110 protein-coding genes, 4 tRNA genes and 1 riboswitch (2 of these 115 only partly in view) are annotated in these 113,762 nt (G+C 59.8%); of the genes, 53 read left to right on the top strand and 61 right to left on the bottom strand.

Annotation, left to right across the window (positions count from 1 at the left end):
- Both ACM6J5_RS22270 and ACM6J5_RS22265 read left to right on the top strand, forming a co-directional pair.
- Positions 1-681, top strand: partial view of an alpha/beta hydrolase gene (locus ACM6J5_RS22270; protein WP_095945233.1) — the 3' portion only. 318 nt of this gene lie to the left of the window's left edge; the window shows 681 of its 999 coding nt (coding positions 319-999); its start codon lies beyond the left edge, outside the window; its stop codon occupies positions 679-681.
- 99 nt (positions 682-780) lie between these two features.
- Entirely contained in the window at positions 781-1,572 is a 792-nt protein-coding gene (locus tag ACM6J5_RS22265) for a hypothetical protein (RefSeq protein WP_095945232.1), read from the top strand.
- Positions 1,573-1,699: 127 nt separating this feature from the next.
- On the opposite strand, the gene prmB is transcribed toward ACM6J5_RS22265, so the two are convergent.
- Positions 1,700-2,608 carry a 50S ribosomal protein L3 N(5)-glutamine methyltransferase gene (gene prmB, locus ACM6J5_RS22260; RefSeq protein ID WP_414929349.1) on the bottom strand — a complete coding sequence of 303 codons (909 nt, stop codon included), beginning with the start codon at positions 2,606-2,608 and terminating at the stop codon, positions 1,700-1,702.
- 238 nt (positions 2,609-2,846) lie between these two features.
- Between prmB and ACM6J5_RS22255 the strand changes: the two genes are divergently transcribed.
- From ACM6J5_RS22255 to ACM6J5_RS22225, 7 genes are all read left to right on the top strand, one after another.
- The gene (locus tag ACM6J5_RS22255) at positions 2,847-3,437 is read left to right on the top strand and encodes a cysteine hydrolase family protein (RefSeq protein WP_095945230.1); all 591 of its coding nucleotides are present in this window, start codon (positions 2,847-2,849) and stop codon (positions 3,435-3,437) included.
- 131 nt (positions 3,438-3,568) lie between these two features.
- Positions 3,569-3,889, top strand: coding sequence for a hypothetical protein (locus tag ACM6J5_RS22250; RefSeq protein WP_008048404.1), 321 nt, complete (start codon positions 3,569-3,571; stop codon positions 3,887-3,889).
- Between the two features lie 78 nt (positions 3,890-3,967).
- Complete coding sequence (locus tag ACM6J5_RS22245; RefSeq protein WP_414929348.1) at positions 3,968-4,525, top strand: Smr/MutS family protein; 558 nt, start codon at positions 3,968-3,970, stop codon at positions 4,523-4,525.
- 77 nt (positions 4,526-4,602) lie between these two features.
- On the top strand, positions 4,603-5,148 hold the full coding sequence (gene folE, locus ACM6J5_RS22240; protein WP_003204506.1) for a GTP cyclohydrolase I FolE: 546 nt from the start codon (positions 4,603-4,605) through the stop codon (positions 5,146-5,148).
- Positions 5,149-5,252: 104 nt separating this feature from the next.
- The gene (locus ACM6J5_RS22235) at positions 5,253-5,624 is read left to right on the top strand and encodes a glutathione S-transferase N-terminal domain-containing protein (protein WP_095945228.1); all 372 of its coding nucleotides are present in this window, start codon (positions 5,253-5,255) and stop codon (positions 5,622-5,624) included.
- Between the two features lie 516 nt (positions 5,625-6,140).
- The gene (locus tag ACM6J5_RS22230; RefSeq protein ID WP_008048392.1) at positions 6,141-7,490 is read left to right on the top strand and encodes an NCS2 family permease; all 1,350 of its coding nucleotides are present in this window, start codon (positions 6,141-6,143) and stop codon (positions 7,488-7,490) included.
- 72 nt (positions 7,491-7,562) lie between these two features.
- A complete protein-coding gene (locus tag ACM6J5_RS22225; RefSeq protein WP_046037555.1) occupies positions 7,563-8,189 on the top strand; it encodes a LysE family translocator in 627 nt (208 codons plus the stop codon).
- A gap of 203 nt (positions 8,190-8,392) precedes the next feature.
- On the opposite strand, the gene uraH is transcribed toward ACM6J5_RS22225, so the two are convergent.
- Positions 8,393-8,746: a hydroxyisourate hydrolase gene (uraH, locus tag ACM6J5_RS22220; RefSeq protein WP_095945227.1), complete on the bottom strand. Its 354-nt coding sequence runs from the start codon at positions 8,744-8,746 to the stop codon at positions 8,393-8,395.
- 434 nt (positions 8,747-9,180) lie between these two features.
- Between uraH and puuE the strand changes: the two genes are divergently transcribed.
- From puuE to ACM6J5_RS22180, 8 genes are all read left to right on the top strand, one after another.
- The gene (gene puuE, locus ACM6J5_RS22215; RefSeq protein WP_414929347.1) at positions 9,181-10,107 is read left to right on the top strand and encodes an allantoinase PuuE; all 927 of its coding nucleotides are present in this window, start codon (positions 9,181-9,183) and stop codon (positions 10,105-10,107) included.
- On the top strand, positions 10,104-10,619 hold the full coding sequence (gene uraD, locus ACM6J5_RS22210; protein WP_095945224.1) for a 2-oxo-4-hydroxy-4-carboxy-5-ureidoimidazoline decarboxylase: 516 nt from the start codon (positions 10,104-10,106) through the stop codon (positions 10,617-10,619). Before puuE ends, uraD begins: the two co-directional genes overlap by 4 nt.
- Positions 10,620-10,706: 87 nt before the next feature.
- Positions 10,707-11,702 carry an allantoicase gene (alc, locus tag ACM6J5_RS22205; RefSeq protein WP_150674233.1) on the top strand — a complete coding sequence of 332 codons (996 nt, stop codon included), beginning with the start codon at positions 10,707-10,709 and terminating at the stop codon, positions 11,700-11,702.
- A 121-nt stretch (positions 11,703-11,823) separates the two neighbouring features.
- Positions 11,824-12,327, top strand: a complete 504-nt coding sequence (locus ACM6J5_RS22200; protein ID WP_007960046.1) for an ureidoglycolate lyase — start codon at positions 11,824-11,826, stop codon at positions 12,325-12,327.
- 50 nt (positions 12,328-12,377) lie between these two features.
- The gene (locus tag ACM6J5_RS22195; protein WP_095945222.1) at positions 12,378-13,682 is read left to right on the top strand and encodes a urate hydroxylase PuuD; all 1,305 of its coding nucleotides are present in this window, start codon (positions 12,378-12,380) and stop codon (positions 13,680-13,682) included.
- 164 nt (positions 13,683-13,846) lie between these two features.
- Positions 13,847-15,205, top strand: a complete 1,359-nt coding sequence (locus ACM6J5_RS22190) for a nucleobase:cation symporter-2 family protein (RefSeq protein ID WP_095945221.1) — start codon at positions 13,847-13,849, stop codon at positions 15,203-15,205.
- A gap of 167 nt (positions 15,206-15,372) precedes the next feature.
- Positions 15,373-16,158 (top strand): outer membrane protein OmpK, encoded by a 786-nt coding sequence (locus tag ACM6J5_RS22185; protein WP_095945220.1) that lies wholly within the window; start codon positions 15,373-15,375, stop codon positions 16,156-16,158.
- Positions 16,159-16,535: 377 nt separating this feature from the next.
- The gene (locus tag ACM6J5_RS22180; RefSeq protein ID WP_095945219.1) at positions 16,536-17,321 is read left to right on the top strand and encodes an outer membrane protein OmpK; all 786 of its coding nucleotides are present in this window, start codon (positions 16,536-16,538) and stop codon (positions 17,319-17,321) included.
- A 114-nt stretch (positions 17,322-17,435) separates the two neighbouring features.
- Here the strand turns inward: ACM6J5_RS22180 and ACM6J5_RS22175 are convergent, their stop codons facing one another.
- Together ACM6J5_RS22175 and ACM6J5_RS22170 are read right to left on the bottom strand one after the other, a co-directional pair.
- Positions 17,436-18,608 carry a patatin-like phospholipase family protein gene (locus ACM6J5_RS22175; protein WP_095945218.1) on the bottom strand — a complete coding sequence of 391 codons (1,173 nt, stop codon included), beginning with the start codon at positions 18,606-18,608 and terminating at the stop codon, positions 17,436-17,438.
- A 164-nt stretch (positions 18,609-18,772) separates the two neighbouring features.
- Entirely contained in the window at positions 18,773-19,705 is a 933-nt protein-coding gene (locus ACM6J5_RS22170; RefSeq protein WP_095945217.1) for a lipid A biosynthesis lauroyl acyltransferase, read from the bottom strand.
- Between the two features lie 118 nt (positions 19,706-19,823).
- On the opposite strand from ACM6J5_RS22170, the gene minC reads away from it, so the two are divergent.
- The 7 genes from minC to ACM6J5_RS22135 all read left to right on the top strand — a co-directional run bounded on the left by minC (position 19,824) and on the right by ACM6J5_RS22135 (position 26,694).
- Positions 19,824-20,561: a septum site-determining protein MinC gene (gene minC / locus ACM6J5_RS22165; RefSeq protein WP_095945248.1), complete on the top strand. Its 738-nt coding sequence runs from the start codon at positions 19,824-19,826 to the stop codon at positions 20,559-20,561.
- Between the two features lie 202 nt (positions 20,562-20,763).
- Positions 20,764-21,576: a septum site-determining protein MinD gene (gene minD, locus ACM6J5_RS22160; protein ID WP_007974946.1), complete on the top strand. Its 813-nt coding sequence runs from the start codon at positions 20,764-20,766 to the stop codon at positions 21,574-21,576.
- Between the two features lie 3 nt (positions 21,577-21,579).
- On the top strand, positions 21,580-21,834 hold the full coding sequence (minE, locus tag ACM6J5_RS22155) for a cell division topological specificity factor MinE (protein ID WP_007974947.1): 255 nt from the start codon (positions 21,580-21,582) through the stop codon (positions 21,832-21,834).
- A 141-nt stretch (positions 21,835-21,975) separates the two neighbouring features.
- Positions 21,976-22,611 carry an RluA family pseudouridine synthase gene (locus tag ACM6J5_RS22150; RefSeq protein WP_046037585.1) on the top strand — a complete coding sequence of 212 codons (636 nt, stop codon included), beginning with the start codon at positions 21,976-21,978 and terminating at the stop codon, positions 22,609-22,611.
- Between the two features lie 213 nt (positions 22,612-22,824).
- On the top strand, positions 22,825-24,114 hold the full coding sequence (locus ACM6J5_RS22145; protein WP_095945216.1) for a M18 family aminopeptidase: 1,290 nt from the start codon (positions 22,825-22,827) through the stop codon (positions 24,112-24,114).
- A 171-nt stretch (positions 24,115-24,285) separates the two neighbouring features.
- Positions 24,286-24,462 carry a hypothetical protein gene (locus ACM6J5_RS22140; protein WP_172435382.1) on the top strand — a complete coding sequence of 59 codons (177 nt, stop codon included), beginning with the start codon at positions 24,286-24,288 and terminating at the stop codon, positions 24,460-24,462.
- 126 nt (positions 24,463-24,588) lie between these two features.
- Complete coding sequence (locus ACM6J5_RS22135; RefSeq protein ID WP_414929346.1) at positions 24,589-26,694, top strand: mechanosensitive ion channel domain-containing protein; 2,106 nt, start codon at positions 24,589-24,591, stop codon at positions 26,692-26,694.
- Between the two features lie 82 nt (positions 26,695-26,776).
- Here the strand turns inward: ACM6J5_RS22135 and ACM6J5_RS22130 are convergent, their stop codons facing one another.
- Complete coding sequence (locus ACM6J5_RS22130; protein ID WP_095945214.1) at positions 26,777-27,325, bottom strand: hypothetical protein; 549 nt, start codon at positions 27,323-27,325, stop codon at positions 26,777-26,779.
- Positions 27,326-27,508: 183 nt separating this feature from the next.
- Complete coding sequence (locus ACM6J5_RS22125) at positions 27,509-28,222, bottom strand: UTRA domain-containing protein (protein WP_095945213.1); 714 nt, start codon at positions 28,220-28,222, stop codon at positions 27,509-27,511.
- A 363-nt stretch (positions 28,223-28,585) separates the two neighbouring features.
- Between ACM6J5_RS22125 and ACM6J5_RS22120 the strand changes: the two genes are divergently transcribed.
- The 6 genes from ACM6J5_RS22120 (at position 28,586) to ACM6J5_RS22095 (ending at position 33,939) form a co-directional block, all read left to right on the top strand.
- Complete coding sequence (locus ACM6J5_RS22120; protein WP_095945212.1) at positions 28,586-29,650, top strand: ABC transporter substrate-binding protein; 1,065 nt, start codon at positions 28,586-28,588, stop codon at positions 29,648-29,650.
- Between the two features lie 179 nt (positions 29,651-29,829).
- A complete protein-coding gene (locus tag ACM6J5_RS22115; RefSeq protein WP_414929345.1) occupies positions 29,830-30,636 on the top strand; it encodes an alkaline phosphatase family protein in 807 nt (268 codons plus the stop codon).
- Positions 30,637-30,641: 5 nt separating this feature from the next.
- Entirely contained in the window at positions 30,642-31,478 is an 837-nt protein-coding gene (locus ACM6J5_RS22110) for an ABC transporter permease (protein WP_172435381.1), read from the top strand.
- Entirely contained in the window at positions 31,465-32,265 is an 801-nt protein-coding gene (locus tag ACM6J5_RS22105) for an ABC transporter permease (protein WP_095945209.1), read from the top strand. The genes ACM6J5_RS22110 and ACM6J5_RS22105 overlap by 14 nt, the downstream gene beginning before the upstream one ends.
- Positions 32,262-33,251 (top strand): ABC transporter ATP-binding protein, encoded by a 990-nt coding sequence (locus ACM6J5_RS22100; RefSeq protein ID WP_414929344.1) that lies wholly within the window; start codon positions 32,262-32,264, stop codon positions 33,249-33,251. Before ACM6J5_RS22105 ends, ACM6J5_RS22100 begins: the two co-directional genes overlap by 4 nt.
- A gap of 34 nt (positions 33,252-33,285) precedes the next feature.
- A complete protein-coding gene (locus ACM6J5_RS22095) occupies positions 33,286-33,939 on the top strand; it encodes an HAD family hydrolase (RefSeq protein ID WP_095945207.1) in 654 nt (217 codons plus the stop codon).
- Between the two features lie 114 nt (positions 33,940-34,053).
- Here ACM6J5_RS22095 and ACM6J5_RS22090 read toward each other — a convergent pair whose 3' ends face one another.
- On the bottom strand, positions 34,054-35,016 hold the full coding sequence (locus tag ACM6J5_RS22090; protein WP_414929343.1) for a zinc-binding dehydrogenase: 963 nt from the start codon (positions 35,014-35,016) through the stop codon (positions 34,054-34,056).
- 138 nt (positions 35,017-35,154) lie between these two features.
- Between ACM6J5_RS22090 and ACM6J5_RS22085 the strand changes: the two genes are divergently transcribed.
- Together ACM6J5_RS22085 and ACM6J5_RS22080 are read left to right on the top strand one after the other, a co-directional pair.
- A complete protein-coding gene (locus tag ACM6J5_RS22085) occupies positions 35,155-37,236 on the top strand; it encodes a carboxy terminal-processing peptidase (RefSeq protein ID WP_172435380.1) in 2,082 nt (693 codons plus the stop codon).
- Positions 37,237-37,381: 145 nt separating this feature from the next.
- Positions 37,382-39,172 carry an EAL domain-containing protein gene (locus ACM6J5_RS22080; protein WP_414929342.1) on the top strand — a complete coding sequence of 597 codons (1,791 nt, stop codon included), beginning with the start codon at positions 37,382-37,384 and terminating at the stop codon, positions 39,170-39,172.
- A gap of 24 nt (positions 39,173-39,196) precedes the next feature.
- On the opposite strand, the gene ACM6J5_RS22075 is transcribed toward ACM6J5_RS22080, so the two are convergent.
- The 5 genes from ACM6J5_RS22075 to ACM6J5_RS22055 all read right to left on the bottom strand — a co-directional run bounded on the left by ACM6J5_RS22075 (position 39,197) and on the right by ACM6J5_RS22055 (position 41,893).
- Positions 39,197-39,604 carry a sel1 repeat family protein gene (locus ACM6J5_RS22075; RefSeq protein ID WP_414929341.1) on the bottom strand — a complete coding sequence of 136 codons (408 nt, stop codon included), beginning with the start codon at positions 39,602-39,604 and terminating at the stop codon, positions 39,197-39,199.
- A complete protein-coding gene (locus tag ACM6J5_RS22070; protein WP_007898892.1) occupies positions 39,605-39,976 on the bottom strand; it encodes a hypothetical protein in 372 nt (123 codons plus the stop codon).
- Entirely contained in the window at positions 39,973-40,314 is a 342-nt protein-coding gene (locus ACM6J5_RS22065; RefSeq protein WP_095945247.1) for a helix-turn-helix domain-containing protein, read from the bottom strand. Before ACM6J5_RS22065 ends, ACM6J5_RS22070 begins: the two co-directional genes overlap by 4 nt.
- Positions 40,315-40,428: 114 nt before the next feature.
- Complete coding sequence (locus tag ACM6J5_RS22060; RefSeq protein WP_150674193.1) at positions 40,429-40,884, bottom strand: YkvA family protein; 456 nt, start codon at positions 40,882-40,884, stop codon at positions 40,429-40,431.
- A gap of 292 nt (positions 40,885-41,176) precedes the next feature.
- The gene (locus tag ACM6J5_RS22055; RefSeq protein ID WP_007974985.1) at positions 41,177-41,893 is read right to left on the bottom strand and encodes an FKBP-type peptidyl-prolyl cis-trans isomerase; all 717 of its coding nucleotides are present in this window, start codon (positions 41,891-41,893) and stop codon (positions 41,177-41,179) included.
- Between the two features lie 269 nt (positions 41,894-42,162).
- On the opposite strand from ACM6J5_RS22055, the gene ACM6J5_RS22050 reads away from it, so the two are divergent.
- Both ACM6J5_RS22050 and ACM6J5_RS22045 read left to right on the top strand, forming a co-directional pair.
- The gene (locus tag ACM6J5_RS22050) at positions 42,163-43,965 is read left to right on the top strand and encodes a di-heme-cytochrome C peroxidase (protein WP_150674192.1); all 1,803 of its coding nucleotides are present in this window, start codon (positions 42,163-42,165) and stop codon (positions 43,963-43,965) included.
- 28 nt (positions 43,966-43,993) lie between these two features.
- Positions 43,994-45,130 carry a catalase family protein gene (locus ACM6J5_RS22045; RefSeq protein ID WP_414929340.1) on the top strand — a complete coding sequence of 379 codons (1,137 nt, stop codon included), beginning with the start codon at positions 43,994-43,996 and terminating at the stop codon, positions 45,128-45,130.
- A gap of 190 nt (positions 45,131-45,320) precedes the next feature.
- Here the strand turns inward: ACM6J5_RS22045 and ACM6J5_RS22040 are convergent.
- The 4 genes from ACM6J5_RS22040 to ACM6J5_RS22025 form a co-directional block, all read right to left on the bottom strand.
- Positions 45,321-45,397 (bottom strand) — tRNA-Asp (locus tag ACM6J5_RS22040).
- A 19-nt stretch (positions 45,398-45,416) separates the two neighbouring features.
- Positions 45,417-45,492, bottom strand: a tRNA-Val gene (locus ACM6J5_RS22035).
- 199 nt (positions 45,493-45,691) lie between these two features.
- Positions 45,692-45,768: transfer RNA gene (locus tag ACM6J5_RS22030), tRNA-Asp, on the bottom strand.
- Between the two features lie 19 nt (positions 45,769-45,787).
- Positions 45,788-45,863 (bottom strand) — tRNA-Val (locus ACM6J5_RS22025).
- Positions 45,864-46,022: 159 nt separating this feature from the next.
- Between ACM6J5_RS22025 and rdgC the strand changes: the two genes are divergently transcribed.
- From rdgC to sugE, 3 genes are all read left to right on the top strand, one after another.
- On the top strand, positions 46,023-46,943 hold the full coding sequence (gene rdgC / locus ACM6J5_RS22020) for a recombination-associated protein RdgC (protein ID WP_007969735.1): 921 nt from the start codon (positions 46,023-46,025) through the stop codon (positions 46,941-46,943).
- A 147-nt stretch (positions 46,944-47,090) separates the two neighbouring features.
- The gene (locus tag ACM6J5_RS22015; RefSeq protein ID WP_414929339.1) at positions 47,091-48,056 is read left to right on the top strand and encodes a bile acid:sodium symporter family protein; all 966 of its coding nucleotides are present in this window, start codon (positions 47,091-47,093) and stop codon (positions 48,054-48,056) included.
- Between the two features lie 118 nt (positions 48,057-48,174).
- Positions 48,175-48,489 carry a quaternary ammonium compound efflux SMR transporter SugE gene (sugE, locus tag ACM6J5_RS22010; RefSeq protein WP_414929338.1) on the top strand — a complete coding sequence of 105 codons (315 nt, stop codon included), beginning with the start codon at positions 48,175-48,177 and terminating at the stop codon, positions 48,487-48,489.
- Positions 48,490-48,614: 125 nt separating this feature from the next.
- Here the strand turns inward: sugE and ACM6J5_RS22005 are convergent, their stop codons facing one another.
- From ACM6J5_RS22005 to ACM6J5_RS21995, 3 genes are all read right to left on the bottom strand, one after another.
- Positions 48,615-50,489, bottom strand: a complete 1,875-nt coding sequence (locus tag ACM6J5_RS22005; protein ID WP_095945941.1) for an MFS transporter — start codon at positions 50,487-50,489, stop codon at positions 48,615-48,617.
- A gap of 96 nt (positions 50,490-50,585) precedes the next feature.
- Positions 50,586-51,737, bottom strand: coding sequence for a TDT family transporter (locus ACM6J5_RS22000; RefSeq protein WP_095945940.1), 1,152 nt, complete (start codon positions 51,735-51,737; stop codon positions 50,586-50,588).
- A gap of 105 nt (positions 51,738-51,842) precedes the next feature.
- Positions 51,843-52,154 (bottom strand): cupin domain-containing protein, encoded by a 312-nt coding sequence (locus tag ACM6J5_RS21995; RefSeq protein WP_095945939.1) that lies wholly within the window; start codon positions 52,152-52,154, stop codon positions 51,843-51,845.
- A gap of 352 nt (positions 52,155-52,506) precedes the next feature.
- Here ACM6J5_RS21995 and ACM6J5_RS21990 point away from each other — a divergent pair, with 352 nt between their 5' ends.
- Positions 52,507-55,977, top strand: coding sequence for a PAS domain-containing hybrid sensor histidine kinase/response regulator (locus ACM6J5_RS21990; protein ID WP_095945938.1), 3,471 nt, complete (start codon positions 52,507-52,509; stop codon positions 55,975-55,977).
- A 106-nt stretch (positions 55,978-56,083) separates the two neighbouring features.
- Here ACM6J5_RS21990 and rmuC read toward each other — a convergent pair whose 3' ends face one another.
- Together rmuC and ACM6J5_RS21980 are read right to left on the bottom strand one after the other, a co-directional pair.
- Positions 56,084-57,448 (bottom strand): DNA recombination protein RmuC, encoded by a 1,365-nt coding sequence (rmuC, locus tag ACM6J5_RS21985; RefSeq protein WP_172435401.1) that lies wholly within the window; start codon positions 57,446-57,448, stop codon positions 56,084-56,086.
- A gap of 175 nt (positions 57,449-57,623) precedes the next feature.
- A complete protein-coding gene (locus ACM6J5_RS21980; protein WP_080925238.1) occupies positions 57,624-57,947 on the bottom strand; it encodes a hypothetical protein in 324 nt (107 codons plus the stop codon).
- Between the two features lie 1,007 nt (positions 57,948-58,954).
- Between ACM6J5_RS21980 and ACM6J5_RS21975 the strand changes: the two genes are divergently transcribed.
- The 3 genes from ACM6J5_RS21975 to ACM6J5_RS21965 all read left to right on the top strand — a co-directional run bounded on the left by ACM6J5_RS21975 (position 58,955) and on the right by ACM6J5_RS21965 (position 61,355).
- Complete coding sequence (locus tag ACM6J5_RS21975; protein ID WP_008051046.1) at positions 58,955-59,179, top strand: hypothetical protein; 225 nt, start codon at positions 58,955-58,957, stop codon at positions 59,177-59,179.
- 275 nt (positions 59,180-59,454) lie between these two features.
- Positions 59,455-59,937 (top strand): hypothetical protein, encoded by a 483-nt coding sequence (locus ACM6J5_RS21970; RefSeq protein ID WP_007984504.1) that lies wholly within the window; start codon positions 59,455-59,457, stop codon positions 59,935-59,937.
- Between the two features lie 146 nt (positions 59,938-60,083).
- A complete protein-coding gene (locus ACM6J5_RS21965; RefSeq protein ID WP_414929337.1) occupies positions 60,084-61,355 on the top strand; it encodes an OmpP1/FadL family transporter in 1,272 nt (423 codons plus the stop codon).
- 213 nt (positions 61,356-61,568) lie between these two features.
- Here the strand turns inward: ACM6J5_RS21965 and ACM6J5_RS21960 are convergent, their stop codons facing one another.
- The 14 genes from ACM6J5_RS21960 to cobO all read right to left on the bottom strand — a co-directional run bounded on the left by ACM6J5_RS21960 (position 61,569) and on the right by cobO (position 72,981).
- On the bottom strand, positions 61,569-62,120 hold the full coding sequence (locus tag ACM6J5_RS21960; RefSeq protein ID WP_414929336.1) for a glutathione peroxidase: 552 nt from the start codon (positions 62,118-62,120) through the stop codon (positions 61,569-61,571).
- Positions 62,121-62,175: 55 nt separating this feature from the next.
- Positions 62,176-62,298, bottom strand: a complete 123-nt coding sequence (locus ACM6J5_RS21955) for a hypothetical protein (RefSeq protein WP_007977581.1) — start codon at positions 62,296-62,298, stop codon at positions 62,176-62,178.
- Positions 62,295-63,503 (bottom strand): MFS transporter, encoded by a 1,209-nt coding sequence (locus ACM6J5_RS21950; protein ID WP_414929335.1) that lies wholly within the window; start codon positions 63,501-63,503, stop codon positions 62,295-62,297. The genes ACM6J5_RS21955 and ACM6J5_RS21950 overlap by 4 nt, the downstream gene beginning before the upstream one ends.
- Positions 63,504-63,555: 52 nt before the next feature.
- The gene (locus ACM6J5_RS21945; protein WP_095945934.1) at positions 63,556-63,960 is read right to left on the bottom strand and encodes a MarR family winged helix-turn-helix transcriptional regulator; all 405 of its coding nucleotides are present in this window, start codon (positions 63,958-63,960) and stop codon (positions 63,556-63,558) included.
- Positions 63,961-64,016: 56 nt separating this feature from the next.
- Positions 64,017-64,748, bottom strand: a complete 732-nt coding sequence (locus ACM6J5_RS21940) for an adenosylcobinamide-GDP ribazoletransferase (protein ID WP_414929334.1) — start codon at positions 64,746-64,748, stop codon at positions 64,017-64,019.
- A 2-nt stretch (positions 64,749-64,750) separates the two neighbouring features.
- Positions 64,751-65,326 carry an alpha-ribazole phosphatase family protein gene (cobC, locus tag ACM6J5_RS21935; protein ID WP_095945932.1) on the bottom strand — a complete coding sequence of 192 codons (576 nt, stop codon included), beginning with the start codon at positions 65,324-65,326 and terminating at the stop codon, positions 64,751-64,753.
- A complete protein-coding gene (gene cobT, locus ACM6J5_RS21930) occupies positions 65,323-66,378 on the bottom strand; it encodes a nicotinate-nucleotide--dimethylbenzimidazole phosphoribosyltransferase (RefSeq protein ID WP_414929333.1) in 1,056 nt (351 codons plus the stop codon). The genes cobC and cobT overlap by 4 nt, the downstream gene beginning before the upstream one ends.
- Positions 66,375-66,896, bottom strand: coding sequence for a bifunctional adenosylcobinamide kinase/adenosylcobinamide-phosphate guanylyltransferase (gene cobU / locus ACM6J5_RS21925; RefSeq protein WP_414929332.1), 522 nt, complete (start codon positions 66,894-66,896; stop codon positions 66,375-66,377). Before cobU ends, cobT begins: the two co-directional genes overlap by 4 nt.
- A gap of 121 nt (positions 66,897-67,017) precedes the next feature.
- A complete protein-coding gene (locus tag ACM6J5_RS21920) occupies positions 67,018-68,469 on the bottom strand; it encodes a cobyric acid synthase (protein WP_414929331.1) in 1,452 nt (483 codons plus the stop codon).
- Positions 68,466-69,458, bottom strand: coding sequence for a threonine-phosphate decarboxylase CobD (gene cobD / locus ACM6J5_RS21915; RefSeq protein ID WP_414929330.1), 993 nt, complete (start codon positions 69,456-69,458; stop codon positions 68,466-68,468). The genes ACM6J5_RS21920 and cobD overlap by 4 nt, the downstream gene beginning before the upstream one ends.
- Complete coding sequence (gene cbiB, locus ACM6J5_RS21910; RefSeq protein WP_414929329.1) at positions 69,451-70,359, bottom strand: adenosylcobinamide-phosphate synthase CbiB; 909 nt, start codon at positions 70,357-70,359, stop codon at positions 69,451-69,453. Before cbiB ends, cobD begins: the two co-directional genes overlap by 8 nt.
- Complete coding sequence (gene bluB / locus ACM6J5_RS21905) at positions 70,356-71,006, bottom strand: 5,6-dimethylbenzimidazole synthase (protein ID WP_414929328.1); 651 nt, start codon at positions 71,004-71,006, stop codon at positions 70,356-70,358. The genes cbiB and bluB overlap by 4 nt, the downstream gene beginning before the upstream one ends.
- Entirely contained in the window at positions 71,003-72,373 is a 1,371-nt protein-coding gene (locus ACM6J5_RS21900; RefSeq protein WP_414929327.1) for a cobyrinate a,c-diamide synthase, read from the bottom strand. The genes bluB and ACM6J5_RS21900 overlap by 4 nt, the downstream gene beginning before the upstream one ends.
- Positions 72,370-72,981, bottom strand: coding sequence for a cob(I)yrinic acid a,c-diamide adenosyltransferase (gene cobO / locus ACM6J5_RS21895; RefSeq protein WP_057715808.1), 612 nt, complete (start codon positions 72,979-72,981; stop codon positions 72,370-72,372). Before cobO ends, ACM6J5_RS21900 begins: the two co-directional genes overlap by 4 nt.
- Positions 72,982-73,062: 81 nt before the next feature.
- Positions 73,063-73,296: riboswitch (cobalamin riboswitch) on the bottom strand.
- 153 nt (positions 73,297-73,449) lie between these two features.
- Here cobO and ACM6J5_RS21890 point away from each other — a divergent pair.
- Together ACM6J5_RS21890 and ACM6J5_RS21885 are read left to right on the top strand one after the other, a co-directional pair.
- Entirely contained in the window at positions 73,450-74,034 is a 585-nt protein-coding gene (locus ACM6J5_RS21890; protein ID WP_095945924.1) for a hypothetical protein, read from the top strand.
- Between the two features lie 66 nt (positions 74,035-74,100).
- A complete protein-coding gene (locus tag ACM6J5_RS21885) occupies positions 74,101-75,414 on the top strand; it encodes a PQQ-dependent sugar dehydrogenase (protein WP_150674176.1) in 1,314 nt (437 codons plus the stop codon).
- A 110-nt stretch (positions 75,415-75,524) separates the two neighbouring features.
- Here the strand turns inward: ACM6J5_RS21885 and ACM6J5_RS21880 are convergent, their stop codons facing one another.
- The 6 genes from ACM6J5_RS21880 to ACM6J5_RS21855 form a co-directional block, all read right to left on the bottom strand.
- Positions 75,525-76,187 carry an O-methyltransferase gene (locus ACM6J5_RS21880; RefSeq protein WP_150674175.1) on the bottom strand — a complete coding sequence of 221 codons (663 nt, stop codon included), beginning with the start codon at positions 76,185-76,187 and terminating at the stop codon, positions 75,525-75,527.
- Positions 76,188-76,205: 18 nt separating this feature from the next.
- The gene (locus ACM6J5_RS21875; protein WP_095945921.1) at positions 76,206-76,742 is read right to left on the bottom strand and encodes a C40 family peptidase; all 537 of its coding nucleotides are present in this window, start codon (positions 76,740-76,742) and stop codon (positions 76,206-76,208) included.
- Positions 76,743-76,907: 165 nt separating this feature from the next.
- Entirely contained in the window at positions 76,908-77,540 is a 633-nt protein-coding gene (locus tag ACM6J5_RS21870; protein WP_056721709.1) for a C40 family peptidase, read from the bottom strand.
- Positions 77,541-77,762: 222 nt separating this feature from the next.
- Positions 77,763-78,467, bottom strand: a complete 705-nt coding sequence (gene hda, locus ACM6J5_RS21865; protein WP_007984552.1) for a DnaA regulatory inactivator Hda — start codon at positions 78,465-78,467, stop codon at positions 77,763-77,765.
- A gap of 230 nt (positions 78,468-78,697) precedes the next feature.
- Positions 78,698-79,771 (bottom strand): AI-2E family transporter, encoded by a 1,074-nt coding sequence (locus ACM6J5_RS21860; protein WP_414929326.1) that lies wholly within the window; start codon positions 79,769-79,771, stop codon positions 78,698-78,700.
- Positions 79,772-79,807: 36 nt separating this feature from the next.
- Complete coding sequence (locus tag ACM6J5_RS21855) at positions 79,808-80,860, bottom strand: DUF2066 domain-containing protein (RefSeq protein ID WP_414929325.1); 1,053 nt, start codon at positions 80,858-80,860, stop codon at positions 79,808-79,810.
- A gap of 386 nt (positions 80,861-81,246) precedes the next feature.
- Here ACM6J5_RS21855 and purM point away from each other — a divergent pair, with 386 nt between their 5' ends.
- The 5 genes from purM (at position 81,247) to ACM6J5_RS21830 (ending at position 85,159) form a co-directional block, all read left to right on the top strand.
- Complete coding sequence (purM, locus tag ACM6J5_RS21850; RefSeq protein ID WP_090457782.1) at positions 81,247-82,305, top strand: phosphoribosylformylglycinamidine cyclo-ligase; 1,059 nt, start codon at positions 81,247-81,249, stop codon at positions 82,303-82,305.
- Positions 82,305-82,955: a phosphoribosylglycinamide formyltransferase gene (gene purN, locus ACM6J5_RS21845; RefSeq protein ID WP_414929324.1), complete on the top strand. Its 651-nt coding sequence runs from the start codon at positions 82,305-82,307 to the stop codon at positions 82,953-82,955. Before purM ends, purN begins: the two co-directional genes overlap by 1 nt.
- Positions 82,956-82,963: 8 nt before the next feature.
- A complete protein-coding gene (locus ACM6J5_RS21840; RefSeq protein ID WP_095945917.1) occupies positions 82,964-83,677 on the top strand; it encodes a DUF3108 domain-containing protein in 714 nt (237 codons plus the stop codon).
- Positions 83,678-83,819: 142 nt separating this feature from the next.
- Positions 83,820-84,236, top strand: a complete 417-nt coding sequence (locus tag ACM6J5_RS21835; protein ID WP_414929323.1) for an OsmC family protein — start codon at positions 83,820-83,822, stop codon at positions 84,234-84,236.
- A gap of 62 nt (positions 84,237-84,298) precedes the next feature.
- Complete coding sequence (locus ACM6J5_RS21830) at positions 84,299-85,159, top strand: pirin family protein (RefSeq protein WP_414929322.1); 861 nt, start codon at positions 84,299-84,301, stop codon at positions 85,157-85,159.
- 120 nt (positions 85,160-85,279) lie between these two features.
- Here ACM6J5_RS21830 and ACM6J5_RS21825 read toward each other — a convergent pair whose 3' ends face one another.
- From ACM6J5_RS21825 to ACM6J5_RS21810, 4 genes are all read right to left on the bottom strand, one after another.
- Positions 85,280-86,008: a dienelactone hydrolase family protein gene (locus tag ACM6J5_RS21825; RefSeq protein ID WP_414929321.1), complete on the bottom strand. Its 729-nt coding sequence runs from the start codon at positions 86,006-86,008 to the stop codon at positions 85,280-85,282.
- 67 nt (positions 86,009-86,075) lie between these two features.
- On the bottom strand, positions 86,076-87,980 hold the full coding sequence (htpG, locus tag ACM6J5_RS21820) for a molecular chaperone HtpG (RefSeq protein ID WP_095946365.1): 1,905 nt from the start codon (positions 87,978-87,980) through the stop codon (positions 86,076-86,078).
- An 81-nt stretch (positions 87,981-88,061) separates the two neighbouring features.
- Entirely contained in the window at positions 88,062-88,514 is a 453-nt protein-coding gene (locus ACM6J5_RS21815; protein WP_095946360.1) for a PaaI family thioesterase, read from the bottom strand.
- A complete protein-coding gene (locus ACM6J5_RS21810; protein WP_095946359.1) occupies positions 88,511-88,987 on the bottom strand; it encodes a PaaI family thioesterase in 477 nt (158 codons plus the stop codon). The genes ACM6J5_RS21815 and ACM6J5_RS21810 overlap by 4 nt, the downstream gene beginning before the upstream one ends.
- A gap of 158 nt (positions 88,988-89,145) precedes the next feature.
- On the opposite strand from ACM6J5_RS21810, the gene ACM6J5_RS21805 reads away from it, so the two are divergent.
- A complete protein-coding gene (locus ACM6J5_RS21805) occupies positions 89,146-89,418 on the top strand; it encodes a hypothetical protein (RefSeq protein ID WP_095946364.1) in 273 nt (90 codons plus the stop codon).
- 67 nt (positions 89,419-89,485) lie between these two features.
- On the opposite strand, the gene ACM6J5_RS21800 is transcribed toward ACM6J5_RS21805, so the two are convergent.
- The 12 genes from ACM6J5_RS21800 to sdhC all read right to left on the bottom strand — a co-directional run bounded on the left by ACM6J5_RS21800 (position 89,486) and on the right by sdhC (position 104,095).
- Positions 89,486-89,887 carry an MAPEG family protein gene (locus ACM6J5_RS21800; protein ID WP_095946358.1) on the bottom strand — a complete coding sequence of 134 codons (402 nt, stop codon included), beginning with the start codon at positions 89,885-89,887 and terminating at the stop codon, positions 89,486-89,488.
- Entirely contained in the window at positions 89,887-90,624 is a 738-nt protein-coding gene (locus ACM6J5_RS21795) for a DUF599 domain-containing protein (protein ID WP_150674166.1), read from the bottom strand. Before ACM6J5_RS21795 ends, ACM6J5_RS21800 begins: the two co-directional genes overlap by 1 nt.
- Positions 90,625-90,888: 264 nt before the next feature.
- The gene (gene brnQ / locus ACM6J5_RS21790; protein WP_095946355.1) at positions 90,889-92,202 is read right to left on the bottom strand and encodes a branched-chain amino acid transport system II carrier protein; all 1,314 of its coding nucleotides are present in this window, start codon (positions 92,200-92,202) and stop codon (positions 90,889-90,891) included.
- 401 nt (positions 92,203-92,603) lie between these two features.
- Entirely contained in the window at positions 92,604-93,485 is an 882-nt protein-coding gene (gene sucD, locus ACM6J5_RS21785; protein ID WP_007919877.1) for a succinate--CoA ligase subunit alpha, read from the bottom strand.
- On the bottom strand, positions 93,485-94,651 hold the full coding sequence (gene sucC / locus ACM6J5_RS21780) for an ADP-forming succinate--CoA ligase subunit beta (RefSeq protein ID WP_007919879.1): 1,167 nt from the start codon (positions 94,649-94,651) through the stop codon (positions 93,485-93,487). The genes sucD and sucC overlap by 1 nt, the downstream gene beginning before the upstream one ends.
- Positions 94,652-94,989: 338 nt before the next feature.
- The gene (lpdA, locus tag ACM6J5_RS21775; RefSeq protein ID WP_095944017.1) at positions 94,990-96,426 is read right to left on the bottom strand and encodes a dihydrolipoyl dehydrogenase; all 1,437 of its coding nucleotides are present in this window, start codon (positions 96,424-96,426) and stop codon (positions 94,990-94,992) included.
- Positions 96,427-96,524: 98 nt separating this feature from the next.
- Positions 96,525-97,739 (bottom strand): 2-oxoglutarate dehydrogenase complex dihydrolipoyllysine-residue succinyltransferase, encoded by a 1,215-nt coding sequence (gene odhB / locus ACM6J5_RS21770; protein WP_414929320.1) that lies wholly within the window; start codon positions 97,737-97,739, stop codon positions 96,525-96,527.
- Between the two features lie 42 nt (positions 97,740-97,781).
- Positions 97,782-100,613, bottom strand: a complete 2,832-nt coding sequence (locus tag ACM6J5_RS21765; RefSeq protein ID WP_095944018.1) for a 2-oxoglutarate dehydrogenase E1 component — start codon at positions 100,611-100,613, stop codon at positions 97,782-97,784.
- Positions 100,614-100,866: 253 nt separating this feature from the next.
- Entirely contained in the window at positions 100,867-101,571 is a 705-nt protein-coding gene (locus ACM6J5_RS21760) for a succinate dehydrogenase iron-sulfur subunit (RefSeq protein WP_095944019.1), read from the bottom strand.
- A gap of 11 nt (positions 101,572-101,582) precedes the next feature.
- Positions 101,583-103,355 (bottom strand): succinate dehydrogenase flavoprotein subunit, encoded by a 1,773-nt coding sequence (gene sdhA / locus ACM6J5_RS21755; RefSeq protein WP_095944020.1) that lies wholly within the window; start codon positions 103,353-103,355, stop codon positions 101,583-101,585.
- A gap of 3 nt (positions 103,356-103,358) precedes the next feature.
- Positions 103,359-103,727: a succinate dehydrogenase, hydrophobic membrane anchor protein gene (sdhD, locus tag ACM6J5_RS21750; RefSeq protein ID WP_056721678.1), complete on the bottom strand. Its 369-nt coding sequence runs from the start codon at positions 103,725-103,727 to the stop codon at positions 103,359-103,361.
- Positions 103,721-104,095: a succinate dehydrogenase, cytochrome b556 subunit gene (gene sdhC / locus ACM6J5_RS21745; RefSeq protein ID WP_032829628.1), complete on the bottom strand. Its 375-nt coding sequence runs from the start codon at positions 104,093-104,095 to the stop codon at positions 103,721-103,723. Before sdhC ends, sdhD begins: the two co-directional genes overlap by 7 nt.
- Positions 104,096-104,459: 364 nt before the next feature.
- Between sdhC and gltA the strand changes: the two genes are divergently transcribed.
- The gene (gene gltA, locus ACM6J5_RS21740) at positions 104,460-105,749 is read left to right on the top strand and encodes a citrate synthase (protein ID WP_007959044.1); all 1,290 of its coding nucleotides are present in this window, start codon (positions 104,460-104,462) and stop codon (positions 105,747-105,749) included.
- Positions 105,750-106,494: 745 nt separating this feature from the next.
- Here gltA and ACM6J5_RS21735 read toward each other — a convergent pair.
- From ACM6J5_RS21735 to ACM6J5_RS21725, 3 genes are all read right to left on the bottom strand, one after another.
- Positions 106,495-108,153, bottom strand: coding sequence for a cation acetate symporter (locus ACM6J5_RS21735; protein WP_150673892.1), 1,659 nt, complete (start codon positions 108,151-108,153; stop codon positions 106,495-106,497).
- On the bottom strand, positions 108,150-108,461 hold the full coding sequence (locus ACM6J5_RS21730; RefSeq protein WP_095944022.1) for a DUF485 domain-containing protein: 312 nt from the start codon (positions 108,459-108,461) through the stop codon (positions 108,150-108,152). The genes ACM6J5_RS21735 and ACM6J5_RS21730 overlap by 4 nt, the downstream gene beginning before the upstream one ends.
- Positions 108,462-108,703: 242 nt before the next feature.
- Complete coding sequence (locus tag ACM6J5_RS21725; RefSeq protein ID WP_414929319.1) at positions 108,704-109,555, bottom strand: glycine betaine ABC transporter substrate-binding protein; 852 nt, start codon at positions 109,553-109,555, stop codon at positions 108,704-108,706.
- 296 nt (positions 109,556-109,851) lie between these two features.
- Here ACM6J5_RS21725 and ACM6J5_RS21720 point away from each other — a divergent pair, with 296 nt between their 5' ends.
- A complete protein-coding gene (locus tag ACM6J5_RS21720) occupies positions 109,852-111,447 on the top strand; it encodes a beta (1-6) glucans synthase (protein ID WP_414929318.1) in 1,596 nt (531 codons plus the stop codon).
- A 122-nt stretch (positions 111,448-111,569) separates the two neighbouring features.
- Here ACM6J5_RS21720 and ACM6J5_RS21715 read toward each other — a convergent pair whose 3' ends face one another.
- On the bottom strand, positions 111,570-111,938 hold the full coding sequence (locus ACM6J5_RS21715) for a hypothetical protein (protein ID WP_095944025.1): 369 nt from the start codon (positions 111,936-111,938) through the stop codon (positions 111,570-111,572).
- Between the two features lie 225 nt (positions 111,939-112,163).
- Here ACM6J5_RS21715 and ACM6J5_RS21710 point away from each other — a divergent pair, with 225 nt between their 5' ends.
- Together ACM6J5_RS21710 and ACM6J5_RS21705 are read left to right on the top strand one after the other, a co-directional pair.
- Positions 112,164-113,462: a serine/threonine protein kinase gene (locus tag ACM6J5_RS21710; RefSeq protein WP_095944026.1), complete on the top strand. Its 1,299-nt coding sequence runs from the start codon at positions 112,164-112,166 to the stop codon at positions 113,460-113,462.
- Positions 113,455-113,762 carry the 5' end (the start) of a VacJ family lipoprotein gene (locus tag ACM6J5_RS21705; protein WP_095944027.1) on the top strand. It continues 481 nt past the right edge of the window, so only the first 308 of its 789 coding nucleotides appear in the window; it begins with the start codon at positions 113,455-113,457; the stop codon falls past the right edge of the window. Before ACM6J5_RS21710 ends, ACM6J5_RS21705 begins: the two co-directional genes overlap by 8 nt.

Genomic DNA, 113,762 nt, shown 5'->3' with positions numbered 1-113,762 from the left:
TACGACAAGCGCGGCGTGGCCGCGAGCCTGGCGGCGACCCCGGATGAACGCAACCTGACGGTGGAAGCCTACGTGGCCGATGCACAGGCCTGGGGCCGCAAGCTCAAGACCGATCCGCGTTTCGGCCAACTGATCGTGCTGGGTCACAGCGAAGGCGCTTTGGTCGCCAGCCTCGCTGCGCCGGATATCGATGCCGATGCGGTGATTTCTGTCTCCGGCAGCGCAAGGCCGGTGGATCAGGTCATTCGCGAGCAACTGGGCAACCGCCTGCCACAACCGCTGATGCTGCGCAGCAATGAATTGCTCGACAGCCTCAAGGCCGGGAAACCCGACGACAATGTGCCGCCACCCTTGCAGGCGATTTTCCGCCCGAGTGTGCAGCCTTACCTGATTTCCCTGTTCCGCCAGGACCCGGCCGCGGCGTTTGCCAAGCTGAAGATGCCGGCGCTGATCATCCAGGGCAGCAACGACATCCAGGTCGGTGTCAATGACGCAAGGTTGCTCAAGGCGGCCAAGCCGGACGCCGAACTGGCGCTGATCGAGGGCATGAACCACGTCATGCGCATCGTGCCCAACGACGTCAAACGCCAGATGGCCTCCTATAAAGACCCGCAGTTGCCCCTGGCGGCGGAACTGGGCACGCGAATCCTCGGGTTTATTGACGGACTTCGTGCCAGTTAACCCCTCTTTACCCTCCAGTCCTGGGAAAAACGGCCGATAAGCCTTTGTCGCCAACACATTGGTTGGCGACAAGCTGAGCTTGGACAGGATCTCGCCGTTATGACTGACACCCAGACTTCACCCGACACCAGCGCTGAAAAAGACGCACCGCCAGCGGTCGAGCTGCCCTGGGCGGACGTCCACGTCGAGCATCACAAGATGCTCCGTCTGGCGCCGTTGCAAACTGACCGCAACACCGGCGGGCGCCCGTTGCGCTTTGTCGAGTTCGGCTATGCCGAGCGCAACGATAAGGCGCACAGCCTGATGCGCATGAGCATCACCCTGCCCGGCCAGCGCGTGCGCAAGGAACAGAATCATCTGGACGTGTGGGTCGATCACGCCGAAAAACGCGTGCATTTCGGACCGCAAAGCGGCTTGCAAATCGAACCGCTGAACCGTGGCATTGGCCGATTCATGGCGGCCCAGGGCATCAACTGGGCGAAAAAGCGCTGGCCGACCTACACCGTCGACGGCTTTGACCTGAACAACAAGGACGCGTTGAACGAAGACACCCGCCTGCGTCGCGATCATTTTTTGCGCGTGCATGGGTTCGACGTGGTGTATGCCGATGCCCAGCATTTGAAAGGCAGCGTCAAGCCGGTCAAGGTCGGCGACCTCTCTGGCGACTGGAACAGCGAAAAACTGCAGGTCGTGGAAATTCTCGAGGCGGCGCAGATGCTCCAGCAAGCCGAGCAGAACCTGGCCGAGCAGGAAGTCAAACTCAAGAAACACGAAGAGAAAGTCAGCAAGTACAAACGCGAAGACGCCGGGCTGCGATTCACCATCACCTGCCTGGTGGCGTTTGCGGTGTTTCAGGCGGGGTTGTTGATCTGGATTGCCACGCACCGTTGATCGGCGGTGCGGTCATTTCTTGTAGGAGCGAGCTTGCTCGCGATGGTCGTTAACGATGGCGCGTGTTTTCTGGAAAAACGCGTCGCCCTTTAGTCCATCGCGAGCAGGCTCGCTCCTACAGGGGGGGTTAAACGCGAGAAGCAAACAGCGCCTGATGCTCCCGGCATTGCTGCGCGCTCAGCATGAACACACCATGGCCACCACGCTCGAACTCCAGCCAGGCGAAGTCGACTTCCGGGTACAACGCCTCGACGTGCACCTGGCTGTTGCCCACTTCGACAATCAGCAGGCCCTTCTCGGTCAGATGATCCGCCGCTTCGGCGAGCATGCGCCGCACCAGGTTCAAACCGTCATCGCCGCAGGCCAGGCCCAGTTCCGGTTCGTGCTGGTACTCATCCGGCATGTCGGCGAAATCTTCCGCATCGACGTAGGGCGGGTTCGACACGATCAGGTCGAAACGCTGACCCGGCAAACCCTCGAAACCGTCGCCCTGCACCGTGTACACGCGCTCGTCGACACCATGGCGTTCAATGTTCTGATTGGCCACCTCCAGCGCTTCGAACGACAGGTCCGCCAACACCACCTCGGCATGCTGGAATTCGTAGGCGCAGGCGATGCCGATGCAACCGGAACCGGTGCACAGATCGAGAATCCGCGCAGGTTCGGTAGCCAGCCACGGGGTAAAGCGGTTTTCGATCAACTCACCGATGGGTGAGCGCGGGATCAGCACACGCTCATCAACGATGAACGACATGCCACAGAACCAGGCCTCGCCCAGCAGATAAGCGGTCGGCACCCGATCTTCGATACGGCGCTTGAGCAAAAGCTGCAGGTGAACCACTTCCTCTTCTTCCAGATTGCAGTCGAGGTAGCTGTCGGCGATTTCCCACGGCAGGTGCAGTGCACCCAACACCAATTGCCGGGCTTCGTCCCAGGCATTGTCAGTGCCATGGCCGAAAAACAGATCCTCCCCATGGAAGCGGCTGACGGCCCAACGGATATGGTCACGCAGGGTGCGAAGGCGGGAAGTGATCACGACGGCAAACTCCAGAAAAATCGACGGGAGATTCTACCAGTCAAACGACGTCACGACGACGCAGGAAACTACCGATTCAAATGTAGGAGTTATCCATTTTTTCGCCAGGCTATTGAACAAAACGTGACTATTGACAAGGCTACAGGCCAGCAACGACGGCACCTGTGATCGTAGCGATTCACAGAACCGCTCAGCCAGAGGACAATGGCGCAAAAGCCCCACTCCAAGGAGCCCCAGAATGTCTGTTCCAAAAACGATGTTTCAACTCAGCGGCCGCGGTTATGCAGCGGCCAATCTGAGCCATGCCACGCTGGTCATCATCGATGCCCAGAAAGAATACCTCAGCGGTCCCCTGGCCCTGAGCGGCATGGATGAAGCTGTCGCGAACATCAAGCAATTGCTCGCCGCTGCCCGCGCCGCCGGCCGGCCGATCGTGCATGTGCGCCACCTCGGTACACTCGGCGGGTTGTTCAACCCCCAGGGCGTAGGTGGAGAGTTCATTCCGGGCCTGGAGCCACAGGGCGATGAAACCGTCATCGGCAAATTGTTGCCAAGCGCTTTTCACGGCACCGAACTGGCAAAACGCCTGGAAGACCTCGGCGCCCTTGACCTGATCGTCTGCGGCTTCATGAGCCACTCCAGCGTCAGCACCACGGTGCGTGCCGCCAAGAACCTGGGCTTCCGTTGCACCCTGGTCGAGGACGCCTGCGCCACCCGCGACCTGCCCTACAAGGGCGGCGTGCTGAGTGCCGCACACGTTCATCAGACGGAAATGGCGATCATGGGCGACAACTTCGCCACCCTCGCGCTAACCCGTGAACTGATCTGATCGACGCTCAATGAGCGGCCTGGAACGCCGCTCATCCGCAAAAGCCTCCCATTTGCCGTAATTGTCTTAGCCTCAGGAACATCCCGGTCAACTCCCGGTCGAAGGGCCGATACCCATTGAGGAAGGTCGGAATGAAGTTATCCGATGGTTTTGACGCTCGCCGCTTGCGGCCCAAAGGCCAAAGCAACTGGCGTTTTCGAATCGGCGCGACGTTCGCGGCGTTGCTGGCGATGTGCGGCGTGTTGCTCGCCATGGCCGGTGCCGCCAGCCTGCTCGGCCACGCACCCGCCCTGGGTGAATTGAACACCAGCCGCACCGGTGCCGCCGTGATCCTGGCCATCGGCCTGTTCGTGCTGTACCTCGGTGTCTGGCTATGGCGCCGTTGCCGTCGTCGCTCGCGACAGTCCCGGGAACTGGCCATGTCGCCGCACCTGATGAAAAAACACGACTGAGCCAAGCGTCGCGCGCGTTTTTGTCGCGCCCGATTCGCTTCGAGTTGGGTAAACTGGCCGCCCTTCGCGGAGGCTGACATGCAAGACGACGATTTTTCCCTGTTCAAAAGCGCGATCCAAGGCGTCAAGCCGATCAAGCATGATCGCGCCGAAACCGGCAAACCCAAGGCTGACCGCGCGCAGATTGCCAAGCTGCGTCAAGCGGCGACCGTACGTACCGAATCCACCACCGTCGACGGGCTGTCCGATCAGTTCGTCATCGACGTCGGCCCTGAAGACGATCTGATGTGGGCTCGCGATGGCGTGCAGGAAAGCCAGATGCGCAAGCTCAAGATTGGACAGATTCCGTTCGAAGGCAGCCTCGACCTGCACGGCATGAGCGTGGAAAAGGCCCGGGAAACCCTCTGGGCATTTTTGGCTGAAGCCACCAGATTCGAAATCCGCTGCGTGCGCGTCACCCATGGCAAGGCAGTGCGCCTGGACGGCAAGCGGCCGATGATCAAAAGCCACGTCAACACCTGGCTGCGCCAGCATCCACAGGTGCTCGGCTTCACTACGTGCCAAGCGAAACATGGCGGTGCCGGCGCCGTTTATGTGATGCTCAAACGCACCATGATGGAAGGTCGCGACGAGTAAAGCTGATGCGTCACGCTTGCAGCGTCGTGTCCGTCACCGTACCCTTGCCCTTTGCGTAAAATCCCACAGGTAGTTTCATGTCCCTGGAACAGAATTACACGGCGATCCTCGGCCAGCTCGGCGAGGACGTTTCCCGCGAAGGCCTGCTCGACACGCCAAAACGTGCCGCCAAAGCCATGCAGTACCTCTGCCGCGGCTATGAACAGACACTCGAAGAGGTCACCAACGGTGCCCTGTTCAGCTCCGACAACAGCGAAATGGTGCTGGTCAAGGACATCGAGCTGTACTCGTTGTGCGAACACCACCTGCTGCCGTTCATCGGCAAGGCGCATGTTGCCTACATCCCGAGCGGCAAGGTTTTGGGCCTGTCGAAGGTCGCGCGCATCGTCGATATGTACGCTCGCCGCCTGCAGATCCAGGAAAACCTCAGCCGCCAGATCGCCGATGCGGTCCAGCAGGTCACCGGCGCCCTGGGCGTAGCGGTGGTGATCGAGGCCAAGCACATGTGCATGATGATGCGCGGTGTGGAAAAGCAGAATTCGTCGATGATCACTTCAGTGATGCTCGGTGAGTTCCGCGAGAACGCCGCGACCCGCAGCGAATTCCTCAGCCTCATCAAGTAATTTGCGGCACGAAGAAAACCGGCATTCATCGCCGGTTTTTTTTCGCCTGCAAAAAATCAGGTAAGCTGCGCGCCCTTCTTCATTCGCACCGTGAGGCTTTCAACGTGTTCGTAAAAGCGCTTCGTGTCGGCCTTGGCCAACTGATCATCTTCATCGACTTCATTACTCGCCCAAGCAAGAAGAAGCGCCCCGCCGCTGCTCAGGCTCAGGTCGAATCCGCCGCCAAGGGTCTGACCCTGTATCAATTCCACGCCTGCCCGTTCTGCGTGAAGACTCGCCGCACCCTGCGCCGCCTGAATGTGCCGGTGGCCCTTCGCGATGCGAAGAACAACGAACAGGATCGCCAGGCCTTGCTCGAGCAAGGTGGCAAGATCAAGGTGCCGTGCCTGCGCATTGAAGAGAATGGCCAGACCACCTGGATGTATGAGTCCAAGGTGATCATTGATTATCTGGACAAGCGTTTCGCTGCAGCCTGATGTTTCTGTGATGGGGCTGATGGCCCTATCGCCAGCAGGCTGGCTCCCACAGGGGATTTGTGGCGTTCACAGAACCTGTGGGAGCCAGCCTGCTGGCGATAAGGCCGGTACAAGCGCCGTCAATTCCAGATAAAAATAAACCGGCCCCTGAGCCGGTTTATTTTTATCTGGCCGTTTGCGCCTGTCGAACCACTGCCGCCAATCGCCCGAGGCCGCAGATGATTGCTCTTGCCCCAATGCCAGCAGGCTGGCTCCCACAGTGATCTGGGCGTACACAAAACCTGTGGGAGCCAGCCTGCTGGCGATGAGACCAAAGGCGATATATCCCTAAAGCCAAACTTTTCGTAAACAAAACCAAAAACATTATTTGCATTCTTTGTATACAAAAGCATAATCCACTTCGTGCGAGTTCCTGACCAAGCGGTCAACAAATTCGCAAGTACCTCAAAGGGCCGCTGCCACCCCTCTCGGATCCGGCCCTGGAAATAACAATAAAACTCTTGAGGAGTATTCGCTGTGGAAAGCCGCAAATCCGAAGCATCGACGCTGGATCTCTCGCCGCCATTACGCAATGGCTTGCTGGAACGTCTGTTCAAACTCAGCTTGCACGGCACCACGGTGAAGACCGAGCTGATTGCCGGTCTGACAACCTTCATCACCATGGCTTACATCATTTTCGTCAACCCCAACATCATGGCCGACGCAGGGATCGATCACGGTGCGGCGTTCGTCGCCACCTGCATCGCCGCGGCACTCGGTTGCCTGTTGATGGGCCTGTACGCCAACTGGCCGGTCGGCCTGGCACCAGGCATGGGACTGAACGCCTTCTTCACCTACACCGTGGTCGGCACCATGGGCTACAACTGGGAAACCGCCCTCGGCGCGGTGTTTGTGTCCGGTGTGTTGTTCATGATCCTGACCTTCTCGCGGATCCGCGAATGGCTGCTCAACAGCATCCCGGTCAGCCTGCGCTTCGCCATGGGCGCCGGCGTGGGTCTGTTCCTGGGGCTGATCGGCCTGAAAACCGCGGGTATCGTCGTCGATAGCCCGGCTACCCTGATCAAGCTTGGCTCCCTGCGCGAACCCGGCCCGCTGCTCGCTGCCGTGTGCTTCCTGATGATCTCCATCCTCAGCTATCACAAGGTGTTCGGCGCAATCCTCATCAGCATCATCACCGTGACCCTCGCCGGCTGGGGTCTGGGCCTGGTGCACTACGAGGGCATCATGTCGGCTCCACCGAGCCTCGCCCCTACCTTCATGGCCATGAACGTCGCCGGCGTGTTCAACGTCAGCATGATCAGCGTGGTCCTGGCGTTCCTCTTCGTACACATGTTCGACACCGCCGGTACCTTGATGGGTGTTGCCCAGCGCGCCAACCTGGTCGGTGCTGACGGCCGCATCGAAAACCTCTCTCGTGCCATGAAGGCCGACAGTGCTTCCAGCGTATTCGGTGCGGTAGTCGGCGTTCCGCCAGTCACCAGCTACGTTGAAAGTGCCGCTGGTGTAGCTGCGGGTGGTCGGACTGGTCTTACCGCAGTGACCGTAGGTGTGCTATTTATTGCAGCCATGTTCTTCGCACCGCTGGCCGGGATGATTCCTGCCTATGCCACCGCGGGTGCACTGATTTATGTAGCGATGCTGATGATGGGCGGCATGGCCCACATCGAATGGGACGAAGCGACCGACAGCATTCCGGCGATCGTCACCGCGATCATGATGCCGCTGACCTTCTCGGTCGCCGACGGCATCGCGCTGGGCTTCATCACCTACGTGGCGCTGAAGGCCGGCACCGGCAAGTACAAGGAAATTTCCGTAAGCCTGTGGGTGCTCTGCGCGATCTTCATCGCCAAGTTCATCTTCTTGTAAACCTTACGCGGGACCCGCTTGAAAACAGCCTCACCCCGTCGGGTGGGGCTTTTGTGCAAATGGAGGAAAGTGATGAGTCTGGAAACCTGGCTGCTGTTCAGCGGCGCTGCGCTGATAGTGATCCTGATCCCGGGGCCGCTGTCGTTGCTGATGATCAGCAACAGTCTGAATTACGGCCTGCGCCGCTCTTACCCGGCCTTTCTTGGCGGCGTATCGGCCTCGATCTGCCTGCTGAGTGCTTCGGCGCTGGGCCTGGGTGCGTTGCTGCTGGCTTCGGAACAGCTGTTCAGTGCCCTGAAGATTCTTGGCGCCCTCTACCTGTTCTACCTTGCCTGGCAGAGCTGGCAGCAATCGCGCCTGCCTTCCCATGGCGCTGAAGTGCCACAAGCCGCGCCGGTGCCACGCTTTCGTGCGCTGTTCGGGCGGGCGTTCATGCTGGGCGCGAGCAATCCGAAAGACATTCTGTTCTTCGCCGCTTTCCTGCCGCAGTTCTTGAGTGCCGAACAGCCATTCCTGCCGCAACTGCTGGTGATGATCGCGACCTGGACCGTGCTCGACCTGCTGTGCAAACTGGCCTACGGCCTCGGCGCCCATGGCGCGGCGCGGTATCTGCGCAGCGGCAAGGGGCAGAGCTGGTTCAACCGGATCAGTGCCGGTTTGTTCAGCGGTGCGGGTGCAGCGTCCCTGCTGAGCCGCTAAGAGCAAAAGCATCGCTAGCAGGCTAGCTCCCACAAGGGATTGGTGAACACCGAAAATCCAATGTGGGAGCTAGCCTGCTAGCGATGGCGTCAGCACAGGCAGCACTTTCCTCCAGACGAAAAAAAGCCCGCAGTGTGAGCGGGCGAAAGACCAAAGAAGCTATATGCGCAGTCGCTTCCAGGGTGCAGCTGCTGCCTGGGGGATCAGCTGCCGCGGTACGTGGAGTAGCTGTAAGGCGAAATCAACAACGGCACATGGTAGTGATCCTGCTCGGCGCAGATGCCGAAACGCAGCACCACGACATCCAGGAAGGCAGGCTCCGGCAGCTGAACGCCACGGGCGCGGTAGTAATCGCCGGCATGAAACTGAACCTGATAGACCCCGGAGCGGTAGTCATCGCCTTGCAGCAGCGGTGCATCGACACGGCCATCGCTGTTGGTTATCGCGCTGGCGACCAATTCCAGCTGCGATCCTTCAACGCGGTACAACTCGACCTTGATCGAGCTGCCCGGGCAACCGTGTGCTGCGTCCAAAACGTGTGTAGTCAAACGTCCCATTGATTCTGCGCGCCTGCCTGCGTGGAGCAGTCAGACTTCGCGCCTCCCGAAGTCAGTTGAAAAGGAGACCGCACCGATTCGGAGCACGAAAAGCTGCGGCGAGCGACTAATTAAGACACTTTTCAAAAAAATTGTACACAATAAAAACGACATTTTTCGCATGACTCCCGCCATCGGCATATTTTCCGTCGATTTCCCGCCAAACCGCACCACCTATGAGCCCTTCAATCAATAATTGACCAGTCAGGCAGATTTCTTGCAGGCTCCCGCCAATAGCAGTAAAAGATGACAGTCGGTGAAAAATGCGAAAAATCAGGCTTACAAAGTGAATATAAAGTTGTATACAATCAGCCCATCGCTGTGACGCCAGCCTGCCATCCACTTTTCAGCTGCGTCACACCAACCGTCATCATCGAACAAGAAGGAAGCCTGCAGTGAGCGCTGACTACCCACGCGACCTGGTCGGTTACGGCAGTAACCCTCCTCACCCACACTGGCCGGGCAATGCCCGCATTGCCTTGTCGTTCGTACTCAATTACGAAGAAGGCGGCGAGCGCAACATCCTGCACGGCGACAAAGAGTCCGAAGCCTTCCTCTCGGAAATGGTTTCTGCCCAGCCGCTGCAAGGCGCGCGCAACATGAGCATGGAATCCCTTTACGAGTATGGCAGCCGTACCGGCGTGTGGCGGATCCTCAAGCTGTTCAAGGAATTCGACATTCCCCTGACTATCTTCGCCGTGGCCATGGCCGCCCAGCGTCACCCGGACGTGATCCGTGCCATGGTCGATGCCGGCCACGAGATCTGCAGCCACGGCTATCGCTGGATCGACTACCAGTACATGGACGAAGCCCAGGAACGCGAGCACATGCTCGAAGCGATCCGCATCCTCACTGAAATCACCGGCGAACGCCCACTGGGCTGGTACACCGGCCGCACCGGCCCGAACACCCGTCGCCTGGTGATGGAAGAAGGCGGTTTCCTCTACGACTGCGACACCTACGACGACGACCTGCCCTACTGGGAACCGAACAACCCGACCGGCAAGCCGCACCTGGTGATCCCGTACACCCTGGACACCAACGACATGCGCTTCACCCAGGTCCAGGGTTTCAACAAGGGCGACGACTTCTTCGAATACCTCAAGGATGCGTTCGACGTGCTCTACGCCGAAGGCGCCGATGCACCGAAGATGCTGTCGATCGGCCTGCACTGCCGCCTGATCGGCCGTCCGGCGCGTCTGGCGTCACTCAAGCGCTTTATCGAATACGCTAAAAGTCATGAACAGGTGTGGTTCAGCCGTCGCGTCGACATCGCGCGTCACTGGCAAGAAACCCACCCGTACACAGGGGCTGCCAAATGAGCACCTTTCAAACCGTCAAACCTTCGAGCCTGAGCCGCGATGCCTTCGTCGCGACTTTCGCCGACATCTACGAACATTCGCCATGGGTGGCCGAGAAGGCCTACGAGCTGGGCCAGGATGCCTCGATCGACGAGATCGAAACCCTGCACCAGCGCATGAGCGACATCCTGTTGAGCGCCGATCACGAAAGCCAGCTGGCTTTGATCAACGCTCACCCGGACCTGGCCGGCAAAGCCGCCGTCCAGGGCCAGCTGACCGCAGCCAGCACTGAAGAACAGTCTGGCGCGGGTATTCACCAATGCACGGCCGAAGAGTTCCAGCGCTTCACCGAGCTGAACGACGCCTACAAGGCCAAGTTCAAGTTTCCCTTCATCATGGCGGTAAAAGGCAGCAACCGGCATCAGATCCTCGCAGCGTTCGAAACGCGCATCCACAACCCGGTCGACACCGAGTTCAAGTGCGCGCTGGCGGAGATCAACAAGATCGCCCTGTTCCGATTACTGACCCTATAGCAAGCCTGGCCCGACGTTGATGAACGCAAAAAACGCTCCGGGCCTTGCAAGCATCCCAAGCCACTTATTTAAAGGCAGACAAGAAGAATGAAAGCTTACGCCGTACCTTTCGAGAAGTTCGTCAACCTGGCCGATGCCCGCCTGGGCACCAAAATCATCTCGGTCACCGATGACTGGTTCGCAGACGCCAACCGTCTGTTCCAACCGACCCCGGCCGTATGGAAGGAGGGCGTGTTCGATGACAACGGCAAGTGGATGGACGGCTGGGAATCGCGCCGCAAGCGCTTCGAAGGCTTCGACAGCGCAGTGATCCGCCTGGGCGTACCGGGTTCGATCAAGGGCGTCGACATCGACACTTCATTCTTCACCGGCAACTTCCCGCCGTCGGCGTCCCTGGAAGCCTGCTTCCTGGCCTCGGGCGAGCCTGATGAAAACACCCAGTGGACTGAAGTGCTGTCCGCCGTCGAGCTGCAGGGCAACAGCCACCACTTCCACGAAATCAACAACGACCAGGCCTTCAGCCACCTGCGTTTCAACATCTACCCGGACGGCGGTGTGGCCCGTCTGCGCGTGTACGGCGTTCCGTTCCGCGACTGGTCCGCTGTTGGTGACAACGAACAAGTCGACCTGGCCTCAGCCCTCAACGGTGGCCGCGCCCTCGCCTGCTCCGACGAACACTTCGGCCGCATGAGCAACATCCTCAACCCGGGCCGTGGCATCAACATGGGCGACGGCTGGGAAACCGCACGTCGTCGTACTCCGGGCAACGACTGGGTCATCGTCGCGCTGGGTCATGCCGGCGAAGTCGAGAAAGTCATCGTCGACACCCTGCACTTCAAGGGCAACTACCCGGACACCTGCTCGATCCAGGGCGCTTTCGTGAAGGGCGGTACCGACAGCCAGATCGAAACCCAGTCGCTGTTCTGGCGTGAACTGTTGCCAGCACAAAAACTGGAAATGCACGCTGAACACACCTTTGCCGAGCAGATCAAGGCACTGGGGCCGATCACCCACATCCGCCTGAACGTGTTCCCGGATGGTGGTGTGAGCCGCCTGCGTGTTTTGGGCAAGGTCGCTAAATAAGCGCTGAACCCAATCGCTAGCAGGCTAGCTCCCACATTTGGAATGCATTCCCCTGTGGGAGCTAGCCTGCTAGCGATAGCAATAGAACAGACAACAACGAATTCAAGGTAAGTAGAACAGCATGCGCACACTGACGATTGAACCGCTGACCAAAGAAGCCTTCGCCCCTTTCGGTGACGTGATCGAAACCGACGGCAGCGATCACTTCATGATCAACAACGGTTCGACCATGCGCTTCCATAAACTGGCGACGGTCGAAACCGCAACGCCAGAGGACAACGCGATCATCAGCATCTTCCGCGCCGACGCGCAGGACATGCCGCTGACCGTGAGCATGCTGGAGCGCCATCCGCTGGGCAGCCAGGCTTTCATTCCGCTGCTCGGCAACCCCTTTCTGATCGTGGTCGCGCCACTTGGCGATGAACCTGTATCAGGCTTGGTCCGCGCCTTCGTCACCAACGGCAGGCAGGGCATTAATTACCATCGCGGCGTTTGGCACCATCCGGTGCTGACGATCGAAAAGCGGGATGACTTCCTGGTGGTTGATCGCAGTGGCACAGGCAATAACTGCGATGAGCATTTTTTCAAAGAGGATGAGCGTTTGATCCTCGCCCCCCACCAATAAGAGAAGGTCTGATCACTCGACAACAGAGTGACAGGCGAGAGGTAAAGACTGTGGAAGCACATCTGTTGGAATGGCTGAACCTGAGCGTGCGCTGGGTTCACATGATTACTGGCGTGGCCTGGATCGGTGCGTCGTTCTATTTCGTATGGCTGGAAAACAACCTCAACCGGGTCAACCCGAAAAGCGGCCTGGCCGGCGATTTATGGGCAATCCACGGTGGCGGTATCTACCACCTGGAAAAATACAAGCTGGCTCCACCGACCATGCCGGACAACCTGCACTGGTTCAAATGGGAAGCCTACTTCACCTGGATGTCGGGTATCGCGCTGCTGTGCGTGGTGTTCTACTCCAACCCGACGCTCTACCTGCTGGCTCCGGGCAGCTCACTGAGCGGTCCTGAAGGCGTACTGCTGGGCATCGGCTCGCTGTTCGTCGGCTGGTTCGTCTACTCCTTCCTGTGCGACTCGGCCCTGGGCAAACGCCCTGCCCTGCTTGGCGCAATCCTGTTCGCCCTGATCATTGCCGCGGCCTACGGCTTCAGCAAAGTGTTCAGCGGTCGGGGTGCGTACCTGCACGTCGGCGCCATCATCGGCACCATCATGGTCGGCAACGTGTTCCGCATTATCATGCCGGCGCAACGCGCACTGGTAGCGGCCATCGCCGAGAACCGCACGCCCGATCCGGCATTGCCGGCCAAAGGCCTGCTGCGTTCACGTCACAACAACTACTTCACCTTGCCGGTGCTGTTCATCATGATCAGCAACCACTTCCCGAGCACCTACGGCAGCCAGTACAACTGGTTGATCCTGGCCGGGATCGCGGTACTGGCGGTGTTGGTCCGTCACTACTTCAACACCCGTCACGACAGCCACAAGTTTGCCTGGACCCTGCCTGTTGCAGCGGTGGGCATGATCTGCCTGGCTTATGTGACCGGTCCGAAGCCGATGTCCAGCGCCCCTGAAGTGGCCAACGCTCCAGCGAAAATCGAATACCAGCCGCTGCCGGAAACCGCAGTGGGCGGTGGATTGAAACCTGCTGAAGCCAAACCCGCAGAAGCGCCCACAGCCGCTCCGGTTCAGGCCTCCAATGCCGGTCCGGGTTTCGACAAAGTGCACAGCGTGATCCAGGAACGTTGCGCGGTTTGCCATTCGGCCAAGCCGACCAGCCCGCTGTTCAGTGCGGCCCCTGCCGGTGTGATGTTCGACACCCCCGAGCAGATCCGCCAGAACGCACCGCGGATTCAGGCGCAAGCCGTCACCAGCCAGATCATGCCACTGGGCAACATCACGCAGATGACCCAGCAGGAACGTGACCTGATCGGTGCCTGGATTGTGCAGGGAGCCCAGACCAATTAATCGCTGAAAGCTTCGCGAGCAGGCTCGCTCCCACAGGTGTTGCATGACCTGTGCGGGAGCGGGCTTGCCTGCGAATGGCCGCAAAACGGCCCACCAGATTCGAATACAGCTGCCGGCAGCACTGCAGCTGTAAATCACAAGAATAAAAAGATCCGAGGTGTTGCATGTCCGAGCTATCCGAAGCGCGCATCCCCGACGCACCCGCCATTCAGCGTTTGCCCCTCTTGCAACTGATCCTGGTCGGTTTGCAACATGTTCTGCTGATGTACGGTGGTGCCATCGCGGTACCGCTGATCATCGGGCAGGCCGCTGGCCTGAGTCGTGAAGAAATCGCCTTCCTGATCAACGCCGACCTGCTGGTGGCGGGTATCGCCACCATCGTCCAGTCCCTCGGCATCGGCCCCATGGGCATTCGCATGCCGGTGATGATGGGCGCCAGTTTCGCCGCCGTCGGCAGCATGGTCGCCATGGCCGGCATGCCCGGTATCGGCCTGCAAGGGATCTTCGGCGCGACCATTGCCGCCGGGTTCTTCGGCATGCTCATCGCCCCGTTCATGTCCAAGGTCGTGCGCTTCTTCCCGCCACTGGTGACCGGGACGGTCATCACCTCGATCGGTTTGTCGCTGTTCCCCGTGGCCGTGAACTGGGCCGGCGGCGGTGCCAGCGCCGCTCAATTCGGTTCACCGATCTACCTGACCATCGCCGCCCTGGTACTGGGTACCATCTTGCTGGTGCACCGTTTCATGCGCGGCTTCTGGGTCAACATTTCCGTGCTGATCGGCATGTGCCTGGGCTATGTGCTCTGCGGCCTGCTCGGCATGGTAGACCTCAGTGGCATGGCTCAGGCGCCATGGCTGCAATTTGTCACCCCGCTGCACTTCGGCATGCCGAAATTCGAACTGGCGCCGATCCTGTCCATGTGCCTGGTGGTGGTGATCATTTTCGTCGAGTCCACCGGGATGTTTCTGGCGCTGGGCAAGATCACCGGCCAGGAAGTCTGCCCACGGATGCTGCGGCGCGGTTTGCTGTGCGATGCAGGCGCCTCGTTCTTCGCCGGTTTCTTCAACACCTTCACCCACTCCTCCTTCGCCCAGAACATCGGCCTGGTGCAGATGACCGGCGTGCGCTGCCGTTCGGTGACCATCGTTGCCGGCGGGTTGCTGATCGTGCTGAGCCTGTTGCCCAAAGCCGCGTTTTTGGTGGCGTCGATTCCTCCGGCAGTACTGGGCGGCGCAGCGATTGCGATGTTCGGCATGGTCGCCGCCACCGGGATCAAGATCCTGCAGGAAGCGGACATTGGTGATCGTCGCAACCAGTTGCTGGTGGCGGTGAGCATCGGCATGGGCCTGATCCCGGTCGTACGCCCGGAATTTTTCGCCCACCTGCCCGTGTGGATGAGCCCGATCACCCACAGTGGCATCGCCATGGCCACCCTCAGCGCGCTGACGCTGAACCTGTTGTTCAACATCCTGGGTGGCGCCGAACGCGCGGCCATCAACGACTGTCACGCTCACCCGCACTAAGTGAGACACCACAACCCCTGTAGGAGCGAGCCTGCTCGCGATGGTCGCTAACGATAACGCGTGTTTTCTGGATAAACGCGGCGCTCTGTAGTTCATCGCGAGCAGGCTCGCTCCTACAGGGGCAGGGTTGCCTGCGCCTTAAAAATAAAAACAAGAGGGAGCAACAGATGATTCGGACACAAACCAACCTGCTGTTGGGTGCCGGCCTGCTGGCCGCGAGTCAGGCCATGGCCGGCGACCTGCTGCTGTGGCAGACCAACAGCCTGAGCTACTTGTATGGCAAGGATTTCGTGGTCAACCCGCGCATCCAGCAGACGATAACCTTCGAACACGCCGACCGCTGGAAGTACGGCGACAACTTCATGTTTATCGACAGCACCTACTACAACGGCGAGAAAGACCGAAACAAAGGCGTTCATGCCTATTACGGCGAATTCAGTCCGCGCCTCTCCTTGGGCAAGATCCTCGACCGCCGTTTCGAATTCGGCCCGATCAAGGACGTGCTGCTGGCCATGACCTACGAGAACGGCGAAGACGACACCGAGGCCTACCTGATCGGCCCCGGTTTCGACCTCGCGGTACCGGGCTTCAACTTTTTCACCCTGAACTTCTACTATCGCCAGACCGAAGGCTCGCGTCCCGGCGATGACGTCTGGCAGATCACACCGGCCTGGTCCTACACCCTTCCATTGGGCAGCTCGAACCTGTTGATCGACGGCTACATGGACTGGGTCGTGGACAACGACCAGAACGACCACGGCACTTATCACGCCAACCTGCACTTCAACCCGCAGATCAAGTACGACCTGGGCAAGGCCATGGGCTGGCGGGAGAAACAGGTGTACGTCGGCGTCGAATACAGCTACTGGAAAGACAAGTACGGCATCGAAAACAGTTCCAGCTTCGACACCAATGAAAACACCACCAGCCTGCTGGTAAAGGTGCACTTCTGATGCTGCCCCGCAACCGTGCCCCAAGCCTGTCGTCGGTGCGCCGTTGCGGAGCACTTGAGACCTGGCCGAGGAGTCAGTATTCTCCGCGGCCGCCCGAATCCGGTTTAAAAAAAAGCCCGGATGTAAAACCTGACCAGAAAGCCAACTTACCCCGGCTCTGGCAGGCACCAAGGCACCCCAAAACCCCTCTCAATCGACCGCTCCTGAGCCGCCGAACGGGAGTTTTTTTGCTTTCTGAAAGCCTTGGCCCAGCTCTTGCTAACAGCATTAAAGCTGACCGAATGGATGACTTTTTACCGCTACATAAACAGGCGCCACACCAGAGTGCCGACCTTAAAAAAATAACGTGGAACCACCTACTTTTTGGGAGCAACCGAATGAAACGTACGTGCACTAGCCTGATGCTGGCGGGATCGATGCTGGCCGGGGGCCAGGCCATGGCCGGCGATTTGCTGCAGTGGCAGAACAACAGCCTGAGCTACCTCTATGGCAAGGACTTCCAGGTCAACCCGCGCATCCAGCAGACGGTGACCTTCGAACACGCCGATGGCTGGAAGTACGGCGACAACTTCTTCTTCATCGACAAGATCTTCTACAACGGCAAGGAAGACCATTTCGCGGGCGAGAACTCCCACTACGGTGAGCTCAGTCCGCGCCTGTCGTTCAACAAGATCTTCGACCAGAAGTTCGAGTTCGGCCCGATCAAGGACGTGCTGCTGGCCATGACCTACGAGTTCGGCGAGGACGATACCGAGTCGTACCTGATCGGTCCTGGTTTCGACCTGGCCATCCCGGGCTTCGATTACTTCCAGTTGAACTTCTACAACCGTCACACCGAAGGCGACCGCCCGGGCGACGACATCTGGCAGGTCTCGCCGGTCTGGTCCTACACCATTCCGGTGGGTGGCTCGGACGTGCTGATCGACGGCTTCATGGACTGGGTGGTCGACAACGACGTCAACAGCAAAGGCGAGTACCACGCCAACCTGCACTTCAATCCGCAGGTCAAATATGACCTGGGCAAGGCATTGAACCTGGGTGCCAAGCAGCTGTACGTGGGTGTCGAGTATGACTACTGGAAAAACAAGTACGGTATCGAAGACAGCCAGGGATTCAAGACTGATCAGAGCGTGACCAGCTTCCTGGTCAAGGTTCACTTCTGATCATGTAGGAGCGAGCTTGCTCGCGATGGACTAGAGAGCGCCACGGGATGTCAGGCTCCCAGCGTCATCGTTAACGTCCATCGCGAGCAATCTCGCTCCTGCAGACTGCCTATCTCAAACCGAAAGCACAGGCTCCGCCAATCCGAGAAACCGGCACAACTCGCCGCGCTTGGCCAACGCATCCCGTCGCCCCAGCTCGATCAACTCGCTGCAATACCCCGCCTCGAACAGCAGATAACTCAGCACCCCTGCCCCGCTGGTCTTGGTCGCACCCGGCCCGCGCAGAAACAGGCGCAACGCCGCCGGCAACTCCTGGCGATGGCGCGCGGCAATCTCATCGATCGGCTGGCTCGGTGAAATCACCAACACGTCCACCGGGGCCACGCCCAACGCGCGGATGGGCGTACCGTCGGGCATCAGGTGACTGAACTGGTTCAGGCGCTGCAACAGCTCGATGTCGCTTTCCAGGCTGTCAATGAACGTACTGTTGAGCATGTGCCCGCCGATCTGCGCCAGGGTCGGCTGCTGACCGGTGTAGCTGCGCAGCAAGGGTTGTTGCGGGTCGACTCCACGGGGGTTGCCGCTGACGCCCACCACCAGCACCCGACTGGCGCCCAGATGCAGCGCAGGACTGATCGGCGCCGACTGACGCACCGCGCCATCACCGAAATACTCTTCGTCGATTTTCACCGGAGCGAACAGCAGCGGAATGGCCGAGCTGGCGAGCAGGTGTTCAACGGACAAGCGAGTAGGAACGCCGATGCGGCGATGGCGCAACCAGGCATCGATCTTGCCGCCGCCCTCATAGAAGGTGACTGCCTGGCCGGACTCATAGCCGAACGCGGTGACCGCCACCGCATGCAATTGCTTCTGTGCGATCGCCTCGGCGATGCCGCCCATCTGCAACTTGTCGTTGAGCAGATCCCGCAGTGGCGAACTGTTGAGCAACGCCACCGGCACCTGGGTACCGATGCCGAGCAAACTGTGGCTGACAAAGCGGCTGGCCTGGCGAATCACCCCGGGCCAGTCGCTGCGCAACACCAGATGACTGCGAAAGCCCTGCCAGAAGGCCGTCAGGCGTTCGATGGCGTTACGAAAGTCCATTGCACCGCTGGCGAGGCTGACGGCGTTGATCGCGCCCGCCGAGGTGCCGACGATCACCGGAAACGGATTGCGGGCCCCCGGCGGCAGCAATTCGGCAATCGCCGCCAGCACCCCGACCTGATAGGCCGCCCGAGCCCCGCCACCGGAAAGAATCAACCCTGTTACCGGTTCAACTGGACTCATGCACAACTCTCCATGGTGCTTGATGGGATTTCGTTGTTTCGACTTGTTCCCCTGTAGGAGCGAGCTTGCTCGCGATGGTCATGAAAACGCCGCGGGGTGTCAGGTGCCCCGCGTTATCGTTGGCTACCATCGCGAGCGAGCTCGCTCCTACAGGGTATCGGGGTTCAACGACGTTTGGCGTACAGCTTGGGCTCGCCCGGTGGACGGCTCTTGAAGCGGCGGTGGGCCCACAGGTATTGCTCGGGATGCTCGCGCAGAACGCTTTCGATCCACTGGTTGATGCGAATGCAGTCCTCTTCTTCGGTTTCGCCGGGGAAGCCTTCGAGCGGCGCATGGATCACCAGGCGATACCCACTGCCGTCCGCCAGACGTTCCTGGGTGAACGGTACCACCAGCGCCTTGCCCAGCCGCGCAAACTTGCTCGTGGCGGTGACAGTCGCAGCCTGAATGCCGAACAGCGGCACAAAAACACTTTGCTTGGCGCCGTAGTCCTGATCCGGTGCGTACCAGATCGCCCGGCCCGAACGCAGCAATTTGAGCATGCCGCGCACGTCTTCGCGTTCTATCGCCAGCGAATCGAGGTTGTGTCGCTCGCGGCCCTGGCGCTGGATGTAGTCGAACAGCGGATTCTTGTGCTCGCGGTACATGCCGTCGATGGTGTGCTGCTGACCGAGCAACGCCGCGCCGATTTCCAGCGTCGTGAAGTGCAGGGCCATCAGGATCACGCCCTTGCCTTCGCGCTGGGCCTTTTGCAAATGCTCCAGCCCTTCGATATGAGCCAGGCTCGCCAGGCGCTTGCGCGACCACCACCAGCTCATCGCCATTTCAAAGAAAGCGATGCCGGTGGAGGCGAAGTTTTCCTTGAGCAGGCGTTTGCGTTCGGCGGCGGTTTTTTCCGGAAAACACAGTTCCAGATTGCGCTTGGCAATGCGCCGTCTGTCGCCGGCCACCCGATACATCAAGGCGCCCAGGACACGGCCGACCCACAGCAGTGCCGGATACGGCAACTGGACGATCAGCCACAACAGCCCCAGGCCACACCACAGCGGCCAGAAACGTGGAGATAGAAATGCTTTTCGAAAACGCGGGCGGTCCATTAATGCTTCCGGAATGACAATGGCCGCGCATTCTACATCGTTCGACCCGGCTTGCGGCCCGCGGGCGTTCTCGTTATAAGTCTCGGCACTTTTAGTGACAAGTCGTTGTATGCCGACCATGAGCCAAACCGAACCGCTAGACCAAGATCCCGTGTTCCAGTTGAAGGGCAGCATGCTGGCCATTACGGTGCTGGAACTGGCCCGTAACGACCTCGAAAGCCTTGATCGGCAACTGGCCGCCAAGGTCGCCCAGGCGCCCAACTTCTTCAGCAACGCGCCGCTGGTACTGGCCCTGGACAAACTCCCGGCCAGCGAAGGCGCGGTCGATCTGCCAGGGCTGATGCGCGTCTGCCGCCAGCATGGCCTGCGTACCCTGGCGATCCGCGCCAGCCGCATCGAAGACATAGCCGCCGCCATCGCGGTCGACCTGCCCGTGCTGCCACCGTCCGGCGCCCGGGAGCGTCCACTGGACCTGACCGAAGGCGAACCGAAGAAAAAACCGGAAAAACCGCCCGAGCCGACCATCAAGCCGACGAAAATCATCACCTCGCCGGTACGCGGCGGCCAGCAGATTTATGCCCAGGGCTGCGATCTGGTGGTGATCTCCTCGGTCAGCCCGGGGGCGGAACTTCTCGCCGATGGCAACATCCATGTATACGGCCCGATGCGTGGTCGCGTGTTGGCCGGCGTCAAGGGCGACACCAAGGCGCGGATTTTCTGTCAGCAAATGAGTGCTGAGCTGATTTCCATCGCCGGGCATTACAAGGTTTCCGAAGATCTGCGCCGCGACCCTCTATGGGGTTCGGGTGTGCAGGTCAGCCTGTCCGGCGACGTGTTGAACATCATTCGGCTTTAACGGATACTGCCGCATTTTCCAAGCATCTCTAAAACGTAGCGAAAACGGCTCAAACGAAGTAGGAAAAAGGCCGAAAGCAGTGTTTACCGGGGGTAAACGCCGCTCAAAACCGGATTCCAGCCAAGGCTGTCCGACTGCAGTAGTTTTTCAGGAGATGTTTTTCAGGGACTGAAAAGTCCTTTTTCCTTAGGGGTGAAACACCTTGGCCAAGATTCTCGTGGTTACATCCGGCAAGGGTGGTGTGGGTAAGACCACCACCAGCGCCGCTATCGGTACCGGCCTCGCTCTGCGCGGCCACAAAACAGTGATCGTCGACTTCGACGTGGGCTTGCGTAACCTCGACCTGATCATGGGTTGCGAGCGCCGCGTGGTGTATGACTTCGTCAACGTGGTCAACGGCGAAGCCAACCTGCAACAGGCCCTGATCAAAGACAAGCGCCTGGAAAACCTCTACGTGCTGGCCGCCAGCCAGACCCGCGACAAAGACGCGCTGACCGTCGAAGGCGTGGAAAAAGTCCTGATGCAACTCAAGGAAGACTTTGAGTTCGTGGTCTGCGACTCCCCGGCGGGCATCGAGAAAGGCGCCCACCTGGCCATGTACTTCGCCGATGAAGCGATCGTCGTGACCAACCCGGAAGTCTCCTCGGTACGTGACTCCGACCGCATGCTCGGCCTGCTGGCGAGCAAGTCCCGTCGCGCCGAACGTGGCGAAGACCCGATCAAGGAACACCTGCTGATTACCCGTTATCACCCGGAACGTGTGAGCAAAGGCGAAATGCTCGGCGTAGAAGACGTCAAGGAAATCCTTTCGGTGACCCTGCTCGGCGTGATCCCTGAATCCCAGGCGGTGCTCAAGGCATCCAACCAGGGTGTTCCGGTGATTCTCGACGACCAGAGCGATGCCGGCCAGGCCTACAGCGATACCGTTGACCGCCTGCTGGGCAAAACCGTGGATCATCGATTCCTCGATGTACAGAAGAAGGGATTCTTCGAGCGCCTGTTTGGAGGCAACTAAGCAATGAACCTTTTTGACTTCTTTCGTGCCAACAAAAAGCAAAGCACCGCGTCGGTAGCGAAAGAGCGTCTACAGATCATCGTGGCGCACGAACGCGGCCAACGCAGTACCCCGGACTACCTGCCGGCCTTGCAGAAGGAACTGGTCGAGGTGATCCGCAAGTACGTCAATATCGGGTCCGATGACGTGCATGTCGCACTGGAAAGCCAGGGCAGTTGCTCGATTCTGGAACTCAATATCACCCTGCCTGATCGCTGAGTCGATCCGCCAGGAGCCACGGCGGTTGTAGGAGCGAGCTTGCTCGCGATGGTGTGTCAGCCACATTGATTTCGCTGACACACCATCGCGAGCAAACTCGCTCCTACAGCCGCCGTTGGCGTTTGTTACGAGGCTGTTTTAATGCCGTTGTCCAACATCCACATCATCCATCAGGATGCCGCCGTACTGGTGGTGAACAAACCGACCCTGTTGCTCTCTGTCCCTGGCCGGGCCGATGACAACAAGGACTGCCTGATTACCCGCCTGCAGGAAAACGGCTACCCGGAAGCGCGAATCGTCCACCGGCTGGACTGGGAGACGTCCGGCATCATCCTGCTGGCCCGCGACCCGGACACCCATCGCGAACTGTCCCGGCAGTTTCACGACCGGGAAACCGAAAAGGCCTACACCGCCCTGTGCTGGGGTCAGCCGGAACTGGACAGCGGCAGCATCGACCTGCCCTTGCGTTACGACCCGCCGACCAAGCCGCGCCACGTGGTCGACCATGAGTTCGGCAAACATGCGCTGACCTTCTGGCGCGTGCTCGAACGTTGCGGCGACTGGTGCCGCGTCGAGCTGACACCGATCACCGGCCGCTCCCACCAGTTGCGCGTACACATGCTCTCGATTGGCCATCCGCTGCTGGGTGACGGCCTCTATGCCCATGAACAGGCGCTGGCGGCCTGGCCGCGATTGTGCCTGCACGCAAGCATGCTCAGCTTCACCCACCCGCAAAGTGGCGAGCGCCTGCGCTTCGAGTGCCCGGCACCTTTCTAGGCACTTTACGCAAGACCCTGTGGGAGCGAGCCTGCTCGCGATAGCGGCCTTTCAGTCACATCAATGTTGGATGGGCCGACGCTATCGCGAGCAAGCTCGCTCCCACAGGGATCTCCTCCAGATTCAATTTCGATGACCAGCCCTACATTCAGTGCGACGCCATTTACCAGGCCAATACGTTAAACTGGCGCCACTGCTGTCTGGAGCTACCTTATGCGCGAAGAGTTGAACCAAGGCCTGATCGATTTCCTCAAGGCCTCCCCTACCCCGTTCCATGCCACCGCCAGCCTTGTCCATCGTCTGGAAGCGGCAGGCTATCAACGCCTCGACGAGCGCGAGCCGTGGAATACCGAAGCCAACGGTCGCTACTACGTCACCCGCAACGACTCTTCGATTGTCGCGATCAAGATGGGCCGCCATTCACCGCTGCACGGCGGCATTCGTCTGGTCGGCGCCCACACGGACAGCCCGTGCCTGCGCGTCAAGCCGCAACCGGAACTGCAACGCCAGGGCTTCTGGCAACTGGGCGTCGAAGTCTATGGCGGCGCGCTGCTGGCACCATGGTTCGACCGTGACCTGTCTCTGGCAGGCCGCGTAACCTTCCGTCGTGATGGCAAGGTCGAGAGCCAGTTGATCGACTTCAAGGCTCCGGTCGCGATCATTCCGAACCTGGCGATCCACCTCAACCGTGAAGCCAACATGGGTTGGGCCATCAACGCCCAGACCGAACTGCCGCCGATCCTCGCGCAATTTGCCGGTGACGAGCGCGTGGACTTCCGCGCGGTGCTTACCGACCAGCTCGCCCGCGAACACGGCCTGAATGCCGACGTGGTGCTCGATTACGAGCTGAGTTTTTATGACACCCAAAGCGCTGCGGTCATTGGCCTGCATGGCGACTTCATCGCCGGCGCACGCCTGGACAACCTGCTGTCGTGCTACGCCGGCCTGCAAGCGCTGCTGACGGCCGAGACCGACGAAACCTGCGTGCTCGTCTGCAACGACCACGAAGAAGTCGGTTCCTGCTCGGCCTGCGGCGCCGACGGCCCGATGCTCGAGCAAACCTTACGCCGCCTGCTGCCTGAAGGTGATGAATTCGTACGCACCATTCAGAAATCCCTGCTGGTGTCGGCTGACAACGCCCACGGCGTGCATCCGAACTACGCCGACAAGCACGACGCCAACCACGGCCCGAAACTCAATGCCGGCCCGGTGATCAAGGTCAACAGCAACCAGCGCTACGCCACCAACAGCGAAACCGCCGGGTTCTTCCGTCACCTGTGCATGGCTGAAGAAGTACCGGTGCAAAGCTTCGTGGTGCGCAGCGACATGGGCTGTGGTTCGACCATCGGCCCGATCACCGCCAGCCACCTGGGTGTGCGCACCGTGGACATCGGCCTGCCGACGTTCGCCATGCACTCGATCCGCGAACTGTGCGGCAGCCACGACCTGGCGCATCTGATCAAGGTGCTGAGCGCGTTCTACGCCTGCCGCGAGTTGCCGTAACAACCCTGTAGGAGCGAGCTTGCTCGCGAAGAACGTCAGGGCGCCGCGCTCATTCAGGCAGTCCCCATCATCGTTCACGCCCATCGCGAGCAAGCTCGTTCCTGCACACATCACACCAGCCGCATCAAAAGCGGCCTAGACTTCAAGTATCCCTTCGACAAGGCTGTCTCCATGATTTCGATGTCTACCTTCCACGCCATGTTGATTCCGATTCTTGCCGGGATGCTCCTGCTGGCCATCGGTTTCAACTTTCGCGATAAAAATGCCGGCGTGTTTGCCATGTGGATCGGCATGCTGACCATTCTCGCGACCGTGGTGATCAAGATCCTCGCCAAACTCAACGAATAATTCATCACCCTTGGCTCGCATTGATTTTGACGGGCTCGTACACTCGGTCGATCCGCTCCCTGCGAGGTTGACCGCCTAGTGTTCGCTCGTCTTTCTGCCCTCCCGTGTATTGTCCTTGTCTGCCTGATGACGCTGCTGTCAGTCGCGCCGGCCCAGGCGGCCGGCCTGCCGGGCCTGCTCAACAACCAGGCCAAGGCCCAGCCCGAAGCACAGGAACCGCTGGGGCAATCCCTGGACGAAGTGATCAAGTCGCTGGAAAACGACCAGCAACGCAGCAAGCTGCTGGCCGACCTGAAAAAGCTCCGCGACACCACCAAACAGGCCCAGCCGATTACCGAAGAAGGCGTGCTGAGCCTGATTGGCGGAACCCTGACCACTATCGAGAAGAAATTTACCGGCGACGACAGTCCGCTCACGCGCTGGTCCAGTGAGTTCGATCAGGCCAGGGAAGAACTGGCGGCGCTGGCGCTGCCGGCCAATGAATGGCTGCCCATGCTGTTCGCCTTCGCCATGATCCTGATGGTCTGGAGCCTGCTGGCCGCCGCCCTGATCTGGATCAGCCACCGCGTGCGGATGCGTTTCGGCCTGACCGAAGAACTGCCGCAACACCCCCGGGCCCTGGACATGCTGCGTTTTGCCCTGCGCAAACTCGGGCCATGGCTGATCGCCCTGGTGATCACGGTTTACATGAGCTACGCCCTGCCCTCGTCCCTGGGCAAGAGCCTGGCGATGGTGCTGGCCTATGCACTGGTGGTCGGCACCTGCTTCTCCGCCATCTGCGTGATTGCCTTTTCCCTGCTCGACGGCCCACACCGCCACCGCGCCTTGTACATCCTGCGGCACCAGGCGTTTCGACCGCTGTGGCTGATCGGCAGCTTTGCCGCGTTTGGCGAAGCACTGAGCGATCCGCAACTGGTCAACAGCCTCGGCAGCCATCTGGCCCACACCGCCGCAACAGTTGCCAATGTCCTGGCAGCGCTCTCCACGGGGCGCTTCATCCTGCGTTTCCGCCGGCCGATCGCCCACCTGATCCGCAACCAGCCGTTGTCCCGGCGCCTGACTCGCCGCGCGCTCAACGACACCCTGTCGATTCTCGGCACCTTCTGGTACGTGCCGGCGCTGGTGCTGGTGGCCATCTCCCTGTTCGCAACGTTCATTTCCGCCGGCGACACCAGCACCGCCCTGCGCCAGTCGCTTATCTGCACCGTCTTGCTGGTGCTGTGCATGGTCATCAACGGACTGGTACGCCGCCAAGGCCTCAAACCCCAAGGCGGTATCCGGCGCTACGCCGTGTATTCGGAACGGCTGAAAAACTTCTTCTACACCATCGTTCACCTGTTGGTGTGGCTGGCCTTCATCGAACTTGGCCTGCGGGTCTGGGGCATGTCGTTAATCCGCTTTACCGAAGGCGACGGCCACGAAGTCAGTGTCAAACTGTTCAGCCTCGCCGGCACATTGCTGTTCGCCTGGCTGATCTGGATTCTCAGCGATACCGCGGTGCATCACGCGCTGACCCGCTCGCGCAAAGGCCTGGCCAACGCCCGCGCACAGACAATGATGCCGCTGATTCGCAACGTGCTGTTCATCGCGATTTTTATCATCGCGCTGATTGTCGCCCTGGCGAACATGGGCATGAACGTCACGCCCCTGCTGGCCGGTGCCGGCGTGATCGGTCTGGCCATCGGTTTTGGTGCGCAGTCGCTGGTAGCCGACCTGATTACCGGGTTGTTCATCATCATCGAAGACTCCCTGGCCATCGACGACTACGTGGATGTCGGCGGCCATCTCGGCACGGTCGAAGGCCTTACCATCCGCACCGTGCGTCTGCGGGACATCGACGGCATCGTTCACACCATTCCGTTCAGTGAAATCAAAAGCATCAAGAACTACTCCCGGGAATTCGGCTACGCGATCTTCCGGGTCGCGGTGCCGGCCAACATGGACATCGACAATGCCATCAAACTGATGCGCGAAGTCGGCCAGAAAATGCGCACCGATCCACTGCAGCGGCGCAATATCTGGTCGCCGCTGGAGTTCCAGGGGGTGGAAAGTTTCGAGTCGGGCAATGCGATCCTGCGCGCCCGCTTCAAGACCGCACCGATCAAGCAGTGGGAGGTTTCGCGGGCGTTCAATCTGTCACTGAAACGGCATATGGATGAGGCTGGGCTGGATCTGGCGATGCCGCGAATGAGCGTGCAGGTGATGACAGCCGGCACAGGGTCACAAGAGTAATCAAACGAAAAGGCAGCATGGGAATAACCCAACGCTGCCTGATTTCACCTTAAAGAGCATTACGATTTGCCAGGCATCAACTTCAAGAGCCGGGTACTCCAATATTTTTAATGCTCAGCCCAATCGACACTGGCTTTGGAGAGTATGATTGTTTTTCAGAAATACTTTTCCAGCTATCCTCCCCGCTTGGCACTATATATTTAACAGTGTCCCGAATGGTCTCTACCTTGACTTTCTGGGCGGCTATCAGAAAGTTATAGAGTGTATCTCTATCATTGAAAGCATCATCCCCACCAAACTGCAGAACCGGCCCACCGTAAACTGTAGACAGATTAATCAAAGCGCTCCCAGCGGCAACACCACTCCACTCCATTGAGCCCGTCTCGGTATCTTGCAGATGAAAAATTGTCGGCTGAGCGCGTAGCACCAGATACCCTCTCTCATCGCAACTTACGCAGGCAGCCTGCTCCCCAGCCACATAGATACTGCAGTAACTACCTACAAAATTAAAATAAAACAGTGTTGGTTCGCCACCGTTCCATTGCGTTCCTATACTTCCATTTTCCAGCACCCTGACCGGGTACCCGGAAATATGCAGGGTGGCAGAAAATGAAAAAGTCGATGCTGTCATAACAATATCCTTATATAAATAGCTCCAATACCGCCTGTGTAGCGGCGCCCCTAAACCTACTCAGAAAACACAAACAAAAACAGCAAAACAGCGCATTAATTAATATCAATATTTAACCATCAGATCAAACACGCACTTGCCGCGCCTTAGCTCACGCTTACTTCACGAACAACTGAAGCAGAATCAAACCACATCCACACCGACATGAATCGCATCATGTCGCCAGAACTCCAGATCGCAGTCGATCAGGCGTTCATGCTGGTCATAGTTGACCCGGGCAATCCGCAGGCCCGGACTGCCCACCGATACCTTCAACGCCGCCGCCGCATCCACTGACAACGCCGTGGGCACAATCTCGAAGCGCACCCGCCCGTAGTGCAAGTCGTAATGCCGTGCATACAACTCGGTGATCGACTGATTCAAATCGAAATCGAGGATCCCGGGAAAGTACTGCGGGTTCAGATAGTGCTCCACATACAACACCAGTCGCCCGTCGATCCGCCGAGAGCGGCAGATCTGAATCACGCTCGACAGCGCCGGCAATTGCAGCCAGGCACACACCGCCGCCGAGGCCGGTTGCAATCGCGCTGAAATCACCTCGGTGGACGGCACCCGTCCCTGGGCGCTGACCATCGCGTGAAAGTGGCTGCGCTGCATGAGGTTGTAGGCCAGGCGCGGCGGCGAGACGAACCAGCCGCGACGCTCCTCACGATAAATCTGACCCTGTGACTCCAACTGCAACAACGCTTCACGCAAGGTGATCCGCGTGGTGCCGAACAATTCACTGAGCTTGCGCTCGGCCGGCAATTTGCTGCCGGGAGTCAACAGTCCGTGGTCGATCTGCTCCTGAAGCACCTGGCCGATGGCTGTTACCGTTTTTGTTGCCTCTTCACGCATCAATGTTTCCTTTCTGGACTAGACCAGCACCATTTCAGGGCAGAACCACAGCGTAAACCGGCTCATTCAATAGTCTGCAAGCGTAGGCAGTGCAGATGACCGCGATGTGACAAAGCTGCCCAACGGTCGCCATCCTCTGCCCTCAACAACCTGCAATTCATCGGCCAAGTCCCTTGCCTTCCGGGGCCTTGACCATGGTCTACGCTTAGCAGGCCAGTCTCTATACCGCTGAGCAAAAAGTCATTCCGGGCGACGAGCGACATCAAAGTGTCATCCAGCCCCCTTAAATTGGCTCAGGTATTGCTGACCTAGACCAACACGAACCGCAATCGCAGCGTTGAACACGACCCAAGGAGCTTTGGAATGAAAAAGTTTTTCCTGGCATCACTGTTAGGCTCGACCATCGCAATGTGCACCGCCGCCATGGCGGCCGATGATCTGAAAACCCTGGAAGCCGCTGCAAAAGCGGAAGGCGCCGTCAACAGCGTCGGCATGCCCAATGACTGGGCCAACTGGGCCGGCACCTGGAAAGACCTGAGCGACAAGTACGGCCTCAAGCACATCGACACCGACATGAGTTCGGCCCAGGAAATCGCCAAGTTCGCCGCGGAAAAAGACAACGCCAGCGCCGACATCGGCGACGTCGGTGCAGCGTTCGGCCCGATCGCGGTCAAGCAAGGCGTGGTCCAGCCTTACAAGCCTTCGACCTGGGATCAAATTCCAGCCTGGGCCAAGGACAAGGACGGCAACTGGGCACTGGCTTACACCGGCACCATCGCTTTCGTCGTCAACAAGAAATTGCTGCACGGTTCCGAAGTGCCAACCAAGTGGGCAGACCTCAAGACCGGCAAGTACAAGGTTTCCATCGGTGACGTGAGCACTGCTGCCCAGGCTGCGAACGGCGTTCTGGCGGCGGCACTGGCCAATGGTGGCGACGAGAAAAACCTCAAGCCTGCCCTGGATCTGTTCGCCGACATCGCCAAGCAGGGTCGCCTGTCAATGTCCAACCCGGTCATTGGTGCCATGGAAAAAGGCGAAATCGAAGTCGGCGTGGTCTGGGACTTCAACGGCCTGAGCTACAAGGCCAAAATGGCCAATCCGGATGACTACGTGGTGCTGATTCCGTCCGACGGCTCGGTGATATCCGGCTACACCACCATCATCAACAAGTACGCGAAAAACCCGAACGCCGCCAAGCTGACCCGCGAATACATCTTCAGCGACGCCGGCCAGATCAACCTGGCCAAAGGCAACGCCCGTCCGATCCGTGCCGAGCACATCACACTGCCGGAAGACGTGAAGGCCAAGCTGCTGCCGAACGAGCAGTACAAGAAGGTCACGCCGATCAAAGACGCGGACGCCTGGGAAAAGACCTCCAAGGCCCTTCCTCAGAAGTGGCAGGAAGAAGTCATCATCAATATGCAATAACCCTGTGGCCCACCATTTTTTGATGGGCCAATGAGAATCCCTGTGGGAACGAGCTTGCTCGCGATAGCGATTAGACATTCAACATGGATGTTGAATGGTAGTCCCTCATCGCGAGCAGGCTCGCTCCCACAGTGGACCGAGTGAATTCCGAATACCTGTTCCACGGAGTTTTTGCCCCTATGAAGCACAACGTCATCCTTGTCGTGCTCGACGGCCTCAACTACGAGGTCGCCCGCCACGCCATGGGGCACCTGCAGGCTTACGTCGGCGCCGGACGCGCCGCACTCTACAAACTGGAGTGCGAGTTGCCTGCCCTGTCCCGACCGCTGTACGAATGCATCCTGACCGGCGTCGCGCCCATCGACAGCGGTATCGTCCACAACAACGTCTCGCGCCTGTCCAATCAGCGCAGCATCTATCACTACGCTACCGACGCAGGTCTTGTCACCGCGGCGGCGGCCTATCACTGGGTCAGCGAGCTGTACAACCGTTCGCCCTTCGTCGCGGCCAGGGATCGTCACACCGATGACCCGCAACTGCCGATCCAGCACGGGCATTTCTACTGGAACGATCACTACCCGGACTCGCACCTGTTCGCCGACGCCGAAAACCTGCGCCTGCGCCACACGCCGAACTTCCTGTTGATCCACCCGATGAACATCGACGACGCCGGGCACAAGCACGGCCTCGACACCCCGCAGTACCGCAACAGTGCCCGCTCGGCCGACATCATCCTGGCCGACTACCTGCAAGGCTGGCTCGATGCCGGTTACCAGGTGCTGGTCACCGCCGACCACGGCATGAACAACGACCGCTCCCACAACGGCCTGCTGCCGGAAGAACGTGAGGTGCCGCTGTTCGTTCTCGGTGACGCGTTCAGCTTCGACGCCGGTGCCGCGCCGAAACAGACCGAGATCTGCGGCACCGTCTGCCAGTTGCTCGGCGTGCCCCACGACAAACCGGTCTGCCGGGAGCTGTTGAAGTGAATGCCATGACACGCAGTAAATGGCTGGCAGCCTTATGCCTGGTCCCGTTCGCGCTGTTCTTCATCGTGTTCGAGATCGCACCGCTGACCTGGGTGATGATCAACAGCCTGCAATCGGAAGAATTCGGCTGGGGCCTGGCCAACTTCAGCAAGATCTTCAGCTCGAAGTTTTACCTGCAGGCCATCCAGTACAGCCTTGAGATCAGCTTCTGGTCCAGCGTGTTCGGGATCGTCATCGCAATTCTGGGCGCCTACTCCCTGCGCCGGGTCGATTCGAAACTGCGCAACTTCGTCAACGCCTTCGCCAACATGACCAGCAACTTCGCCGGTGTGCCCCTGGCCTTCGCGTTCATCATTCTGCTCGGCTTCAACGGCAGCTTCACCATCATGCTCAAGCAGGCCGGCATCATTCAGGACTTCAACCTGTACTCGAAAACCGGACTGATCATTCTCTACACCTACTTCCAGATTCCCCTCGGCGTGCTGTTGCTGTACCCGGCCTTCGATGCGCTGCGCGAAGACTGGCGCGAGTCTGCTTCACTGCTCGGCGCGAGCGGCTGGCAATTCTGGCGGCACATCGGCTTGCCGGTATTGACGCCGGCACTGCTGGGCACCTTCGTGATCCTGCTGGCCAACGCCCTCGGGGCCTACGCCACGGTGTACGCCTTGACCACCGGTAACTTCAACGTGCTGCCGATTCGCATCGCGGCAATGGTGTCCGGTGACATTTCCCTGGACCCGAACCTGGCCAGCGCCCTGGCCGTGGTGCTGGTGGCCTTGATGACCCTGGTGACCATCGTGCATCAGTTGCTGTTGAAGAGGAGCTACCATGTCACGCGCTGAACTGGGGCCCGCCGGTGTCTACCACCGGGTCGTGGTGTACTTGCTGTTTGCCATCCTGCTGTTGCCGCTGGCCGGCACGCTGATCTACTCGATCGCCAGTAGTTGGTCGGCGACCATCCTGCCCAGCGGTTTCACCCTCAAGTGGTACATCCAGCTGTGGAGCGATCCGCGCTTCCTGAATGCGTTCGGACAATCGCTGCTGGTCTGCGTCGGTTCGCTGATCCTTTCGGTGGTGCTGATTCTGCCGTTGCTGTTCGTGGTGCATTACCACTTCCCGAAACTCGACGCGCTGATGAACATCCTGATCCTGCTGCCCTTCGCCGTGCCGCCGGTGGTGTCGTCGGTGGGGCTGTTGCAGCTCTACGGTTCCGGACCGTTCGCCATGGTCGGGACGCCGTGGATCCTGATCGGTTGCTACTTCACCGTGGCGCTGCCGTTCATGTACCGGGCGATCACCAACAACCTGCAGGCGATCAACCTGCGCGACCTGATGGACGCCGCCCAGTTGCTCGGCGCCAGCACCTTTCAAGCCGCACTCCTGGTGGTACTGCCGAACCTGCGCAAGGGCCTGATGGTGGCGTTGCTGCTGTCGTTCTCGTTCCTGTTCGGTGAGTTCGTGTTCGCCAACATTCTGGTCGGTACCCGCTACGAAACCCTGCAGGTCTACCTCAACAACATGCGCAACAGCAGCGGCCATTTCACCAGTGCGCTGGTGATCTCCTACTTCTTCTTTGTGCTGGTTCTGACCTGGATTGCCAATATCTTGAACAGGGACAAAAGCGAATGAGCTATGTCAGCGTCCAACATCTTCAGAAAAGCTTCGCGGGCACCACGGTGTTCAGCGACATCAATTGCGAAATCCAGAAAGGTGAGTTCGTCACCCTGCTCGGCCCGTCCGGTTGCGGCAAATCCACGCTGCTGCGCTGCATCGCCGGACTGACTTCGGTGGATGGCGGCAAGATCCTGCTCGACGGCCAGGACATCGTGCCCCTGAGTCCGCAGAAACGCGGGATCGGCATGGTATTCCAGAGCTATGCGCTGTTTCCCAACATGACCGCGGAACAGAACGTCGCCTTCGGCCTGCGCATGCAAAAGGTCAATGCCGACGACAGCCGCAAACGTGTCGCCGAAGTACTCAAACTGGTGGAGCTCAATGACTTTGCCGCGCGTTACCCGCATCAGCTCTCGGGGGGCCAGTGCCAGCGCGTTGCCCTCGCCCGCTCCCTGGTGACCCGGCCACGCCTGTTGCTGCTGGATGAGCCGCTGTCGGCCCTGGACGCGCGGATTCGCAAACACCTGCGTGAACAGATTCGTCAGATCCAGCGTGAACTGGGCCTGACCACGATTTTCGTCACACACGATCAGGAAGAAGCCCTGACCATGTCTGACCGGATTTTCCTGATGAATCAGGGAAAGATCGTACAGAGCGGCGACGCCGAAACCCTCTACACCGCACCGGTGGATGTGTTCGCAGCCGGTTTCATCGGCAACTACAACCTGCTGGATGCCGACAGCGCTTCGAAGCTGCTGCAGCGACCGATCAGCAAGCGCATCGCCATTCGCCCGGAAGCCATCGAACTGAGCCTTGACGGCGAACTGGACGCACAGATACGCAGCCACAGCCTGCTGGGCAATGTGATTCGCTACCGGGTCGAAGCCCGGGGCGTGGAATTGGTGGTGGATGTGCTGAACCGCTCGGCGGCCGACCTGCATCCCGATGGTCAGCGCCTGGCGCTTTCCATCGATCCGACGGCCCTGTGTGAGGTAGCCTGATGCCTTTGCTGACGCTGAAGAGAGAACTGCACTGATGGCCCTGGCAATTTTTGATCTGGACGAAACCCTGATCCACGGCGATTGCGCCTCGCTTTGGAGCGAGCAAATGGTCCGCCTCGGCTGGGTCGATGGCGAATCGTTCCTGCGTCGCGACAAGGAGTTGATGGATGCGTACGGCAGGGGCCATCTGGCCATGGAGGACTACATGGCCTTCAGCCTGGAACCGTTGATCGGTCGTACGCCCGCAGAGGTCGAGCATCTGGTTGGCCCATGGGTGGAAGACTTCGTCGAACCGATCATCTTCAGCGACGCCACCAAAACCATCGCGGCGCATCGTAAGGCCGGTGACCGGATTCTGGTGATTTCGGCCTCGGGCACCCACCTGGTCGGCCCCATCGCCGAACGCCTGGGCATCGACGAGATTCTCGGTATCGAACTGGAAGTGGACCATGGCGTTTACACCGGCCATACCGTTGGCACCCTGACCTACCGCGAAGGCAAGATCACCCGTTTGCTGGAGTGGCTGGATGCAGAGGAGGAAAACCTCGAAGGCGCGAGTTTCTATTCCGACTCACGCAATGACCTGCCGCTGTTGCTGAAGGTGGATTATCCGCATGTGGTGAACCCGGATCCGGTGTTGCGCGAGCAGGCTGAAAAGGCGGGCTGGCCGATCCATCTCTGGAAGTAACTCGTATCCCTTGTAGGAGTGAGCCTGCTCGCGATTGCGGAAGGTCAGTCAACATTAACGTCGAGTGATCCACCGCTTTCGCGAGCAGGCTCGCTCCTACAGGTTTTTGTGTTGTCAGCTCAGGCTTTCGTCAATCACCAACACCACCTTCCCCGCTACGGTATTGCTCGCCAGCTCGGCAAACGCTGCCTCGGCATCCTTGATCGGGAATGTCCTGGCCAGTTGCGGGCTCAAGCGCCCCTCGGCGAACAGCGGCCACACATGCAGGCGTAGATCGCTGAACAGATCGGCCTTGAATTGATCGTCACGGCTGCGCAGGGTCGAACCCAGCAACTGCACACGCTTGGCCAGCACCTGGGCCAGATCCAGTTTGGCCTCACGGCCGCCCATCAGACCGATCAATACCCAGCGGCCATCCTGGGCCAACAGCTTGAGGTTCAATGCCGAGTAATTGCCGCCCACCGGGTCGAGAATCACATCGAACGGCCCCAGATCCCTCAGGCTCTCCAGATCGCCATTACGCAACACGCCGCCCTGGGCGCCCAGTGCTTCGCAGTACGCCAATCGCTCGGCGGAGCCGACACTGACCCAGCAGGGGTTGCCGAACGCCTTGCACAGCTGAATGGCCGCTGAACCGATTCCACTTGCCCCGGCATGCAGAAGCACTTTCTGACCCGGTTTGAGCGCAGCCAGTTGAAACAAATTCAACCAGACTGTTGCATAAACTTCTGGCAATGCAGCCGCCTCGACCAGTGACACTTCGTCGGGAACTGGCAGCACATGCCGCCCGTCGACTACCACCTCTTCGGCCATCCCACCCCCGGCCAGCAAGGCGCAAACCCGATCACCAACCTGCCAGGAGGACCCGGCGCCCACCTCGCTGATGACCCCCGAGCACTCTAGACCGAGCACTTGACTAGCCCCCGGTGGTGGCGGGTAAAGGCCGGCTTTCTGCAATAAATCGGCGCGATTGAGACCCGCTGCCGACACTCGGATGCGAACTTGCCCTACATCGCATGTAGGACTCGGCTCATCAACCCACACCACTTGACCGTCAACGCCTTGCAATGCTTTCACAGTGCCTCCATAGTGAGTCTGGACTGAGCCCGAAGCTGTAGCGCCGGGCTTTTTGCATTATGCGACCGGCTCCCAAAGAACCGGCGACTTCAAAGACGGCCTAATATGCGTTATCAATTGTCCCCGCGTCGAATCAGCATGAAGCATCTGTTCCCCAGCACTGCCCTCGCCTTGTTCATCGGTATCGGCTTGCTGCCGATGTCGAGCAATACATTCGCAGCCAATAGCTGGGACAAGCTTCAACCCGATCGTGACGAAGTGATCGCCAGCCTGAACGTCGTGGAGTTGCTCAAGCGCCACCACTACAGCAAGCCGCCACTCGATGACGCGCGCTCGGTGATCATCTACGACAGCTACCTCAAGCTGCTGGATCCGTCGCGCAGCTACTTCATGGCCAGCGACATTGCCGAATTCGACAAGTGGAAGACGCAGTTCGACGATTTCCTCAAGAGCGGCGACCTTAACGCCGGGTTCACCATCTACAAGCGCTACCTGGACCGCGTCAAGGCGCGTCTGGACTTCGCCCTTGCCGAGCTGAACAAGGGCGTCGACAAGATCGACTTCACCACCAAGGAAACCTTGCTGATCGATCGCAAGGATGCCCCTTGGCTCAAGTCCACCGCGGAACTCGACGACCTGTGGCGCAAACGCGTCAAGGACGAAGTCCTGCGTCAGAAGATCGCCGGCAAGGACTCCAAGCAAATCCAGGAAACCCTGACCAAGCGCTACAAGAACCAGTTGGCGCGCCTGGACCAGACCCGCGCGGAAGACATCTTCCAGGCGTACATCAACACCTTCGCCATGTCCTACGACCCGCACACCAACTATCTGTCGCCGGATAACGCGGAGAACTTCGACATCAACATGAGCCTGTCCCTCGAGGGCATCGGTGCCGTGTTGCAGAGCGATAACGACCAGGTGAAAGTCGTGCGCCTGGTGCCGGCAGGTCCGGCGGACAAGACCAAGCAGGTTGCACCGGCCGACAAGATCATCGGCGTTGCCCAGGGCAACAAGGAAATGGTCGACGTCGTGGGCTGGCGCCTGGACGAAGTGGTCAAGCTGATCCGTGGTCCGAAGGGCACCGTGGTGCGCCTGGAAGTCATCCCGGCCAGCAATGCGCCGAACGACCAGACCACCAAGATCGTGCCGATCACCCGTGAAGCGGTGAAGCTCGAAGATCAGGCCGTGAAGAAATCGGTCTTGAACCTCAAGCAGGACGGCAAGGACTACAAGCTCGGCATCATCGAGATCCCGGCGTTCTATCTGGACTTCAAGGCCTTCCGTGCCGGCGACCCGGATTACAAGAGCACCACCCGCGACGTCAAGAAACTGCTGACCGAGTTGCAGAAAGAGAAAGTTGACGGCGTGGTCATCGACTTGCGCAACAACGGCGGCGGTTCCTTGCAAGAAGCCACCGAGCTGACCAGCCTGTTCATCGACAAAGGCCCGACCGTGCTCGTGCGTAACGCCGATGGCCGGGTCGATGTACTGGAAGATGAAAACCCGGGCGCGTTCTACAAAGGCCCGATGGCGTTGCTGGTCAACCGCCTGTCCGCCTCGGCTTCGGAGATTTTTGCCGGTGCCATGCAGGACTACCACCGCGCACTGATCATCGGCGGCCAGACCTTCGGCAAAGGCACCGTGCAGACCATTCAGCCGCTCAACCATGGCGAACTGAAACTGACCCTGGCCAAGTTCTACCGGGTTTCCGGGCAGAGCACCCAGCATCAGGGTGTCTTGCCGGACATCGATTACCCGTCGATCATCGACACCAAGGAAATCGGTGAAAGCGCCCTGCCGGAAGCCATGCCGTGGGACACCATCAAGGCGGCGATCAAACCTGCGCTCGACCCGTTCAAACCGTACATTTCGCAGCTCCAATCCGAGCATGACGTGCGCACGGCCAAAGATGCGGAGTTCGTGTTCATCCGCGACAAGCTGGCCCTGGCGCAGAAACTGATGACCGAGAAAACCGTCAGCCTCAATGAAGTCGAGCGTCGCGCCCAGCACGCCGACATCGAAGCCAAACAGCTGACCATGGAAAACATCCGTCGCAAGGCCAAGGGCGAAGAACCGCTCAAAGAGCTGAAGAAAGAAGACGAGGACGCCATTGCGGCCGAGGACGACAAGACCAAGCCGGAGGACGACGCCTACCTCAGCGAAACAGGGCGGATTCTGCTGGACTACCTGAAACTCAACACGGCAGTGGCCAAGCACTGAGTTTGTACAAACAACTGATGGCAATTTAATGCTGACGGCCCTGTAGCGTCATCAAACAGTCATCATTCTGTCGTGAAATAAAGGACCGGGCGTGCTCTTTTTACCAAGGGCACGCCCGGTCCTTTTTTTATTGCCAGAGATCGCCATGACCACAACCGAACAGCTGAGCGCCTTGAACTCGATCCTGAGTCAAAGCGGTTTACACAGTCTGTTCCAACCGATCATCAGCCTCTCTGAGCGACGCATCCTCGGTTACGAAGCCCTCAGTCGCGGCCCCTCCAACAGCCCTCTGCACTCCCCTATCGCCCTGTTCGCCGTCGCCCGCCAGGCCGGACGCCTGAGCGAGCTGGAAATTGCCTGCCGCGAAAGCGCTTGCCGACGCTTCAATGAGCAACAACTGCCTGGCCTGTTGTTCCTTAACGTGTCCCCGGAGTCCCTGCTCGAAGCGGCCCATCAACCGGGGCGCACCCTGCAATTGCTGCAGGACTTCGGCATTGCGCCGAGCCAGGTGGTCATCGAGCTCACGGAACAGACTCCGACGGACGATTTCCAGCTGCTGCAAACCGCCCTGCATCACTATCGGGCGATGGGGTTTTCGATTGCGCTGGATGATCTGGGAGCGGGCTATTCGAGTTTGCGCCTGTGGTCCGAGCTGCGACCCGATTATGTGAAAATCGACCGGCATTTCATCGATGGCATTCATCAGGATGCGCTCAAGCGCGAGTTCGTCGGCTCGATCCTGCAAATCGCCAAAGCCTCCCGGGCGCAAGTCATCGCCGAAGGTATCGAACTCCCCGAAGAACTCGCGGTGCTGACCGAAATGGGCGTGGACCTGGTGCAGGGCTATCTGCTCTGCCGCCCCCAGGAACACCCACCCCGGGATGCCCGGGCATTGATGCCCCGCCAGGACAGCACCGCCGTCGTACTGAGCGAAGACGGCAGCGACCTCAGCGCCCTGCTTAACGAACTACCCGCGGTGAACCGCGACACCCCGACCGCCACAGTGCTCGAAGCCTTTCGCCGCCAGGCCAACCTGAACTCGCTGGCGGTCCTGGATGAACAGGGTCAGCCCTGCGGCATTGTCCATCGTCATTCACTCTCCGACGCCCTGCTCAAGCCCTTTGCCACCGACCTGTTCGCGCGCAAGCCCATCAGCCGCCTGATGAACGATGACTTCCTCGCTGTCGAGCTGAGCCAGTCGTTGCAACAGGTCAGTCGCCTGATCACCAGCCGTGCGCGCCAGCGCATCGAGGAAGATTTCATCATCACCCTCAACGGCGGTTATCTGGGGTTGGGCCGGGTGATCGACGTACTCAAGCTGATCACGGAACTCAAGATCCAGCAGGCCCGCTACGCCAACCCGCTGACCTTGCTACCGGGCAACGTGCCGATCCAGCAATGCCTGACGCGGCTGCTGCAACAGCGACGGGAATCGGTGATCTGCTACGTGGACATCGATAGTTTCAAGCCCTTCAACGACATCTACGGCTATGGTCGCGGCGACGAAGTCCTGCTGTGCCTGGCGCAATGCCTGAACGACCGCGTCGATCCGTCCCGCGACTTCGTCGGCCACATCGGCGGCGATGATTTCCTGCTGGTGCTCGGCCCGGAAGACTGGCGCAAACGCTTGAACCAGTTGCAGGGCGACTTCCAGAACCAGTGCCGGCGCTTCTATCGCAGCGAACACCTGGAAGCCGGCTGCTTCATCGCACCCAATCGCCAGGGGCAGCGCCAGGAATTTGCGCTGTTGTCGCTGTCGATCGGTGTGGTGCATTTGCATCCACAGGCCTGTGAACAACTCGATGCGAGCCAGTTGGCCGAGATGGCATCACAGGCCAAGCACCACGCCAAGAATGTGCAGGGCTATAGCATGCATGTGATTGATAGCCTGGTGGTTTCAACGGTTAAAGAGGTGCTCGTTTCCGGGCATCGATAAGGGCGCTTTCCGGCATCAGTTCAATCAATGGGGTGTCGATGAAGACTTCAGCTCTTCGAGCTTGATCGACGCCAACGGGTGCCCGGCCTTCGCCGCGATCTCCCAGAACCGCGCGGCTTCGACTGGATCCGGAGCCTTGCTCGCCGTCCCGGCCAGGGTGATCACGCCCACTTGATACGCCGCCTTGCCATCGCCCGCCAACGCCGCCAGGCGCAACAAACGCATGCCCTCCTCACGAGCACCGAGGCCGACGCCGCGAAACGCCAGGATGTGCCCATAGAAGCTCTGGGCGCCGACATTGCCCAGGTTGGCCATGCGTGCGAACTGGCCTTCGAGCCAGCGCCAGCCCCGTGGCTGACGGACAAACCACGACCAGTGAAACAACCGGCGCGCGAGCCAGTATCCGGCTCGCGCCTTAAGTCGCAAAAACACTCAGGCCTCGGCCGATTCCGGGTATTCGTACTCGAACACCCGCACCACTTCCGAAGCATGCCAGGACGCGGCGGCAACGCCGTCCGACGGCCCGGAAAAACGCCCGAGACGCTCGACACATTCAAAGAACCCGGTGCGCGGCAAGCGGCTGGCGCCCTGACTGATCACCAGCGAACTGCGCAATGGCTGCTCCGCCCTGGCGTCCAGGGCCGCCAGATGCTCAAGGGCCGCGGTCAGGGTCTGCATGGCCGGGGTCGGCAGCTGCAAACGCTCCAGCAATGCCCGATACGTCAACAGATGGCGCTGGCGACGCGCCTGATCCAGTTCGCCCAACAATCCGTCCCAGTGTTGACGACTGATGCGTACGCTCACGATTCATCCCTCCACCCAGGCACCGTCAATTCCCAGGCCAGGCTGCGACGAATCGCGGCGTCGGGCAGACGCTCGCCACTTTCGATCATGGCCAGGTAAGACGGGCTGATGCCTACCGTGCGGGCCAACGCCTCGATGGCGATGCCCTTCCCCTCACGCAAACTGCGTAGTTGATCCAGACCCGGAAGAATCGCGTCTGGTGTTGCCGCCTGAAGCTTTGCAGCTTGAGGTGACGCTTGCTCCTTGATACCCGCTGCTTTCAGTAACGCCTGATACTGAGCCCATGGCAGAACCGCATATTCGGGCTCGCCTTCGCGTGTAATTATCTGAATATCCATCACTACCCCGTAGGACAACAACACTTAGCGAGTCAGCACTTTTCCCTAGAAGTGTAATCCTAACAGCGGCCAAGGTCGCGGGGGACATCAATCTGTGAACAGGTCAAAATCGACTCAGTGTTTTTTCGGGCCTTGAAGTTGAAGTTGCTCGGGGGTATCAGGCAGACGCTCAACCACCGCGAGCTTCTCCGGCACTTGCCGTTTGCGCCAGGCGCGGAAGGCATTGAGCTCGTCGTCGAGCACTTTCATCAGCCATGCCAGTACCGCGATGTCATCGAACATGCCAAATAATGGAATGAAATCCGGGATCGCATCCACCGGGCTGAGGAAGTACATCAGGCCCGCGACCACCGAAATCAGCGCCTTGGGGCTGATGGCGCGATACTCACCACGCCAGTAGGCCAGGCAGAGTGCCTGCATCAGGCGCAAGTCATCCTTGAGCTTGCCCAACCGGTTGCCCTGGCTTGCAACTTTACTGGCGACCGCGAACAACAGGGTCGGCAATCGACCGCGTGCCAACAGGCGTCCGGCCAGTGGCAGGAAACGAGCGAAACTCCAGGGTGCTTTCATCATTCCTCCCGTTGAAATGTTATCCACACAAATTGTGGATAACCTTGTGAACAGAGCTGCTTTTCATCGCTGTAAGCCCCGTTTTACAAGGTCTGCGTTCAGATCGGGCGTTTTTTACTCATCAAAAAAAACCCATAATTTCATTGACTTGGCGGCCTTGTGCGACTACCGCCAACACCACTATGCCTAAGACTCCGGCCTAGAGCGCCTGTTCGTTTTGTTTACCCCCGCCGAACGCCAGATGCAACAACGCCCCGCATGAGCGAGGCGTTGTTATCGAAGCAGGCGCTGGTTACTTGGCAGCGGCGTCTTCTTTTGCCGGATCCTTGATGGCCAGCAGTTCCAGGTCGAATACCAGCACCGAGTTGGCTGGAATCGCCGGGCTTGGGCTTTGAGCGCCGTAAGCCAGGTCAGCAGGAATGTACAGCTTGTACTTCTCGCCAACGTGCATCAGTTGCAGGCCTTCGACCCAACCCGGGATCACACCGCTGACCGGCAGATCGATCGGGCTGCCACGCTCGACGGAACTGTCGAATACGGTGCCGTTGGTCAGCTTGCCGGTGTAGTGAACGGTCACTACGTCAGTCGGCTTTGGCTGAGGGCCATCGGCTTTCTGCACGACTTCGTACTGCAAGCCCGAAGCGGTGGTGGTCACGCCAGGCTTCTTGCCGTTTTCTTCGAGGAATTTCTTGCCGGCGGCTGCCGACTCTTCGCTCATCTTGGCCATGCGTTCTTCGGCACGCTTTTGCAGTGCGGCGAACGCCTCGACCAGTTCTTCGTCTTTGAGCTTCTGCTCTTTCTTGCCGACGGCGTCTTCGATGCCCTGGGCTACAGCCTTGGAATCCAGGTCATCCATGCCTTCCTGAGCCAGGCTCTTGCCCATGTTCAGACCAATGCCGTAGGAAGCTTTTTGCGCCGGAGTTTTCAGCTCTACGCTGGTCTGCGAGTCACAACCCGCGAGTACCAGGCCAACCAGGGCTACCGCCGCCGCCAACCGATGCTGTTTCATGCTATTTCCTTGTTCATGCGCCTAAAGGGCAATCGAGTAAAGCCGCGAGCTTATCAGGCCGCCACGACCAATGGCTACCGGCATGAGAGCTGGAAACAATTGATAAGTTCAGGTGTTTAAACGCTTTTCACAATTCGGCTGATGAAGCTTCTTTCATCTTGATCCGACGCAGGCCGATTCCTGAACCTACAACATCTGGCGTAATGGCCTCTTGCCGCATCCTGGGTACTCGGGCATAACGGCATGATCATTCGACAAGGACGTTTATCTTGCGCCTCTTCCTTCGCTTGCTGGTTCTCATCACAGTACTGCTCGGGCTGATCATGGCCGTGGTGCTTTACTACGTCGCCAACCCGAAGCTGCCGGCCTGGTCGCCTGCACAACAGGTGCATTACCTGGAGCAATGGAGCGCCGCCGATCGCGAGACCTATTACTTCACCCCCCAGGGCACTCAGGTCAAAGGCTTGCGCTACGACTGGTTCACCGCCCTCGAACTGCCCTTCTCGCAACAACGATTCGCCGCCCCCGAATACCTCGCCCGCTTCGGTTTCCTGGTGGACCCCGGCCAGAAACCGATACCGAACAACCCTGGCAACCTCCCCGCAGGCTTTACCCGGCACCAGAACGCGGGGAGCCCGGATGTGTTTCTGGATATCACCTGCGCGGCCTGTCACACCGGTGAACTGCGTTTCAAGGGCCAGGCCGTGCGTATCGACGGCGGTTCGGCGCAGCATGTGCTGCCGTCCAGTGTTCCTACGCTCAAAGGGGGCAGTTTCGGACAGGCCCTGGTGGCCAGCCTCGCCTCCACTTACTACAACCCGTGGAAATTCGAACGCTTCGCACGCAACGTGCTCGGTCAGGACTACGAGACGCGCCACCAACAGTTGCGCAAAGATTTCAAATCTTCACTGGACACCTTCCTCAAGGTGGCCTGGAACGACACCCATCGCGGGCTCTATCCGACCGAGGAAGGCCCGGGGCGCACAGACGCCTTCGGGCGCATCGCCAATGCCAGCTTCGGTGATGCGATATCCCCCGACAACTACCGCGTAGCCAATGCCCCGGTCGATTATCCGCAGTTGTGGGACATGTGGACGTTCGAATGGGTGCAGTGGAACGGCTCGGCAAAACAACCGATGGCCCGCAACATCGGCGAGGCGCTGGGCGTCGGTGCCACGCTGAACTTCTTCGACAAAAACGGCCAGCCACTGACGGGCGATGCCCGCTATCCCTCCAGTGTCCGCGTGCGCGATCTGCACCTGATCGAACAAACCCTGCAACGACTCGCGCCTCCAGCCTGGCCGGAAGAACTGTTGGGCGCGGTCGACAAACCCCTGGCAGCCAAGGGGCGCGCCTTGTTCGCCGAAAACTGCGCAGGTTGTCATGTACCGCGCACCACCCAGGGCGAGGGGCGATACGTTCAGCACCTGAAAATGCTCCCGGTGGATTACATCGGCACCGACCCCGGCGCGGCCAACAACATCGCTGACCACCGCTTCGACCTGACAGCGCTGCAATGGAAGCAGGCGGAACTGGAAAAACTCGATGTCGAGCCAAAACCCGACGAACCACTGGACCTGAGCAAGATGTCCGTGGCCAAGGGGCTGGCCTACGTCACCGCATTTGTCCGGGACCGCGCGTATCAAGACGCCAATGTCACCCCTGCAGAGCGTCCTTTAATGGACGGTTTCGGCCTGCCAATCGGTGTACGCGAGTTGCGTTCGTACAAGGCCAGGCCATTGGCGGGTGTATGGGCGACACCGCCGTTCCTGCACAACGGTTCGGTGCCGAGCCTTTATCAATTGCTGTCGCCTCAGGATGAGCGTGCGACCACGTTCTATAAAGGCACGTTCGAATACGACCCGGGACACCTGGGCTATCGCACCGAAGCCTTTACCAACGGATTTCTGTTCGATACGCGAATCACCGGCAACCACAACAGTGGCCATGAATTCCGCGCCGGCAAACTCGGCAATGGTGTAATCGGCCGCGGGTTGCAGCCGCAAGAACGCTGGGCCCTGCTGGAATACCTGAAAGTGCTGGGCGGCCCGCTGGAAGCGCAATTGCCATGACCACCGCCTCAGTCAAAAGGACTTTCCCATGCTGATTACACTTTGGCTGCGCCTGGGCGCCTTTCTCGGCAAGCTGTTGCTGTGGTTACTGGGTCTCGGCGTGCTTGGCTGGGCCCTGGCCAGCGCCTGGTTTGCCTGGCAGCAGCGCGGGCCGGTCTCGACGCAGGAGTTGATTGCGGACGGTGAAGCCGCGATGACCCGGGACATCATCCAGACCGCCGTGCGCATCGTCGATCAGCACCGTGAAAGCACCCGCTATTTGCGCGACGCCCATGCCAAGGCCCACGGCTGTGTGAAGGCCGAGGTTCAGGTGCTGCCGGAATTGCCAGGCGAACTGCGCCAGGGCGTGTTCAGCGAGCCGGGCAAAACCTGGCAAGCGACGATGCGGCTGTCCAACGGCAATGCCTACCCGCAGTTCGACAGCATCCGCGATGCCCGGGGCATGGCGATCAAACTGTTCGATGTGCCGGGCAAGCAACTGTTGAGCGATCAGCAGGGGCGAAGCCAACAGGACTTTGTGATGTTCAGCCACCCGAACTTCTTTGTCAGTAATGTCGCCGAATACCGTCAGAACGTCGCCGCCCAGGCCGACGGTAAAAAGATGATGGCCTTCTTCCCCGGCCGGGATCCACGCACGTGGCAGGTTCGCCACCTGTTCATTGCCCTGGCGACACTGGCCCCCGCCCCGTCGAGCCCGACCCAGACGACGTATTTTTCGGTTTCACCCTACAAGTTCGGTGAAGCCAATGCGAAGTTCCGGGTCATGCCCGATCCGGATAGCTGCCCGGCCTACAACCTGCCGGAACAGAATCGCAAGCTGCCGAACTTTCTGCGCAATGCGCTGCACCAACAGCTGTCGACCGACCGGATGCCCGCGTGTTTCGTCCTGCAAATCCAGCGACAGGACGCCAACAAGTACATGCCGATTGAAGACACCAGCATTGAGTGGCGCGAGAGCGATGCGCCCTTCGAGACGGTGGCGCGGATCAAGGTGCCGGCGCAGGACTTCGATACACCGGCGCTGAACCTGCAATGCGACAACCAGTCGTTCAATCCCTGGTTTGGCGTCGAGGCGCACCGTCCGATTGGCGGGATCAATCGCCTGCGCAAGGCCGTGTATGAAGCCGTCAGCGATTACCGCCACAGGCGCAATGCCGAACTGTAGGAGCGAGCTTGCTCGCGAAGAAGCCATGGGCGCCGCTGGGTATCTGAGTTTACGCGTTATCGTTCACGACCTTCGCGAGCAAGCTCGCTCCTACAGAGAGCGAGGAAAGCCAAACGCCAGACAGCAAAAAGCCCGCACAAGGCGGGCTTTCTGTGGTGACCTGGCGTTCAGTGTTCCAGGTTACCGAATATGGCGCAGCGGACGGGACTCGAACCCGCGACCCCCGGCGTGACAGGCCGGTATTCTAACCGACTGAACTACCGCTGCGCGTAGCGTTGAAAGTAAGTGGTGGGTGATGACGGGATCGAACCGCCGACATTCTGCTTGTAAGGCAGACGCTCTCCCAGCTGAGCTAATCACCCTTTACCTTCGTTGCGGGGCACATTATGCCACAGGTTTTTATAAAGTGTTGATTTATTTGAAGTTTTTTTCAAAAAAATCTAAAAACCGGTGAAACGATGCAACCCACAGGAACAACAGTGAAACTTGAGGCAGAAAAAAACCCGCCTAAGCGGGCTTTTCCGTGGTGACCTGGCGTTCAGTGTTCCAGGTTACCGAATATGGCGCAGCGGACGGGACTCGAACCCGCGACCCCCGGCGTGACAGGCCGGTATTCTAACCGACTGAACTACCGCTGCGCGTAACACTGAAAACGAATGGTGGGTGATGACGGGATCGAACCGCCGACATTCTGCTTGTAAGGCAGACGCTCTCCCAGCTGAGCTAATCACCCTTCGCTTCGGTGTGGCGCGCATTCTACGGAGCGACCCAACCTCTGGCAAGCACTTTTTAAAATAATTTTCCGAGCCCTTCCAAAGGCTTAGAGAAGGGTTGGCCTATGGCACGGCGAAGACAATAATGCCCCCCTTTGTATAAAGGAGAGACTCACCCCATGTGGTTCAAAAACCTGCTTATCTATCGCCTGACCCAAGATCTGCCTGTTGATGCCGAGGCGTTGGAAACTGCACTGGCCACCAAACTGGCGCGCCCATGTGCAAGCCAGGAGTTGACCACCTACGGTTTCGTCGCGCCGTTCGGCAAAGGCGAAGATGCGCCACTGGTACACGTCAGCGGTGACTTCCTGCTGGTGTCCGCGCGCAAGGAAGAACGTATTTTGCCGGGCAGCGTCGTGCGTGACGCGGTCAAGGAAAAGGTCGAAGAGATCGAAGCCGAGCAAATGCGCAAGGTCTATAAGAAGGAACGCGATCAGATCAAGGATGAAATCATCCAGGCCTTCCTGCCCCGCGCCTTTATCCGTCGCTCGTCGACCTTCGCCGCCATCGCGCCGAAACAGGGCCTGATTCTGGTCAACTCGGCCAGCCCGAAACGCGCCGAAGACTTGCTGTCGACCCTGCGTGAAGTGATCGGCACCCTGCCGGTGCGCCCACTGACCGTGAAGATGTCTCCGACCGCGACCATGACCGAATGGGTCACCACCCAGAAAGCCGCGGACGACTTCTTTGTGCTGGACGAGTGCGAACTGCGCGACACCCACGAAGACGGCGGCATTGTGCGTTGCAAGCGCCAGGACCTGACCAGCGAAGAAATCCAGCTGCACCTGAGCACCGGCAAAGTGGTCACTCAACTGTCCCTGGCCTGGCAGGACAAACTGTCGTTCGTCCTCGACGACAAAATGGTGGTCAAGCGCCTGAAGTTCGAAGACCTGCTGCAAGACCAGGCGGAACAGGACGGCGGCGACGAAGCCCTGGGCCAACTGGACGCCAGCTTCACCCTGATGATGCTGACTTTCGGCGACTTCCTCCCGGCGCTGGTTGAAGCGCTGGGTGGCGAAGAGACTCCGCAAGGCATCTAAACCCTGGCGATGTCCAAATTGTAGGAGCGAGCCTGCTCGCGATAGCGGAATGTCAGTCAGCATCATTGTTGAATGTCAGTCCGCAATCGCGAGCAGGCTCGCTCCTACATTGGTTTAGTGATGCTACTTATAAAAAAGGATCAAGCCATGCGCGCACTGGCTGCATTGAGTCGTTTTGTCGGCAACACCTTCGCTTACTGGGTACTGATTTTCGCTGTCGTGGCGTTTCTGCAACCAGCATGGTTCATCGGCCTCAAAGGCGCCATCGTGCCCTTGCTGGGGCTGGTGATGTTCGGCATGGGCCTGACCCTCAAACTCGAAGACTTCGCCGAAGTCGCTCGCCATCCATGGCGCGTGGCCCTGGGCGTGGTTGCCCATTTCGTGATCATGCCTGGCGTGGCGTGGTTGCTCTGCCAAGTGTTCCACTTGCCGCCGGAAATCGCCGTTGGCGTGATTCTGGTCGGCTGCTGCCCGAGCGGCACCTCGTCGAACGTGATGACCTGGCTGGCCCGTGGCGACCTGGCGCTATCGGTGGCCATCGCCGCCGTCACCACCCTCCTCGCCCCGCTGCTGACCCCAGCCCTGATCTGGCTGCTGGCCTCGGCCTGGTTGCCGGTGTCGTTCATGGAGTTGTTCTGGTCGATCCTGCAGGTGGTGCTGTTGCCGATCGTGCTGGGCGTGGTTGCCCAACGGGTGCTCGGCGACAAGGTTCGCCACGCCGTGGACGTGTTGCCGCTGGTATCGGTGGTCAGCATCGTGATCATCGTCACCGCAGTCGTCGCCGCCAGCCAGGCGAAGATCGCAGAGTCCGGCCTGTTGATCATGGCCGTGGTCATGCTGCACAACAGCTTCGGCTACCTGCTGGGTTACTTCACCGGGCGCCTGTTCAAGCTGCCTCTGGCCCAGCGCAAGTCCCTGGCCCTGGAAGTCGGTATGCAGAACTCCGGGTTGGGCGCCGCGTTGGCGAGCGCACACTTCTCACCGCTGGCGGCAGTGCCAAGTGCACTGTTCAGTGTCTGGCACAATATTTCCGGGGCATTGCTCTCCACGTATTTCCGTCGCATGAGTGAGAAACAGGATTTGGAAATGGCTGCACAGCAGGCGACTGACTGATTCAAAAACTTGATCCCCGGGTTAATGCTGGGCACTCTATTGCCCATCGCGAGGACGACCTCGCGGCTCGATCGAGTCATTAATCAGGGGACGACCCCGTCAGACGATGGAGGTCTTCATGTCCTGGATCATTCTGTTTTTCGCCGGCCTGTTCGAAGTGGGCTGGGCCGTCGGCCTCAAGTACACCGACGGCTTCACCCGCCCGCTCCCCACTGTGTTGACCGTTGCGGCCATGGCGATCAGCCTTGGCTTGCTCGGCCTTGCAATGAAGGAATTGCCGCTGGGTACGGCCTATGCAATCTGGACCGGGGTCGGCGCCGTGGGCACGGTGATCGCCGGGATCATTCTGTTTGGCGAATCCATGGCGCTGCTGCGGTTGGCGAGTGTGGCGTTGATCATTAGCGGACTCGTTGGGCTCAAGGTCAGCGCTTAAGCGACTACCGCCAATCGCGAGCAGGCTCACTCCTACAAGGTTTTATGGTGTGTCGGAGATTTTCACCACACCCGCGATCCCTGTAGGAGTGAGCCTGCTCGCGATGAGGCCCGCTCAAACAACTGTTATCTGACTGCCCCGCGCAATTCCCCCACCAACGCCTGCAACTTCGCCGGTTCCGCCACTTCAACCGCCACCGCCGGCCCCGCCACCAACGTCACCCGCGACCACAGGCGATGAAACAGTCCCTTGCCCGGATCGCGGCTGAAGAAACTCCCCCACAACCCCTGCAAGGCCAACGGAATCACCGGCACCGGCGTCTCTTCGAGAATCCGCGTCAGCCCGCTCTTGAACTCATTGATCTCGCCATCGGCGGTCAGCTTACCTTCGGGGAAGATGCACACCAGCTCCCCGTCCTTCAAGTACCGGGCAATGCGCGTGAAGGCTTGTTCGTATATCTGGATGTCTTCCTGGCGCCCGGCAATCGGAATCGTCCCCGCGGTACGGAAGATGAAGTTCAGTACCGGCAGGTTGTAGATCTTGTAATACATGACAAAGCGAATCGGCCGACGTACCGCGCCGCCAATCAGCAACGCGTCGACGAACGACACGTGATTGCACACCAGCAACGCCGCGCCTTCATCGGGAATCAAATCCAGATTGCGGTGCTCGACGCGGTACATGGAATGGCTGAGCAGCCAGATCATGAAACGCATGGTGAACTCGGGGACGATCTTGAAGATGTAGGCGTTGACACCGATGTTCAGCAGCGACACCACCAGGAACAGCTGCGGAATCGACAGCTCGGCCACACTCAGCAAGACGATCGAGACAATCGCCGACACCACCATGAACAACGCATTGAGGATGTTGTTGGCGGCAATCACCCGCGCCCGTTCGTTCTCCGCCGTACGTGACTGAATCAGCGCGTACAGCGGCACGATATAGAAACCGCCGAAGACGCCCAGGCCGAGGATGTCGAGCAACACCAGCCAGCTGTGGCCAAAACCGAGGATTTCGATCCAGCCATGGCCGGTGGCGCTGTTCGGGATTCCACCAGAATGCCACCACAGCAACAGACCGAAAACGGTCAGGCCAAACGATCCGAACGGCACCAGGCCAATCTCGACTTTGCGCCCGGAGAGCTTTTCGCAAAGCATTGAACCCACGGCGATCCCCACCGAGAACACCGTCAGAATAAGCGTCACCACGGTTTCGTCGCCGTGCATCCATTCCTTGGCATAGGCCGGGATCTGCGTCAGGTAAATCGCCCCGACAAACCAGAACCACGAGTTGCCGACAATCGAGCGTGACACCGCCGGCGTTTGCCCCAGGCCCAGCTTCAACGTGGCCCAGGACTGGCTGAAAATGTTCCAGTTCAGACGCATTTGCGGCGTGGCGGCCGCCGCCCGGGGAATGCTGCGGCTGGCCAGGTAGCCGAGCACGGCAGTGCCGATGATCGCCATGGACACCACCGGCGCGTAATGCGCCGAAGACATCATGATCCCGGCGCCAATGGTGCCGGCGAGGATCGCCAGGAAGGTACCCATTTCCACCAGGCCGTTGCCGCCTACCAGCTCATCTTCATGCAGGGCCTGCGGCAGGATCGAGTACTTCACCGGCCCGAACAGCGCCGAGTGGGTGCCCATGGCGAACAACGCCACCAGCATCAACGACAGGTGATCGAACATGAAACCGACGGCGCCGACCGCCATGATGGCGATTTCCCCAAGCTTGATCAGGCGGATCAACGCGTCCTTGGCGAACTTTTCCCCGAATTGCCCGGCCAGGGCCGAGAACAGGAAAAACGGCAGGATAAACAGCAGCGCACACAGGTTGACCCAGATCGAGCGGTCACCTTCGATGGTCAGCTTGTACAAAATGGCGAGGATCAACGACTGTTTGAAGACGTTGTCGTTGAACGCCCCGAGGGACTGGGTGATGAAGAACGGCAGGAAACGCCGGGTGCGCAGCAAGGTGAACTGTGAAGGGTGACTCATCTTCCATGTGTCCCTGATGTTAGGTAACGAGTGGCCTGGATTCTTATTGGATTATCACAAGTCGATCCAGGCCACACCTTACCTAATCTTTGCCGGTTATTTCTTCAATCCGGCAATGCACGGCGAGACAAACAACTCGCCACGCCAGGCGCCCAGCACCGTGCGCTTGCCGACGATCAGCCACATCACCGCCAGCAACGCCACCAGCACGCAGCCGAACACACTGAAAAACGTCAGGTTCAAGGTACTGGCCAGTTTCAACGTTGCCAGAGAATAGACGCCCAACGGGAAAGTGAAGCCCCACCAGCCGAGATTGAAAGGAATGCCGGCACGCAGGTAGCGCACAGTGATCAGCAATGCCATCAGCATCCACCACAGACCGAAGCCCCACAAGGTGATGCCGGCCACCAGACCCAATCCAGAGGCAATCTCACCGACTCCCGGCATACCGTTGGCCGCGAAAATCAACGGTGCGTCGCCGCCCAGTACCAGCATGCCCAGCGCACCGGTGCCGATCGGGCCAAGGGCCAGCCAGCTCGAGGCGGCCATGTTTTCGTGGGGCAGTTTATGCAGGGCCATGCGCAGCATCAGAATAGTCAGGATGCTGAAGGCCACCGGCAGGGAAAAGGCCCAGAGCACGTAGCTGGTCACCAGCACCACCAGTTGCGAATGAGCGTCGGCCAAGTGCGGCGCCAACAACCCCCCGCTGACGGCCGCCACTTCAGCCGCGACCACCGGCAACAACCAGACCGCCGTCATCTGGTCGATGCTGTGCTCCTGACGGGTGAACATCATGTAGGGAATCAGCACGCCACAGGCCAGCGACATGGCCACATCCAGCCACCACAGCACCTCGGCGAGGTGAATCACCCCTTCACCCCAGCGCGGCAGGCCAAACACCAGGAAGCCGTTGATGATGGTCGCCAGGCCCATGGGAATGGTGCCGAAAAACATCGAAACCGTGGAGTGGCCGAAAATCCGCCGCGCCTCGTCGAAAAACAGCACCCAACGCGCCGTGTATAGCGCCGTAAACAGCAGGAACAGAGCGATATTGAACAGCCAGAGGGCTTCGGCAACGGCGTGCAAGGCAGGCAGGGCGACCGGCAATTGCGCCAGTGCCAACGCCAGCACGCCGGTGCCCATGGTGGCCGCGAACCAGTTGGGGGTGAACTGGCGGATCACCTCGCGGGGATGCTGCAAATGGCTGAAAGGTTTGATTCCGGGCTTGATGCTATTGGCGCATGTCATGGCGAACTCCTGTCCTCTCGTGAGGTAGAGTCCATGTTAGATCCGAATAGAATATCTATATAACGGGTAATATCTCTATATCTTATCTATATCACTTATATAGCGTCAGACACTCCCTTCAGATTCGATCACCAATATCCGGGCCGGTCCTAATGGATGCGCCACATGCTCAGTGCCAACCGAGGCATGAAAAATGTCACCGACCTCCAGCAAGGCTTCCCGCTCCACTCCCTCTTCGCGATACCGCATCTGCACCTGGCCATCGAGCACCACGAACACTTCCTCGCCATCATTGACGTGCCACTTGTAGGGCTGATCGGTCCAGTGCAACCGCGTGGTGATGCCGTTCATGCTGGCGATGTCCAGCGCGGCCCAGGCACGCTCGCCAGTGAACGATTTGCTGCGGATGATCTTCATGGTTCGATCCTTCGAGTGAACTGAGTGGGTGCCAAGGCTAACTCAATTTTACCGGTTGGCCTCGCAGCCCCTGGCCGAACGTGATCGCAGTAGACTCGCCATTGCGCTAAGCCATGAGGTTGCATTGAATCAGTGAAGCCCCCATCGCGAGCAAGCTCGCTCCCAAAATTTGCCTGCCACCCACAATCCCTGTGGGAGCGAGCCTGCTCGCGATGGGGCCAGTCCAGACACTGCAAATTCCCCTGCGACACCCCACCACGCCACGACCTTGGTCGACACTGACTAACGCTGGCGGTCGTGCGAGACTGTCTGTCCGGGCGGGAGGCCCGGAAGTCTTTTGTCTGGAGTCCCCATGTCGCTGTCCACCGGGCTGATTGCCGTCGTCGCCCTGGCCTATATGGCCATCATGTTCGCCATCGCCTTCTATGGCGACCGTCGCAGCGCGCCCTTGCCGCCGCGTGTGCGGGCGTGGGTGTACAGCCTGTCGCTGGCGGTCTACTGCACCAGCTGGACCTTCTTCGGTGCAGTGGGCCAGGCCGCCGAACAGCTCTGGTCGTTCCTGCCGATCTACCTCGGGCCGATCCTGTTGCTGGTCGGCGCGCCGTGGGTCCTGCAAAAAATGGTGATGATAAGTAAACAGGAAAACATCACCTCGATCGCCGACTTCATCGCCGCGCGCTATGGCAAATCCCAGTCGCTGGCAGTGGTGGTGGCGCTGATTTGCCTGGTCGGTGTGCTGCCCTACATCGCGCTGCAGCTCAAAGGCATCGTGCTCGGCGTGAACCTGCTGATCGGCGCCGGTGCCGACGCCATGGGCACCCGTGCCCAGGACACCGCGCTGATCGTGTCGCTGGTATTGGCGCTGTTCACCATCGTCTTCGGTACCCGCAACCTCGACGCCACGGAGCACCACCGCGGCATGGTGTTGGCCATCGCCTTCGAATCATTGGTGAAGTTGTTCGCGTTTCTCGCCGTCGGCGCCTTCGTGACCTACGGCCTGTACGACGGTTTCGACGACCTGTTCAACCAGGCCATGCTGGCGCCGCGCCTCGAACAGTACTGGAAGGAAACCATCAACTGGCCGTCGATGGTGGTGCAGACCGGCGTGGCGATGATGGCGATCATTTGCCTGCCACGGCAGTTCCACGTGACCGTCGTCGAGAACATCGACCCCCAGGATCTGCGTCTGGCCAAGTGGGTGTTCCCGGCCTACCTCGCCCTCGCCGCCTTGTTTGTCGTGCCGATCGCCCTGGCCGGCCAGATGATGTTGCCCAGCTCTGTGTTGCCGGACTCGTTCGTCATCAGCCTGCCCCTGGCCCAGGCGCATCCGGCGCTGGCCCTGCTGGCGTTTATCGGTGGCGCATCGGCGGCCACCGGCATGGTGATCGTGGCCAGCGTCGCGCTGTCGACCATGGTATCCAACGACATGCTGCTGCCCTGGCTGCTGCGTCGCAACAACGCCGAGCGCCCGTTCGAAGTGTTCCGCCAGTGGATGCTGTCGGTGCGCCGCGTCAGCATCGTGGTCATTCTGCTATTGGCCTACGTCAGTTATCGCCTGCTGGGCTCGACCGCCAGCCTGGCGACCATCGGCCAGATCGCCTTCGCCGCCGTGACCCAGTTGGCCCCCGCCATGCTCGGTGCGTTGTACTGGAAACAGGCCAACCGCCGTGGTGTTTTCGCCGGCCTCGCCGCAGGCACCTTCCTGTGGTTCTACACCTTGATCCTGCCGATTGCAGCTAATAGCCTCGGCCTGTCCCTGAGCACATTCCCGGGGCTGGCGTGGTTGCACAGCAATCCACTGAACCTGCCGATCACCCCGCTGACCCAGGGCGTAGTGCTGTCGCTGGCAGGCAACTTCACACTGTTCGCCTGGGTCTCGGTGCTGTCCCGTACCCGGGTTTCCGAGCATTGGCAGGCGGGCCGCTTCATCGGCCAGGAAATCAGCGCCCGCCCCAGCGCACGCTCGATGCTGGCGGTGCAGATCGACGACCTGCTGCAACTGGCGGCGCGCTTCGTCGGCGAAGAACGCGCCCGTCAAAGCTTCATCCGTTTTGCCTATCGCCAGGGCAAAGGCTTCAACCCGAACCAGAACGCCGACAGTGAATGGATCGCCCATACCGAACGCTTGCTGGCCGGTGTGCTTGGAGCCTCCTCGACCCGCGCGGTGGTAAAAGCCGCCATTGAGGGCCGGGAGATGCAACTGGAGGACGTCGTGCGCATCGCCGACGAAGCCTCGGAGGTGCTGCAGTTCAACCGTGCCTTGCTGCAGGGCGCCATCGAGAACATCACCCAGGGCATCAGCGTGGTCGACCAGTCGCTGAAACTGGTGGCCTGGAACCGTCGTTATCTGGATTTGTTCAACTACCCGGATGGCCTGATCAGAGTCGGCCGGCCGATTGCCGACATCATTCGCCACAACGCCGAGCGCGGCCTGTGCGGCCCCGGCGAAGCCGAAGTGCACGTCGCGCGCCGTCTGCACTGGATGCGTCAGGGCCGCGCGCACACCTCCGAGCGCCTGTTCCCCAACGGCCGGGTGATCGAGCTGATCGGCAACCCGATGCCGGGCGGCGGCTTCGTCATGAGTTTCACCGACATCACCGCGTTCCGCGAAGCCGAGCAAGCGCTGACCGAAGCCAACGAAGGGCTGGAGCGACGGGTCACCGAACGGACCCACGAATTGTCGCAGCTCAACGTTGCCCTGACCGAAGCCAAGGGCACCGCCGAGGCGGCCAACCAGTCCAAGACCCGTTTCCTCGCGGCCGTCAGCCATGACTTGATGCAACCGTTGAATGCGGCGCGGCTGTTCTCCGCCGCCCTCTCCCATCAGGACGACGGGTTGTCCGGCGAAGCGCGGAAACTGGTCGAACACCTGGACAGCTCGCTGCGCTCGGCCGAGGACTTGATCAGCGACCTGCTGGACATTTCCCGCCTGGAGAACGGCAAGATCAACCCCAATCGCCAGCCATTCGCCCTGAAAGAACTGTTCGATACCCTCGGTACAGAGTTCAAAGCGCTGGCGCGACAACAAAAACTGGAGTTCCGGGTTCGCGCAAGCACGTTGCGCGTCGACAGCGACATCAAACTGCTGCGGCGGATTTTGCAGAACTTCCTGACCAACGCTTTCCGCTACGGCAAAGGACCGGTGCTGCTGGGGGTTCGCCGGCACAAGGATCAACTGTGCCTGGAAGTCTGGGACCGTGGGCCAGGCATTCCGGAAGATAAGCTGCAGGTGATTTTCGAAGAGTTCAAGCGCCTCGACAGCCACCAGACACGGGCCGAAAAAGGCCTCGGTCTGGGGCTGGCGATTGCCGACGGGCTATGTCGCGTGCTCGGTCATACCTTGCGCGTACGCTCCTGGCCGGGACGCGGTAGCGTGTTCAGCGTCAGCGTACCGCTGGCCCGGGCGCAAACCGCAGCGCCGGTCAAGGTCGCCGAGCTCAATGGCAAATTGCTCAATGGCGCGCAGGTGCTGTGTATCGACAACGAGGACAGCATCCTGATCGGCATGAACAGCCTGCTCAGCCGCTGGGGTTGCCAGGTCTGGACCGCGCGCAATCGCGAGGAATGCGCTACGTTGCTTGACGAAGGCATGCGCCCGCAATTGGCGCTGGTGGATTACCACCTCGATCATGGCGAGACCGGAACCGATTTGATGGCCTGGTTGCGCACACAGATGGGCGAACCGGTTCCGGGAGTGGTGATCAGCGCCGATGGCCGGCCGGAGACGGTTGACCTGGTGCATGCCGCGGGGCTGGATTATCTGGCCAAACCAGTGAAACCGGCGGCGTTGCGGGCGTTGTTGAGCCGCTACATACCATTGTAATCACTGGGTTGTGCGGTGATGCTTCCAGTTTTTTCGCGAGCAGGCTCGCTCCCACAGGAGAACGCATTCCAATGTGGGAGCGAGCCTGCTCGCGAAGCTTTTTCAGCTACTCCGGCAACTCGACCAACCCATCCACATCAGTCATCGCACGCTCCAGCAAGTCCGCCGGCAGGCTCTTGCTCGCCCGCGCACCCAGCAGCTTGAGTTGTTCACTGCGGCTGACCAGGTTGCCGCGTCCCTCTGTCAGCTTGTTGCGTGCCGAGCTGTAGGCCTTGTCCAGTTGTTGCAGGCGATTGCCGACCTCGTCCAGATCCTGAATGAACAGCACGAACTTGTCGTACAGCCACCCGGCCCGCTCGGCAATTTCCCGGGCATTCTGGCTCTGGCGCTCCTGCTTCCACAGGCTGTCGATGACGCGCAGGGTCGCCAGCAAGGTGGTCGGGCTGACGATCACGATGTTGCGGTCGAATGCTTCCTGGAACAGCGTCGGCTCAGCCTGCAACGCGGCAGAAAACGCCGCCTCGATCGGCACGAAGAGCAACACGAAATCCAGGCTGTGCAAGCCATCCAGGCGTTTGTAATCCTTGCCGGCCAGGCCTTTGACGTGATTTCGCAACGACAGCACGTGCTGCTTGATGGCGATCTGGCCGATGGCCTCGTCCTCAGCCGCCACATACTGCTGATAGGCCGTCAGACTGACCTTGGAGTCGACCACCACCTGCTTGTCGCCTGGCAGATAAATGATCACGTCCGGCTGGAAGCGCTCGCCGTCCGGTCCCTTGAGATTGACCTGCGTCTGGTACTCACGGCCCTTCTCCAGCCCCGCATGCTCAAGCACACGTTCGAGAATCAGCTCGCCCCAATTGCCCTGGGTTTTCTGCCCTTTCAAGGCACGGGTCAGGTTGGTGGCTTCATCGCTCAAGCGCAAATTCAGCTGTTGCAGACGCTCCAGCTCCTTGGCCAGGGAAAAGCGTTCACGGGCCTCGTTCTGATAGCTTTCCTCGACACGCTTTTCGAAGGACTGGATGCGTTCCTTGAGCGGATCGAGCAACTGCCCCAGGCGCTGCTGGCTGGTTTCGGCAAAACGCTGCTCGCGCTCATCGAAAATTTTCCCCGCCAGTTCGGCAAACTGCGCGCGCAACTCGTCGCGTGAACCTTGCAGGTCGTTGAGGCGTTGCTGATGGCTGTCCTGTTGCTCGCGCAATTCGGCGTTGAGCGACGCGGCCTGGGCATCCAGACGGCGCAACTCGGCTTCTTTGCCGGCGCGTTCGATATTCCATGCATGGGCGGCATCCCGGGCGTCGTCGCGCTCGATCTGCAGCAGTTCGACTTCACGACGCAGCGCAGCCAGATCAGCCTGTTTAGTGGCATTGGCCTGGGCCAGATCAGCCGCTTCATCGCGGCTGGATTCGAGCTGGGCATTCAATCCGTCCTGCGCCAGTTGCGCCATGGCCAGGCGTTCTTGCAGCAGCGCGACATCGGCTTGTGTGGTGCTGGCACGACGCTGCAGTTGCCAGGCCAATACCAGCAACGGCAACGCGGCCCCTGCCAGCCCCAGCAATACGCTGGTCAAGTCCATTGCCATAGCCACTCCTGCCATTCGGATAAAGCCTGAAGGTTAACCAAGGCGTCCGGTCTTGGACAGCTCAGTCTTCGATCAGCCCCAGTTCCTGTTGAGCGCGGTGATCGCCCGCCCGAGCGGCCTGACGCAACAGGTCCTGACCGATCCGGCGGTCCCGGGCATTCCCGCATTCGCGGCACATCAACTGGCCAAGGCGGCTTTGCGCAGCCACCACGCCTTCACGGGCCGGTTGCTTGAGCAGACGTCCGGCGATGTGTTTGACGTTACGGTTTTCGCCCAGATGCGGACTGTCCAACAGCCACTCCGCCACGCGCATGGAAAAGCGCTTGGTAGGGGCAACAGAGGGCGGTGTGGAGGAAGAGGAAACAGAGGCTGAGCGAAACTTCATAAAGCACTGTGGGGCAGATCAGAAGGCGCGCAACTTTACTCTCTTTTTCTTACAGGTAAAGCTGAAAATATCCCAGCACGCCCGTCCTAGAGCAAGCGCTCGGGACAATCCACAGAAGCTGTGGATAACTCAGTGGACAACCGCCTTCTAATTCGCTCAAAGCCCTGTGGAATGGGGCTCGCAGTCAAACTGACGATTTTTTCACCAGTAAAAAAAAGCGATGTTTTTCATTGACTTAAATTTTGGTTACAGGCAGCCATTACGCTTGAACGAGAGATGACAGCGGGGTGACAGACCGCGCAACTAATGTGCACAAGTGCCTTTGCGATGGTTATATCGACGCCCTTTTTCGGCGCATTTTTTTGTCGTGCCTGGGGATAAGCCCTGGCAAACCCGGTATCCAGACGGCTGCACTGCTACAAACGTCGATGACCGGTGGTCGGGTTCTGTCCCGAAACAGGGCGTATCAATCCCAGACCGTGCAGCTTTATCCGCGCCTCCACAAGGCAAAACAGCCCGATCAGGCACCCGCCGGGAAATTCTTTTCGCTATCACACTTCCCTTGGCCGGTTCAATCCGTTAGTATCCGCAGCGTTAGTACCAAGCTGAAAGTCAATTCTGGTCGAACAAATCCCCCCGGTCAGCCTTCCCGACGGAAGCCTCCACCGAACAAGCGGGATCGACCACCTCGATGGTTTCCAGGTAAATCTTGCGCCAACACAACCTTTGAATCGAAAGCAAAGGGTGTTGTTCCGCCTGCCTACTCTGCTCGAACCAACCTGCAAATTGATCAGGATCTTCACCCCGGGCCCAGAACCTTTGCCCTCGATGTGTTGCCTGCCCTCCTAAGTACCTACCTGCCAGCCCAAGCGCGCCAACTTGTCAGCGCTTCAAACTGGCTGCTTTGTTCCAGTCGGGTTCTTCGTTCGATCAATGGTGATCGACGTTACTGGAACGTTTTAACGTTGCACGGTTCTTATCCGTGTCATTTGTAGGAACACCCAATAATGTCTACTCAAATCCAGACTCAGGATGCCATTCGCACCCTAACCAATGCTTTTGCACCAATGAACTGCCTGATCATGGCCGCTCGCAAAGGCTGCTTCAGCTTCACCCTGGTCAACGAACACGGTATCGCTCGTCACAGCGAACGCCTGTACCCCGATCAATACTCCAGCGCCGAGCCGCTGCAGGCCGTGATCGAGCGTACCCGTCAGGCACTGGTTGCCTGAAACGCCAGAAAGGCTGAAAAACCCGAAAGCCCTGCCCGAAAAGCGGGGCTTTTTATTACCCGATATTTCCCTTTCCTCGAATCACGGCTAAGCACGATCCGATATAACGGTTATAACGGGTCGCTGGAAATATTTTAAAAACAGACCTTTACAGCGCGAATATGACACTACACTTCAACTCAAGCGGCTTGACCCGCTTGCGGCGAGCCTGAGTCGATTCACTGCTGCCAAGCCCCTTTCAGGTATCGCCGTCCATTTCAGGTTTCGAGGGTTTTATGGGTATCGCTGCCAGCGAACTGTGCCGTTATGTGATTCGTCCGACCTTGATCTACCTCGGACGTCATAGCGCTACTGCCGAATCCCTGCTGCTGGGCATTGCCGCCAGTCAGTCCGCCCTTGGCTCCGCCCTGCATGACCGCCGTGGGCACGGCCTGTACCGCATCGCCGAGCCCCGCCACCAGGCCCTTTGGGACCACTACCTGGCCCTTGATCCGGAGCGTGCAAGCCTGGTCCGCGGCCTGGCCAGCCAGCATGCGTTTCTCAGTGGACCGCACCTCGAATTGACCGTCAACTTGCGTTACGCCACGGCCATCGCCTGGCTGCTGGTGGAAGAACAGAACACCCCCCTCCCCGCCCCCGATGATTTGCTGGGCATGGCCAGAATCTGGCGCCAGACATTTCAGCCCCAGGGACGCCTGCGTGATTTTACTTGCGCCTGGCAGACCTGTGTTTCACCGCTGAATCAGGTAGCCTGCTGACACCTCTGGATCCAAAGATCGCGCAACATGACGCGAATCTGGTCGGATTGTCCTACAAAACCGCTCTAAATCAAGGCATACAGCCTATGGCGCCGAGACGAAAATGTTGGTAATTTTCGCCCCGGTGATCACCAGGAGTTCTAATAATGAAAAAAGTAATGCTCAAAACCACCATCAGTCTCGCCGTTGCCATGGCATCCACCCAGATCTTTGCAAGTGGCTTTGCCGTTAACGAACAAAGCATCAGCGGGATGGGTACGGGTTTTGCCGGGCGATCTTCCTCTGCCGACGACGCAAGTACAGTTTTTGGCAACCCTGCCGGCATGTCGCGCATCAAGCGCGAACAAGTCACCGGCGGTTTTGCAATGATCGACGCACACACCGACATCAGCCATGCCAGCTCCAGCCCGAACGGCGGCACCAATAAAGGCGACATGGTCCCGTTGATCGCCGTGCCTATGGGTTACTACGTCAAGCCAATCGATGACCAGTGGGCCTTCGGTGTGGGCGTGTACGCACCATTCGGTCTGGTAACCGACTACGAAAACGGCTTTGCCGGTCGCTACTTCGGCAGCAAGAGCGAAGTCAAGATCGTCACCCTGCAACCGACTGTCAGCTACGCCTTCAACGACAAGGTTTCCATCGGTTTTGGCCCGACCATCAACCGCATTGACGGCACCCTGGAATCGAACCTGTCGATCACCCAGGCCGCGCCGGACGGCAAGGTCAAGATCACCGGTGACGACACCGCGCTGGGCTACAACATCGGCGTGCTGGTTCAAGCCACCGACAGCACTCGCGTCGGCCTGACCTACCACTCGAAAGTGAAGTACAAGCTCGAGGGCAGCACCAAGGTCAACTACAACGTACTGGGCCTGATCGGCCAGAACCCGAATCAGAAATACGACGCGTCGCTGGACCTGACCACGCCTGAATCGGTGGACTTCTCGGTCACTCACCAGCTCGACGACAAGTGGACTCTTTACGCAGGCAGCACCTGGACCCGCTGGAGCCGCCTGAAAGATATCACCGTCGAAAACAGTGGTGTTCCAACCGTCCTGAACGGCCAATTCGGTACCATCACCGAAGAACAGAACTGGCACGACACCTGGGCTCACGCCATTGGCGCGTCCTACCAGCTGAACAAGCAATGGGTACTGCGTACCGGTCTTTCCGTTGACCAGGCACCGACCAACAACGTTAACCGATCCCCACGCATCCCGACGGGCGATCGCAAAGCGTTCAGCGTGGGCGCCGGCTGGAGCCCGACCGACGACCTCACCATCGACCTGGCGTATTCGTACCTGCGGGAAGAGTCGGTCAAGGTCAACAACAGCAACGACCGTGGCCAGACCTACAACGCCAAGTATGAAAACTACGCCAACGGTTTCGGTCTCGGCGTAACCTACCGCTTCTGATGATTCCCGGCGAGCCTGAACAACTCGCCATCGGAATCAAAAAAGCCCCGCGCTCTTCACAGAGGCGGGGCTTTTGTAGGAGCAGCCGGTCGACGCTCGAATGCTCGCGATGGGCGTCAACGATGACGGGGGCTTGCTGGATGAACGCGGCGCCCTTTGGATTTTCGCGAGCAAGCTCGCTCCTACACCTACACCTACACCCACACCTACCGATCAAGGGGCGGAAGCCAGGGCTTGCTCCACCGCCGCAATGAACTCGGGATCATCGGGCTTGGTCAGGCTGGAAAAGTTGGCGATCACCTTACCCTTGCGATCGACCACGTATTTGTAGAAATTCCATTTTGGCGCACTGCTCTGTTCGGCCAGCACCTTGAACAGATGGGTTGCGTCGGCGCCACGTACCGGCTGTGGCTCGGTCATGGTGAAGGTCACGCCATAGTTGACGTAGCAGACCTTGGCGGTCTCGGCGCCATCCCTTGACTCCTGCTTGAAGTCATTGGACGGAACACCCAGCACTTCCAGCCCCTGTCCTTTGTAACGCTGATTCAGCGCCTCAAGGCTTTTGAACTGCGGGGCGAAACCGCAGAAGCTCGCCGTATTGACCACCACCAGCGGCTTACCTTCATACCGTTGGCACAGGTCGATGGATTCCTTTGCCCGCAGCTTTTGCAGTGATCCCTGCAGCAGTTCCGGGCACTCGGCCGCGCAGGCCGGCCCGGTAAACGTCGCCAGCAACGCGGGGACTGCAATCCAGCGCATCAGCATGTCGGTGCATCCTTGATAACTCGTCAAAAGCGACGTTACTCGCCCTCACCGCTCACTAGCAAGCACCCATGCCCAACTGCATCAGCGCCAACCCGCCCTGATGCCAGCCCCACCACGACAACGCCAGCAATAAGGCGCAGACAGCGGCTACAGCAATCCGCGGCCAAAGACTGTTCATATCGCACTCATTTGTGATTGCAGACGCTCAACCGGCCGCTCACGCACCGGCCAGTTGAGGGCAGCGGCCAACAGGCTCAAGAGAATTGCCACTTGCCAGATCAAGTCATAACTCCCGGTTCGGTCATACACCACCCCGCCCAACCAGCCACCCAGAAACGAACCGAGCTGGTGAAACAGGAAAACAATCCCACCGAGCATGGACAGGTTTCGCACACCAAACAAGGTCGCCACCGTGCCGTTGGTCAACGGCACCGTCGACAGCCACAGGAAGCCCATGGCCATGCCGAACAGGTAGGCCGTGGTAGTCGTCACCGGCGCCCACAGGAACAACGCAATGACCACTGCCCGCAGCAAGTACAGACCGGTGAGCAAACGCGGCTTGGACATGCGCCCGCCAAGTAATCCGGCGGTATAGGTGCCGAAGATGTTGAACAGGCCGATCAGCGCCAGCACCGTGGTGCCGACCGTCGCCGGAAGGTGTTGATCCACCAGATAGGCCGGCAAGTGCACGCCGATGAACACCACCTGGAATCCGCACACAAAAAAGCCGAACGCCAGCAGCCAGAATCCGGAATGCGAGCAGGCTTCGCGCAGCGCTTCGCCAAGGGTCTGTTCGTGGCCCAGGACGGGCAGCGGCTTGTCCTTGAGCATGCTCACCAGCGGCACGATCAACGCCACCAGCAAGCCCAGCGCCAGCAACGCCGCGGACCAGCCAAGCCAACCAATCAAACCGAGTGTGCCGGGCAACATCGCGAACTGGCCGAACGAACCGGCCGCACTGGCGATCCCCATGCCCATGCTGCGCTTTTCCGGCGGCACCGCGCGGCCGACCACCCCCAGGATCACCGAGAACGACGTACCGGACAGTCCGATGCCGATCAGCAGGCCGGCGCTCAGGGACAGGGTCATTGCCGAGTCGGAGAGCCCCATGCAAATCAGCCCGGCCGCGTACAGGACGCCACCGATCAGCACCACTTTCGCCGCGCCGAAGCGGTCGGCCAGGGCGCCGGTGAACGGCTGAGCGAGGCCCCAGATCAGGTTCTGCAAAGCGATGGCGAAGGCAAAGACTTCACGGCCCCAGCCGAACTCGGCGCTCATCGGTGCCAGAAACAGCCCGAAACCATGGCGAACGCCCAGCGACAACGCAAGGATCAGCGCACTCCCCAACAGAACCCAGCCGCATGTACGCCACATCGATGTCATTGTTGTTCTCCGGTAGCGGGTATATACCCGCTTATGATCGAAAAAACCGGCATCATGCCAGTTCATCCAGCAGCTTTAACAAGGTTTCGCGCTTCTCGGCACCCAGGCGATCGATCAAGCGCTGCTGCGCGGCTTCCCAGGCCGGCAAGGCAGCCTTGAGGCGCTCTGCCCCGGCATCGGTCAACAGGACGATGCGGTTGCGCATGTCCTCGCCCTCGACCAGCGTTACCAGGCCATCACCCTCCAGCACCCGCAAATTGCGCCCCAGGGTGCTGCGATCCAGGCCCATGGCCTCGGCCAGGGTCGAGATGCTCGGCTGATCCAGACGCTGCAGATTGCACAGCAAAGAATACTGCGCAACGTTGATCCCGAAGCCATCGAGAGCGCCGTCGTAGTGCCTGCTGACGCCACGGGCGGCGCGGCGCAGGTTGATGCATAAACATTGGGAATCGAGCATGGTGCGTGTATATACCCGCGAGTCGGTTAAATCAAGTTACAGAACCGGAATAACAGTTAAAACAGCGCCAAGCCTACCAGCACTGCAACTTCCAGCAACTCCAGCATTGCCCCTGCCGTATCGCCCGTCGTTCCACCGAGCCGCCGCAGCATCACCTGGCGCAACCAGGCAAACCCCAGCGCCGCTAACACCAGCGCCACCACACCACTCAAACCGGCGATCAACACACAGGCCAGTGCGCTGACCGCCAGCACCTGCTTGCCCGCCGAACGCGGAAGATGATCGGCCAATGCCTGGCCCAGGCCACCGGCGCGCACATAGGGCGTGGTCAGGAACAAGCCGAGCAATGCACTGCGACCGATCAACGGCACGATGATCAATGCCAGCGAATGCGGCTGTTCGATCAGCGCCAGCAGCGCGGTGAACTTGAGCAACAACACCAGCACCAGCGTCACCACGGCGATCGGCCCGCTGCGCGGGTCTTTCATGATGGTCAGCGTGCGCTCGCGGTCGCCAAAACCTCCGAGCCAGGCATCGGCGCTGTCCGCCAGGCCATCCAGATGCAAGCCGCCGCTGAGCAGCACCCAGACGCTCAGCAACAGCGCCGCGTGCAGCAAGGTCGGCGTGCCCGGCAACAGCCAGTTGACTGCCCACAGAATCACGCCAAAGAGTAATCCCACCAACGGATAAAACAGCAGCGACCGCCCCAATTCCCGGGGCTCAGGCATGCCGGGCAGGCGAATCGGCAGGCTGCTGAGAAATTGCAGGGCGATCCAGAATGGCAGCATGGTCAGAGCACTTCCTTCAATACGCCAGCAGACTCCAGCGTCAGCGAAAACAGTGCGCCATGCCCAACCTCAACGTTGAGCAGTTGCTCTCGCGGCAGCCCCCGGGCTTGTGCCAGCAACAGACGCATCACTCCACCGTGGCTGATCAGCAAAATGCGCTCACCGGCACAGGTCGCGTGCAACCGCTCCAGCGCGGCCAGCACCCGCGCCGAAAACTCTGCAACCGGCTCACCCTGAGGCGGCGTGAACGAATAAGGATCGGCCCAGAACAGACCCAGAGCCTGCGCGTCGGTTTCCATCAACGCCGCCGCGCTCTGCCCTTCCCAGGTGCCGAAATGCAACTCTTGCAGGTCTTTATCCAGTTGCACCGGCACACCCGATTGCGCACCCAGCTCCTCGGCAAATCGCGCACAACGCTGCAACGGCGAACTGACCAGCCGATCCCACGGCCCTTGCCCGACCACGGCGGCGCGCATCTGCGCCCAGCCCGTGTCGGTCAACGCATCATCGATGCTGCCACGCAAGCCACCGCCGAGTTCGGTTTCACCGTGACGCAACAGATCCAGGCGCAAAGTCATGCCGGACGATCTGCCACAGCGGCTTCGGCGAAGGTCGCCATCTGCCCGTGCAGGTCGCACGCCAGGCGCAGCAGCGGCACAGCCATTGCCGCGCCACTGCCTTCGCCAAGCCGCAGGCCGAGATCGAGCAAGGGTTGCGCCTTCAGGGTTTCCAGCACATGACGATGCCCCGGCTCGGCGCCGCGATGACCGAACAACAGCCACTGACGGCATTCAGAATTCAAGCGCACCGCGACCAGCGCTGCGACGCTGCAAATAAAGCCGTCCACCAGCACCGCGACACCTTCCTGGGCACACGCGAGATAGGCACCGACCAGCGCGGCGATCTCAAAACCGCCGAGGTTGAACAGGGTCTGCAAGGCATCGCCACGCTGCGCGCCATGCAATGCCAGGGCGCGCTCGATTACCTGGGCTTTGTGGCTGACACCTTCGGCATTAAGCCCGGTGCCAGGCCCGGTCAAATGCACCACCGGGCAATCGAGCAGCGCGCACGCCAGGGCGCTGGCGGCGGTGGTGTTACCGATGCCCATTTCGCCACCGATAAACAACTGCACACCGCTGGCGATTGCCCGCTGCACGCTGTCACGGCCGGCCTGCAGGGCGAGTTGCCCCTGGGCCGCGGTCATGGCCGGTCCCTGTACAAAATTTGCCGTGCCCGGGCCGACGTTCAGGTGAAGCACGCCCGGCAGGCTCAGCGACGGCGTGACCGTGCCAAGGTCAACCACCTCAAGGGAAGCGCCCAGCTGCCGCGCCAATACGCTGATCGCGGCACCACCGCTGACGAAGTTGAGCAGCATCTGCCCGGTCACTTCCTGGGGAAACGCCGACACACCCTCGGCGACGACGCCGTGGTCACCGGCAAAAATCGCGATCCACACCTGCTCCAGACTCGGCTTGACCCGCCCCTGCAAACCCGCCAGTTGCACCGCCACCGATTCCAGCTGGCCAAGGGAGCCGGCCGGCTTGGTCAGTTGCTGTTGCCGCGCCTGGGCCTGTTCGACCACTTGGGTATCGACCGGCTTGCACGGGTTCAGCCACCAGGATTGAGTCATAACGCAGTTCCTTTCAGAGTCAGGGGCAGGCCGGCGACGGTCAGGACGACACGCTGACAACGCTCAGCCAGAGCTTGATGCAGCCAACCGGCTTCATCGACATAGCGGCGAGTCAATTCGCCCAGCGGCACGACACCCATTCCGGTCTCGTTGCTGACAAAAATGATTTCACCCGGCAGCGACGCCAGGCAGTCCAGCAAGGCATCACGCTCGGCTTGCAAGCGCTGGGCATCGTCAAGCATCAGCAGATTGGTCAGCCACAAGGTCAGGCAATCCACCAGCAGGCATCGGTCGATACGGGCGGATTCGCGCAGCACCCGGGCCAGCTCCACCGGTTCTTCGATCAATGCCCATTCGGGAGGACGACGGGCACGGTGATGGGCCACCCGCTCGCTCATTTCTCCGTCCAGTGGCTGGCTGGTGGCGATGTAGGTCACGGCCAGGGCGCTGTCGATGGCGAGCTTTTCAGCCAGGCGACTCTTGCCGGAGCGGGCGCCGCCGAGGATCAGTTGGAGCATGGTTGTTTCCTTGAAATCTTCGGTGAGGCAACTTAAGTCATCGCGAGCAGGCTCGCTCCCGCATGGAAACGCAGTCAACTGTAGGAGCGAGCCTGCTCGCGATACCGGTATTAAAACCGCATCAAATCCCGCAGAGCTGCCGCAACAGCCCGGTATCCAGATGCTTCTCCACCAGATCCGCCAACCGCTCGATATCACGCTCGCGCAAGCCGTGATAATCCACGTCCTGCACCTCCTGCAACCCCGCCCATCGCAACAGCGCACTGCACGCCGCCGCCGATTCGAACAGCCCGTGGAGGTAGGTGCCGAAAATCTGCCCGTCAGCACTTTGCGCACCCTCACAGCGACCGTCATCCAGGTGCACTGCGGCGTTTTCCAGGGCCGGGCCGGTGGTCACGCCGGCATGAATTTCATAGCCCGCCACCGGCGCATCTTCCAGCGCCAGACGACCGCGCACATTGCGCAACTGCTTCTCTTGTTCGAGCAGAGTCTGGAACGCCAGCAGCCCCAAACCGGCACTGGAACCCGGCGCCCCTTCAAGGCCCAGCGGGTCATGCACTTGCTCTCCGAGCATCTGCAGACCGCCACAAATCCCCAGCAGTTTCCCGCCGTAACGCAGGTGCCGGGCGATGGCGGTGTCCCAGCCGTTGGCCCGCAGGTACGCGAGGTCGCTGCGCACACTTTTCGAGCCAGGAAGAATGATCAGGTCGGCAGGCGCAATCGCCTGGCCGGGGCCGATGAATTGCAGGTCCACTTGCGGATGCAGGCGCAGCGGATCGAAATCGGTGTGATTGCTGATGCGCGGCAGCACCGGAACCACCACTTTCAGCACTTGCTCAACTTTATCGGTCTGGCGTTGATCGATGCCGTCCTCGGCCTCCAGGTGCAGGTCCATCACGTACGGCAGCACACCGATCACCGGTTTGCCGGTACGCTCTTCGAGCCAGTCGAGGCCGGGTTGCAGTAACGCGATATCGCCACGAAAACGATTGATGACGAAGCCTTTGACCCGCGCCTGTTCGCTCGGCGACAGCAATTCAAGAGTGCCTACCAGATGGGCGAAAACCCCGCCGCGATTGATATCGGCGATCAGCAGCACCGGGCAATCCACCGCTTCGGCGAAGCCCATGTTGGCGATGTCGCCGGCCCGCAGATTGATTTCCGCCGGCGAGCCCGCGCCCTCGACCATCACCAGCGGATACACCGCGCTCAAGCGCTCGTGGGAGGCAAGCACCGCTTGCATGGCGATGGTTTTGTAGTCGTGATAGGCGACGGCATTCATGGTCGTGACGGCGCGGCCATGGATGATCACCTGGGCACCGGTGTCACTGTTGGGCTTGAGCAACACCGGGTTCATGTCGGTGTGCGGTGCAAGGTTCGCGGCCTGGGCCTGTACCGCCTGGGCGCGGCCGATCTCGCCACCGTCGGCCGTCACCGCACTGTTGAGGGCCATGTTCTGCGGCTTGAACGGCACCACCCTGACGCCTTGGCGCGTGGCCCAACGGCACAGCGCGGTCACCAGCGTGCTTTTACCGGCATCCGATGTGGTGCCCTGCACCATCAGCGTGGTCATTGGTTGTCCTTGGCGAAATCTTCGAACGCCTGCGCCAGTCGTACCCAGGCGATTTCGTCACCGGGCAAGCCGAATCGCAGGCTGCCGTTGTGCGTGAACAACCGCAGGAGAATGCCGCGCCGAGCCATGAATTCATACAGTTCTTCGGCGCGTTCGGTGATCAGCCACTGGAACAGCGCACAACCGCCTTGGGGCTCGAAGCCGTGTTGCTCCAGCAACGACGCAAGGCGCTCGCTGGCCTCTTCGGTGCGCAGCCGTTGCCGCGCCTGCCCTTGCGTATCGCGCAGGCAGGCCTGGCCCACGACCCGGGTTGCCCCGCTCACGGCCCAGGGCCCCACTTGTTCAGCCAGCAACTTGAGCAACTTGCGTTCTGCCAGCACAAACCCAAGGCGCACACCGGCCAGGCCGAAAAACTTGCCGAAGGAACGCAAGACGATCAGCCCGACTTGATGGGCAAACGGCGCCAGGCTCAGTGGCGGCGTGTTATCCATGAACGCTTCGTCCACCACCAGCCAGCCACCGCGCTGGGCCAGCCGTGTGTGCCAGTCGAGCAGGCGACTGGGGGTGAGGCTAAGGCCTGTGGGGTTATTCGGATTGACCACCACCAGCACGTCGAAACTGTCGATAAAGAAGTCGACTTCCTGCTCCAGCACTTCACGCACGATGTAGCCGTTGCGACGCCACGCTTCGGCGTGCTCGGCGTAACAGGGTGACAGCACGCCGACCTTGCCCGCCCGACGCAATCGCGGCAGCAGCTGGATCGCCATTTGCGAGCCGGCGACCGGCAATGCCTGCAAGGTGCCGTAGTAATCACAGGCGGCCTGCTCCAGGCCGTCGTCCGTCTCCGGCAAACGGGCCCAGGCCCGCAGCGGAATATCCGGCACCGGGAACGGCCAAGGCGCAAGGCCCGTGGACAGGTCCAGCCAGTCGGCTTCCTCTATGCCGTATTCGAGCGCCGCCTTGCGCAATCGCCCACCGTGCTCAAGCATAAAATTCGGCCCCCAGACAGAGAATCAGCAGCCACAACCATACCCCGCGCTGGACCAATTGCCAGCCCCGGTCAATGGAGTCGGCATCCGCCGGCACGCCTTCGCCCAACTGCGGACGCTGATGCAATTCGCCGTGATAAATCGCCGCCCCGCCCAATTCGACACCAAGGGTACCCGCCCCTGCCGCCATCACCGGGCCGGCGTTCGGGCTGTCCCAGGTCGGGCCCTGGGTGCGCCAGCATTTCAACGCCAACCGGGTTTTGCCCAGCAGCGCGTAAGTCAGTGCCACCAGGCGCGCGGGAATGTAATTGAGCACGTCGTCGACTTTCGCCGCCGCCCAGCCGAACCGTTCGAAGCGCTCATTGCGATAACCCCACATCGCATCCAGCGTATTGCTCAGGCGGTAGAGCACCACGCCCGGCGCACCGGCCACGGCAAACCAGAACAACGCCGCGAATACTGCATCGCTGCCGTTTTCCAGTACCGACTCGGTAGCGGCACGGGCGACCTCGGTTTCATCCAGTTCGCTGGTCTGGCGACTGACCAGATAGCTCACGCGTTTGCGTGCTTCATCAAGATCTCCGCCGCGCAGGGCCTTGGCCACAGGCGTGACGTGCTCACCGAGACTGCGCATGCCGAGGGCGCAATAGAGCGCGAGAATCTCGACGATCCAGCCGACATAGGGCGCCCAGGAGAGTGCCGTGGCCAGCAGCGTAAGCGGCAATACGGCGATCACCCACGCGGTGACGCCATGACTGCGCCAGCCGCGACCGCCGCCGTTGAAACGTTGCTCGATGCGCTCGGCAAATCGGCCGAACGCCACCAGCGGATGCCAGCGTTTGGGTTCACCCAGCAGCGCATCCAGCGCAACCGCGGCGACACTCAACAACGCCACACTCATTGACTCACTCCCCAATAATTTTCATACAGCAATTCATGTAGCGGACGCGCCTGTGCCCAGCCTTCGAGCACCAGCATCGGCGCCGGGTAGAACTCTTTGACTGGCCCGAGGCACAGCACCGCCAGCGGTTTGGCTCCCGACGGCAACCTCAACAAGTCCGCCAGTGCCTGGGGTTCGAACAGCGACACCCAGCCCATGCCCAGCCCTTCGGCGCGGGACGCCAACCAAAGGTTCTGGATGGCACAGGACAGCGAAGCCATGTCCATTTCCGGCAGCGTGCGGCGACCGAAGATATGCTGCTCGCGGTCGTCCATCAGTGCGGCGACCAGAACCTCGGCGCAATCGTTGATGCCTTCGACCTTGAGCTTCATGAACTCATCGCTGCGCTCGCCGAGGGCTTCGGCGGTGCGGATGCGTTCTTCTTCCACCAGGGCCTGGATTTGCCCGCGCAAGGCGCGATCGCTGATGCGGATGAAGCGCCAGGGCTGCATCAGGCCGACACTGGGGGCCTGATGCGCCGCTTCGAGCAGGCGCCGGAGCAATTCGGGCTCGACGGTGCCGCCGCTGAAGTGGCGCATGTCGCGGCGTTCGGCGATGGCGCGATAGACCGCTGTGCGTTCGGCTTCAGAGAATGCGTTGTCGCTCATGGCCGCTTAGCGAGCAGGCTCGCTCCCACAGGAGTCAGGTGATCCATTACGGAAGCGATGACGGCCTCAAGGTCCGGCGCAAACAGCGCGGCAATCGCCGAGGGGTTCGACGGAAAATAAAAGTGCACATAAGAGGCGGTCATCCGCCCCTCACGGTAGACCGCCTCCGCTCCGCGCCCACCGTTAGGGCTCAAGCCACGGGCAATCGGCGCCAGTTCAGTGGTGGTCAGCGAATGGTGATAGGTGTGCCCGCGCAGCGAGCCTTCCGGCAATTCCACCGCTTGCAACGCCAACGCCGCCAGACGCTTTTGCATGACCGCATCACCGGTCAGCAAGCCAACCAGTTCGGCGCGAGTACCCTCGACATCGGTCAGTGAGTCGAGCAGGTACAGCATGCCGCCACACTCGGCGAGCAAGGGTTTGCCCGCCCTGTGGTGGGCGCGGATCGCGTCGAGCATCGCGGTGTTTTGCGCCAGCGCAACATGGTGCAGTTCCGGGTAACCACCCGGCAGATACAGACTGTCCGCCTCCGGCAACGCACAGTCGCGGATCGGCGAGAAGAAGGACAACTCGGCGCCCATCGCCCGCAGCAGATCCAGGCTTGCACCGTAAGTGAACGCAAAGGCTTCATCCCGGGCGACGGCAATGCGCACACCGGCCAGCAGCGGTTCGACCGCGATGACATCAGGGGCGGCGAACTCGACTGTCGGCGGCAGCGCAACCTCGCAACTGCTGGCCAGGGCATCGGCGGCCGCATCGAGGCGCAGGTCGAGATCGTTCAACTCGCTGGCCTGCACCAGCCCCAGGTGCCGGCTCGGCAATTCGATCCCGGTTTCCCGGGACAGCGCGCCGTACCAGCGCAAACCTTCAGTCAGGCTGCCTTCAAGCAGTTGCGCGTGGCGCAGCGTGCCGACACGATTGGCCAGCACGCCGGCGAACGGCAAATCCGGCTGATAACGCGCCAGCCCCAGGGCCAACGCGCCGAAGGTCTGGGCCATGGCGGTGCCATCGATCACACCCAGCACCGGAACACCGAAATGCCGCGCCAGGTCGGCGCTCGACGGCGTCCCGTCGAACAGCCCCATGACGCCCTCGATCAGGATCAGGTCGGCTTCAGCGGCGGCTTCCCACAGCAAGCGGCGACTCTCCTGCTCGCCGACCATCCACATGTCCAGTTGATACACCGGCGCACCACTGGCGCGCTCGAGGATCATCGGATCGAGAAAGTCGGGGCCGCACTTGAACACACGGACCTTGCGCCCCTGATTGCGATGCAATCGGGCCAGCGCCGCGGTGACGGTGGTCTTGCCCTGGCCAGAGGCCGGCGCGGCAATCAGTACCGCCGGACAGTGCCGAGACTGACTCACAATTCGACGCCTTTCTGCGCTTTGATCCCCGCTTGAAAGGCGTGTTTGATCACGCCCATCTCGGTGACGGTGTCAGCCATCTCGATCATCTCCGGCTTGGCGGCACGACCGGTGACCACCACGTGTTGCATCGGCGGTCGGGCCTGCAAGTCGCTGAGCACCTGATCGAGATCGAGGTAGCCGTGCTTGAGGGCGATGTTCAGCTCATCGAGCACCACCAGACCGATGGACGGATCGCGCAGCAGTTGCTGCGACACCGCCCAGGCGGCTTCGGCGGCGGCGATGTCGCGCTGGCGGTCCTGGGTTTCCCAGGTAAAGCCTTCGCCCATCACATGAAAACGCACCTGCTCGGGAAAGCGCCGGAAGAACAACTCTTCACCCGTGCTGTTGCGGCCCTTGATGAACTGCACCACGCCGCATTGCATGCCGTGCCCCATGGCGCGGGCGAGCATGCCGAAAGCCGAGCTGCTCTTGCCCTTACCGTTGCCGGTCAGCACCAGCAGCAGGCCACACTCGTTCGGGGAATTGGCGATGCGCTCGTCGATCACGGCTTTTTTGCGCTGCATGCGCGCCAGGTGGCGTTCGTCACGATCGGGGGTATCAGTCATGGGGGAGCTCTCCGTTGAGGCAGGAATAACGGCGGGCAGGCACAACAATAGAAGGCAAAAAGCCTGGCATCGCCCACCGTGATGCCGCTGGATGAATCAGGCCGGTCTCCGGGCTCATGAGTGGCGCGGGGCCAGACTGTGCGCCTTCCCGCATCAAATCGACACAGTGGCATCACACACAGTTTTCACTCATTTACCGTTGCGGGGGCAGCGCCGGAATTGCGGGCCTTCGACCAACAGAAGGACTCACTCACCGGCTTCCCTGTTTCACTCTGTCGACCCAAGCCACAGAGCACCTGAAACAAGCCGCGAAGGTTAGAGGGTTGGGGGTGGAGCGTCAATTAAAGCCGGGAGGCCATCGACCGAATAACTGCCATCAATCAATAAACTGACGTCAATCTTGTGCCACGCTCTCAGCAGTGATATCAAAGAGCCACAATCTCACAACACAATAACAAGGGTGAGCCCATGCAAGGCATGATCATCAGCAATCCAAAGCTGGAATTCCTGCGTCCGGTGCTCGAGCACTGGTTCGAATGCATCGACCGTTACAACGCCGTCCGCGGCGATGGCGACACACCGTACTGGCACGACGAAAAGGCCAATCTCGGACTGCTGTCCGCCGCCGCCTGGATGGCCGAGATGGTCACGCTGCAACAGACCCCCACTCGCAAGCAGACCGAAGAAGGCGAGCGCAACAGCCGCGCCGACCTGCTCCTGGCCTCCCCCGAAACCCGCGCCTACATCCAGACCAGCCAGCGCTGGCCACGGGTCAACAGCCTCAACCTGTCCCAGGCCCTGCTCGATATCGCCAGCGATGCGAAGCGCCTGAGCCACGCCAGCGACCTGAAACTCGGCTGCCTGTTCGTCGCCCCGCAAAAAGCCCAGCAAGGCGCCACACCGGAAGAACTCCAGGACATGGTCGACGACCTGCAAAAGGAACACACCTGCGCTGTCGCCTGGTATTTCCCTTATGCCTACCGCAAGTTGCGCAACGAAGCGGGCAACTATCACCCCGGCATCGCGGTGCTGTTCAAGGAAGCCCGCGGCTGAGGGTTGAACCATCGCACGACAACCCTTCTCTATGATTAGAACAAGGCATTCATAGGGAAGACCAGCATGCGCACGCCCCCGCTCGTCCTCGTTATCGCGCTTGGCACAGGGCTCGCCGCTTGTGGCGAGACCTCCCGCCTGCAAGTCTCCGACGGCACCGGCCCGTCACCCCGACTACCAGAACCCAACAAGACACTGGTGCCGACCGTGAACATCGCCCCGGCCATCGGCTGGCCGCAGGGTGCGAAACCCGTCGCCGCCACAGGCACTCAAGTAGCCGCTTTTGCCGAAGACCTGGATCACCCCCGCTGGCTTTATGTGCTGCCCAATGGCGATGTGCTGGTGGCGGAAACCAATGCACCGCCCAAACCCGAAGACGGCAAAGGCATTCGCGGCTGGGTGATGAAGAAAGTCATGGGCCGTGCCGGGGCCAGGGTGCCCAGCGCCAACCGCATCACCTTGCTGCGCGACAAGGACCACGATGGCGTTGCGGAAACCCGCACGGTGTTTGTGCAAAACCTCAACTCGCCCTTCGGCATGACCCTGGTCGGCAATGACCTGTATGTGGCCGACACCGATCGCCTGCTGCGTTTTCACTATGAAAGTGGCGATACGCAGATCAAGTCACCGCCGATCAAGGTGGTCGACCTGCCAGGTGGGCCGCTGAACCATCACTGGACGAAAAACGTCATCGCCAGCAAGGACGGCAGCAAGCTATACGTCACCGTAGGTTCCAACAGCAACGTCGGCGAAAACGGCATGGACAAGGAAGAAGGTCGCGCGGCGATCTGGGAAGTGGATCGCGCCACCGGCCGGCAGCGGATCTTCGCCTCCGGCTTGCGCAACCCCAACGGCATGGCCTGGGAACCGCACAGTGGTGCGCTGTGGACCGCAGTCAACGAACGGGATGAAATCGGCAGTGACCTGGTACCGGACTACATCACCTCAGTGAAAGACGGCGCTTTTTATGGCTGGCCGTACAGCTACTACGGCCAGCATGTCGATATTCGCGTCGAGCCGCAAAACCCGGACCTGGTGGCCAAGGCTATCGCCCCGGACTACGCCGTCGGACCGCACACGGCATCACTGGGCCTGACCTTCGCCGAAAACAGCAAGTTGCCGCCACCCTTCACCCAAGGGGCATTCATCGGGCAGCACGGCTCATGGAACCGCAACCCCCACAGTGGCTACAAAGTGATTTTCGTGCCGTTCAGCGCAGGCAAACCGGTCGGAAAGCCCGTTGAAGTGCTCACAGGTTTTCTCAACGACAAGGAACAGGCCATGGGCCGCCCGGTGGGCGTGGTGATCGACCGACAGGGTGACCTGTTGGTGGCCGATGACGTGGGGAACAAGGTGTGGCGGGTGTCGGCTGCCAGGTAACGGCACTACATCACCTGTAGGAGCGAGCCTGCTCGCGATGAGGCCGGCGCATTCAACTTTGATGTTGCCTGCCCCACAGCCATCGCGAGCAGGCTCGCTCCTACAGGGGCTCAGCGTTTGCGGCAAAGAGTCAAACCATCCCCGATCGGCAACAAGGACAAATCCACCCGCGCATCATCCTTCAACGCCCGGTTGAGCGCCTGAATCGCCCGGGTGTCCGCGCTCTCGGGGCTGGCCTCGAGCACGCGCCCGCTCCACAGGGTGTTATCGAACACCGCCAGCCCACCGACCCGCAGCAATTGCAGGGCGTGTTCCAGATAAGCCGGGTAGTTGGCCTTGTCGGCATCGATGAACACCAGGTCGTACTGCCCGCCCTGCCCTTGTCGCTCAAGTTCGGCAAGGGTTTCCAGCGCCGGAGCCAGCCGCAGGTCAATCCGCCCGGCCAGCCCCGCTTCTTGCCAGTAGCGCCGCGCGATGGCGTTGTAGTCGCCAGGGATGTCACAGCAAATCAGCGAACCGTCAGCGGGCAACGCCGCCGCCATGCACAGCGCGCTGTAGCCGGTAAAGGTGCCGACTTCGAGCAAGCGCCTGGCCCCCGTCAGTTTCACCAGCAGGGCAAGAAACTGCCCCTGCTCAGGCGCCACCTGCCAGCGCGCCATCGGCAGCGCCTGGGTCTCATCGCGCAAGCGCTTGAGCAGCGGCGTTTCGCGCAGGGAAACATCGAGCAGGTATTGGTACAGGTCGTCGTCGAGATTAAGCGTGCGAGCAGTCATGACCAGCAGCTCCGAAGGTTACGGATTGCGCGCCAGATGCTCAGGCTGCAGAACACGCTTGGCGCTCAGGTAAGCTTTTTGCCAATACGCCTTGGACAGGCTGTCGAGCTTCACGGTGCCGCCGGTGGCCGGCGCGTGGACGAAGCGCCCTTCTCCCACATAGATGCCGGCATGACTGACCTGGGAACCGCCATTGGTGGCAAAGAAAAGCAGGTCGCCGGTCTGCAGGCCTTCCTTGCCTACATTCGCCGCTTGCATGGAGATCATCTCACGCGTGGTGCGCGGCAAAGCAATACCGGCGACATCGCGGTACACGTAAGCGATCAGGCCACTGCAATCAAACCCGGAATCCGGCGTGTTGCCACCCCAGCGATAAGGCGTGCCCACCAGACCGAGGGCGCGAAACAGCACGTCTTCCGCTTCGGGCGAAAAAGCCTGCGAGGAACCAAATACGATGGGAGCGCGAATCACCGGCGCAGGAGGCGGTGTGCGGCTGGCGCAGGCACTGAGCAGCGCTGCGAAGAACATGATTGCGAGGCGGGCCGACGTCGTCATAAGCAGAACATCCTGATCTGGCTGCGGCTTTTTCTGCGGGGAGCGCAGAAAAGAAAACCGCCTGCGTTGGAAGCAGGCGGTTTGCCATCATTTGTAGATCAAGATTCTAGCGACTACACGACAAACTTCAAGTAAGACTTTAAGTTCGCCTTACAAAATGTCCGCTTATTTACGTGCAGTGACGATTGGCGACGCGTTAGGTGCCATTGCCAGGGCGCGCTTGGCTTCGATGAAAGTCTTGCTCCAGTAGCTGTCGCCCAGGCTATCGATGCGCACACCGCCGCTGCGGCGGCTGCTGGAGTGGATGAACTGGTTGTCGCCCAGGTAGATCCCGGCGTGACTGACGCGACCACGACGACCGTTGGTAGCGAAGAACAGCAGGTCGCCCGGCTCAAGTTTGCTGCGCGAGACCAGCGGAGCGTCCACGTTGATCATTTCGCGGGTGGAGCGTGGCAGGTTCATGCCCGCTTCTTCGCGGAACAGGTAACCGATGAAACCACTGCAATCGAAGCCGGCTTCAGAAGTACCGCCGAAACGGTAACGGGTACCAATCAGGGACATGCCACGTTCGAGGATGCTGTCGGCCAGGACCGGAAGCTGGTAGGACTTGCCGCCAGCGAAGTCTGCGAGTTCTTTTTCGGTAGCCAGCTCTTCCTGAAAGAGAGCGGAAGACTGGGCAGTGGCCGAGTGTTGAACCTGCTGTTGCGGAGCTTGCTGGGCCACTGGAGTGTGGGCAGCGCAACCGAACAACAGGGTGACGAGTGCGAGAGGCACGAGGGGTGCGAAGCGATTTAGCATGGGCACGACCGTGGCTGAAAGTTGTAAAGAAGCCGAGACTATGCCCGCTATCATCCTCATTTGCAAATTCAATCGATCTTTTTGTGACTTATCCGTTTCCCGTTTACATCTAAGCGCTTAAGCCCATTTTAAACATGCACGCGGCCTGCAACCTTGCAGGAAAGCGGGATTGCTGGCGCCTGAAATTTGCCGAACCGGCTAAAAGCCCCGGTTTCAGCGGGCTTACCAGCCGAGGGTTTCTTTCAGAAACGGGATGGTCAGCTTGCGCTGGGCCTGGAGGGAAGCCTGATCGAGGCGTTCCAACAGCTCGAACAACGCACTCATGCTGCGGGTACCGCGAGTCAGAATGAAATGCCCGACTTCATCGGTCAGATGCAGGCCGCGACGGGATGCGCGTAATTGCAGGGCACGCAGTTTGTCCTCATCGGACAGCGGGCGCATCTGGAAGATCAAGGCCAGGGTCAGCCGGGATTTGAGATCCGCCAGCTTCACCGGCAACTCACGCGGGGATGTCGATGCGGCAATCAGCAAGCGTCGGCCACTGTCACGCAAGCGATTGAACAGATGGAACAGCGCCTCTTCCCAGTCCGCCCGCCCGGCAACCACCTGCAAATCATCCAGACAGACCAGTTCGTACTGTTCGAGGTTGTCGAGGATTTCGATACCGCGATCGAGCAGTTCGGCCAACGGCAGGTACACCGCCGGCTCGCCCAATTGCTCGAAGCGCAGGCAGGCGGCCTGCAACAGGTGCGTACGCCCCACCCCGTCCTTGCCCCAAAGGTAGATCAGGCTTTCTGTCCAGCCGGCGTCGGCTTCGCACAGCCGCTCGACATAGCCGAGTGCAGCGGCATTGGCGCCTGGGTAATAGTTGATAAAGGTGGCGTCGTCACGCAGACGCACACCTAGGGGCAGCTGAATCGGTTTCATGCTGACTGAACAGTTCCAAAGGAACCGTTAGTGGCCTCTGTGTAAAGTTTGCGAAGTTTATACCCGTGAAGCGGACCGCACAATGCGACAGACCACAAGCAAAATCAAAGGTTTGCGTTAATACACCGGTTTTGTGGCAGATTCTTTGGCGGTGCATGTGACAGTCGGGCGAAGCCAGCAGACTGATCCGGTACGAACCCGGGCAGCCCGCCATCGCCTATTGCCCCCCCTTAAACCTGCGGCTCGTCGCCCCTTCTATAGATCTCAGAATCCTTATACAAATCATTCACATGGCGCGCCAGCACCATGATCACCGCGGCGACCGGCAATGCCAGTAGCACACCGGTAAAGCCAAACAGTTCACCACCGGCCAGGATCGAGAAAATCACCGCCACCGGGTGCAGGCCAATCCGGTCACCGACCAGCAAAGGGGTCAGCACCATACCCTCCAGCGCCTGACCGACCATGAACACCGCGACAATGCCGAGCATCGGATAAAGATCACCACCGAACTGGAACAGCCCCGCAAGCAGCGCCGCGCCAATGCCGATGATAAACCCCATGTACGGCACGATCGCCGCCAGGCCGGCAATCAGGCCAATCAGCAGGCCCAGCTCCAACCCGACCAGCATCAGGCCTGCCGCGTAGATCACGCCCAAGGCCACCATCACCAGCAACTGCCCGCGCACGAACGCGCCGAGCACTTCATGGCATTCACCCGCCAACGACACCGCGCGCGCCTCACGATCACGGGGCAACAGGCTGCGGACCTTGGCCATCATCAGGTCCCAATCGCGCAACAGGTAGAAGCTCACCACCGGAATCAGCACCAGGTTCGCCAGCCAGCCAATCAACGCCAGCCCCGAGGCCGTGGCATGGCTCAACACTACGCCGACAACATCAGTGGTCTGACTCATATGCTCGCTGATGGCGGCCTTGAGCTTGTCAAACTTCCAGAAACCGTCCGACAGGCCGAACTTCGATTGCGCCCAGGGCAACGCCGTGTGCTGCAGCCAGTCGAGCATCTGCGGAGCCAGTTCATATAAACGAAACAACTGCCTGGCGAGCAACGGCACCAACACCAACAGCAGCGCGGTGAAGATCAAGGTAAACAGGGTAAATACCGCCACGACACCCCAGGTTCGGGACAGGCCTGCCTTCTCCAGCCGATCCACCAGCGGGTCGAACAGGTAGGCCAACAGCAGCGCCACCAGGAACGGCGTGAGGATCGGATGCAACAACCAGACAAACACACACAGCAGGACCACCCCACCGAGCCAGAACCAACGCCGCGAATCGGCCATGAACCACTCCATTGCTTCTATATAAAGAAAGAAAAACTACCAGCGAAAACGCAGTTGCGGGATCGGGGCCGGCGCGGCGACTGGCACCGCGCCGCCGGTGGCTGGCTGAACGGGCGCTACCGGGGGCGGGACCTGACTCGCCGGCGCCTCCTGCAGCCTCGCCAGCGACAGTTGCGCACGCAGTTGATCGACGCTGCCATTGACCCGATAGAGAATCCGGTCGCCCTCGACACTTTGCACGCGCCCGCCAAACGGCTCCAGCAAACGTCCGAGTGACGCGTAGTGCTCAAGATTCATGCCTTGCACTTCCAGCAATTGCTCGCTCGAAGCACCGGGTTTGACGACAAACCGTGGCGCCAGGCGTTCGTTGATCGCCAGCATCACCGCATCGGCCACGGTGGCCTGATCGGCGCCTTGCACGTTGCCGGCCTCTTTTTTATCCCCCAGCCACAATTGCCACTTGGCTTGCCACTGCCCGCCCTCCTCCCTGGCGTGAACGGCGAGCAGGGCGTCGGCGTTGTAGCGCTCCGATGCCGCCTGCAAAGGCGCGGGGTCCGCGCCCTCCAGATTCGGCGCGGTCGCGACGATCTGCTCATTCAAATCCGCCAACGGCAAGCGCAATGGCAAGCCCCGGTGCTGGGCAGCCCGACGCAACGGCGCTGCGCTGGCCTGGCCGTCACCCACCAGGCTTGAACCCTCGGTGGAATCATTCAACCACCAGCCGAGGATCGACGGCCGGTTGGCACCCCACATAGCCAGGCCGGCGCGGCGCAAGGCCTGCTCGGTGGTGCCCGGGTCGAAATCGACTTTCAGGACTTCCGGCGGCCCGGCCTCAAAACCGTATTGGCTGATGATCTGTTGCGGGTCTTTACGAATTGCCGCCAACCCCGGACTTTGAGCGGCCTTGGGGTCGCCGGTCAGGCGCAACACCAGTGTATCCAGTGCACGCTGAGTCGCCTGGTCGCGCTCCTCGGGCGACTGGCCATTCACCGGCTCGCGCACCAGGTAAAGGCCTTTGACGGTTTCGGCTTGACTGACCAGGCTGACCACTGACAAACAACTCACAAGCAAGAGTTTACAAAAACGCATGGAAGATTCCTGACGACAAGAGCGGCTGGAACAGACCGCATGAAGACGATCGAGCAAGACTGTGACCGTTGCCCGACGCAAAACATTCACACGCTCCGGGTAAGTTTTCGCACTGTCATAACGATAGACGGTTAATCGCGATACCTTATACAGCCATGCAGGATGCCACCGACACCGTGCATCAACGGTTTTTTTTGACCGGATATGGCCCTGCTGTCGGCCTGAGGATGGCCGCTGCGGCTCAAGCCTGATAAAATCGCGCGCCTTCGCAGACCGGCAACAGCCGGGCAGTGTCCGAATAGCGCGCATGGCTCTCGCCTACGCAGTTTCGGCGCTCCCGACGGACTCGGTCGTTACCCAGAAATCCCCCCCTAAAGGCCTGGATCATGAGCAAGCAACCCTCCCTGAGCTACAAGGACGCCGGTGTAGACATCGACGCCGGTGAAGCATTGGTCGAACGCATCAAGAGCGTCGCCAAGCGCACTGCGCGCCCGGAAGTCATGGGCGGCCTGGGCGGTTTCGGCGCCCTCTGCGAAATCCCGGCCGGCTACAAGCAGCCTGTGCTGGTTTCCGGTACCGACGGCGTCGGCACCAAGCTGCGCCTGGCACTGAACCTGAACAAACACGACAGCATCGGCATCGACCTGGTTGCCATGTGCGTCAACGACCTGGTGGTGTGCGGCGCCGAGCCGCTGTTCTTCCTCGACTACTACGCCACCGGCAAACTGAACGTCGACACCGCCGCCCAGGTTGTGACTGGCATCGGCGCTGGCTGCGAACTGTCGGGCTGCTCGCTGGTTGGCGGCGAAACCGCTGAAATGCCGGGCATGTACGAAGGCGAAGACTACGACCTGGCCGGTTTCTGCGTCGGCGTCGTGGAAAAATCCGAAATCATCGACGGCTCCAAGGTCGCTGCCGGCGATGCCCTGCTCGCCCTGCCATCTTCCGGCCCGCACTCCAACGGCTACTCGCTGATCCGCAAGATCATCGAAGTGTCCGGCGCCGACATCGAAAACATCCAGCTCGACGGCAAGCCGCTGACCGACCTGCTGATGGCCCCGACCCGCATCTACGTGAAGCCGCTGCTCAAGCTGATCAAGGAAACCGGTGCCGTCAAAGCCATGGCCCACATCACCGGTGGCGGCCTGCTGGACAACATCCCGCGCGTGCTGCCAAAAGGCGCGCAAGCCGTGGTTGACGTGGCAAGCTGGAACCGCCCTGCTGTGTTCGACTGGCTGCAAGAGAAAGGCAACGTTGACGAGAACGAAATGCACCGCGTGCTGAACTGCGGCGTGGGCATGGTCATCTGCGTGGCTCAGGAGCACGTTGAAGCGGCCCTGAACGTTCTGCGCGAAGCGGGCGAGCAGCCTTGGGTCATCGGCCAGATCTCCACCGCTGCCGAAGGCGCGGCTCAGGTTGAACTGAAGAACCTCAAGGCTCATTGATGTCTCAGACCTGTGATGTGGTGGTGCTGTTGTCCGGCACCGGCAGTAACTTGCAGGCCCTGATCGACAGCACGCGGACCGGCGACAGCCCGGTCCGCATCGCTGCGGTGATCTCCAATCGCGCCGACGCCTACGGCCTGCAGCGCGCCAGTGACGCGGGTATCGACACCCGCGCCCTGGATCACAAGGCTTTCGAAGGTCGCGAGGCCTTCGACGCCGCGCTGATCGAACTGATCGACGCCTTCAACCCCAAACTCGTGGTACTGGCCGGATTCATGCGCATTCTCAGCGCCGGTTTCGTACGCCACTATCAGGGTCGCCTGCTCAATATCCATCCCTCGCTGCTACCCAAATACAAAGGGTTACACACTCATGAGCGCGCGCTGGAGGCCGGCGACACCGAGCACGGCTGCTCCGTGCACTTCGTCACCGAGGAACTCGATGGCGGACCACTGGTCGTACAGGCTGTAATACCGGTAGAGTTACAGGATTCGCCGCAGAGTCTGGCGCAGCGGGTCCATGTTCAGGAACACCTGATCTACCCGATGGCCGTACGCTGGTTTGCCGAAGGTCGTCTGGCCCTCGGCGAGCATGGTGCTTTACTGGATGGACAGTTACTCGCGGCCAGCGGCCACTTGATTCGAAACTAGGAGATTTTATGCGTCGCGCCCTGCTCTTCGCTTGCGCTCTGCTCGCCTTGCCCTTCGCCCAGGCGGCAGACCTTCAACCTTTCTCCGCCAGCTACACCGCCGACTGGAAACAGCTGCCCATGAGTGGCACTGCCGAGCGCAACCTCGAAAAAACCAGCGACGGCAAATGGAAACTGAGTTTCAAGGCATCGATGATGATCGCCAGCCTGTCCGAGGAAAGCACCCTGACCATGGACAAGGACACGCTTCTTCCAGAGTCATACCACTTCGAACGTGGCGGCCTGGGCAAGGCCAAGAAAGCGGATCTGGATTTCGACTGGAACACCAAGATGGTCACCGGCACCGATCGCGGCGACGCGGTCAAGGTTCCACTCAACCGTGGCATGCTCGACAAATCCAGCTATCAACTGGCCCTGCAGCACGACGTCGCCGCCGGCAAAAAAAGCATGAGTTATCAGGTGGTCGACGGCGGTGAAGTCGACACCTATGACTTCCGCGTGCTGGGCGCCGAAAAGGTCGACACCAAGGCCGGCAAGATCGATGCGATCAAGGTTGAACGTGTACGCGATCCGACACAGAACAAACGCATCACCGTGATGTGGTTCGCCAAGGATTGGGACTACCTGCTGGTCCGCCTGCAACAAGTCGAAACCGACGGCAAGGAATACAACATCATGCTCCTGGATGGCACGGTCAACGGCAAGCCAGTCAAAGGCAGCTGATCCGGATCGATACCATGAAGCCCCGCCATTGCGGGGCTTTTTTGTGGGTTCGAAAATTGGAACACCCGACAAGCGCGATGGCTCTATACCTTCAAGGTCTTTTTTGATCGAATGAGTTTTCCTGTCGCCTGCGAGGTTTCCCATGACCGTTACAGTCAATACCGTTTCCGCCGAAGGTTTTCGCCACAGCGTACAAATCGATGACCATGAACTCTTCGCCGACGTGCCCGTCACGGCGGGTGGTGAAGGCTCGGCACCGGAGCCCCATGATTATTTCGACGCTGCTCTCGGCGCCTGCAAGGCCCTGACACTGAAGCTGTATGCGAAGAAGAAGGACATCCCGCTGACCGGTGTCGGCGTCGAGGTCAAGCGCGACAACAGCCTGGAACAGAAAGGCCAGTACGCGCTGCACGTCAAACTGACCCTCAAGGGCGTACTCACCGACGCCCAGCGCGATGAACTGCACCGCGTGGCCGATCGCTGCCCGATCCACAAGCTGATGACCTCGTCTGAAGTCCGCATCGAAACGCATTTGTCCGAAGGTGCGTTCAGCCAATAGCGGCAAGGGCTGCGCAAGCGGGTTATGCTCGAACGCATTACCCGCTCAGCCTGGAACGCACCATGAACACTCCGCTCGTGATCCGCCCCCGCACTGAAGATGTCGAAGGCCAGCCGATTCTCCGCCCGCTGCCGTCGGCCAAATGCCGCAGCGTCGGGCCATTCGTGTTTTTCGACCACATGCTGGAAACCCGTTATCCACCGGGCAAGGGCATGAACATCCGCCAGCATCCGCACATTGGCCTGTCCACCCTCACCTACTTGTTCCAAGGGCAGATCCAGCACAAGGACAGTCTCGGTTCCGATCAAGTGGTCGGGACTGGCGATGTCAGCTGGATGACGGCCGGCAGTGCCATCGCCCATGTCGAACGCACGCCCGAGGCCTTGAAAGAAAGCGGTTTCACGATGCACGGCCTGCAGATCTGGCTGGCTTCGCCCAAGGACAAAGAGCAAGGTCCGGGGCATTACAGTCACCATCCGGCGTCGACTTTGCCGGTCAGCGAAAACCTGGGAGTGAAGATTCGCATGATTGCCGGGGCGGGCTTTTGCCTGGAATCGCCAGTGCCGGTGCTTTCTCCTACGCTGTACGCGGAACTGCACCTGCAAACGGCGACGACTTTGCTCATCCCTACCGAGCATGAAGAACGTGCCTTGTATGTATTGAGCGGCGAGGTGCAACTGGATGGCGAGCCGATAGAGCCGTACTCGCTGGTGGTACTGCCTCCAGGGGAAGAGATGACTCTCTTTGCCGAAAGCGACAGTCACGCCGTATTGTTTGGCGGCGCACCGCTGGACGGGCCACGGCGGATCAACTGGAATTTTGTCGCGAGCGATCCGGCGGCGATCGATGAGGCACGCCGGCGTTGGGCGGCCGGGGACTGGCCGACGGTGCCGGGGGAAGTTGAGAGGATCGAAATGCCATAAACAGTTGAGTGTCTGTTAGACCGCTATCGCGAGCAGGCTCACTCCTACAGGTGAATGCATTCCAATGCAGGAGTGAGCCTGCTCGCGATGAGGCCGGTACTCACACCGGCCGAATCATGATCAACCCTTGAACACTTCATCCAGCAAGTTATGCATCGACGTGAAGGCCCGAGCAGCCACCTTGGCGTTATACATCATCATGCCCGGCACGTTGGCGTGCGGGTCAGTGAACGAGTGGAACGCACCGCCGTAGCTCAGCAACTGCCAGTCCACGCCCGCCGCGTTCATTTCATCTTCGAACGCCGGCAGCTGCTCTTTCGGCACCAATGGATCGGAAGCGCCGTGCAGCACCAGGACCTTACCCTTGATGTTTTTCGCATCGGCCGGATTCGGTGTGTCCAGCGTGCCGTGGAACGACACCGCGGCCTTCACCGGCGCGCCGGTACGGGCGAACTCCAGGGCGCAGCAACCGCCGAAGCAGAAACCGAAAGTGGCCAGTTTCGAAGTATCGACAGCCACTTCACCCTGGCTTTGCAACTGTTCGAATGCCACCTGCATGCGCTTGCGCAGCAATGGGCGGTCATTCTTCAATGGCATCATGGCCGCGCCGGCCTCGTCATTGTTCGTCGGTCGAACCGATTTTCCGTAAAGGTCTGCAATCAGTACCACATAACCCTTGGACGCCACCGACCTGGCGATTTCCTCGGCACCGGCGCTGACGCCCATCCAGTTCGGCGCCATCAACAAACCCGGGCGCGGGCCTTTATGGTCGGCATCGAAGGCCAGACGGCTTTCGTAAGCCTGGCCGTCAATCTGATAGGCAACGGAACGTACAGTGATTTGGCTCATTTCTGACTCCTGATTGTTGAACACCAGAATGAAAAAACCCGCCGAAGCGGGTTTTTCTACAACTCAGTCAAGCCGACAGTTCGACCAACAGCTTGTTCAGACGGCGCACATAGGCCGCCGGATCTTTCAAGCTGTCGCCGGCCGCCAGGGCCGCCTGATCGAAGAGGATGTGCGACAGGTCGCCGAAGCGCTCGTCGCTCTGCTCGTTGTCGAGCTTCTCGATCAGCGGGTGAGCCGGGTTGAACTCGAAGATCGGCTTCGAATCCGGAACCTTCTGGCCGCTGGCTTCCAGGATCTGGCGCATCTGCAAGCCCAGGTCCTGCTCGCCGATGGCCAGGATCGCCGGGGAGTCGGTCAGGCGATGGGACACCCGAACTTCCGCAACGGATTCGCCCAGCGCAGTTTTCAGACGCTCAACCAGACCTTCTTTGGCCTTGGCGACTTCTTCCGCGGCCTTCTTGTCCTCTTCCGAGTCCAGGTTGCCCAGGTCCAGGTCGCCGCGCGCCACGTCGACAAAGCTCTTGCCGTCGAAGTCGCTGAGGTAGCTCATCAGCCACTCGTCGATGCGATCTGTCAGCAGCAGCACTTCGATGCCTTTCTTGCGGAAGACTTCCAGGTGCGGGCTGTTCTTGACCTGGGCGTAGGTTTCGCCAGTCAGGTAGTAGATCTTGTCCTGGCCTTCCTTGCCGCGCGCCAGGTACTCGGCCAAGCCAACAACCTGCTCGCCATCGTCGCCGTGGGTCGATGCGAAACGCAGCAGGCCGGCGATTTTTTCCTTGTTGGCGAAATCTTCTGCCGGGCCTTCTTTCATGACCTGACCGAAGTTTTTCCAGAAACCCTTGTATTGCTCAGGCTCGTTCTTCGCCAGTTTTTCCAGCATGTCCAGCACCCGCTTGGTCAGCGCCGACTTCATCGAGTCGATGATCGGGTCTTTCTGCAGGATTTCCCGCGACACGTTCAGCGACAGGTCATTGGAGTCGACCACGCCTTTGATGAAGCGCAGGTACAGCGGCAGGAAGGACTCGGCCTGATCCATGACGAACACGCGCTGTACATAGAGCTTCAGGCCTTTCGGCGCTTCACGCTGGTACAGGTCGAATGGAGCGCGGGTCGGCACGTACAGCAGCGAGCTGTATTCGAGCTTGCCTTCGACCTTGTTGTGGCTCCAGCTCAGCGGGTTTTCGAAATCGTGAGCGATGTGCTTGTAGAACTCCTGGTATTCCTCGTCCTTGATCTCGGTACGCGGACGGGTCCACAGGGCGCTGGCGCGGTTGACGGTTTCCCATTCGACGGCAGGCTTCTCTTCACCTTCAGCGGCCGCCACTTCTTTCGGCAACTCGATCGGCAAGGCGATGTGGTCGGAGTACTTCTTGATGATGTTGCGCAGGCGCCAGCCATCGGCGAACTCGTCTTCACCGGACTTGAGGTGCAGGACGATGCGAGTGCCGCGTTCGGCCTTGTCGATGGTCGCCACTTCGAAGTCACCTTCGCCCTTGGACGACCAATGCACGCCTTCGCTGGCAACGCTGCCGGCACGACGGCTGTACACATCGACTTTGTCAGCGACGATGAAGGCGGAGTAGAAACCGACGCCGAACTGGCCGATCAGGTGCGAGTCTTTCTTCTGGTCGCCGCTCAGGTGCTTCATGAAATCGGCGGTGCCGGACTTGGCGATGGTACCCAGGTGGGTGATCGCGTCTTCGCGGCTCATGCCGATACCGTTGTCTTCGAGGGTGACGGTTTTAGCGTCCTTGTCGAAGCTCACGCGGATTTTCAGTTCGGCGCCACCTTCCAGCAGCTCTGGCCTGGCCAGGGCTTCGAAACGTAATTTATCGACAGCGTCAGAGGCGTTCGAGATCAATTCGCGAAGGAAAATTTCCTTGTTGGAATACAGCGAATGGATCATGAGATGCAGCAGCTGCTTCACCTCGGTCTGGAAGCCCAGGGTTTCCTTTTGAGTTTCCACACTCATGGTCATCAAACTCCAATCAGATGGCATAAGCCGCGACCTTGACGGTCGGCGGCGGGTTGTCATCTGAGTTGGGGGCTGAGTTCAGGATTTCAAGGGCTCCTCGAGTTTGAAATGTGCGCGGGCGGTGGCAATCGGTTCGGCTTCAGTGCTTTGCCAGGCGGTAATCGCCACGTTGGCGACCCGGCGACCCTGGCGCCAGACCTGGCAGCGGGCCCAAGTATCGCGAAACTGCCCGGCACGCAGGTAATCCAGGGAGAAGTCGATGATCTTCGGCACCCCGGGCGATCCGGTAAACACCAACAGATGCAGCGCGGCGGCCAATTCCATGAAGCCGGCTATCACACCGCCATGGATCGCCGGCAACAACGGGTTCCCGATGTTGTCCTTGTTCGCTGGCAGCTTGAACAGCAACTCATCGCCCACCCGCGAACATTCGACGCCGATCAGCCGGGCATAGGGAATCAAATCCAGTAGCGCGGCGTAATCGCCCCGTTCGTGGGCCTTTTGCAGTTGATCCTTCAGAGACTCGCTCATTGCGCCCCTCCGGCAACCGCGCCACCAAAGCCCTTGGTGCCTTTGATGTTCTTGCCCATGCGCATGAAAGTGCCCATCACATGGGCAATGGGTTGTCCGGGGTCATCCTGATAGGCGAAGCCGCGGGCAAAAATCACGTCGGTGGTGACCCTATAGCACTGGGCAAAGCCGTAGACATCCTTATGCGGCTCGGCGGCGTGCATGTAGTCGATGCGCAGGTCCAGGGTCGGGCAGACTTCGAATTCCGGGAGCACGCAGAGGGTCGCCATGCCACAGGCGGTGTCCATCAGCGAGGTCAGCGCCCCGCCATGAATCACGCCGGTTTCGGGATTGCCGACGATCTGCGGGCTGTACGGCAGCACAATCGTCAGCCCTTCGTTGCTGGCGCTGTGAACGCTTAGTCCAAGTACCTGGCAATGTCGCAGCGCCGACAGAAAGCGCTTCGCGCGCTCAAAAACGGGGTTTTCAGCCATTTGATAAACGCTCTTGTTTATGCCCGTACAGTGCGGTGGCGGTACGGGTAAAAGTTCCGCACTAGAACAAACTTATATATCTGAAAGAATTAAGGAACTTAACCCTGATGTGTGAGCTCTTAATGCCAGTAGATGCTTTTCATCAGGAGAAACACCCCATGCGTAAGACTTTAGCTATTGCCTTGATGTTGACCGCTTCCCTCGGTCTCGCTGCCTGCGATAAAAAATCCGAGGACAAAGCTCAAGATGCTAACCAAAATGCTGAGCAAGCCCAGCAAAAAATGAACGAAGCTCAGGATAAAGTGAACGACGCGGCGAAAGAAAACGCCGAAGCCGCCAAAGATCAGGCTGAATCGAACGCAGAAGCGGCAAAAGAGGCTGCTCCGGCCGCTCCAGCTACTCCGGCCGCTCCGGAAGCACCTAAGAACTAATACGGTTTTTAGCGTGACAAAAGAAAACCCGCCAAGTGCGGGTTTTCTTTTGTCTTGAAAACAGTGGTTAGAGCAAAATCGTTCGAAAAGTCGGACTAATCATCAACAACAGCGAACAGATTAAGCCCACCAGCCAAACCAGACTGCGCTGCCAGGCCAGGTCTTTCCAGTAACACACCAGGTAAATAACCCGCGTGATCACGAAGATGATCGCCAGGCCGTCGATCAGCCAGCCCGCTGTCTGCGTGGTATGCGCCATCAACACACCCACAGCAAACAACATGAAGGCTTCGAAACTGTTCTGATGCGCAGCCACCGCCCGGGCACCCAAGCCTGTGAGTTGCGCCTGCTGTTGGCGCGGCAGGTGGTTATCGTAGCCGCCCTGCTCTTTCATGGCAGTCGTCACGGGCATTCGCGCCAGGTAAATCAACACCGCACTGATCAACACGCACCAGAATGGAATACTCATCAAGCTGCCTCTTTGATCGCCTCCGGCAACGGCGCCTCTGTAGGGGTATAGACCATCACATCGAGAACGTCGGAATGAAACTCGCGGCGGTACAACACGAACACCACGCCAGCACTCATCAACATGAACAGCCACGGGCTGACAAACCACGCCAGCATGGTCATGCCGAAGTAATAGGAACGCAGCCCGAAGTTGAACTGGTTGGCGGCCATGGAGATGACGCGGGCGGCACGTAAAGCGAACGCTTTGCGCTCCTGCTCCGACACATGGCGTTCACCGACCATCGGCGCCGAACCCACCAGCACTGCCGCAAAGTTGTATTGGCGCATACACCAGCTGAACGTGAAGAATGCATAGACAAACACCAGCGCCAGGCACAGCAACTTGATTTCCGACATGCCCTGGGACGCCTGTTGCACCATCGGGATATCCGCCAGCAAGGATACCGCCCGTTCCGAAGCCCCCAGCACCGTGAGAATACCGGCCAGGATAATCAGCGTACTGGAGGCGAAGAACGACGCATTGCGCTCCAGATTGCCGATCACGCTGGCATCGGCGATGCGGTTGTCGCGCAGCAGCATGCGGCGCATCCAGTCTTCACGATACAGGTGCAGCACACTGGCCAGGCATGCGGTGTCACGCCCTTTCCATGTGGCATAGCGGGTGTACCCGCCCCAGCAGATAACGAACCAGACGGCGGCGAGAATGTGGATCAGGTTGGCTTGGATGAACGACATGCAGGTCCTTGTGAAGTAGTAACGGAACACTGAAACCTTGTGGGAGCGAGCCTGCTCGCGAAAGCGGTAGATCAATCAACATCTGCGTTGAATGAAGCGACGCCTTCGCGAGCAGGCTCGCTCCCACAAAGGGTGTTGCAGTGCTTCGACGTTAGCTCAACGGAAAAGACACCGCATCCCTCACAAAAAAAATGCCCCGTATCGATTGATACGGGGCATTTCTGTTTTTGCTCAAGACCCGCTCGTGGCGAGTCGTGAAGCGACTTAAGCCAAGGCTTCGGCGCGCTTGCCCAGCAGGCGATCGCAAACGACCGCGACCACCAGTGTCATCACCGACGGCACCAGCCAGGCCAGCCCCTGCTCGCTCAGCGGCAGGTGGGCCATTTGCGTCGGCATCCAGTCCGCCAGGCCTGCACCCTTGAGGGCGTCGATCAGGCCGAAGATGAACGACACCAGCATGACCGGGCCGAGGATACGACCGTGCTCATGCCAGAAGTCCTTGCAGAAGCTCAACGCCACCAGAACGATGCACGGCGGGTAGATCGCGGTGAGCACCGGGATCGAGAACGCAATCAGCTTGGTCAGGCCCAGGTTGGATACCAGCAGCGAGAACGCAGCGAGGATGATCACCAGCGTCTTGTAGGACAGCGGCACCACACGGCTGAAGTACTCGGCGCAGGCACAGGTCAGGCCAACCGCGGTCACCAGGCACGCCAGGGAGATCAGAACGGCAAGGAAGCCGCTGCCCAGCGAACCGAATGTATGCTGCACGTAAGCATGCAATACCGCCGCGCCATTGGTAGCGCCAGCGGCCACTTCATGGCTGCCCGAACCGAGACGGAACAGGCTGACATACACCAGCGCCAGGCCGACACCAGCGATCAGGCCGGCGATGATTGCGTAGCGGGTGATCAGGGCCGGCGACTCGACGCCGCGTGAACGGATGGCGTTGACGATGACGATGCCGAACACCAGGGCGCCCAGGGTATCCATGGTCAGGTAACCATTGATGAAGCCTTGGGAAAACGGCGCCGCCACGTATTCAGGGGTTGCCTGGCCAATGTCACCGGCCGGCAAGGCAAACGCTGCAATGCCCAGCACGGCCAGGGCGATGATCTTCAGCGGCGCGAGGAAACGCCCGACGGTATCCAGCAAACGACCCGGATACAGCGAGATGAAAAACACCAGCAGGAAGTACACCGAGCTGTACAGGAACAGCGCCAACGGGCTCTCGCCGGTCAGGGGCGCCAGACCCACTTCGAAGGATACTGTCGCGGTACGTGGCGTCGCGAACAGCGGGCCAACAGCGAGGTAGCAAGCCGCTGCCAGCAGGCCACCGGCGACTTTACCGATCGGGCTGCTCAAGGCATCCATTGCACCGCCGACCTTGGCCAGCGCCACAACGGTGATCACCGGCAAACCGACCGCCGTGACCAGAAAGCCCAACGCCGCCATCCAGACATTGGGCCCGGACTGCAAACCGACGATAGGCGGGAAGATAATGTTGCCAGCCCCGACGAACAGGGCAAACGTCATAAAACCAAGTGCCAGGATGTCCTGGCCTTTCAACACTTTCATTAAGGAAATACCACACTACTGAATCGGAATTTAGAGAGGGATTTCCCTATGGATGAGGGAAATGCTGTCAGTCCGTATAAGACCGACCCTTTTAGCGCGTTGCCGCCTTGTGGGCCGCAGACGCAAAAATGGCGCGTAGCCTAACGAATTTGGCCGATAAACGCACTGTTTAAGGGCGAACTATCCGATATACGACATCTTAGTGTCGCGTTTTTGCATGTTAATGGTTGTCGCCTACAAGTCCGTCTTCGCGAGCAGGCTCGCTCCCACAGTTGACCGCGTTCCAATGTGGGAGCGAGCCTGCTCGCGATGGCGTCCGCACGGTCAACACAAATGCCGGAAACGACAAAGGCCACCCGAAGGTGGCCTTTGTTTGGTGAAGCGTCAGCCAAGCGCGAGGCTTACTTGACAGCCCAACCAGTCAGCTCGGCCAGGGCCTTGCCGATGTCTGCCAGCGAACGCACGGTTTTAACGCCTGCGTCTTGCAGAGCAGCGAATTTCTCGTCTGCAGTACCTTTGCCGCCAGAGATGATTGCGCCAGCATGGCCCATGCGCTTGCCCGGAGGAGCAGTCACACCGGCGATGTAGGAAACAACCGGCTTGGTCACGTGTGCCTTGATGTAGGCAGCCGCTTCTTCTTCAGCCGAACCGCCGATCTCACCGATCATTACGATCGCTTCGGTCTTCGGGTCTTCCTGGAACAGCTTCAGGATGTCGATGAAGTTCGAACCCGGGATCGGGTCACCACCGATGCCGACGCAAGTCGACTGACCGAAACCGGCGTCAGTAGTCTGCTTCACAGCTTCGTAGGTCAGGGTGCCGGAACGGGAAACGATACCGACCTTGCCTGGCAAGTGAATGTGACCTGGCATGATGCCGATCTTGCATTCGCCTGGGGTGATCACGCCTGGGCAGTTAGGGCCGATCAGGACTACGCCCAGCTCGTCGCACTTAACTTTAGCGTCCAGCATGTCCAGGGTAGGAATGCCTTCGGTGATGCACACGATCAGCTTGATGCCGCCGAAGGCAGCTTCCAGGATCGAGTCTTTGCAGAAAGGAGCCGGAACGTAGATCACGCTGGCGGTGGCGCCAGTGGCAGCTACAGCGTCTTTCACGGTGTTGAACACTGGCAGGCCCAGGTGCTCGGTGCCGCCTTTGCCTGGAGTTACACCACCCACCATCTTGGTGCCGTACTCGATGGCTTGCTGGGTGTGGAAACTACCTTGCGAACCGGTAATGCCCTGGCAGATAACTTTGGTGTCTTTATTGATCAGGACGCTCATTATTTGCCCTCCGCAGCTTTGACAACTTGTTGAGCAGCGTCGGTCAGGCTGGTAGCAGCGATGATGTTCAAACCGCTTTCTGCCAGTACTTTAGCGCCCAGCTCAGCGTTGTTGCCTTCAAGGCGAACAACAACCGGGATTTTCACGCCGACTTCTTTCACCGCGCCGATGATGCCTTCGGCAATCATGTCGCAACGAACGATGCCGCCGAAGATGTTGACCAATACTGCAGCGACGTTAGTGTCGGACAGAATGATCTTGAACGCTTCGGTAACGCGTTCCTTGGTAGCACCACCGCCCACGTCGAGGAAGTTGGCTGGCTTGCCGCCATGCAGGTTGACGATGTCCATGGTACCCATGGCCAGGCCGGCACCGTTGACCATGCAACCGATGTTGCCTTCCAGCGCTACGTAGTTCAGTTCGAACTTGGCAGCGTGCGCTTCGCGCGGATCGTCCTGCGACGGATCGTGGAAAGTCTTCAGCTTAGGCTGACGGTACATGGCGTTGGCGTCGATGTTGATCTTGGCATCGAGGCAGTGCAGATCGCCGTCAGCCTTGATCACCAGCGGGTTCACTTCCAGCAGGGCCAGGTCGTGATCCTTGAACAGTTTGGCCAGACCTACGAAGATCTTGGCGAACTGGGCAACTTGCTTGCCTTCCAGACCCAACTGGAATGCCAGCTCGCGACCCTGGAATGGCTGAGCGCCAACCAGTGGATCGATAGTGGCCTTCAGAATTTTTTCTGGAGTGTCGTGAGCGATTTTCTCGATGTCCACGCCACCTTCGGTGGAAGCCATGAACACGATACGACGGCTCGAACGGTCCACGACAGCGCCCAGGTACAGCTCTTTAGCGATATCAGTGCACGATTCAACCAGGATCTTGGTGACTGGCTGGCCATTGGCGTCAGTCTGGTAAGTCACCAGACGCTTGCCCAGCCACTGCTGTGCGAATGCCTTGGCGTCTTCTTTGCTGCGAACCAGCTTTACGCCGCCCGCTTTACCGCGACCACCGGCGTGGACCTGGGCTTTGACAACCCACTCGCTGCCGCCGATTTTGTCGCAAGCTTCTGCTGCTGCTTCCGGGGTGTCTACCGCGTAACCGGTGGAAACTGGCAGGCCGTATTCAGCGAACAGCTGCTTACCCTGATACTCGTGAAGATTCATGCTTATTACCGTCTTCGTTAGGTACTGCGCATTCGGTGCTGCACTCATTCAAGTGCCGCACCACCTGTGACTGCTGCTTGCATAGCCTTTCCGGATACCCGGTGCAGCTATGCAAGACTGCGTCCAGCGGATATTCCGCGGTGAGTCTTGCATGCAAGGCTCACGACGGGCCAAACCGCCGTGGTTTCTTATTATCTCTTTCGGACATGTGAAAACTGCTGCGCTAGGAAACACTGCGTTAAAAACAGGTTCGAAATGCTCATTGACTGACGTCAACTCCGCTTCCTCACCTGTTTTTGCCTTGTCTTTCCGTCGCTCGCTACGTTTTCACATAGCCCTTAACGCTTCTTGCGGTTGGCGATGTGAATGGCGCCGCCATTCACAGCCAAAGCAGCTTCGTGCAAGGCTTCAGACAGGGTCGGATGGGAGAAAACCATCATGCCCAGGTCTTCAGCGCTGGTGCCGAATTCCATACCGATCGCGCCCTGCTGAACCAGTTCGGCAGCGCTTGGGCCAATCACGTGGACGCCCAGAACGCGGTCTGTCTTGGCATCTGCGATGACCTTGACGAAACCACCGGTGTCGTTGGCAGCCATGGCACGGCCAGAGGCGGCGAACGGGAAGGTGCCGACGTTAACTTCAACGCCTTCAGCTTTCAAGGCCTGCTCGGTTTTACCAACCCACGCGATTTCCGGGTGAGTATAAATAACCGAAGGGATCAAATCATAGTTCATCTGGGCCTTGTGGCCCTTGATGCGCTCGACAACCATGATGCCCTCTTCCGAGGCCTTGTGCGCCAGCATCATGCCGCGAACCACGTCACCGATGGCGTAAACGCCCGGTACGGTGGTGGCGCAGTGATCGTCAACGTGCACGAAACCGCGCTCGTCCAGGGTCACGCCGCAGTCGGCAGCCAACAGATCAGTGGTCACCGGACGGCGACCAACGGCTACGATCAGCTTGTCGAAAGTGATGTTCTGTTCGCCCTTGGCATCGGTGTAGTTCACCACGACTTCGTCGCCGTTCACTTTGGAACCGGTGACGCGAGCGCCCAGCTTGATGTCCAGGCCCTGTTTGGTCAGGGTTTTCAGCGCTTCCTTGGAAACAGCGGTGTCCGCTGCCATCAGGAAGGTGTCCAGGGCTTCCAGGACAGTCACTTCCGCGCCCAGACGCGACCAGACCGAACCCAGTTCCAGACCGATCACGCCAGCGCCTATCACGCCCAGACGCTTAGGCACGGTCTGGAATTCCAGGGCGCCAGTCGAATCAACGATCACATTCTGGTCGACCGGAGCCGGTGGAATGTCGATCGGACGCGAACCTGGAGCCAGGATCACGTTCTCGGCCTGGATGATTTCTACCGAGCCGTCTGGCTTGGTGACTTCAACTTGCTTGCCGGCCAGCAGCTTGCCGTGACCTTCAATGGAAGTCACACCGTTGGCTTTGAACAGGGTCGCAACGCCAGAGGTCAGGCCTTTGACGATGGTGGCCTTGCGGCCGACCATTGCCGGCACGTCCATGGTCACGCCAGCGTGGTTGATACCGTGGATCGCGAAGCCTTCTTTGGCTTCCTTGTACTTCCAGGAGCTGTCCAGCAGCGCCTTGGATGGAATGCAGCCGACGTTCAGGCAAGTACCGCCCAGAGCCAGTTTGCCTTCCTTGTCGGTGTACTTCTCGATGCAGGCTGTCGAAAGACCAAGCTGGGCGGCCTTGATGGCAGCCACGTAACCGCCAGGGCCCGCGCCGATCACTACTACGTCAAATTTCTGCGACATTGAAAAAAATCCTCTTTAGCGAAAAGCTTCAAGCCGCGAGCGGCAAGCCAGGTCGCGGGTTTTCCGCAGCCTGGGCTTGCAGCTCATGGCTGCTTCTATCAGATATCCAGCAACAGACGAGCCGGATCTTCCAGCAGGTTCTTGATGGTCACCAGGAAGGTCACAGCTTCTTTGCCATCGATCAGACGGTGATCGTAGGACAGTGCCAGGTACATCATCGGACGGATAACGACCTGACCGTTGATGGCCATAGGACGCTGGATGATGTTGTGCATGCCCAGGATGGCGGCTTGTGGCGGGTTGACGATCGGGGTCGACATCATCGAACCGAAAGTACCACCGTTGGTGATGGTGAAAGTACCACCGGTCATTTCGTCCATCGACAGTTTGCCGTCGCGGGCTTTCTTGCCGAAGGTGGCGATGCCGCCTTCGATTTCAGCCAGGCTCATCAGTTCGGCGTTACGCAAAACCGGTACAACCAGGCCGCGATCACTGGAAACTGCAACGCCGACGTCAGCGTAGCCGTGGTAAACGATGTCACCGCCGTCGATCGACGCGTTGACAGCCGGGAAGCGTTTCAGCGCTTCGGTGGCCGCTTTCACGAAGAACGACATGAAGCCCAGGCGCACGCCGTTGTGGGACTTCTCGAACAGATCCTTGTACTTCGAACGCAGGGCCATGACTTCGGTCATGTCGACTTCGTTGAAAGTGGTCAGCATCGCCATGTTCGACTGAGCTTCAACCAGACGCTTGGCCACGGTGGCACGAACGCGGGTCATCGGTACACGCTTCTCGATGCGATCGCCGGCGGCGAACACAGGAGCAGCGGCAGCCGGAGCAGCAGCCTTGGCAGGCGCGGCAGCAGGAGCGGCTTTCTTGGCTTCGACAGCGGCAACCACGTCTTCCTTGGTTACACGACCATCTTTGCCGGTGCCCTTGACGGAAGCCAGGTTGATACCGTTTTCTTCGGCCAGCTTGCGAGCAGCCGGAGCGGCGATAGCGTCTTCGTCAGCGCCGGCAGCTGGAGCGGCAGCGGCCGGAGCAGCAGCGGCAGCCGGAGCGGCAGCAGCAGCGCCGCCTTCAACGATGGAGCCCAGGACTTCGTCGGACAGAACGGTGTCGCCTTCGTTCTTGACGATAGCGCCCAGCACGCCGTCAGCGGTAGCCAGCACTTCCAGCACGACTTTGTCGGTTTCGATGTCGACGATCAGTTCGTCGCGCTTGACCGCGTCGCCCGGTTGTTTGTGCCAGGTGGCAACGGTGCCATCGGCAACCGATTCCGGGAAAGTGGGGGCTTTGATCTCGATAGCCATTGTCTGTGGTTCCTTAAATTCGGTTTCAGGTGCGCGAAGGCGTTAAACAGTAAAGGCGTCTTGCAGCAGTTTTTCCTGCTGTTCGGCGTGCATCGATGCGTAACCGCATGCTGGTGCAGCAGAAGCCTCACGGCCCGCGTACTCGAGTACGAGAGACTTGTTGAGGTTGCTGATGCTGCGACGCATGTGGTGTTGGCTGCAGTACCATGCACCCTGGTTCATCGGCTCTTCCTGACACCAGACGGCAGCTTTGACGTTGGTGTAAGGCGCCAGGACTTCCTTCAAGTCGTCCTCAGGGAATGGGTACAGCTGCTCGATACGCACGACAGCGATGTCGTCACGACCTTCGGCACGGCGTTTTTCCAGCAGGTCGTAGTAGACCTTGCCGCTACACAGAACAACGCGCTCGACCTTTTTCGGGTCTTGGGCATCGATTTCCGGGATGACGGTCTGGAACGAACCTTCGGCCAGATCTTCCAGCGTCGAGATGGCCAGCTTGTGGCGCAGCAGCGACTTTGGAGTCAGAACGATCAACGGCTTGCGCAGCGGGCGAATCACCTGACGACGCAGCAAATGATAGATCTGTGCCGGCGTAGTCGGCACGGCTACCTGAATGTTGTGCTCGGCGCACAGCTGCAGGTAACGCTCCAGACGCGCCGAGGAGTGCTCCGGCCCCTGACCTTCGTAACCGTGCGGCAGCAACATGGTCAGACCGCACAGACGGCCCCACTTGTGCTCGCCACTGGTGATGAACTGGTCGATAACCACCTGGGCACCGTTGGCGAAGTCGCCGAACTGGGCTTCCCAGATCACCAGCGCATCAGGCGTGGTGGTCGAGTAACCGTATTCGAACGCCAGTACGGCTTCTTCGGACAGGAACGAATCGTACAGGTCGAAACGTGGCTGGCCGTTGTACAGGTTCTGCAGCGGGATGTAGGTGCCCGCGTCTTTCTGGTTGTGCAAGACAGCATGACGGTGCGAGAACGTACCGCGGCCGATGTCCTGGCCGGTCATGCGGATCGGGTGACCTTCGAACGCCAGGGTCGCGTACGCCATGGTTTCGGCGTAGCCCCAGTTGATCGGCAGGCCGCCGGCTTGCATCTTCTGACGGTCTTCGTAGATCTTCGCGACCTGGCGCTGAACCACGAAGCCTTCCGGAATTTCCAGCAGCTTGGCGGATAGTTCCTGCAAGGTCTTGAGGTCGAAGCGAGTGTCGTGACGCGCGGTCCAGGCGTGGCCCAGATACGGACGCCAATCCACGAACAACTCTTTGTTCGGCTCTTTGACCAGGCTCTTCACCACGTGCAGACCGTTGTCCAGTGCGTTGCGGTATTCGTCGACTTTCGCCTGAACACGCTCTGCGTCCAGCACACCGCCCTGGGTCAGACGATCGGCATACAGCTCACGGGTGGTGCGCTGTTTGGTGATCTGCTGATACATGATCGGCTGGGTGCCGCTTGGCTCGTCGGCCTCGTTGTGGCCGCGACGACGGTAGCAGACCAGGTCGATCACCACGTCACGCTTGAACTGCATGCGGTAGTCGATGGCCAGCTGGGTCACGAACAATACGGCTTCCGGATCATCGCCATTCACATGAAGGATCGGCGCCTGGATCATTTTCGCAACGTCGGTCGCGTACTCGGTGGAACGCGAGTCCAGCGGGTTGCTGATGGTGAACCCGACCTGGTTGTTGATCACGATGTGCACGGTACCGCCGGTCTTGAAACCGCGGGTCTGCGACATCTGGAAGGTTTCCATGACCACGCCCTGACCTGCGAACGCAGCGTCACCGTGGATGGAGATCGGCAGAACCTTCTCGCCGGTCGGATCGTTACGACGGTCCTGACGGGCGCGAACCGAACCCTCGACCACCGGGGAAACGATTTCCAGGTGGGACGGGTTGAACGCCATGGCCAGGTGAACTTCACCGCCGGTGGTCATCACGTTGGACGAGAAGCCCTGGTGGTATTTAACGTCACCGGAACCCAGCTCGACCTTCTTCTTGCCTTCGAACTCGTCGAACAACTCGCGCGGGTTCTTGCCGAAGGTGTTGACCAGCACGTTCAGACGGCCACGGTGGGCCATGCCGATGACGATTTCCTTGGTGCCGTAGGAACCGGAACGCTGGATCAGCTCGTCGAGCATCGGAATCAGGCTTTCGCCGCCTTCCAGACCGAAACGCTTGGTACCCGGGTATTTGGTGCCCAGGTATTTTTCCAGGCCTTCGCCGGCGGTCACGCGCTCAAGCAGGTGGCTCTTGATGTCGGCGGAGTACGTCGGACGACCGCGCACGCTTTCCAGACGCTGCTGGAACCACTGGCGCTGCTCGGAATCGGTGATGTGCGTGAATTCAGCGCCGATGGTGCGGCAATATGTCTGCTGCAACGCTTCGTGAATTTCGCGTAGGCTCGCTTCCTCTTTGCCGATGAACAGGTCGCCGGCACGGAAGGTCGTATCAAGATCGGCATTGGTCAAGCCGTAATGATTGATCGACAGGTCTGCAGGTGCAGGACGCTGCCACAGCCCCAGCGGGTCAAGCTGGGCTGCCTGGTGGCCACGCATACGGTAGGCCTGGATCAATCGCAGCACTTCAACTTGCTTCTTCTCGTGCTCACTGCTCACGCTGCCGGCGGAAACCGGTTGGGCGCGGCGCTGGTTCTTTGCCAGCAAGACGAAATGATCGCGAATTGTGGAGTGCGAAACATCGGTGGCAGAGTTGCCGTCAGCAGGCAACTTCTGGAAGTAGGTGCGCCACTCTTCTGGCACAGCGTTAGGGTCGTGCAGGTAGAGCTCGTAAAGCTCTTCCACATAGGCAGCGTTACTACCGGATAGGTAGGCACTGTTCCACATGCGCTGCATCACGCTTTCTTGCATGCTTGGTCACCCTCGGTTAGGGGAACACCATCGGTGTCGACACCGAGCAAACTTGCAGAAGTCCGAATGCAGCGACCAAAACAAGCCACTAGGATCACACTGATAGTCCGGGTACCAGCCCGGATGCCCCTGCTTGTCTCATTTCTTCAAAATAAGAGCCGCAGCCTTTTAAGCTGCTGCTCAGGTTAAAGCTACGGCGCCGGTTGAAGCCTGCGCCGTAGCGTCTACGGGTACAGCGGGTACAGCAGCTGAATCACACGCCGCTTGAGAGCAACATGTTACGGATGTGACCGATGGCCTTAGTCGGGTTCAGGCCTTTCGGACATACGCTGACGCAGTTCATGATCCCGCGGCAGCGGAATACGCTGAACGGGTCATCCAGCGAAGCCAGACGCTCGGACGTCTTGGTATCACGGCTGTCTGCCAGGAAGCGGTACGCTTGCAGCAGGGCAGCCGGACCCAGGAACTTGTCCGGGTTCCACCAGAAGGACGGGCAGGAAGTCGAGCAGCAAGCGCACAGGATGCACTCGTACAGACCGTCCAGCTTTTCACGCTCTTCAGGGGACTGCAGACGCTCGATGGCCGGAGCCGGCGTGTCGTTCTGCAGGTATGGCTTAACCTTTTCGTATTGCTTGTAGAAGATGCTCATATCGACGACCAGGTCACGGATAACCGGCAAACCTGGCAGAGGACGAACGATCAACTTGTTACCTTTTACGACAGCAGACAGCGGCGTGACGCACGCCAGGCCGTTTTTGCCGTTGATGTTCATGCCGTCGGAACCGCAAACACCTTCACGGCAAGAGCGACGATAGGAGAAACCCTCGTCCTGCTCTTTGATCAGGGCCAGCACGTCCAGCACCATCAGGTCTTTACCACCGGTATCAACCTGGAATTCCTGCATGAACGGCGCGGCGTCCTGATCAGGGTTGTAACGATAAACGCTGACTTGCAACATGGCGGCCACCCTTAATAAGTCCGAATCTTAGGTTCAAAAGTCGGAACAGTCTTCGGCGAGAAGTTCACGGCACGCTTGGTCACGCGCTTGTCACCCGGGAAGTACAGGGTGTGGCACAGCCAGTTTTCGTCGTCACGGTCTTCGAAGTCTTCACGGGCGTGAGCACCACGGGACTCTTTACGTACTTCTGCAGCGATGGCGGTGGCTTCGGCCACTTCCAGCAGGTTCTGCAGTTCCAGCGCTTCGATACGCGCAGTGTTGAACGCCTGCGACTTATCGTTGATCTTCACGTTGGCGATGCGCTTGCGCAGGTCAGCCAGCTGGGCAATACCCTTCTGCATGTATTCGCCGGTACGGAATACACCGAAGTAGTTCTGCATGCAGTTTTGCAGCTCGCGACGCAGGGTAGCCACGTCTTCGCCTTCGGTACGCTCGTTCAGAGCGGACAGACGCGCCAGGGCAGCCTGGATGTCGGCGTCGGTGGCGTCGTCGTATTCGATACCGTCGGTCAGCGCCTTTTCCAGGTGCAGGCCGGCAGCGCGGCCGAATACCACCAGGTCGAGCAGCGAGTTGCCGCCCAGACGGTTGGCACCGTGAACCGATACGCAAGCCACTTCGCCTACTGCGAACAGGCCCGGGATGATGGCATCGACGCCATCAGCGTCCTGGGTGATCGCCTGACCGTGAATGTTGGTGGCAACGCCGCCCATCATATAGTGGCAGGTCGGAACAACCGGAACCGGAGCAACAACCGGGTCAACGTGTGCGAAAGTCTTGGACAGTTCGCAGATGCCTGGCAGACGGCTGTGCAGCACTTCCTCGCCCAAGTGGTCGAGTTTGAGCATCACGTGGTCGCCGTTCGGACCGCAACCGTTACCGGCGATGATTTCCTTAACCATCGAACGGGCAACAACGTCACGACCGGCAAGGTCTTTGGCGTTCGGAGCATAACGCTCCATGAAACGCTCGCCGTGCTTGTTGATCAGGTAACCACCTTCACCACGGCAACCTTCTGTAACCAGTACACCGGCGCCGGCGATGCCGGTCGGGTGGAACTGCCACATTTCGATGTCTTGCACCGGAACGCCGGCACGCAGCGCCATGCCAACGCCGTCACCGGTGTTGATCAGGGCGTTGGTGGTCGAAGCGTAGATACGACCTGCACCGCCGGTAGCCAGTACGGTGGCCTTCGCACGGATGTAGGTGGTTTCGCCGGTTTCGATGCAGATGGCGATCACGCCGACGAACTCGCCTTCGCCGTTCTTCACCAGATCGACAGCGTAGTACTCGTTCAGGAACACGGTACCGGCTTTCAGGTTGCCCTGATAAAGGGTGTGCAGCAGTGCGTGACCGGTACGGTCGGACGCAGCGCAAGTACGCGCAGCCTGGCCGCCTTTACCGTAGTCCTTGGACTGACCGCCGAATGGACGCTGGTAGATACGACCTTGCTCGGTACGCGAGAATGGCATCCCCATGTGGTCCAGCTCGTAAACGGCAGCCGGGCCTTCCTGACACATGTATTCGATAGCGTCCTGGTCACCGATGTAGTCGGAACCCTTGACGGTATCGTACATGTGCCAGCGCCAGTCATCGTTCGGGTCAGCGGACGCGATCGCGCAGGTGATGCCGCCCTGGGCGGACACAGTGTGCGAACGGGTCGGGAAAACCTTGGTGATCACGGCAGTCTTGTGACCGCCCTGTGCCAGTTGCAGCGCCGCGCGCATGCCGGCACCGCCACCACCAATAATGATGGCGTCGAAAGAAATCGTTGGAATGTTAGCCATGACTCAGATACCCCAGAGAATCTGCACGCCCCAGACGAAGTAAGCGAACATCGCAACGCCGCATACTGCCTGGAAAAGGAAACGTATAGCCGTTGCGGACTTGCCGAACGCCATTGGCGTCAGGTAGTCGGTCGCGATGGTCCACATGCCGACCCAGGCGTGAGCGCCGAGGGCAACGAGGGCCAGGAGGCTGAAGATACGCATTCCGTTGTGGGCGAACAGTTCATGCCACTGGGCGTAGTCGAGGCCAGGGTTGGCCACGATGTATCCGATCAGGAAGATGAAGTAAGCCGCGAGAACGACCGCAGACACACGTTGCGCCATCCAGTCATAGAGGCCCGAACGCGACAGGTTCGTGACGTTAGTTACCATATCCAAACTCCTGCCAGAACGATTACCACCACGGAAACGGCGATAACGATTTTCGAGCCCAGCTTGCCGCCTTCCAGCGTCTCACCGATGCCCATGTCCATGATCAAATGGCGCACACCGGCTACCAGGTGATAAAGCAGAGCGGACAGGATGCCCCATGTCACTAGCTTGGCTAGCGGACTGGTCAGACACGCTTTCACCTGACCGAAGCCTTCCTCGGAACTCAGCGACTTGTCCAATGCATAAAGCATGATGGCAAGGCACACGAAGAGGATGACACCGGAAATTCGGTGAAGGATGGACGTGTAAGCAGTGACTGGGAGTTTGATGGTCCTTAGGTCTAGGTTTACAGGTCGTTGGCTTTTCACGGCTTTTTTTTCACACTGAAGAGCCCCTAACAATCAGGGCAAAGTTGTTGGGGAGTGCACTGGTCAGGTAACCACCACCCAGGGATGCGACCCCCAATGAAAGCAAGCCCAAAAGCCCTTGGCGGTCGGTGGCCGAGTATAGACAGTTAGGCTACTAATGACAACGCAAACACCTAACCCGAACAGCTGATTGCGCAACTGGCATAAAAGGCGTAAACGGCAGCCAATTTCGAGAAAAAAGTCCGGTTAAAGCCTTCTGGAGCAAGACTTTAGGCAAATTGACATTCGAATTTATCTCACTATAGTGGTGCGGGCCCTGCGTGGGGGGTCTGTCTGATGATTTCAAGCATAAATAGGAGGCCACATGGCTGACAAAAAAGCGCAGTTGATCATCGAGGGCGCAGCCCCCGTCGAGCTGCCCATTTTAACCGGCACCGTTGGTCCCGATGTTATCGATGTTCGGGGCCTGACGGCCACGGGCCGTTTCACCTTTGACCCAGGCTTCATGTCGACCGCCTCGTGCGAGTCGAAGATCACCTATATCGACGGCGACAACGGCATTCTGCTGCACCGCGGCTACCCGATCGAACAGCTGGCTGAAAAGTCGGACTATCTGGAAACCTGCTATCTGCTGCTCAACGGCGAACTGCCGACCGCAGAACAGAAGGCCCAGTTCGTCGGCACCGTGAAGAACCACACCATGGTTCACGAGCAGCTGAAGACCTTCTTCAACGGCTTCCGTCGTGACGCCCACCCGATGGCCGTCATGTGCGGCGTAGTCGGTGCCCTCTCGGCGTTCTACCACGACTCCCTGGACATCAATAACCCGCAGCATCGCGAAATCTCCGCGATCCGTCTGGTTGCCAAGATGCCGACCCTGGCCGCGATGGTTTACAAGTACTCCATGGGCCAACCCATGATGTACCCGCGCAACGACCTGTCGTACGCGGAAAACTTCCTGCACATGATGTTCAACACCCCGTGCGAGATCAAACCGATCAGCCCGGTACTCGCCAAGGCCATGGACCGGATCTTCATCCTCCACGCCGACCACGAGCAGAACGCTTCGACCTCCACCGTACGCCTGGCCGGCTCTTCGGGTGCCAACCCGTTCGCCTGTATCGCCGCCGGTATCGCTGCACTGTGGGGCCCTGCCCACGGCGGTGCCAACGAAGCCGTACTGACCATGCTCGATGAAATCGGCGATGTTTCGAACATCGACAAGTTCATCGCCAAGGCCAAGGACAAGAACGATCCGTTCAAGCTGATGGGCTTCGGTCACCGCGTTTACAAAAACCGCGACCCGCGCGCCACGGTAATGAAGCAGACCTGCGACGAAGTGTTGAAGGAACTGGGCATCCAGAACGATCCGCAACTCGAACTGGCCATGCGCCTGGAAGAGATCGCCCTGACCGATCCGTACTTCATCGAACGCTCGTTGTACCCGAACGTCGACTTCTACTCGGGGATCATCCTCAAGGCGATCGGCATCCCGACCAGCATGTTCACCGTGATCTTCGCCCTGGCGCGGACCGTCGGCTGGATCTCCCACTGGAAGGAAATGCTCTCCAGCCCGTACAAGATTGGCCGTCCACGCCAGTTGTACACCGGCTACGAGTCGCGTGATATCACCAAGCTGGAAGACCGCAAGTAAGCGCTGTCTTGCTGTAGGGTGTTGAGTTGTACCGGGAACGGCCTCTGCTTTTTATATAAAGAGCAGGAGGCCGTTTTTGTTTGTGCGCTTTGTCGCGATTGGCTCTTTGGTCGGGTACATATCCGTTTTTTCTGTAACGACCTCTTAGGGTTCCGCCCTTACGGCGGGTCACTTTGGAAAAGCCCCAAAGTAACCAAAGGGCTCTTGCCCCTGACATTCGGTGCCTCGCTGTGGCTCGGCATGCCCTCGCTCCGGTCCTGCTCCGTGGGCCCGCCGCCATCGGCCATCCATGGCCGGCGGCGGCTAACCCGGCATCCATGCCGGGTTGCCCACTGCGCAGAACCTGCGCTCGGCCTCACGGGCGTGCACCGCAACAGCAACCGAGGCGGCCTACCGGCCGGCCTGTTTGCGGGGTGCGTTCGTCCGGGAGGTGCCTGGTGACTGCCAGGCTGCTATCGCGAGCAAGCTCGCTCCTACAGGGAACGCGTTCAATTGCGAATAGTTCGGCCTGCCAGCCAATACGCTAATCCACTGTAGGAGCGAGCCTGCTCGCGAAAAACGTCTGGACAACACCTTCAATCAGGCAGCACGCGTTATCGTTGACGTCCATCGCGAGCGAGCTCGCTCCTACAGTAAATCTGTACATCCACGAAATTCAGGTCGATCACCGCCCAATAAAAAATGCCCCGATCTCTCGACCAGGGCATTTCCATTCAACACAACTTAAACAGTCAAACCCAAACGCTTAGTGCGAAACAGCACCACTTGCACCCAGGCCAGTCTGCGAACGCACAAACTGCGGGAAGAACAACGCCCGCTCATTGTCAGCCGCAGTCGACTTGTCGGTAACCGAGAAGAACCAGATCCCGACAAAGGCAATCATCATCGAAAACAGCGCCGGGTACTCATACGGGAAGATGGCCTTCTCGTGATGCAGGATCTGCACCCAGATGGTCGGACCAAGCACCATCAGGCCCACGGCACTGACCAGCCCCATCCAGCCGCCGATCATCGCACCGCGGGTGGTCAGCTTTTTCCAGTACATGGAAAGCAGCAGCACCGGGAAGTTGCAGCTCGCCGCGATGGAGAACGCCAGGCCCACCATGAACGCAATGTTCTGGCTCTCGAACAGGATACCCAGACCAATGGCCAGCACCGCCAAGGCGATGGTGGTGATTTTCGAGACGCGAATCTCGTCCTTCTCGTTGGCCTTGCCCTTCTTGATCACGCTGGCGTACAGGTCGTGGGACACCGCCGAAGCACCGGCCAGGGTCAGACCGGCAACCACTGCCAGAATGGTCGCGAACGCCACCGCCGAGATGAAGCCCAGGAAGATACTGCCGCCCACCGCGTTGGCCAGGTGCACCGCCGCCATGTTGTTACCGCCCAGCAAGGCGCCGGCAGCGTCTTTAAAGGCCGGGTTGGTGCTGACCAGCAGGATCGCGCCGAAGCCGATGATGAAGGTCAGGATGTAGAAGTAACCAATGAAGCCGGTTGCGTACAGCACGCTTTTGCGAGCTTCCTTCGCGTCACTCACGGTGAAGAAGCGCATCAGGATGTGCGGCAGGCCAGCGGTACCGAACATCAGCGCCAGACCGAGGGAAAATGCCGAGACCGGATCCTTCACCAGGCCACCAGGGCTCATGATCGCTTCAGCTTTCGGGTGAACCTTGATCGCCTCGGAGAACAGCATATTGAAGTCGAAGTTGACGTGCTTCATCACCATCAGCGCCATGAAGGAAGCACCGGACAGCAACAGCACAGCCTTGATGATCTGCACCCAGGTGGTCGCCAGCATGCCGCCGAACAACACGTACAGGCACATCAGGATACCGACCAGGATCACCGCGACGTGGTAATCGAGACCGAACAGCAACTGGATCAGCTTGCCGGCTCCGACCATTTGCGCGATCAGGTAGAACGCCACCACCACCAGCGAACCACAAGCAGACAGCGAGCGGATCTGGGTTTGCCCCAGGCGATAGGACGCCACGTCGGCAAAGGTGTATTTACCCAGGTTACGCAGGCGTTCGGCGATCAGGAACAGAATGATCGGCCAGCCCACCAGGAAGCCGATCGAGTAGATCAGGCCGTCGTAGCCGGAGGTGAACACCAGCGCGGAAATACCCAGAAAGGACGCTGCCGACATGTAGTCACCGGCAATCGCCAGACCGTTCTGGAAACCGGTGATCTTGCCGCCGGCGGCGTAGTAGTCGGCTGCCGAATTATTACGCTTGGAAGCCCAGTAGGTGATGCACAGGGTGGCACCGACGAAGGCGACAAACATTACGATCGCGGACACGTTAAGCGGTTGTTTCTGAACGGCACCGGTCAGGGCGTCAGCTGCCCAGGCGCCAGGTGCGAAAGCTACGATGCTCAAAAGAGCCATTAGACGGCGGATCATTGCTGAGCCTCCTTGAGAATCGCATTGTTCAGGTCGTCGAACTCGCCGTTGGCGCGTCGTACGTAGACACCGGTCAGGATGAAGGCCGAGACAATCAGCCCGACACCGATCGGTATGCCCCAGGTAATCGAAGACTCAGGGCTGATTTTCGCCCCCAGCACCTGCGGCCCGTAGGCAATCAGAAGGATGAATCCGGAGTAAAGCCCTAGCATGACCGCCGAAAGAATCCAGGCGAATCGTTCCCTCTTGCTAACCAGCTCCTTGAAGCGCGGGCTGTTTTGAATCGAGAGGTAAATGCTGTCGTTCATTGTTTTTATCCTCGCAGCACAGATTTAGTTGGAACGGTATCCACTCTATGCGGCTGCGGGGCAGGTTCCAGACGACCTTAGTCTTAGAACCCCATGACGGATTCGCCAAACTCCAGCATGCACCAAACAACTGTGGGAGCGAGCCTGCTCGCGAAGGCGTCATGCCAGTCGACATATCAGTCAACTGACAGAACGCTTCGCGAGCAGGCTCGCTCCCACAGGGTTAAGCGTACTCTTTGTTATTACTTGACCCAGGCAGCCACACGCTCAGGGTTTTTGGCGACCCAATCCTTCGCCGCGGCTTCAGGCTTGGCACCATCCTGAATCGCCAGCATCACCTGGCCGATTTCATCCTTGGATTCCCACTGGAAGTTCTTCAGGAACTTGGCCACTTCCGGCGCCTTGGCTTCCAGGCCCTTGCTGCCGATGCTGTTCACGGTTTCAGCCGCGCCGTACACGCCTTTCGGGTCTTCGAGGAAGCGCAGTTTCCACTTGGCGAACATCCAGTGCGGTACCCAGCCGGTCACGGCGATGGATTCATTCTTCTTCTCGGCACGGGTCAGCTCGGCGATCATGCCGGCGCCGGAACTGGCCTTGAGTTGATAGCCGGTCAGGTCATAGTCCTTGATTGCCTGATCGGTCTTGAGCATCACGCCTGAACCGGCGTCGATGCCGACGATGCGGTTCTTGAAGGTGTCGTCGGTTTTCAGGTCCTCGATGGACTTGGCTTTAACGTACTCCGGCACGATCAGACCGATTTTCGCATCCTTGAAGTTCGGACCGTAGTCGACGACCTGATCCTTGTTCTTCGTCCAGTAGTCACCGTGGGTCACTGGCAGCCAGGCCGACAGCATGGCGTCGAGTTTACCTGTGGCCACGCCCTGCCACATGATCCCGGTGGCAACGGCTTGCAACTTCACGTCATAACCGAGTTTCTGCCTGATCACTTCAGCCGCCACGTTGGTCGTGGCGACACTGTCCGACCAGCCGTCGACATAACCGATAGTCACTTCCTTGCTGGCGGCACTGGCCACGGTAGAACTGATCGCCAGCACCAAAGCGGCACCTGCGCCCAAGAGTCGTCGCATCTTCATCGTTACTTCCCCGAAAGTGCTGCGCTCGACGGATGCCGAGTCGCTTAAACGTATTGTTATGGTGCACAGCGCCCCCATCACGCCCTTCACGCCCACCGCAAACTCGTTCGAACATCAGCGGAGTACTGACACTTGCGATAATCAACCTGACGCTCATGGCGACCTGCTCTGCCAGCGACCTCAAGGCATCGAGAAACGACATCAGAAAGCCATTAACCCTCAGCGCTACAAACACCCCTGCCAATCCGCCCGAACTTTGCATGACAAAATCATGCAGGCCACCAAGCACGCGACAAATGCAGGTAACATGCGCCGCTTTGTTCCCACACGGCCTGACCATGTCCGCGACTTCCCGTTTCCCTTTTGCTGCTTATCTATTCGCCTGCCTGCTCGGGCTGTTTGCCCTTGGCGGCTTCTGGTACGGCCTCGGCAAACCGGTAATTTTGCCGGACGTCGCCAGCGCAACGCACAAGTTGCAATGCGCCTCATACACCCCATTCGATAAAGACCAATCGCCGTTCGACGTGCCTTTCAACTTGCGCCCCGAGCGTATGGATGCCGACCTCGCACTGCTGTCCAAAAACTTCGAATGCATCCGCACCTATTCCATGACCGGCCTCGAAGCCCTGCCGGACCTTGCGCGCAAGCATGGCTTGAAGCTGATGATCGGCGCCTGGGTCAACAGCAACCCGGTGGACACCGAGAAAGAAGTCGACCTGCTGATCGCCTCGGCCAACGCCAACCCGGATGTGGTGAGCGCAGTGATCGTCGGCAACGAAACCCTGCTGCGCAAGGAAGTCACCGGCGCGCAATTGGCGAAGCTGATCAACAAGGTCAAGAGCCAGGTCAAACAGCCTGTCACCTACGCCGACGTCTGGGAGTTCTGGCTCAAGCATCCGGAAATCGCCCCCGCCGTGGATTTCCTGACCATTCACCTGCTGCCGTACTGGGAAGATGATCCGTCGAACATCGACGCAGCCCTGCAACATGTGGCCGACGTACGCCAGGTGTTCGGCAACAAGTTCGCGCCCAAGGATGTGCTGATCGGCGAAACCGGCTGGCCAAGCGAAGGTCGCCAGCGCGAAACGGCCCTGCCGAGCCGGGTCAACGAAGCCAGATTCATTCGCGGCTTTGTCGCCATGGCCGAGCAACAGGGTTGGCACTACAACTTGATCGAAGCCTTCGACCAGCCCTGGAAACGCGCCAGTGAAGGTGCGGTCGGTGGTTATTGGGGGCTGTTCGATGCCGATCGCCAGGACAAGGGCGTGCTGGCGGGGCCCGTGACAAACGTACCGTACTGGTCGCAGTGGCTCGCGGTGGGTGGCTTGATCTTCATCGGCACGTTGCTGCTCGGTGGCCGGGTCCGCACGACGCGTTCGGCACTGGTGCTGCCCCTGCTCGGTGCGCTGGCGGCGTGCTCGATTGGCGCCTGGGGCGACCTGGCACGAGTGACCACGCGTTTTACCAGTGAATGGCTATGGGTCGGATTGCTGACCGCTCTGAATCTGCTGGTGCTGGCCCATGCCGCACTGATATTGAGCCCTCGCAGCGGTTGGCGTGGCCGGGCTTTCAACCTGCTGGAACGCCGAGCTGGCTGGCTGGTTGCAACGACAGGGTTCGCGGCAGCGGTGATGATGCTGGAACTGGTGCTCGATCCGCGCTACCGCAGTTTCCCGAGTGTCGCGTTCATCGTGCCTGCGCTGGTGTATCTGTGCCGCCCGGTTAACGTGCCGCGCCGCGAGATTGCGTTGCTGACCTTCATCATCGGTGCCGGCATTGCGCCGCAGTTGTTCCGCGAAGGATTGCAGAACCAGCAGGCTTGGGGCTGGGCGCTGGTGAGCATGATGATGGTGGCAGCGTTGTGGCGTTGCCTTCGGGTTCGTAAGGCTTGAATCTTTAGCGACTTGATCGGCCTCTTCGCGAGCAGGCTCGCTCCCACATTTGATCTTTGTCGCACGCAAATTTTGTGTTCACTGAAGATCTACTGTGGGAGCCTGCTCGCGATGACGGACTATCAGGCGCTACGAGACTTCCTGACCAACCGCAACCCCGCAATCACCACCGCAAACACCGCCAGCGTCGTGTTGTACAAAGCCAGCGCCGGAAAACCGAACACCAGCGCCAGCACCGCGAGCCACCAGCCTGCCCTCCCTGGCACGACAAAGCCGATGATCGCCGCGCCCAGTGCAGACCAACCCAGCACCCCGAAATGAATCATCAGCCCCAGGTTCGAACGCACCTGGCATTCCCAACGACTCGCTTCATCCGCGCAAATGCCGACCCACTGCGCATCCTCCATGAAGCCATAACGCGCGCCATAACTGGCGGCCAGCCATACAGGCAGCAAAACAAGCAGCAGGATCACGGGCAGGCGGCGGGACATGTAACACTCCAATTGGCGAAAAACGGCGGCCAGCTTAATCGCACAAGAGCGTTTCGCAAGCGATAACAACTGTTAACTGGTCATTCAATCGCTGCAAAGTGTATCGTCCAGCTACTATTACTTCGAAATAAAGCCTGTTTGGTGCCGAGGCTTGGCACTTTGGCGCAAATCCGGTGGTCATAGCCTGCGAAATTCATTTGGCACCTTCTTCTAAGGGATTTAGTCATGCTCCGTTCCTTGCGCTTCGCTGCCCTGTTTGGCGGCCTTATATTGAGTGCGTCCGCACTGGCGGTCGACATTGACGCCGCCAGTTACGGCTACCCCCTGACCAATCCGTTCGAGGCGACCATCGCGACCACGCCGCCGGACCTGCGTCCGGAGTTACCCCTGGACGACGATATCGATCAGGAAGTGCGCAGCGTCACCTTGCGTCCGGAACGGGCGTTCGAATTGCCGGACAATTTCTGGGCGGTCAAGAAACTCGACTACCGCATTGCCACACAGGATCACGCCGCACCGCTGATTTTCCTGATCGCCGGCACCGGTGCGCGCTATGACAGCACCCTGAACGAATACCTGAAGAAGCTCTACTACAAAGCCGGCTACCACGTGGTGCAGTTGTCATCGCCCACCAGCTACGACTTCATGAGTGCCGCATCACGCTTCGCCACCCCGGGTGTTTCCAAGGAAGACGCCGAAGACCTGTACCGGGTAATGCAGGCCGTACGGGCACAGAACCCGAAAATGCCGGTCACCGATTACTACCTGACCGGGTACAGCCTGGGTGCACTGGATGCCGCTTTCGTCTCGCACCTGGACGAAACCCGCCGCAGCTTCAACTTCAAGAAAGTCCTGCTGCTCAACCCGCCGGTCAACCTCTACACCTCGATCACCAACCTCGACAAGCTGGTCCAGACCGAGGTCAAGGGCATCAACACCAGCACCACATTCTATGAGCTGGTACTGGACAAGCTGACCCGCTACTTCCAGCAGAAGGGCTACATCGACCTCAATGACGCCCTGCTCTACGACTTCCAGCAGTCCAAGCAGCACCTGAGCAACGAGCAGATGGCCATGCTGATCGGCACCTCGTTCCGCTTTTCGGCGGCCGACATTGCCTTCACTTCGGACCTGGTCAACCGTCGCGGCCTGATCACCCCACCCAAGTTCCCAATCACCGAGGGCACCAGCCTCACGCCATTCCTCAAGCGTGCGCTGCAATGCGACTTCGACTGCTACATCACCGAGCAAGTGATCCCGATGTGGCGCGCCCGCACCGACGGCGGCAGCCTGCTGCAACTGATTGACCAGGTGAGCCTGTATGCGCTGAAGGACTATCTGCACGAAAGCCCGAAAATCGCCGTCATGCACAACGCCGACGACGTGATCCTCGGACCTGGTGACCTGGGTTTCCTGCGCCGGACCTTCGGCGATCGCCTGACCGTTTACCCGCTGGGCGGCCATTGCGGCAACATTAACTACCGCGTCAACAGCGACGCCATGCTGGAGTTCTTCCGTGGCTAAATACCTCCTGCTTTTGGCAGCGTTACTCTGTGCAGGCGTCGCCAATGCCGACAACAGCAAAGCCAATGCCCCCGTGGTCGTCGACAGCGATGGCTTCAAGGAGCCGCTGAGCAAACTCAAATTCAACCCGGGCCTGGATCAGCGCGAGTTCGAGCGTTCGACGCTCAATGCGCTGGCCGTCTACGATCCGCTGGAGGAGTGGAACCGGCGCGTCTATCACTTCAACTACCGCTTCGACCAATGGGTGTTCCTGCCGGTGGTCAATGGTTACCGCTACGTCACCCCGAGCTTCCTGCGTAC

This window comes from Pseudomonas sp. IT-P74 (assembly GCF_949768175.1).
Lineage (GTDB): Bacteria > Pseudomonadota > Gammaproteobacteria > Pseudomonadales > Pseudomonadaceae > Aquipseudomonas.
The sequence above is the reverse complement of the archived record's forward strand: the minus strand, read 5'-3'. Positions and strand labels throughout refer to the sequence as shown.

Bases quoted from the DNA above. Each gene is read 5' to 3' on its own strand.
- ACM6J5_RS22265 (WP_095945232.1), top strand. From the start codon at position 781: ATGACTGACACCCAGACTTCACCCGACACCAGCGCTGAAAAAGACGCA.
- ACM6J5_RS22255 (WP_095945230.1), top strand. From the start codon at position 2,847: ATGTCTGTTCCAAAAACGATGTTTCAACTCAGCGGCCGCGGTTATGCA.
- ACM6J5_RS22250 (WP_008048404.1), top strand. From the start codon at position 3,569: ATGAAGTTATCCGATGGTTTTGACGCTCGCCGCTTGCGGCCCAAAGGC.
- ACM6J5_RS22245 (WP_414929348.1), top strand. From the start codon at position 3,968: ATGCAAGACGACGATTTTTCCCTGTTCAAAAGCGCGATCCAAGGCGTC.
- folE (WP_003204506.1), top strand. From the start codon at position 4,603: ATGTCCCTGGAACAGAATTACACGGCGATCCTCGGCCAGCTCGGCGAG.
- ACM6J5_RS22225 (WP_046037555.1), top strand. From the start codon at position 7,563: ATGAGTCTGGAAACCTGGCTGCTGTTCAGCGGCGCTGCGCTGATAGTG.
- uraH (WP_095945227.1), bottom strand. From the start codon at position 8,746: ATGGGACGTTTGACTACACACGTTTTGGACGCAGCACACGGTTGCCCG.
- uraD (WP_095945224.1), top strand. From the start codon at position 10,104: ATGAGCACCTTTCAAACCGTCAAACCTTCGAGCCTGAGCCGCGATGCC.
- alc (WP_150674233.1), top strand. From the start codon at position 10,707: ATGAAAGCTTACGCCGTACCTTTCGAGAAGTTCGTCAACCTGGCCGAT.
- ACM6J5_RS22200 (WP_007960046.1), top strand. From the start codon at position 11,824: ATGCGCACACTGACGATTGAACCGCTGACCAAAGAAGCCTTCGCCCCT.
- ACM6J5_RS22190 (WP_095945221.1), top strand. From the start codon at position 13,847: ATGTCCGAGCTATCCGAAGCGCGCATCCCCGACGCACCCGCCATTCAG.
- ACM6J5_RS22185 (WP_095945220.1), top strand. From the start codon at position 15,373: ATGATTCGGACACAAACCAACCTGCTGTTGGGTGCCGGCCTGCTGGCC.
- ACM6J5_RS22180 (WP_095945219.1), top strand. From the start codon at position 16,536: ATGAAACGTACGTGCACTAGCCTGATGCTGGCGGGATCGATGCTGGCC.
- ACM6J5_RS22175 (WP_095945218.1), bottom strand. From the start codon at position 18,608: ATGAGTCCAGTTGAACCGGTAACAGGGTTGATTCTTTCCGGTGGCGGG.
- ACM6J5_RS22170 (WP_095945217.1), bottom strand. From the start codon at position 19,705: ATGGACCGCCCGCGTTTTCGAAAAGCATTTCTATCTCCACGTTTCTGG.
- minC (WP_095945248.1), top strand. From the start codon at position 19,824: ATGAGCCAAACCGAACCGCTAGACCAAGATCCCGTGTTCCAGTTGAAG.
- minE (WP_007974947.1), top strand. From the start codon at position 21,580: ATGAACCTTTTTGACTTCTTTCGTGCCAACAAAAAGCAAAGCACCGCG.
- ACM6J5_RS22150 (WP_046037585.1), top strand. From the start codon at position 21,976: ATGCCGTTGTCCAACATCCACATCATCCATCAGGATGCCGCCGTACTG.
- ACM6J5_RS22145 (WP_095945216.1), top strand. From the start codon at position 22,825: ATGCGCGAAGAGTTGAACCAAGGCCTGATCGATTTCCTCAAGGCCTCC.
- ACM6J5_RS22140 (WP_172435382.1), top strand. From the start codon at position 24,286: ATGATTTCGATGTCTACCTTCCACGCCATGTTGATTCCGATTCTTGCC.
- ACM6J5_RS22135 (WP_414929346.1), top strand. From the start codon at position 24,589: ATGACGCTGCTGTCAGTCGCGCCGGCCCAGGCGGCCGGCCTGCCGGGC.
- ACM6J5_RS22130 (WP_095945214.1), bottom strand. From the start codon at position 27,325: ATGACAGCATCGACTTTTTCATTTTCTGCCACCCTGCATATTTCCGGG.
- ACM6J5_RS22125 (WP_095945213.1), bottom strand. From the start codon at position 28,222: ATGCGTGAAGAGGCAACAAAAACGGTAACAGCCATCGGCCAGGTGCTT.
- ACM6J5_RS22120 (WP_095945212.1), top strand. From the start codon at position 28,586: ATGAAAAAGTTTTTCCTGGCATCACTGTTAGGCTCGACCATCGCAATG.
- ACM6J5_RS22115 (WP_414929345.1), top strand. From the start codon at position 29,830: ATGAAGCACAACGTCATCCTTGTCGTGCTCGACGGCCTCAACTACGAG.
- ACM6J5_RS22110 (WP_172435381.1), top strand. From the start codon at position 30,642: ATGACACGCAGTAAATGGCTGGCAGCCTTATGCCTGGTCCCGTTCGCG.
- ACM6J5_RS22105 (WP_095945209.1), top strand. From the start codon at position 31,465: ATGTCACGCGCTGAACTGGGGCCCGCCGGTGTCTACCACCGGGTCGTG.
- ACM6J5_RS22100 (WP_414929344.1), top strand. From the start codon at position 32,262: ATGAGCTATGTCAGCGTCCAACATCTTCAGAAAAGCTTCGCGGGCACC.
- ACM6J5_RS22095 (WP_095945207.1), top strand. From the start codon at position 33,286: ATGGCCCTGGCAATTTTTGATCTGGACGAAACCCTGATCCACGGCGAT.
- ACM6J5_RS22085 (WP_172435380.1), top strand. From the start codon at position 35,155: ATGAAGCATCTGTTCCCCAGCACTGCCCTCGCCTTGTTCATCGGTATC.
- ACM6J5_RS22080 (WP_414929342.1), top strand. From the start codon at position 37,382: ATGACCACAACCGAACAGCTGAGCGCCTTGAACTCGATCCTGAGTCAA.
- ACM6J5_RS22065 (WP_095945247.1), bottom strand. From the start codon at position 40,314: ATGGATATTCAGATAATTACACGCGAAGGCGAGCCCGAATATGCGGTT.
- ACM6J5_RS22060 (WP_150674193.1), bottom strand. From the start codon at position 40,884: ATGAAAGCACCCTGGAGTTTCGCTCGTTTCCTGCCACTGGCCGGACGC.
- ACM6J5_RS22055 (WP_007974985.1), bottom strand. From the start codon at position 41,893: ATGAAACAGCATCGGTTGGCGGCGGCGGTAGCCCTGGTTGGCCTGGTA.
- ACM6J5_RS22045 (WP_414929340.1), top strand. From the start codon at position 43,994: ATGCTGATTACACTTTGGCTGCGCCTGGGCGCCTTTCTCGGCAAGCTG.
- rdgC (WP_007969735.1), top strand. From the start codon at position 46,023: ATGTGGTTCAAAAACCTGCTTATCTATCGCCTGACCCAAGATCTGCCT.
- ACM6J5_RS22015 (WP_414929339.1), top strand. From the start codon at position 47,091: ATGCGCGCACTGGCTGCATTGAGTCGTTTTGTCGGCAACACCTTCGCT.
- sugE (WP_414929338.1), top strand. From the start codon at position 48,175: ATGTCCTGGATCATTCTGTTTTTCGCCGGCCTGTTCGAAGTGGGCTGG.
- ACM6J5_RS22005 (WP_095945941.1), bottom strand. From the start codon at position 50,489: ATGAGTCACCCTTCACAGTTCACCTTGCTGCGCACCCGGCGTTTCCTG.
- ACM6J5_RS22000 (WP_095945940.1), bottom strand. From the start codon at position 51,737: ATGACATGCGCCAATAGCATCAAGCCCGGAATCAAACCTTTCAGCCAT.
- ACM6J5_RS21995 (WP_095945939.1), bottom strand. From the start codon at position 52,154: ATGAAGATCATCCGCAGCAAATCGTTCACTGGCGAGCGTGCCTGGGCC.
- ACM6J5_RS21990 (WP_095945938.1), top strand. From the start codon at position 52,507: ATGTCGCTGTCCACCGGGCTGATTGCCGTCGTCGCCCTGGCCTATATG.
- ACM6J5_RS21980 (WP_080925238.1), bottom strand. From the start codon at position 57,947: ATGAAGTTTCGCTCAGCCTCTGTTTCCTCTTCCTCCACACCGCCCTCT.
- ACM6J5_RS21975 (WP_008051046.1), top strand. From the start codon at position 58,955: ATGTCTACTCAAATCCAGACTCAGGATGCCATTCGCACCCTAACCAAT.
- ACM6J5_RS21970 (WP_007984504.1), top strand. From the start codon at position 59,455: ATGGGTATCGCTGCCAGCGAACTGTGCCGTTATGTGATTCGTCCGACC.
- ACM6J5_RS21965 (WP_414929337.1), top strand. From the start codon at position 60,084: ATGAAAAAAGTAATGCTCAAAACCACCATCAGTCTCGCCGTTGCCATG.
- ACM6J5_RS21960 (WP_414929336.1), bottom strand. From the start codon at position 62,120: ATGCTGATGCGCTGGATTGCAGTCCCCGCGTTGCTGGCGACGTTTACC.
- ACM6J5_RS21955 (WP_007977581.1), bottom strand. From the start codon at position 62,298: ATGAACAGTCTTTGGCCGCGGATTGCTGTAGCCGCTGTCTGCGCCTTA.
- ACM6J5_RS21950 (WP_414929335.1), bottom strand. From the start codon at position 63,503: ATGACATCGATGTGGCGTACATGCGGCTGGGTTCTGTTGGGGAGTGCG.
- ACM6J5_RS21945 (WP_095945934.1), bottom strand. From the start codon at position 63,960: ATGCTCGATTCCCAATGTTTATGCATCAACCTGCGCCGCGCCGCCCGT.
- ACM6J5_RS21940 (WP_414929334.1), bottom strand. From the start codon at position 64,748: ATGCTGCCATTCTGGATCGCCCTGCAATTTCTCAGCAGCCTGCCGATT.
- cobC (WP_095945932.1), bottom strand. From the start codon at position 65,326: ATGACTTTGCGCCTGGATCTGTTGCGTCACGGTGAAACCGAACTCGGC.
- cobT (WP_414929333.1), bottom strand. From the start codon at position 66,378: ATGACTCAATCCTGGTGGCTGAACCCGTGCAAGCCGGTCGATACCCAA.
- cobU (WP_414929332.1), bottom strand. From the start codon at position 66,896: ATGCTCCAACTGATCCTCGGCGGCGCCCGCTCCGGCAAGAGTCGCCTG.
- ACM6J5_RS21920 (WP_414929331.1), bottom strand. From the start codon at position 68,469: ATGACCACGCTGATGGTGCAGGGCACCACATCGGATGCCGGTAAAAGC.
- cobD (WP_414929330.1), bottom strand. From the start codon at position 69,458: ATGCTTGAGCACGGTGGGCGATTGCGCAAGGCGGCGCTCGAATACGGC.
- cbiB (WP_414929329.1), bottom strand. From the start codon at position 70,359: ATGAGTGTGGCGTTGTTGAGTGTCGCCGCGGTTGCGCTGGATGCGCTG.
- bluB (WP_414929328.1), bottom strand. From the start codon at position 71,006: ATGAGCGACAACGCATTCTCTGAAGCCGAACGCACAGCGGTCTATCGC.
- cobO (WP_057715808.1), bottom strand. From the start codon at position 72,981: ATGACTGATACCCCCGATCGTGACGAACGCCACCTGGCGCGCATGCAG.
- ACM6J5_RS21890 (WP_095945924.1), top strand. From the start codon at position 73,450: ATGCAAGGCATGATCATCAGCAATCCAAAGCTGGAATTCCTGCGTCCG.
- ACM6J5_RS21885 (WP_150674176.1), top strand. From the start codon at position 74,101: ATGCGCACGCCCCCGCTCGTCCTCGTTATCGCGCTTGGCACAGGGCTC.
- ACM6J5_RS21880 (WP_150674175.1), bottom strand. From the start codon at position 76,187: ATGACTGCTCGCACGCTTAATCTCGACGACGACCTGTACCAATACCTG.
- ACM6J5_RS21875 (WP_095945921.1), bottom strand. From the start codon at position 76,742: ATGACGACGTCGGCCCGCCTCGCAATCATGTTCTTCGCAGCGCTGCTC.
- ACM6J5_RS21870 (WP_056721709.1), bottom strand. From the start codon at position 77,540: ATGCTAAATCGCTTCGCACCCCTCGTGCCTCTCGCACTCGTCACCCTG.
- hda (WP_007984552.1), bottom strand. From the start codon at position 78,467: ATGAAACCGATTCAGCTGCCCCTAGGTGTGCGTCTGCGTGACGACGCC.
- ACM6J5_RS21860 (WP_414929326.1), bottom strand. From the start codon at position 79,771: ATGGCCGATTCGCGGCGTTGGTTCTGGCTCGGTGGGGTGGTCCTGCTG.
- ACM6J5_RS21855 (WP_414929325.1), bottom strand. From the start codon at position 80,860: ATGCGTTTTTGTAAACTCTTGCTTGTGAGTTGTTTGTCAGTGGTCAGC.
- purM (WP_090457782.1), top strand. From the start codon at position 81,247: ATGAGCAAGCAACCCTCCCTGAGCTACAAGGACGCCGGTGTAGACATC.
- purN (WP_414929324.1), top strand. From the start codon at position 82,305: ATGTCTCAGACCTGTGATGTGGTGGTGCTGTTGTCCGGCACCGGCAGT.
- ACM6J5_RS21840 (WP_095945917.1), top strand. From the start codon at position 82,964: ATGCGTCGCGCCCTGCTCTTCGCTTGCGCTCTGCTCGCCTTGCCCTTC.
- ACM6J5_RS21835 (WP_414929323.1), top strand. From the start codon at position 83,820: ATGACCGTTACAGTCAATACCGTTTCCGCCGAAGGTTTTCGCCACAGC.
- ACM6J5_RS21830 (WP_414929322.1), top strand. From the start codon at position 84,299: ATGAACACTCCGCTCGTGATCCGCCCCCGCACTGAAGATGTCGAAGGC.
- ACM6J5_RS21825 (WP_414929321.1), bottom strand. From the start codon at position 86,008: ATGAGCCAAATCACTGTACGTTCCGTTGCCTATCAGATTGACGGCCAG.
- htpG (WP_095946365.1), bottom strand. From the start codon at position 87,980: ATGAGTGTGGAAACTCAAAAGGAAACCCTGGGCTTCCAGACCGAGGTG.
- ACM6J5_RS21815 (WP_095946360.1), bottom strand. From the start codon at position 88,514: ATGAGCGAGTCTCTGAAGGATCAACTGCAAAAGGCCCACGAACGGGGC.
- ACM6J5_RS21810 (WP_095946359.1), bottom strand. From the start codon at position 88,987: ATGGCTGAAAACCCCGTTTTTGAGCGCGCGAAGCGCTTTCTGTCGGCG.
- ACM6J5_RS21805 (WP_095946364.1), top strand. From the start codon at position 89,146: ATGCGTAAGACTTTAGCTATTGCCTTGATGTTGACCGCTTCCCTCGGT.
- ACM6J5_RS21800 (WP_095946358.1), bottom strand. From the start codon at position 89,887: ATGAGTATTCCATTCTGGTGCGTGTTGATCAGTGCGGTGTTGATTTAC.
- ACM6J5_RS21795 (WP_150674166.1), bottom strand. From the start codon at position 90,624: ATGTCGTTCATCCAAGCCAACCTGATCCACATTCTCGCCGCCGTCTGG.
- brnQ (WP_095946355.1), bottom strand. From the start codon at position 92,202: ATGAAAGTGTTGAAAGGCCAGGACATCCTGGCACTTGGTTTTATGACG.
- sucD (WP_007919877.1), bottom strand. From the start codon at position 93,485: ATGAGCGTCCTGATCAATAAAGACACCAAAGTTATCTGCCAGGGCATT.
- sucC (WP_007919879.1), bottom strand. From the start codon at position 94,651: ATGAATCTTCACGAGTATCAGGGTAAGCAGCTGTTCGCTGAATACGGC.
- lpdA (WP_095944017.1), bottom strand. From the start codon at position 96,426: ATGTCGCAGAAATTTGACGTAGTAGTGATCGGCGCGGGCCCTGGCGGT.
- odhB (WP_414929320.1), bottom strand. From the start codon at position 97,739: ATGGCTATCGAGATCAAAGCCCCCACTTTCCCGGAATCGGTTGCCGAT.
- ACM6J5_RS21765 (WP_095944018.1), bottom strand. From the start codon at position 100,613: ATGCAAGAAAGCGTGATGCAGCGCATGTGGAACAGTGCCTACCTATCC.
- ACM6J5_RS21760 (WP_095944019.1), bottom strand. From the start codon at position 101,571: ATGTTGCAAGTCAGCGTTTATCGTTACAACCCTGATCAGGACGCCGCG.
- sdhA (WP_095944020.1), bottom strand. From the start codon at position 103,355: ATGGCTAACATTCCAACGATTTCTTTCGACGCCATCATTATTGGTGGT.
- sdhD (WP_056721678.1), bottom strand. From the start codon at position 103,727: ATGGTAACTAACGTCACGAACCTGTCGCGTTCGGGCCTCTATGACTGG.
- gltA (WP_007959044.1), top strand. From the start codon at position 104,460: ATGGCTGACAAAAAAGCGCAGTTGATCATCGAGGGCGCAGCCCCCGTC.
- ACM6J5_RS21735 (WP_150673892.1), bottom strand. From the start codon at position 108,153: ATGATCCGCCGTCTAATGGCTCTTTTGAGCATCGTAGCTTTCGCACCT.
- ACM6J5_RS21730 (WP_095944022.1), bottom strand. From the start codon at position 108,461: ATGAACGACAGCATTTACCTCTCGATTCAAAACAGCCCGCGCTTCAAG.
- ACM6J5_RS21725 (WP_414929319.1), bottom strand. From the start codon at position 109,555: ATGAAGATGCGACGACTCTTGGGCGCAGGTGCCGCTTTGGTGCTGGCG.
- ACM6J5_RS21720 (WP_414929318.1), top strand. From the start codon at position 109,852: ATGCAGGTAACATGCGCCGCTTTGTTCCCACACGGCCTGACCATGTCC.
- ACM6J5_RS21715 (WP_095944025.1), bottom strand. From the start codon at position 111,938: ATGTCCCGCCGCCTGCCCGTGATCCTGCTGCTTGTTTTGCTGCCTGTA.
- ACM6J5_RS21710 (WP_095944026.1), top strand. From the start codon at position 112,164: ATGCTCCGTTCCTTGCGCTTCGCTGCCCTGTTTGGCGGCCTTATATTG.